Source organism: Anaerolineae bacterium, assembly GCA_013178165.1.
GTDB lineage: Bacteria > Chloroflexota > Anaerolineae > Aggregatilineales > Ch27 > Ch27.
This window is the reverse complement of record JABLXG010000023.1, coordinates 57,378-172,720: the sequence shown is the minus strand read 5'-3', so window position 1 is coordinate 172,720 and position 115,343 is coordinate 57,378. Positions and strand designations below refer to the sequence as shown.

The window sequence follows — 115,343 nt, the reverse complement described above, 5'->3', positions numbered from 1 at the left end:
GCCATTCGGTCGGGGGCCGCGCCGTGATGACTTCCACGATGTTGAGCGCCGCTTCATGTAGAAAATCACTGAAGATGGTGAAGCCTTCCACCGCCTGGCTGAAGGTCAGGCCCTGCCCGATCAAAAAGTGGGCGTATTCCTCGCCCAGGCGGCGGATGTTGGCCTCGCGCTCCTCCTCATCGGAACCATCGACCAGATACTGTTGTAGCGCCTCCAGCATGGCCCGCCCGCGCTGGGCCATCGACTGGCGGGCGGGATCGTCCATCCCGGCGTACCATGCCATGGCCTGCATTGATCCCTCGCTGATGTGCAGGCGCGCCCGGCCCAGCGCGCTCTGGATGAGCATTTGAATCTCGGCAGGCGGTGGGGCTTGGCGCGTTTCCAGCCACTGCAACAGGTCAGCCCGACGGAAGCGGCGGTGACCGCCCGGTGTGCGGCGTGTGGGTAGATCGCCACGGTCAGCCCAGTTGCGGACGGTAGCCGGATGCACCCCCAGAAGTTCGGCGGCCTCCCGCAGGCTAACCCAGTCCGAAGAAACAGTCTGTCTGGACATAAGTGGATACGCGTTCCTCTCTGCTGCGCCCGTCATGTTGGCCGCTGCCGGACGCCAGGAATCTTGCAGATTTTTGAAGGTTTTCCGAGGTAATTGTAAGCTTGAAGTCGGTTACGGGCAAGCAGGCAGAGCGTGTTGCCGCTGGCCGCCTGGCGGGCAGATTCCCGGAAGAAGCGACGCCTGATTTCTTAAGAACATGTGATATATTTAACAGTGTTTTAAAATTCAGTATCTTTTGCTATACTGCTGCGCCAGGCCCGCACCGCTGATGAAAGGACGGAAAAGCGCCCTATGCCCCCTGAAGTGCTGGTGTTGATCGCCATTGCCCTGCTGTTCGACTTCTGGAACGGCCTGATGGATTCGGCCAATGTGGTCGCTACAGTGATCTCCTCACGGGCGCTGGGGCCGCGCCTCTCCCTGTTGCTGGCGGCAACCGCCAACGCCGCCGGGCCGTTCATCTTTGGGACGGCTGTCGCCCGGACGGTCGGGAGCGAAGTCATCACCGGGAATGCCATGACCATCCCGGTGGTGATTGCAGCGCTGGTCGGTGCGGTCCTGTGGAACATCATCACTTTCACGCTGGGCATCCCTTCCAGTTCCTCCCACGCCCTGATCGGCGGGATGGTCGGCGCGGTGTGGGCCGGTTACGGGTTCGAAGCCGTGCGTATGGACGGCCTGACCAAGGTGCTGGTGGCTCTATTCGTCTCCCCGCCGCTGGGGATGATGGCCGGATACTTCATGGTGCGGTTGTTGCGCTTCCTGGCATCGTGGTCGTCGCCGCGGGTGAATGTCACTTTTCAGCGCGGGCAAATCCTGACTTCAATCGCCCTGGCGCTGGCGCACGGCACCAACGACGCCCAGAAGACGATGGGCATCATCACGCTGGGTTTGCTGGCCGGAGGGGTGATCGACCGTTTCGAAGTCCCCACCTGGGTGATCGCCATCAGCGCAGGGACGATCTCGCTGGGCACGATGCTGGGCGGCTGGCGGGTGATCCGCACCCTGGGGCACCGCTTCTACAAGATCCGCCCGATTCACGGCCTGGGCGCGCAGGCGGCCTCGGCCGGGGTGATCATCGGCGCATCGCTGCTGGGTGGCCCGGTCAGCACCACCCAGGTGGTCAGCTCGTCGATCGTCGGTGCGGGGGCGGCGCAGCGCGCCCGGATGGTGCGCTGGAATGTCTTCGGCAATATCCTGGTCGCCTGGGTGCTGACCATCCCGCTGGCGGGGCTGGTCGGGGCGCTGGTCTACACCCTGCTGCAATGGCTGGGATGAGGCGCCGCGGTGGTTTGGGGCGGCCAGGAGCAGGTGCGGCGCATTCTGGCAGTTGAATTTCACAGCCTGATGTGTTAAAAAAGAAGTAGAGATTTAACGCAATCTTAAAACTTGCGGGTGATTTCGGCGGCAGTCCAGCGCCGTGCCCCGCCGTTTTTATCTGCGGGGCTATCCCTTAGCCAGCAACGCCAGCAGGGCGCTTGCCGGAAGGAGCAACCAGGGTATGAACTCCCCTATCGACAGGGTCAAAGAACGCATCCGGGCAGTGCTGCCACGACGCCAGAACCACTTCCTGCTGCGCCTGACGGAGCAATCGGCCCTCCTGGTGCAGGGTGGCGAGGCGCTGGTGACCTATATGCGCAAGCCCAGCAATCGCAACGCGCAGGCCCTGCGGGCCATCGAAAAACAGGCGGATGAAGTACGGCGCATCCTGATCGACGAACTGAACCGCTCTTTTGTCACCCCGATCGACCGCGAGGATATCTTCTCGCTTTCCCGCGCTCTGGATGATGTGCTGGACTATATGTACTCGGTCGTCAATGAGATGGACATCCTGGAGGTGCGGCCCAACGATTACCTGCTGGAGATGGCCCAGTTGCTCAACGACGCCGCCGCTGAACTGAACCTGGCCATGCAACGGCTGGAGCATCACCCCGGCGTGGCGGAAGATCATGCCGTGCGGGCCAAACAGATCGACAACAGGATGGAGACGCTGTACGCCACCGCCCTGGCCGAACTCTTCCAGGGGCCACAGGACCTGGGGCATGTGGTGCGGATGCTCAAGCTGCGGGAAATTTACCGCCACATGTTGCACGCCGTCGGCAGCAGCGACACCGCCGCCAACATCATCAGCGACATCGTGGTCAAGTTCTTCTAGGCGCTCTCCGGCCCTCACCGCGCTGTTGGGTCTTCATCTGGTGGTAAAACAGCTTATGATGAAAGTGCAGGCGCCCGGCGACCTGAGCAGCCGGGCTGATCGGTTGCCTGCCCCACATCGTGCGCAACGGTAGCCGGGGAGGAGGGCCACCGCCGATGATCGCTAACTCCGACCGTTTTCTCAGCGCGTTTGGCAACATCGAGCACTACCTGCGAACCCTGACCGGGGAGCCAAAACGCACCCGTTTCTATACGCTGGTGGACAAGGCCGCCGAGACCAACGCAGCGGTGCGCCGCTATGCTGACGACCTCAAGGAATTCGCCGACCTGCGCAACGCCATCATCCACGAGCGCACCGATGAGCATGTCATCGCTGAGCCGAATGACATGGCCGTCCGGCAGATTGAACACATCCAGCGCCTGCTGGAACATCCGCCGCGGGTTATCCCGGTCTTTCAGAAACCTGTGTTGAGCATGCAGGTCGTCGATCCCATCGCCGCCGCTGCCTACGCCATGCTGACCCACAACTACTCCCAGCTGCCCATCTATGACGGGTCAGATTTCAGCGGCCTGCTGACCACCGAGAGCATCGCCCGCTGGCTGGGGCGTTGCGCCCCACAGGGCATGATCAACCTGGAAGCGGTCACCATCGCCGAGGTGCTGGCCTGCCATTGCGCTCAGGCTGGCCGTAACTACCGCTTCTTTAGCCGGGAGGAAACTGTCTTTGCGGCCCTGGAAGCCTTCCAGTCCTGCGAGCAATGCGGGCAACGGCTAGACGCCATCCTGATCACGGAGCACGGCGGCGAAGCGGAAAGTTTGCTGGGCATCATCACCATCTGGGATGTGCCGCGCATCTACGAAACGATGGAGGAACGGATCGGGGCGGAGGTCTAACAGCAACGGCGGAGGGGGCGAATCAAAAGTGCCCCCGGACGGATTTGAACCGCCGACGCCAGGTTTAGGAAACCTGCGCTCTATCCTCTGAGCTACGGGGGCAGGGCTGACCCGACGGGGGCGTCGGGCGCCCTGAGATTCTGACAGACGTTCCCCCCGCCGTCAAGGTAGAACCGCGCCGCGCTTAAATGGGCGGTTGGCCGTTCGTCTCAAAGCCATTGAAGCGGAAAAAGCTCCGCACGTCTGGCGTGAGGTGAGTACGGAGGAACTCTGCCCGGCGCAGGACCTCCAGGAGCCAGGCTTCGCTGGGCTGGTCGCCCAGCAGCGCCCGCGCCCCGGCGTAGGTAGTCCAGCGGTAGGCATCGTGCTCCGGGCCAATGCGAATCTGGCTGCGCCCGGCGATGGAGCAACAGTACACCACGCCCAGCAGCTCCTGCTCTGGGGCGGCTTCCCCGCGGAAAAAGTGTGTCGTGCCGATGATGAACTCGATCCAGACTTCGACGCCCAGCTCTTCGCGCACCTCGCGCCGGAGGGCCTGTTCAAAGCTTTCGCCCTGTTCCACCCGCCCGGTCACACACTCCCACAGACCGGCGGCATAGTCCTTATCCTTTGCCCGCCGCAGGAGCAGGTACGAATCGCTGGCCGCGTTCCACAGCAAAGCCCCCACTCCAGCCAGAAAACGCCCGGACATCCCCCCATCTCCTCTGCTGATCGCACGGGCGGCCGTTCCCAGCAGGCCACCCTTCTATGATTGTGCCGCAGATCGCCGGCGCATGACAAGCAGGATTCGGAGGGCCAACGGAGCACAGGCGGCCTCCCAAACGGGCTTGCTACCTGTGCTCCGGGTTCCCACCAGCGGATCAGTTTTCCGCGGCGATTTCCAGGGCGACAAAGTCAATGCCCAGTAGAACTTCCTCGGTGACATTAGCCACGTTCGGCACTTCTGGAATCTGCAGTCCAAAATCGCTCCGCATGACGGTTGTCTCCGCCGTACCTTCCAGCCGGCCGTCTTCCGTCAGTGTCACCCGCGCCTGAAAGGTCACCGGGCGGACAATGTCGCGGATCTTCAGGTCGCCGGTGATGGTGAATTCATACGACTGCCCGACCTCACCACTGGTGGGCAGCCCCTCCAGCGTGGTAGGCGTGAACTCGATGAATTCGTAAGCATCCTGTGAGGACTGCAGGATGGTCAGGCGCAGGGCACGGTTGCGGAAGTCGTTGTCCGTAGCCAGGGTGCGGGCGTTGACCCGGATCATGCCGATCTCGGAATTGGCGGGGTTGCTGAAGTCGATGATGATATCGCCAGCGACCTGATTCGTCGTGCCAACCACATGCTTGGGCGCGCCCATCAGCTGCTCATCCAGCTCAAAGCGCACCTGCGAATCAGCCTGGCTGATGCGGAAAAGACGCCGGTCGCCGCTGGCCGCTGTGTTGCCTTCGCCCTCCAGCGAAAGCGCCTGGGCCTGGATCGGCGCGCTGGCCTCGCCGGAACTCTGGTAGTACAGGCTGGCCAGCAGGGCCGCGCCGCCGATCACACCGACAATCGCCACCGCGATTAGAAAGTAGAATACGCCTCGGTTCACGGTAATACTCCTTTGTCCATCGCCAAAATCCGCTTGCCAAGCCAGAAAGCAACGGGAACTCGCCCGCGCCGCCACCGGCTTCTACTATATGTGATCGCCGCCATTATGCCGGAGCGCAACCTGCCCCGCTATTAGAGGACGGTGAGAGTTGGCGGCGCAGGGGCGGCGCAGCAGCGCACCTACAGGGTTTTACGCTGCCCGCGGCAGCTTTGGATGTTTGACCGGGCAGTGGGATAGGGCGATTCCCGATGCCACTTGCCCACTTTCTCACGCTGCCAACCTTTCTTGCGCTTTCCATAAAGCCATAGGATAATGACTTTAAGAACTCAGCACCCAGACGCTGATGGTTAACAGATCATGGCTACGATCAGTCTCCGCCAATACCATAAGGAACTGCGCGCGCTACTGGACGAAGACGCGCCGGACTCGGTCATCGCCCACGCCCGGCACATCCTCAAGAGCTTCCCCAGGAATGTTGAAACCTACCGCTTTCTGGGGCGTGCGCTGAGCGCCAGGTCTCGCTTTAAGGAATCGGGCGATATCTTTCTGCGGGTGCTGAGTGCCGTGCCTGACGACCGCGAAGCCCACATTGGCATGGCTGAGGCCTACCGCGACCGCCGCGAATGGGACCGCGCCGTCTGGCACATGGAGCGCGCCTTTGAACAGGCGCCCAGCAACGCTGCCATCCAGGAAGCGCTGCGTGAGCTGTACAACAATCAGGCCAGGGGCCAGTACGACCGGCTTCAGCTTACCCGCGGCGCGCTGGCCCGGCTGTACATGAACAGTGGCCTCTACGACAAAGCGATCACCGAGCTGCAAACCGCGCTCAAAAACAACCCTGATCGCATCGACCTGCGGGTGCTGCTGGCGGAGGCGCTGTGGGCTGGCGGCCACCAGGTCGAAGCGGCGGAGATCGCCACCGGGATCGTGCAGGTGTTGCCGTACTGCCTGGGGGCCAACCGCATCCTGGCCGAATTGTGGCTGCAAAACAACCGTCCCTCCGACGCCCAGCGTTTCCTCAAGCGCGTCGAAGACCTGGACCCCTACCTGGCCCTGCAGATCATCGGGCGCGAGATCAGCGACGAAGACGATCCCTACACCCTCAAACGGCTGGATTGGGAAGCCGCCTCGGCCATAATGGCTACGGCTACGCCGGACTGGATGGCTGAGATCGGCGAGGCACTGGAACGCCCAGAGGCCGTCCAGCTGGCCGGCAGCGAGAGCATCCCCGATTGGATGCGCGAGCCAGAAGCTCAGGAAGCGCCCCCCACCCTGCCAGTGGAGAGCACCCCCGCCCCGGCGATGGAGACCCCTGAATGGATGGCTGAAGTCGAACGAGCCGCCAGCGGCGAGGTTGACCTGACGGATTGGCTGGTGGAGGAAAGCGCCCCTGCCGCCGAACAGCCGGTGGTGGAAGCAGCGGCCCCGGCGGACTGGGAAGAGATCAGCGCGGCGCTGGCCGAAGCGCCGGCGATCCCGGCGGAAGAGCCATCCTTCCCTGCGGAAGAGGACTGGCTGGCCGAACTGGAGGGTGCTCCTGCGCCGGACACGCCGCCCTCCGCCCCGGCTGAAGAGGCCATCCCTGAGTGGCTGGCAGATGTCGAAGAAGTGGCCGGGCCAACAGCTGTGCCCGCCGCCGCGCCGGAAGACCTGGGCTGGCTCGCTGAGCCGCCGGATGAAGCCGACCTGGACTGGCTGGCAGTGGTGAGCACCACGACGCCTGCCCAGCCGGAGGCCGGTGCACCGGGAGTCTTTGTGCCAGAGCCTCCCCCGGACCTGGCCCGCACCGGTTTCACCGGTCTGCTACAGGGGCTCCCTCCCGCCCCGGCCAGCGCGGAAGAAGAAGCACCCGCCGAGTCTTTCGCCGAATTGGAAGAAGTCCGCCTGCCGCAGACGCGCGATCTGCCGCCCCTGAAAGAACAGCCCGACGAAACCACTGATCGCCTGCGTGCCAGCGTGGTCGCGAGCGATATCAAGACTGATGAGATGTTTGCCGCCAGCGAACAGCCGGCGGAAGTCGAACCACCGACCTGGCCGGAGTTCCCCGCCGAAGTGCCCGCCACAGAGCCGGAACGGCCCGCCGCGCCAGAGCGCGAGACGCTGGCCTGGCTCTACGCTGACGAGGCGGCACTGGAGGAAGCGCTCGAACTGGCTCCCTCAGCGTCCGTCGGTGTTGCGGACGAAGACCCGCTGGCCTGGTTGTATGCCGCCGATGCCGGCGTGCCTTCCCCACCTCTAAAGGATGAGGCCATGCTCCCATCTGAGGAACTGCCACAGGCTGAAGCGCCGCAGCAGCCAGTCCCCGAAAGTGGCGAACCCCTGCCCAGCCCCGAACCGGCTGCAGAGGAAGAAGACTGGCTGACGGCCATGGGCATCACGCCGGAAGAAGCGGGCGAATTGCCGCCGGTCGCAGAACAGGCTGCAGTGCCAGCGGGCGATGACTGGCTACAGGACTTCGGGATCACTGGCGAACCAACGCCGCCATCCGCGCCGGAAGCTGCCCCCGAAGCGGGCGAACTGCCCGCCTGGCTGAGCGAGATGGGCGAGGAATTCGAGCCAGAGCCGGAAGCCGAAGCCGCCCCTGCGCCGGAACCCGAACCCGCCCCTGAAGCGGGCGAACTCCCCGCCTGGCTGAGCGAGATGGGTGAGGAATTCGAGCCGCAGCCGGAAGCCGAAGCCGCCCCTGCGCCGGAACCCGAACCCGCCGCTGAAGCGGGCGAACTCCCCGCCTGGCTGAGCGAGATGGGTGAGCAATTTGAATTTGAGGCGGAGCCGGAAGCCGAAGCTGCCCCCGAAGCGGGCGAACTGCCCGCCTGGCTGAGCGAGATGGGCGAGGAATTCGAGCCAGAGCCGGAAGCCGAAGCCGCCCCTGCGCCGGAACCCGAACCCGTCGCCGAAGCGGGCGAACTGCCCGCCTGGCTGAGCAAGATGGGTGAGGAATTCGAGCCGCAGCCGGAAGCCGAAGCCGCCCCTGCGCCGGAACCCGAACCCGCCGCTGAAGCGGGCGAACTGCCCGCCTGGCTGAGCGAGATGGGCGAGGAATTCGAGCCAGAGCCGGAAGCCGAAGCCGCCCCTGCGCCGGAAGCTGCCCCCGAAGCGGGCGAACTGCCCGCCTGGCTGAGCGAGATGGGCGAGGAATTCGAGCCAGAGCCGGAAGCCGAAGCCGCCCCTGCGCCGGAACCCGAACCCGCCGCCGAAGCGGGCGAACTGCCCGCCTGGCTGAGCGAGGTGGGCGAGGAATTCGAGCCAGAGCCGGAAGCCGAAGCCGCCCCTGCGCCGGAACCCGAACCCGCCGCTGAAGCGGGCGAACTGCCCGCCTGGCTGAGTGAGATGGGCGAGGAATTCGAGCCAGAGCCGGAAGCCGAAGCCGCCCCTGCGCCGGAACCCGAACCCGCCGCTGAAGCGGGCGAACTCCCCGCCTGGCTGAGCGAGATGGGTGAGCAATTTGAATTTGAGGCGGAGCCGGAAGCCAAAGTCGCCCCTGCGCCGGAAGCTGCCCCCGAAGCGGGCGAACTGCCCGCCTGGCTGAGCGAGATGGGCGAGGAATTCGATCCGGAAGCCGAAGCCGCCCCCGCGCCGGAAGCTGCCCCCGAAGCGGGCGAACTGCCCGCCTGGCTGAGCGAGGTCGAAGAACTGGCCTTTGCGCCTGCTGAGGAAGCAGTTGTGGAAATGCCGGTGGAAGAAGCTCCGCCGGTAGAGGAAGCGCCGGTCATTGAGGAATTGCCGCCGGTAGAGGAAATCCCCGCCGTTGAAGAGTTGCCAGCGGCAGAAGAACTCCCGGCAGCGGAAGTATTGCCTGAAGCACTACCAGAAGAAGCCTGGCCCGCCGTTGAGGAAGAAGTCCAACCGGAAGAGGAACCGGCCTACGACAGCCTGGACTGGCTTGGTGAGATGGGCGTCCTGGCCCCGGAACCGCTGGAGGGGCTAAGCCCCGGCGAAAAGCTGCCCCTCGCTTCCGATGTTGCCATTGGCCCGGACTGGCTCAAGGAAGTCGGCGCGCTGGAAGCAGAAACCCTGCCAGAGCCAACCGAACTGGTGCCGGAAGTCGAGGAATTCGCTGAGGAACCATCCGAAGAGACGCAGCCAACCTATGTGATTGAGGCGGCGGAAGAACTGCCGGCGGCGGAAGAGCTGCCGGCGGCGGAACCGGTGGCCCCGGCGGAACGGCCCTGGCGCTTTGACTTTGGCGCGGATTGGACACCGGGCTGGATGCGCGGTAGCGGCGCCGCCACAGATGACGCCAACCCGCCCGGCTGGCTGTGGGATACCGATGAACCGCCTGACTGGCTGGAAAAGGCCATCTATGACGATGATGAGGGTGAGCCGCCTGAGGGAGCCTGAGGCCCGGCTGGCAGCCCGACCCGGTCTGAGCACCTGTGAAGGATAAACGCGTATGACTCTGCCGCCTGATGATGGCCCGGATGACCTCAAGAAAGCGATCGGCGACGTCGATCCCCTGAAGTGGCTGGAGAGTCTGGCCGCGCGTCAGGGCGCTAACCCGGAGGAATTCCTCACTTCCGCCGATCTGGACGTGCCGGAGGTCGATCCCAGCGCGGTCGTTGACGAACCGGGCTACAGCGATTATGACCCCTTTGGTGGGAGCAGGCCGGAAGAAAAGCCCTCCCGCCCGCCCGCGACCCCACCACCCGGACCGGAAATCGGCCCTCCGGCGGACGTTAACCCGCTGGCCTGGCTGGAAAGCCTGGCCCGCCGTCAGGGCGCCAACCCGGAAGAATTCATCACGGACGCTGATCTGGAAGTAGAGGAGGTCAGCCCTGATGCCGTGGTTGATGAACCGGGCTATACCCCCTATGACGCCGCCGCGCCGGAGCCAGTGGCTCCGCCGGAACGGGCCGTTCCGCCGGAACGGGCCGTTCCGCCGGAACGGGTCGCTCCGCCGCGCCTGGCTAAGGCGCCTGTCCGCCGGGATGGCGAACTGACCGCGGAAGAAGCTGCGGCGATTCTGGGCCTGGAGAGCGCCGATCTGAGGCCGGTTGAGGCCGAAGTTGAAGCCGCAGAAGCAGAGCCGGCGCCTGTGACTGATCCCCTGGCCGCCGGGGTGGATCCGCTGGCCTGGCTGGAGAGTCTGGCCCGCCGCCAGGGCGCACCGAGTGAGGAACTGATCACCGCCGCCGATCTGGAAGTCCCTGCTGTGCCCGCGGGCACAGTGACTGATGAGCCGGGTTACGTGGATTATTCTCCGTTCAGCGCCCTGACCGATCACGCTGAGGAAGAAGAAGCCTTCCCTGCCGAAATCGCGGCGGCAGAGCCGCTGCCTTCCGGCGATGATACGCTGGCCTGGCTGGAAGGGCTGGCGGCAGCTCAGGAGGTTGCCGCGCCAGCGCCGTCTGATCCGCTAGCCGGGCTGACCGATGACCAGATCGAGCGGATGGCCGCCGCCGGTGAGCTTTCCGTCGAGCAAATGGAAGCCTGGCTGCGCCGCCAGGTGGATAGCCTGGCCCGCGCCCGCGAGATAGGCGCCATAGCGGAGGAAGAATTGCCCCCGGCGGAACCGGCCAGCATCCCCGACTGGCTGCAGGAAGCCCGTCCCCTGCCCGGTGCACAGCCTGCCAGACCGCCTGAACCAGCCCTGGGGCCGGTGGAAATCCCCGACTGGCTGCAAACACCCGAACCGGTTGAGGATGACTCGGCGCTACTCCGCATCCTGGCGGAAGCCGCCGATACTGCCCTAGAGCAGGAAGAGCCGCCGGTTGAGCTGGAAGATTCCTGGGCGATGGCCCTGGAGGCCGAATACCGGGAACGCCAGCAACCTTCCGCCGAAGAACCGGAATGGTACCGCGCTGCCCTGGAGGACGCTGAACGTCAGGCTGAACTGGAGGAACGTCTGGCTGGCGCTACAGCGCCGCTTGAGGAGCCGGTAGCCCAGGAAGTGCCGCCAGCGGAGGAACAGCCAGAAGAAGCTCCCATGCCAGCCTGGATGCAGGAAGCCGCTGCGGACCTGGACGAAATGCCCGCCTGGCTGACCGAGGAGATTCCCGCCGCTGAGCCGGTAGCCACACCGGTGGACAACTGGATGACTGATGTCGGCCTGGACTCCGATACTGCAGCGATCCCCAGCTGGCTGCTAGAGCCAGTCCCTGAGGCGCCCGTTGCTGAAACGCCCGTTGCTGAAACGCCCGTTGCTGAAACGCCCGCGCCAGAGCCGGTAGTTGCCGCGACTCCCATCGCTGAAGCACCGCCGTCGCCCGTTGTGCCGGAACCGACGCCCGTGCCAGCCCGCGCGGAGCCTGCCCCCGTGTCTGCGGCTATCCTGCAGGTGCTGCTCAACGCCAGCATTCCGGAAGGCGCGGCTTACGACGTCTTCCGCAAGCGTCTGGCTACCGATCCTGGTGACCATGCTACCCGTCTGGCGCTGGCCCGCCGCCTGCTGCTGGACAACAACATCGCTGCCAGCCTGAACCATTACGAGGCGCTGGCTTTTGCTGAGGCATTGCTCCCCGATCTGGAGCATGATCTGCGGGCGCTGGTGCAGCGCCAGCCCACCCTGCCACAGGCCTACCGTGTCCTGGGGGATGTGTTCATGCGGGAGGGGCGACTGCAGGAGGCGCTGGATACCTACCGGGCCGCCCTTGAACAACTGTAGGCTTTGCGGTACAGTTGCCGCCTGGCAGAAAAGCGCATCAACGGGCCTTCACTGGCCCGTTTTTTCTGCCCGCAGCGCTCACCAACCGCAGAACCAGGAGCAGTTATGGAACGCACATTGATCATCGTCAAGCCGGATGGCGTCCAGCGTGGCCTTGTCGGGGAGATCATCCGCCGTTTTGAACAGCGTGGCCTGCGCATCATCGGCCTCAAGCTGGTGCAGCCCAGCCGGGCGCTGGCCGAACAGCACTACGCCGTCCACCAGGGCAAGCCTTTTTACGAAAAGCTGGTGGCTTACATCACCAGCGGGCCAGTTGTCGTCATGGCCCTGGAAGGCCCGCAGGCTGTCGCCGCCGGGCGGATGACCATCGGCGCAACCGATCCCGCCAAGTCGCCCGCTGGCAGCATCCGCGGCGATCTGGCGCTGGAGATGGGCCGCAACCTGGTGCACGGTTCCGACAGCCCGGAGAACGGTGCCCAGGAAGTCGCCCTGTGGTTCCGGGAGGATGAGTTGGTCGCCTGGGGCCGGGATGTCGACCGCTGGATCTTCGAGTAGATCACCAGAGGCGGAAGAATCACACGGGCGACCCGACGAGGATGCCATAGCGGGTCGCCCGCGTGATGTTCCAGCGGATCATGCCGGCGTGCCAGCGGCGCTACTGGATGCGCAGCAGAACCCTGGCGCCCTTCCAGACGCTTTCCAGATCGTAGTAAGTCCGCAGTTCCTCAGAGAACACGTGCACCACCACACTGTTGTAATCGAGCAGCGTCCAGCCTGAGCGCCCATCACCCTCCACATGCCAGGCGGTGATGTCATGTTTCTGCTTGATGTTGGTGCGGATGCGTTCCACGATCGCGTCAAGCTGGCGGTCGCTGGTGCCAGTGCAAATCACAAAGTAGTCGGTGATCAGGGTGACATCACGCAGGTCCAGCAGGACGATGTCTTCCCCTTTGACATCCTCGATCTCGCTGATGATCGCGCGGGCCAGGTCTATCGGTTCCAGAAGCAGCCTCCTTCACACAAACGCACGATTGAATGACTTCGTTCAGAAGTTAACGGGCAAATCTCACTACAGCGGGGCAATCCATCACGGCGCATTGTAGCATAACGACCGGATGCCTTCCAGTTACCTCCATCGGCATAACGGCAAAACCGGCGTGATTCGGGCAGCAACGCAGCTGGCAGAACAGAAAAGGAGGCCAGGAAACAAGGACGCCGGAAGATCGGGGCAGAGATAAGAAAGCAGGAGTCCGCCCCGCCAGCGGGCAGCCTGATCGCTGGCAGTCTCCGCATGGGCCATGCTATCTGGCAGGGCGAGGCTACGCCGTCCCGGACTGGCCCAGCGCTGCACTGAACAGGCAGGTGTAGCGAGCGCCGTCGCGGCTCAGTTCGCTGCGCATCAGGCTGATTGCCGTGGCCTGCCATGCGCCCAGTGACCCGATAGCTGTCCCGGTCACCAGCGCACCCAGCGCCCGCACCTCCGCCGCGGAAGCATCCTGCCGCACCCGGCCCAGCGTCAGATGTGGACTGAACGGGCGATTTTCCGTCGGGAAGCCCAGCGGCGCGATGGCGGCTTCCACCGCGCTCTGCAGCGCCGCCAGCGCGTCCAGATCGCCGGTCAGGCCGACCCATACTACACGTGGCGCACGTGGATTGGGGAAACACCCCAGCCCTGCCGCCCCGAGTTGCAGCGGCCTGTGCGCGCTCGCCGCTGCCTGCAGCCCGGCGCGGATGGCGTCCAGGCGAGCAGGCGGTGTTTCCCCCAGGAATTTGAGCGTCAGGTGAATGCCTTCCGGGCGGGTCCAGCGTACAACGCGCGCCGATCGGTCAGCACGCAACTGATCCTGGAGTTGTTCCAGCACCGCCAGAATCGGCGCGGGCAGTTCAAGCGCCACAAAGAGACGCAGATCATCAACCACGGCTCTTCTCCTCGTCGTCTACAGGCGTTCCCATCTTAGCAGCAAACCGCCCGCGCGCCCAGGTCAGCGCCACGGTGCACACAAGCAGAAGGCCAGAAAGCCGGTAGACAAAGAGGCAGGGGACAAGGCTTGATTGAGAGGCCGGGACACCGCCCCCTTCCATCCAGCAGTCGGATCGCTGACCTTCTTTGCATGCTCCCATAACAAGGAAGGTCATGTATCGAATCGGTTGAAATACGCATGGGCTGTGCGCCGGGCCTCACCCCACTGCGCTACGCGCAGATTCCCCCCCCTCTCCATTTCAATGGAGAGGGGCCGGGAGGTGAGGCCAGCCGGACGACCTTGTGTCCAGTTTCAACCGAAAAAGGATATACTGCCCCAATGAATTTGCGCTTGACTCCGCACCGCCCAGGAGTATAATAACCGCTTGAATGTGCCTGTAGCTCAGCGGATAGAGCGCTTGCCTACGGAGCAAGATGTCGGGGGTTCGAATCCCTCCAGGCACGCAGACAGTCCTGACCCGGTGGTCAGGACTTTTTGTTTCCCGGCGGCGGGCCAACAAGAAGGGCGGAGGAGATGCTCCCCCGCCCTTCGATCTTCAAGCTACCTGTCCTGGCGCGGTCTAGTGGCCCCAGCGACCCGGCGGTTCCATCATGCCCCAGGGCGCGCGCCCACCGGGCATTCTCCCCTGCATCATGCCACGCCCCTGGTGCATCATCCCCCACCCCTGGCCCATCATCATCCCGCGCGGGCCAGGCATCCCCTGGGTGAAATGCGCCTCCAGGTTGGCCCGCAGCAGGGCCTGCATCGCGTCCGCCTGGGCCTGGGTCAGCGTCCCGGCTTCAACCGCGGCGGCCAGTTCCTCAGCGCGGACCGCCACCACTGCCTCGATCACATCCGCCAGGGCGACACCCTGCGCCTCAGCGATCTCAGCGACGGTCTTGCCATCCTGTAGTTGTTCCACCAGATCGCTCACTTCCAGCCCCAGCGCCTCAGCCACGATGCTGACCGGCGCGTCTTCCGGCGGAGCGCCCCATTGCATCATGCCACGCCCGCCCCAGGCCATCATCCCACGTCCGCCCCAGCCCCAGCACGGCGGAACACCCGTGGCGTCATCATCGCCATCCGTGCCGCCCTGGGCATAAACGGTCACCACACCTGCCACCAGCAGCAGGCTCAAAACCAGGACAATCGCCAGTGATTTACGCATCGTTCTATAACCTCCCTGATTGACTCGTTGTGAGCGCCGGTTGCCTCGCTACAGCGCACAGACCGGCGCGATCGGCCATGTTCGTACCTGATTATGCTGAAAACCCTTGAAGGGTCTGTGAAGCTTATATGACGATTTGATGAAGCTTGCATAAAGGGCCGGGCAGGGCGCCTCTTGCACCCTGCCCGGCATCGGGGAAAAAGGGGGGGGGGAAGAACTTACCGGCCCATCCAGCCGCCGGGCATCCTGCCCATCTGGCCACCCATCAGGCCGCGCCCGCGCATCTCAAAGCCGCGGAACTGGCCAAAATCGGAGAAGGGGCGGTCAAAGGCTGGCAGGCTGGTCGTGAAGTGCACTTCCAGGTTGGCCCGCAGCAGGGCGAGATGGGCGTCAGCCTGGGCCTGGGTCAGCGTCCCGGCCTCCACAGCGGCAGCCAGTTCCTCATTCGCCGCGGCTACCACAGCGTCAATGACATCCGCCAGGGCGACACCCTGCGCTTCGGCGATCTCAGCCACGGTCTTGCCTGCCTGCAGTTCATCAAGCAGGGCGTCATTTTCCAGGCCCAGCGCTTCCGCGACAGTGTCCAGCGCGGCGATTCCACCGAAGCCACCACGCCCACCCATCATCAGGCCATGCATGGCCGCCATTCCGGCGACGCGGACCGGATGAGCTGTGTTCAGCCAGGCTTCCAGTTCAGCCTTCTGCAGGGTCAGGCGCGCGTCCGCCACTTCGCGGGTGATCGTGCCCGCTTCGACAGCAGCATCCAGCTCAGCAGCAAAGTCCGCCGTCAGAGCGTTGATCACGTCATCGAGGGCCACACCCTGCGCCTCAGCGATCTCGGCCACGCTCTTGCCCGCCTGCAGTTCGCCCTGCAGCGCATCAGTTTCCAGACCAAGCGTCTCCGCGATGACATCAAGCACCGCAACGCCATAGCCGCCGCGCTCGCCCGGCCAGAAATTACCGCCGCCACGCGGCCCCTGGGCGTAGACGGCTGCTGCGCCCAGCACCACCACCGCTGCCAGAGTCAGCCCAATCAGTAGAACCTTACGCATCGTCTTCACTCCTTCCGTATCACCCGGTAAACCTGCATGCGTTCCGTGCATGCGACCCGTATGATGGCAGCAGGCTGTAAAGCTGCTGTATCGGAAGTGTGATGTTTCAATGAAGGATTGCTGAGTGTTTGCTAAGTTGACGCCCCGGACGCTGGCCGACGGCCAGGCGGCGGATGGCAACGCCATCCCGCCTATCGGCTGGCCAGCGCCTGGCTTTCAATCGGCCAGCGGGAGCGTGAAGTGAAAGGTGCTGCCCTTGCCCGGTCCGGCGCTTTCCGCCCACAGCCGCCCACCGTGCGCCTCGGCAATATGCCGGGCGATGGTCAGACCAATGCCGCTGCCGCCGCTGGCGCGCGCCCGCGACTTATCTACCCGGTAGAAACGCTGGAAGATGCGCTCCAGGTCCTCCGCCGCCAGGCCGATCCCGGTATCGCTGACGGCAAAGTGAGCCATACCCCGCTCCCGGCTGACCCGTAACGTCACCTGGCCACCGGAGGGTGTGTATTGCAGCGCGTTGCCCAGCAGGTTGAGCAGTACCTGCCGGGCGCGGTCAAAGTCGGCCTTCACCTTCAGGGGCGTCTCAGGGGGGATCACGGTCAGCGTCAGACCGCGATCTTCAAACTGCGGGCGCAGCCATTCCGCCGCCGAAGTCGCCAGCTCAGCTGCGTCATGGGCGCGCAAATCCAGGATCAGCTGGGAGGCTTCCGCACGGGAAAGCTCCTGCAGGTCGTGCACCAGCCGCTGCAGCCGGTCGGCTTCGCGGTGCACCCGCTGGAACATCTCCGGCGTGGGCGGGATCACGCCGTCCTGCATCGCTTCCATGAAGCCCTGAATGCTGGCCAGCGGCGTCTTGAGTTCGTGGCTGACATCGGCGATGAGTTGCTGGCGTATGGCCTCCGTACGGGCCAGCGCCTCGGCCATGGCGTTGAAGCTGCGCGTGAGCGCCCCCAGTTCATCATCACCGGGAACCGGCAGGCGCTCCTCGTAATGGCCGGCGGCAATGTGACGGCTGGCCACGCCCAGCGCCTGGATGGGCTGCACGATACGCTGGCTGATCAACAGGCTGGCGCCCGCCGCGGCCACCACTGCCACCAGCCCGGCCAGCACCAGGGCGCGAGCTACCGCCTGCCGGAAGTTGGCGTTCAGCACATCTTCCAGCGCATTGAGGTTGATCATCATGCCGGCCATGCCCTGCTGGCGCAGCCGGCCTTCCGGCATCATGCTCATCGCCCGCACCCGCCCGGAGAAATCCGCGGGGGCGAGCAGCGCCACCGCCACGGCCAGCGTCAGCAGGGCCAGGGTGACTACAGTCAGATACGATAGAAAGAACTTCCAGCGCAGACTCACAGCGGCTCATCCTCAAACTTGTAACCGACTCCGCGAACAGTCACAATGTGGCGCGGGTTGGCCGGGTCGGCCTCCAGCTTCTGGCGGATACGCCCGACATGCACATCCACCACCCGCGGATCGCCATAGAAATCATAGCCCCATACCTGCTCCAGGAGTTGCTCGCGGCTGAGGACCATCCCGGCGTAAGCAGCCAGAGTCCGCAGCAGCTTGAACTCCAGCGCCGTAAGCGGGATTTCCACGTCGTCGCGCCAGACCTGGTACCGCTGGCTGTCAATCCGTACGTGGCGGAAGGCCAGCACCGGCTCTTCAGATGCCGCGCCGCCCCGCCCCCGCCGCAGGATAGCCTTGACTCGCGCCGCCAGTTCGCGCGGGCTGAAGGGTTTAGTCAGGTAATCGTCCGCGCCGACAGTCAGACCGATCACCCGGTCGGTTTCCTCCGAACGGGCGGTGAGCAGCATCACATACACGTCCGATTCGCGGCGGATGGCCTGCAGGACTTCCAGGCCGCCCATGCCGGGCAGCATCACATCCAGCACCACCAGGTCGGGCTGGTAGCGGCGGAAAACGGCCAGGGCCTGCACGCCATCTGCCGCCTCGTGAACGGTGTAGCCTTCCGCTTCCAGATAAGCGCGGACGACCTGGCGGATGCTTGGTTCGTCATCGACAATCAGGATCGTTGCCATAACACTCCTTCCCCCTGCCTGTCGACTTTTCAGTGGGCGTCCAGCAGCGTCCGGTCAACCTCCGCCGGGTCGGCGCCCAGCAGAATCGCGCTCACCTCGGCAGCGTAAGCGGCGCTGGCCGGGTCGTCGGTCAGCAGCACGATCTGCTCCGGGCTGCTGACGCCCAGTCCCAGCGCCGCCGCGCGGGCGATCTGGGCCTGCTCAAAGATCGTGCCTGCGCTGACCTCCGGCGTCGTGCCAAAGTAGCGCAACAGGGCCACGCCCACCGCATCCAGCGCCACGCGATCCGTCCCGGCCAGGATCACCTGTGCCTCAACAGTCGTGCCGCGATCCGGCCCGCCGTCGACAAAGGCCTCTACGCCATCCAGCACGATGAGGTCAGGCGTGTAGGCCAGGTTGATCTCGGCGATCATCTCCCGCATGTGCCGGGAACCATGCAGTTCGTTCATGTAGTTGTGGTTTCCATCGGGCAGACGCGCCGCCACCAGCCCGACGCTGTTCTTCAGCGACAGGGTGAAGTGCCCGCCGTAACGGTGTGTCTTCAGGCAGCAGGTCTGGATAACGCCGTCTGCCTCCAGGGCGGCCCGGACGAAGGGAAAGCCGTCCGCCCAGTGGCTATCCTCCGGGCGGATCATGGCCCAGTCCCCGGCATCCAGATCGTCAAAAACAAGCGCATCGAAGTCCAGCTCAGCGGCCAGATCAAAGACTCCCCGCGCCCTGAGCACACGCCGCGTGGCGCCCATACCGCTGCGATCGCCGAGGGTGATGCCCTCCGCGCCGTTCGCCCTGAGCCAGCCTACCAGCGCGGCCAGAGCCTCCGGATGGGTCGAACCGGGCGTTGGATCAGCGCTGTTGTAGTTGGCCTTCAGGAACAGGCGCTTGCCGCGGATGGGATTAACGCCCAGCAGGTCCAGGGCGCGGCGGATGCCTTCAGCACGGTCACGGGTGCGGACGAAAGCCACCGGTGCGCTGAAATCGGCATTGTACGCCCGGCGGCGCGGCGCACCCGCCGGAGTCGCGCCAGACGCTGCCCCGCTGCCAGCGATCACACCCGCCGCCAGCGCGGTAACCGCCCGGCAAAATGCCCTGCGATTCATGGGTAAGGCCTCCTGATCTCGATTCGGGCACCTGCTGACCTGAGAATACCACAGGAAGACAGATGGGGGGCCTGTGGTGTGGTCCCCCATCTGATACCTATACCGTCCTCCTGGCGGATCAGCGCTGCTCGATCGGCGTGTAGGTCAGGCCCATCTCGCCCACATACTGCGCCTTGGGACGCATCAGGCGGTTATCGGCGGCCTGCTCCATGATGTGCGCTGTCCAGCCGACCACGCGGCTCATGGCGAACATGGTCGTCAGCATATCGACCGGGATGCCCACCACATACAGGGCCAGGCCACTGTAGTAGTCCACGTTGGGGTACAGGTTACGCTCGACGAAGTACGGATCGGAACGGGCGATCTGCTCCAGTTCATAGGCAATCTCATAGATATGACTATGGCCGGTCTTCTCCGCCAGAGTACGGGCATATTCGCGCAGGATACGGGCGCGCGGGTCTTCGGTCTTGTAGATGCGGTGGCCGATGCCCATGATCCGGCGGCTGCCAGCCCGCACCTGCTGGAACCAGTCCTGGAGGGTCAGGCCGGAATCCTGAATTTCCAGGAACATCTTCATGGCTGCCTCGATCGCGCCGCCGTGCAGGGGGCCTTTGAGCGAGCCGATGGCCGCCGTGACGGCTGAGTACATATCGCTGTTGGTGCTGGTGACCGCGCGGGAGGTGAACGTGCTGGCGTTCATTTCGTGGTCGGCCAGCAGGATCATGTAACGGTCAACGGCCTCAACCGCGGTCGGGTCGGGGGTCTGGCCGGTGGCCATGTAGAGGAAGTTCTCGGCCAGCCTGACATCGCCGGTCAGCGGCGGCAACGGTTCCTGCCCGGTGCGGATGCGCATCCACGCCGCCAGGATGGTGGGGATACGGGCGGTGATCGTCAGGGCCTTCTGCCGGTTGGCCTCCGGGCTGTTGTCTTCCGCCAGCGGGTCATAGAGACCGCTGGCGCTCACTGCCGTGCGCAGCACGGCCATCGGATGGGCTGTGCGGGGGTACAGTTTCATCTGCGCCAGCAGGTCCGGCGGCAGGGCCATACGCGCGTTAAGATTCTTCTTCAACTCGGCCAGTTCAGCGGCGGTGGGCAGGCGCAGGTTCCACAGCAAATGCGCCACTTCTTCAAATGAGGCGTGCGCCGCCAGATCGGCGATGTCGTAGCCGCAATAGGTCAGGCGCCCCGCCTGGCCGTCCACCTTGCTCAACCGGCTTTCCGCAACAATAATGCCTTCCAGGCCCTTTGAGAAGATCGGTGTGGCAGTCATGCAGCATTCTCCCTGAAAACACAAGAAGCACAGTTTTTAGATGCAAGCTGGGGTGTAATGTTACCGCCTTCACAACCCAAAATCGAATTTATCCCCCGGCGCAACCAGTGCCAGTTCCAGCACACTCAAACACTGGCGAGTTGATTATATAGTTAATTCTAATATTTATTACATAGAATTATAAATATCATGTATCGAAAAATCTGTTTATATTTTATCTCTGTCGACTGGCTATTTCCAAATGCCGTTTTGAAGCGATCTTCCGCCAAAGTTGGGCCCAATCTGTGCTATCACACAGCTTCTGTGGAAGGCGAGACCATGCTCGCTCATGTAGTGCTTCGGCTAATGCCCATTCCTTTGGGTGTGACAAAGGTGTAATCGGGACTAAGTTTGATGCTGTTTTTGCACTGTGGCATGATTTACATAGTAATTGAAGGTTGTTCAGGTCATGTGATGAACCATGAATATGGTCAATTTCTGTTCCTGGAGCACCACATATACGGCACCTTCCTTCATCGCGCCTTATTACAGCATCACGGATATCCTTCGTCAGCCTCCGTTCACGTTCCGGATATCCCCCTGCTAAAATGTGCGCTAGCCGAAATCTCAACGCTTGTTGCACATCTAGCTGGTCAACGCGGCCATCTTTGATACAGCGACGGTAATATCGTATGTATTTGGCGATCTGTCGGCATTCTTCAGAGCAGAACAAATCATGACTATTGATGATGCGATCGCAATTTGCACAAACGAATGGGTAGGCAATCAACTTTTCCATTTCGGTATAGGGATCAGGATGTTCAAGCTGAATATCGTGCTTCCTGTGTTTTGGACTCATTCGGACCCCTTTAACTTGAATTTGAATAAAGATGACAGCTCCGGAAGCGAACACTGCTTTGCCTGGGTCTATGATACCAAGTTATGCTCATCTAGCACTCTGGCTCTATCCCCCGGCGGCCCGCAGCGCGATCAGGGCCAGCGCCCCCGCCGCCAGGATTGCCGCCGCCAGCCAGTCGCGCCCGGTCATGACCAGCGTGCGCCGCTCGGTACGCGGACCGTAATTGAGGGCGCGGACAGCCATCGCCATCGCCAGTTGATCGCTCAGCCGCACGGAGGCGATCACCAGCGCGGTCAGGATGGGCACAAAGCTGCGCGCTCGCGTCAGCAGCCCGCCCCGGCTCAGGTCCAGGCCACGCGCTTCCTGGGCCTGCCGGATTGTGGTATACAGCCCGGCAGCGATGGGGATGTAGCGCAAAGCCAGCGTCACCGTCAGCCCGGTGGTATAGGGCAATCCCAGCTGCACCAGCCCGCGCACCAGATCGTCATGGCGGGTGGTGAACAGCGGCAGCAGAGCCAGCAGGGCCAGCACGTTGGCCCGGATGGCAATTACCAGCCCGGTGGCTATGCCGCCTGTCGTCAGGCGGACGGGGCCGAGGGCGAACAACTCCCGCCCGGCGACCACAAACCAGGGCTGAATGACCAGGATCAACACCGTCAGGGGCAGCAGGCCGCGCAGCACCCAGCGGATGCGCCCCGCCGGGATGCGCCCCAGCCGCAGGATGGCGATCAGGGCGCCCAGGCAGGCGAGCAGCGCCAGCGGCCCTTCCAGCAGGAAGGCCGCCACCGAGCCAACCAGCACGCCCAGCAGCTTGACGCGCGGATCCAGCGCGTGCAGCCAGGACACTGTCGGGACGTACAGATCCACCGAGAGACTCATAAGTTACTCTCCGGGAATCCCGGCCCCACTTCCGGCGGCGCGGCCAGCGCCTCCAGCAGGTCACGGATACGCAGGGCAGGACGCGGCAGGCCCAGCGCGTGGCCCAGCGCAACGCTGAAATGAGCCGTCAGCCCGGCAGCGGCCAGCAGTTCCGGATGAGCAAAGACCTCTCCCGGCGGGCCATCGGCGATCAACCGGCCCCGGTGCATGACCAGCACACGCCGCGCCTTGCCCGCCAGGCGAAGCTGGTGAGTCACCAGCAAAGAGGTGCCGCCCGCCGCCAGATGAGCCTGCAGCCAGGCGATCACCCGCCGCCGCCACAGCCCGTCCAGCCCCACCAGCGGCTCGTCCAGGGCCAGGATCGGCGTGCGCAGGGCGGCGATGCTGGCCAGCGCGATCAGCCGCCGCTGGCTGAAGCTCATCACCGCTGGCGGGTAGTCAGCCAGCTGCGTCAGGCCAAACTGAGCCAGCGTCTCGGCGACACGCGCCTCCAGCGCCGCCCCGCGCAGACCCTGGTTGCGCGGCCCAAAGGCAATCTCGTCGCGCACGGTCGGGCTGAACAACTGGTGCTCCGGCTTTTGAAAGGCAAAGCCGACATGCCGGGCCAGCATGGCCACGCTGACTTCCTGCGTATCCAGGCCATTGATCCGCACGCAACCCTGCTGGGGGTGCAACAGGCCGATCAGATGGCGCAGAAGGGTGGTCTTGCCGCTGCCGTTGACGCCGATGATCGCCACTGACTCACCCGCCGGGATGGACAGGCTGATCTCCCGCAGGACTGGCGGGCCATCCGGATAGGCGAAAGACACGCCCTCAAATTCCACTGCCGGAGGAACTGACAGGGACACGGTACTTTCCTTCCCATCAAACCGCCGCCCCAGTGTAGCGCAGAATCGCGCTTCGTACAGGAGCACGCCGCGAGGACGGCCAGAGCCTGCACCGCTCACCCGCCCCCCGGTTTTCCTCTCTTGCCTCCTGCCTCTTATTCCTTGGCCTCCACTTGCCACTCCCTTCCCCGGCCTCCGGGCCTCTCCTTTCGCAGCGGCCCGGCAAAAAAACCGGCGGGCCATCGCTGACCCGCCGGCGCATACTAACGGCATGAGAGGTTACGGCGTGGCCGTCAGAGCCGCATCAGCGGTAGCCAGACCCGCGCCGGTTGCATCCGCGCCCCAGCAGACAGTCTCGGTTGTGCCGTACGGCGTGTAGATCGTGCGGCAGCCATCCGGGAGCGGAATGGCATTAGTTGTGAGGATACTTTCCGCCTGTGCGGCGGTCAGTGCCGGGTTCTTCTGGGCCATCAGGGCGACAATGCCCGCCACATGCGGGGAGGCCATCGACGTGCCGCCCAGGAAGTAGTAGGACGTCTGGCCGCTGTTGAGCTGGTACGGCCCCACCACCCACGAACCGGGCGCGGCCACATCCAGGTCCTGGCCGGCTAGCTGGCGGCTGGAAAAGTCGGTGATGTAGAAGTGATCCGGGTTGGTCGGCTCGGTGACGTTCAGGGCGTACCACCAGGCGCGGTTGCCAGGGTACCACTCGCCGATCCAGCCGGAGGCCGCGACCGAGATCACCGGTTCGTACGCGCCGGGGTAGCCCATCCCCCCTGCGCCGCTATTGCCAGCGGAGGCGACGATGATCACGCCCTGGCTGACCGCATAGTCGATGGCGGCCTTCTCCATCGCGTCCAGCTCCGGCCCACCCAGGCTCATATTGATCACGACCGGGTAGTTGGCCAGCGGGCCGGCCTTGAGATCAGCCACATAGACAATGCCACGGGCCACCACCGACGACCAGCCGGAGCCGTTCTGGTTGAGCACCTTGACCGGGATGATCGTTGCCATCGGCGCGACGCCGTTGACCGGCGTGCCGCGCAGGCTGTAGCCGAGGATCGTGCTGGTCACATGCGTGCCGTGGCTGTTCTGGTCATGCTCCCACTTGTTGGGCTGGCTGGAGACGAAGCCGACCTCGCCCCCGCCGCCGCCGAAGGAGATCGCGTACTGAGTAGCGATGCGCTCCTGCGGGAAGTACTGGCGCCAGGAGTCCAGCAGGCCGGTATCCAGCACGGCCACGTAGACGCCCGCGCCATCATAGGCGACTTTGCGGTTGTCGAAGCCAAAGTCGGTCACGTTGATCGCGTCCAGGTCCCAGGTGCTAAGGCCATTTGCGAAGTCGGTGACGGCAACCGTGTCCACCGGGGCGCCCTGGCGCTCGGCGTCGGGGTTAGCAGCGGCCACGTAAGGCAGCGCGCGGATGGCCGGCAGGTTCTCTTCCTTGGCCTGCAGGGTCACGGCCCTGATCTCATAGACCACATCGCGGACACGACCGAACCTGCCCAGGTCGGTGAGCAGGTTAGCGGTTACCTCAGTGTTGAACAGCACGTTGACGCCGATCGTCCGCCCGGCGGAGACCGTCGCCAGCGGCAGGGCGGCCAGCAGCACCGCCAACACAACAGCAAACGTCATTATACGTTTCATCATGAATACTCCCTGGGCAACATAAGCCCGAACAAAGAAACAGAGGCCCGGCTCTACCGGCGCATCGCTAGCCGCTGAGATTATCCCTGCCGCGCCGATCGTGTCGGTGAGCCGCACACCATGAGGCACTGCCACGCGCCTTGAGGGCCACCATGAGGTCAAAAAAGTAGTGATGAGCGCGTGTGTCTCTATTATACGCGGCTTTTGCGTCAGGCAAATCATAGCAGTTATCTTACTGCCAGGAGCCAGCGCAGCGAAAACGAATCTGGTCGCCGGGCGGCTTTTGTGCTATCATAACAGCGTCACACGCTGCGGTTACGCTGCGGCGTGGGGTTGGCCGGAGTGGTGAAACAGGCAAACACAATCGACTCAAAATCGATCGCCCTTACCAGGCTTGTGGGTTCGAGTCCCACCTCCGGCATACAGCAGCCAGGTGCTTGGCGGCCTGGCTGCTTCTGTTTGGCGGCTGGCCCGCCCCCCTCACAGCCATCGCCACAGGAAGGGGACGAGCATCTCCCAGTCGGAAAGGCCGCCGTGAACGCTCAGCAGGTTTCGGGGCGGGGGTTCCAGCCGCGTCCCCAGACGCGGGATCAGGATCAGGTCGCCGATGCGGTGGGCGGTCTCGGCGTAAGGCGGCTCCGGGCCAAGCAACCCGGCCTGCAGCGCCGCCGCTGAATCCAGCCAGGTGACCCGTTCGCTGAAGTGTGTCCCCAGCGCGTCGATGACTGCCCCCCGCCGACCATCACGCACGAAGGCATAGGCCAGGCGCGCCTCCCCGCTCAGCCTGCCCCGCAGCGAATCGGCCAGCGGCGCGCCCGGCGGCGACTGGTAGATGTCGATCCAGTCCGGTGCGTTGTAGTGGCCGTGGTCGGCGGTGAGGATCACCAGCGTGCGGCCGTCGTGCAGGTGGTCATCGGCCAGGACGTCGGCCAGTTCGGCCAGCTCCCGCCGGATTGTATAGGCAGTTTCCGGCGAGTCTGCGCCGTAAGTATGGCTGACCGTGTCCACACCGGGCAGGTAGACGTTGACGTAGCAGCGCTGGCCACGCGTATCGGTCAGAAGCCGACGCAGGCGCAGCCACTCATCAAAATGAGCGGTGTGAACGTAGCAGCGGTCTTCTGGGACGCCGCGCTGGAGCATGGCCGTCAGGGCGCTACCAACGTACTCCGCCCGCACCAGGGCGTAAGTCGGCACGCCGTGGGCCGCCAGATGCTCGGCGAAGCCCCGCACCGGCAGGAACGTCAGCGGGTTGACCCCGAAATCGCGCACCAGGCTATCGCGGGGGAGCGTCCCCATGCACGGCCTGAAGAACAGCGGGATGGTCAGCATGTCCAGCCAGCGCAGGTAGACGGTGAAGCCGGTCAGGCCATGTGCCGCCGCGCTCACGCCCGTCCAGAAGGTAGTCAGGGCGGTGGCCGTCGTGCTGGGGACGACGGATGTCAGGGGAATGGGGCCACGCCCGCCGCTAAGCGCATCGACGCTGGCGGCGATGACCGGGTCGGCGGCCATGTAGCGGGCCAGCCAGCGGTAACCCAGCCCGTCAGTGATGATCACCACCACGCGGGCGATGCCCTCCGGGGCGCGCTCCCCCCAGACGGCGCCGTCCAGCGGACGACTGTGCGGCAGGGGCGCCCCGAGCATCCCGGCGACAGTGTGGATCAGGTTGAGGATCGACAGGCCGCCGTAGTGAGGGAAGACCAGTTCATCCGCCCAGGCGGCAGGGATGTCGATCAGGCGGTTGGCGCGGATGCGCGCTTCGATGGTGGCAGCCAGCGGGGACGGTTGGGCAATCATCGACTCCCGGCTTTCTGTGGTCGGGGCAGGCGGCGCGGTCGCTCAGCCTGCGGTGCGTCCCACATAGGTATCCAGCAATTCGCACAGGGTGGCGGTTCTACAGCAGCGCCAGCGGCGGGGTTCCACCGGCGGCGGGCAGACCCAGCACACGCGCGATCTGCTCCAGATGGTCGACATCATGCAGCGGTACCTGCATGGCCTGCTCCAGCAGGGTGTATTCCCCGACCTCCGGATGCACGCCCACGCGCTGCCAGTCGGCTTCATTGCGAGCCTTGAGCCAGTCCAGGAAGGCCGCCCGCCGGGCCGCGTAAGCCTCAAAGGCCGCACGCAGGTCTTCCTGGCTGTAGCGGCGCTCGATCGCCATCCGTTCGTGGTCGAACGGTTCCAGCACCGGACGATCCTCCTCGACGATGCGCCGCGCCCGCATGAAGAAGATTTCCTCAAAATCGCGCAGATGGCAGACGATCTCCACCACATTCCAGCCATCATCACCATCGCGGGCGGCCAGAGCGCGCTCCTGAGTGACGCCGTTGAGCAGGGCACTGAGCAGGGCGGGGGTTTTCTTCATGCCGCGGATGAAACGTCCGGGGGTCAGCATCGACATATGGGAAGCTACTCCTCTGGGAATGAATAACGCCGGTACACGCGCTGGCGTTGCCAGTACATGCAGCACTCAGGCACGGGTCGGATGCAGGCGGTCGGTGGGCTTCAGGTGATGGTGGCGGACCAGCACCTGCCAGACGCGCAGCGCCGCTTCCAGCTGGATACGCAGGTCCATCTTGCTGCGGCCCAGCCGCCGCTCGGCAAAGTGGATCGGCACCTCGTAGATGGTGAAGCCCAGCCGCTCGATGATATAGGCCATTTCCGCCTGGAAAATGTAGCCGTTGGAGCGCACCCAGTGGAAATCGATCGCCTCCAGCACACGGCGGTTGAACACGCGGTAGCCGCCCGTGGCATCGTGGACACGGGTACGCAGGATCAGGTGGATGTAAACCCGGTTGGCCCACCAGCTCAACAGCTTGCGGTGCCAGCCCCAGGCGGTATCCAGCGTGCCGCCTGGCACATAGCGTGAGCCAACCACAACATCGTGCCCCGGCTCCAGAGCGCGGGCGATCATCTCCGGCAGTTTTTCCGGCGGGTGGGAAAAATCGCAGTCCAGCTGAGCGATCAGGTCGGCGCCAGCGGCTAGCGCCCTGGCGAAACCATCCTGGTAGGCGCGGCCCAGCCCTTCCTTGCGTGGGCGGTGAACCGGATGGACGCGGCCCGGATACTCCACCGCCAGCGCGTCGGCGATGGCACCTGTGCCATCGGGCGAGCTATCGTCCAGGATCATGATCTCCAGCCCCTCAACCGGCAGGGCCAGCACCGCCCGGACCATGCGGGCCAGATTCTCCGCCTCGTTGTAGGTGGGGATCAACACCATCACTCTGGTCATGACCGACTCCTTACGCCCGGTCCCGCATTGCACGGGCAGTATAGCCGGGGCGACGCTGTCCGGCAAGGCGTCAGCCTGTCGTCAGCCTGTCAGAACGGTTTGCGCCTATAATAAAAACAGGTAGCGGTGGCACCGGGCAAGCGTTTGCCGCTGCCCCGGCGGATATGCTGCCTCCTGACCGGTGAGGGAAAAGGATTCAGTTCATGGATACATTCGGGTTGCTGACTGTCCTGGCGTTCTTCGTTCTCGTGCTGCTGGGCCTGTTGATCGCGGCGGTGCGCATCGTGCAGGAGTACGAGCGCGGTGTGATCTTCCGGCTGGGGCGTATTGCCGGTCCGCCGCGCGGGCCGGGCCTCTTCCTGATCATCCCGTTCATTGACCAGATGGTCAAGGTGGACCTGCGTATCGTCACGATGGATATCCCACCGCAGGACTGCATCACCAAGGACAACGTGACCGTGCGCGTCAACGCGGTGGTCTACTTCCGCGTGATCGACCCCGTACGCTCCGTGGTCAACATCCGCAACTTCACCCAGGCCACCGCTCAGATCGCTCAGACCAGCCTGCGCAGCGTGGTCGGCCAGCGCGAACTGGACGAACTGTTGGCCAACCGGGAAGAAGTCAACCATGACCTGCAGCAGATCATCGACGAGCAGACCGATCCCTGGGGAGTCAAGGTCAGCATCGTCGAGGTCAAGGACGTGGAGCTACCGGAAGTGATGAAGCGGGCGATGGCCCGCCAGGCTGAGGCCGAGCGCGAGAAACGGGCCAAGATCATCCACGCCGAGGGCGAATTCCAGGCTGCCCAGCAACTGCTGGAGGCCGCCCAGTTAATCGCGAAGGAGCCATCCGCGCTGCAGCTGCGCTACCTGCAAACCCTGACTGAGATCAGCGTGGAAAAGAACTCGACGATCATCTTCCCGCTGCCGATCGACCTGCTGTCGCCATTGCTGGATATTCTCAGGTCGCAGGCGGGCAAGTCCAGGCCGCCGTCGACCGGGCCGACCTCCCAGGCATAAGCGTAGCGGGAGCGTCAGGCAAGCATCAGCTGGCCGTTAAGCAGATGATCGGTTGATCGGGGGATAATAGTAGAACACAGAAGATAACAACGCCTCCGGTGAGCGCTCTGGCTGCGGGGTGCAACGCCCGGTGTGGAGCGCTCAACCGGCGAGGTGCACCATCGGGACACGGATCAGACGGTAAGCTAAATGAGTTACAAGGAGTGTGTTGCGATGCGTCGCCTGATGTTTCTCCTGATCGCCCTGTCCCTGGCCCTGCCCTGGGCCGCCTGGGGGCCAGAGGTCGGCACCGCTGCGGCGGATACTGGGCGGGAGTGGACAGCCGAATACTTCAACAACCGCTTCCTGGCCGGTACGGCAATCTTCGTCCGGCTGGACAGCGCCATCGCCTTTGACTGGGGCGGGGGCAGCCCGGTACCGGGGATCATCCCGGAAGACAACTTCTCCGTGCGCTGGACTGGCCCGCAGCAGTTCGCCGGGGGGACATACACCTTCGTCGCCACAGCGGATGATGGTGTGCGCGTCTATGTCAACGACCAGATCGTGATCAACGCCTGGTACGACCAGATGCAGACGACCCACACCGGCCAGATCACACTTGCGCCAGGCACCTACTGGGTGCGCGTCGAGTACTACGAGGCTGGCGACCAGGCGTCGATCTTCCTGACCTGGCGTCCTGCCAACGCGCAGACCGCACCCGGCGGCTGGGCAGCCGAATACTACAACAACACCAACCTGCAGCCGCCACAGGCTGGCGGTCGCCTGGAACGCACGATCGACTACAACTGGGGCGGCGGTTCGCCCATCCCCGGCGTGATCAACCCGGACAACTTCAGCGCCCGCTGGTGGGGCTTCCCTGACCTGGAAGGCGGTCGCTACCGCTTTGTGGCCGGGGCCGACGATGGCGTACGTGTGTTTGTGGATGGGCAACTGGTCGTCGACGCCTGGGCTGCCGCACCCTACCGGGAAACCTCCGGCGTGATCGACCTGGCGGCGGGCGTGCATACTGTCAAGGTAGAGTACTTTGAGGCCGGCGACCAGGCCCGCATTGTGGTCTACTGGATCCGGGAAGGGGCCGGTACGATCACCGCGCCCAGTGCGGTGACAGCGATCATCAACACGCCGGTGCTGAACGTGCGGGCCGGGCCAGGTGTGGAGCATAACATCCTGACCCAGGTGCGCAGCGGCGAAACATACAGCGTCATCGGGCGCAATGCGGCGGGCACCTGGTACCAGATCAGCGCCAGCGGTTTCACCGGCTGGGTTAGCGGCTCTTACATCGCCCTGAGCGGTAACGCGGCGGCGCTGCCGGTCACCCAGGGCAGCAGCGCCCCTGCCAGCGTGAGCGGCGGCGTGCTCTTTGTCCAGTCCAACGCCAGCCTGCGCATCCGGCGCGGGCCAAGCACCAACACGGCCCGCATCGACGCCCTGAACATTGGCGAGCGGGCGCAGGTGATTGGCCGCACGACGGACTCCGGCTGGCTGCAAATCCGCAAGGATAACGGGACGACCGGCTGGGTTTCCGCGGCGTTTGTCACGCTGGTGGGCGATCTGCCGCTGACCAACGTCCCGATCACCGGCTGATCCCGGCAAGCTTCGCTGTCCAGCCAGCCCTGCGGCCAGGTCGGTCGCAGGGCTGGTTTTGCTACTGCCGGCGCCGGGTCAGCCCTGCCATTCCCTGGCTACCGCCATGAAGCGCCGCAGGATGTCCAGGTGCTGCTCCAGGCGGGTAAACCCCATCCCCATCGTGTTGACACAAACATGCGTCGCGCCCAGCGCCCGCCAACCGTCGATCTCGTTAGCCCAGTCCGCCTCCGGCGTCTGCCGGGCATTGATGCGGATGTCGATGCCAAAACTGGCCGGATCGCGTCCGGCAGCCTGCAGGTACTCGCGCAGCCGGGCGACCTGCTCGCGGCCCTGCGCCAGCGTTCGGGTATTGGAGATCCAGCCATCGCCCAGGCGAGCCATCCGCCGCAGGACGGCGTCGGCTTCGCCGCCGAACCAGATCGGGATCGGGCGCTGCACAGGCAGCGGGTTCAGTCCGGCGTCGCTGACGCGATGATCGCGCCCGGCAAAAGTGACCAGCGGCTCCGTCCACAGCCGACGCAGGAGCGCGACCTGCTCCTCGCTGCGGCGGCCCCGGGTGTGGAAGTCCTGGCCCAGCGCCTCGTACTCGACCGTATTCCAGCCGATGCCAATGCCCAGGCGCAACCGCCCGCCGGAAAGCACATCCAGCGCGGCGGCCTGCTTGGCCACCAGGGCCGTCTGGCGCTGCGGCAGGATCAGCACGCCGGTAGTGAATTCCAGGCGGGTGGTCAGGGCGGCCAGGTAAGCAAACAGGACAAACGGCTCATGGAAGGCGTCACGGTAGGTATACACGCCGCGCCACCCGCCGGGGCGCTCCGGATTGGCCCCCAGCACATGGTCGTAGGCCAGCAGGTAGTCATAACCGAGGCCCTCGGCGGTTTGCGCGTAGTCGCGGATGACGCCCGGATCCGTGCCGATCTCGGTCTGCGGGAAGACAACACCCAGTTTCACAGCTATTCCTCCCCTGATCAGGTAGGTACAGAATACGCCTGTCCTTCATTTTACTCGCGTTGATCGCCCCGTCACGCCTGCCGGTTGCGCCGGACAAGCCGGGCTACGCCTGTGCTGGCCTTCCGGTGAGCCGGTTTCGCCCTGATCAGGTTGCGGGACTGGCCGGGCTTGATTACACTGGCAGCATGACAGCCTACTCCAGGAATTGCAGGCAGGGGGTACGATGGCGCTTCCGTTTGAGCTGACCACTTTTCCCAGCGGTGCACTGGATATTATCCGCTACCTGGCCCGGCAGGATTCCTACGCGGCCTTTGACACTGAGATCATCGCCGCGCTGGGCCTCAGCGACCGCGCCTTTGGCAAGGCATTGCGCCGGCTGGTCACCCGCGAATACGTGGAGATGCAGTACGACGGCTCTTACGTGCTAACCCAGCTTGGCATCGAGGCAGCGGAAGCCATTGCCGCCCATGACGAAGAAGCTCTCCAGGAAGGCTTTGTAGAGGAGGGTGGGCTGGAGGAACTGGCGTCGCCTGACGAGGAGACTGCCCGTGTGGCCAGCTCGGCGGATACCTGGGAAGACACGGATGACAACCTGGCGGTCGATCTAGCGGCCATCGAGACAGTTGCCCGCCGTGCCCTGGTGATCGTGCCGTCGGCGCTGGCGGTTGGGCGGCCTGCCTTCCTGTTCGTGCGCGTCGATGAGCCAGCCGAACCGCTGCGCCACCCGCTGGATGTGGACGTGCTATTCCGGCTCAGCGGCGATCTGGACATCTTCCCCGACCAGAGCGATACCACCGCCCCGGCGGAAGGCCCCGCTGTGCCCGTACGCTTTGAGATCACGCCGCGCCGGGCCGGGAAGCTGCGCCTGACCATCGAGGCAGATCAGATCACGCGGCTGGATTTGCAGCCAGCAGGCCGGCTGCAATTGACGCTGACCGCCGTGGACGGGCCGCCGGCGGAGACCTTCCGCCTGCACACGTTTGATCTCACCCTGCAGCCGGGCCTGTGACGCCGGGCGGGTGTGGCTATCGCCAGAAGGCAGCCCGTCCCAGCCCCAGCGCGCCCAGACCCTGGTACCCCATGCAGACAATGGTGGCGTAGACGATCGCCTTCTGCCCGGCCACCTGAAGGAGCAGGCCCTGCGCCGAATCAAGCGCCGGGCCGTTGGTGAGCAGCCACAGGTACGCCCCCAGCAGGATGGCGAAGGTCAGGTAAGCGACTCCATAGCGGCGCGGATAGGCGGGGTGACGCAAGATCGCCACGCTGTAGAGGATCGCCGCTGCCGGGAAGGCACGGAAGGCCAGCAGCACACAGGCAATGTGCTGCTCCGGAAAGACATCCGCCGGAGTCCAGGCCACCCCTACGAACCCCGCCCCGGTCAGGATGCCCAGCACGGAACCGATCCCGCTCAGCGCCTGCAGGCCCGTCGATACCTGAAAGTCACGCAGAGTCGCCAGGAAGAACAGGATCAGGGATAGCCCGGCCACACTCAACGCGACGACAAACAGTGCCACCGAAAGCGTGTTGGGCACGCCGTTGTGGGCGTGTATCCGTCCCAGATCGCTGAAGAAGTTGGCGAAGAAAGCGTATCCCGGCGAGGCCGGGTCAACGTGCGTCCCGCCGGGGTAGGCCAGCATGGCCAGCGCCGTCAGGATCAGGAACTGGATCACCCCGAACAGGGTGAACCAGTAGACCCGCCGCCGCCAGCGGGACCGCCCGCTCGCTGCCGCCATAGTTTCATCTCCACTATGCCGGGCTACAGTTTCTTCTTGCCCGGTTCGTCGCTATCTTTCCGGGGCCGCCGGCCAAAGAGCATCCCGCCCATGGTGCCCAGCACGCTCGCCGTGGTTACGGACTCTTCGTCGCCCTTCTTCTCCCAGCGGTTGGCCCGCCGCTGGCCTTCCCATTCCTCGTAGCGGCTGGCTGCGTCGGCCAGCAGCGCCTCTAGGCCCAGCCCTTCGGCGTCCTCGCGCAGGCCGTCACGGATGGCGGTCAGGTTATCGATCAGGGCGGAAAGATGGCGGGCGGTGTTTTCCCGGTTGTACTGCAGCAGCGCCCATAGCGAGTCGGGGTGCTGGTAGCGCAGCAGGCTGGTCTGCAGGCCAAAGGCCGGGTTAGCCAGCCGGCGCAGATCGCTCCAGCCAGAGGAACGGATCAGGGTCTGGAAGAGGGCCAGGCTGAGCGCCGCCGGGAGGCCCTCCATCGCCGCGATCAGACCGTCATGCTCGTCGGGGTCCATGAAGTGCACGTCCGCGCCGACGATGCGGGCGACCTCAGCGGCCAGGTCGACAGCCTCCGCCGGGCAGTCAGCGGCAGGGGTCACGATGAACGTCCCGCCATCGAACAGATCGGCCCGCGCGGCTTCTACTTCGCTGTTGGCTTCGAAGAGCACGTCGGGGTTGAGGATGGGCGTCACGCCGACCAGATAGGCGGCTGCCTCGGCGTCGGCAGGCAGCGTCTCCGCAGCCCAGCGGATCGACGGGCGTTTGAGCGGGGAGAAGTCCAGGATGACTGTACCAGGGTTGAGCGCCGGGCCAACCGCCTGATACAGCTTTTCAACCCGGTAGTAATGCTCAGCCAGAATCACGATATGCGCTCCGGCCACCGCCTCGACCGGCCCGCGCGCGCTAGAGTCGATCGCGCCGGCGCTCCGGGCATGTTTGACGTTGTAATCGCGCTCGTCATGCCCGACGATGGTGAACGTGTGGCGGGCTTCCTTGCCCTGCATGTAGCGCTTCAGGGCCAGCCCAAAGGATGCGCCAGTGCGTTCCAGCCCCAGGATGGCGACTTTGACCTCAGCCATGCGTGTGTTCCTTCCCTCAGTGTCAGTCTGTTTTGCTTGCCTGTGTCAGGGCATACTCTACCGCAAAAATGCGCCCCCTGCCCGCCTGTTCAGGCCGCGACAGCCGCCTGTACCAGCCCGAACAGCCCCATGCCAGCGAACCGTCGTGCAGGGTCAGGTACCGTTTTTCCAGGTCTTGCGCCGTCAGATGCTCAATCAGCACAAGCGGTCATCGTTTTACCCTCCCCCAGCTGGCGCAACAGCTCAGCTATCCACAGCATACAGCGGCCCCGGGCAACTGGCGATTTAGAATGGCGCAGGGTACAGGATCAGTTGCGGTCGTCGGCGCGTTGCAGGGCCAGCAGCAGGCGTTCGATCTCGGTGCGCGGCGGGTCGGGGATGGCCTCCTGGTGACGGCGGGCCAGCTCGATGGCCCGGGCGCTGCTGCCCGCCTCAGCCAGCAGCCGGGCCGACCATTCCGGATGGCGGACGCTGATGGCGAATGGCCGCCGCCAGCCGTGTGGCTCGGCCTCCCCGCCCAGGCGGGTCAGCAGACCGGGAGCCAGCCGCCCGACCAGGACAACCAGCACGCGCTCCGGCAACCAGAAGGGGGCGATCGTCTTGCCAACATCATGCAGCAGCGCGGCAACCAGCAGATCGGGGTCGCTTTCCCCCGCGGCCTGCACCGCACGTAGCACGTTGAGGCTGTGCAGTTGCTCGCTGCGGCGCAGGCGGCGGAACAGGGCCAGCTGCGCCGGGGAAAGCACTGCCTCCGCCAGGGCCAGATCAACCGGCTGCGACCAGGAGAACAGGGCGCGCAGTCCCTGTTGCAGGCGCGTCCGGGCGGTCATGGCGACTCTCCCCGATCGGTCATGTTCACTCGTGTTGCTCCCGGCGCTGCGTCCTCCCGCGAAATCGCCGGGATTATACCACAGCGCCGGAGACCGGGAGGCCGCCCGCAGCACAGGCTTTTGCTCACTTGCTCACGCCCTATTCCCCCTCTTCAGGCGGCGCAGCCTGATTCCGACGTCTTTTGTCCACGCTGCTGCCGGGCGAAACATGCTATACTGGATATAGTTCGCCAGCATAGCAGTTCCTCCATTCCCCCGGTGCGAACGCGAGAGATGCAGTGTCCGGGTGGCGACCCTTTGCGCTGGCGTATCTGCCCTTATTCCGCCCTTCCATTCCCTCCCCTGTGTCGCCCCCGGCCAACCGAAAGGATTCGTCGATGCCTGAACCCGCCAAGCCTGGCTATTCGTGCGTCACGCCCGCGCGCGGCCCGCTCGCCGCGCCTGAGGCTACCGGCGCACCAACAGCCCAGGCCGTACCTGAGGAGAAGAACACCGTGCAAGCAAGAGTTGGCAAACCCGCACCTGATTTTGAAGCTACCGCCTATCAGGCGGGCGGCTTCAAGACCGTCAAGCTGTCCGACTACAAGGGACAGTGGATCATCCTCTGCTTTTACCCCGGCGATTTCACCTTTGTCTGACCGACCGAACTGTCGGCAGTTGCCGTCAAATACCCTGAACTGCAGGCTCTGGGCGTTCAGGTGCTTTCGGTCAGCACAGACAGCCACTTCACCCACAAGATCTGGCAGGAACAGGAACTGAGTAAGATGGTCGAGGGTGGCGTGCCCTGGCCGATGCTCTCCGATTCCGGTGGTCGGATCGGGACACTCTACGGCGTCTATGACGAGAACGCCGGCGTGGACATCCGCGGGCGTTTCCTGATCGACCCTGACTTCGTCATTCAGGCGATGGAAGTGATGACTCCGCCAGTGGGACGCAACGTCATGGAACTGATCCGCCAGGTGCAGGCCTACCAGCACAACCGCGCCACCGGTGAGGTCCTCCCGGCAGGCTGGCGCCCCGGCAAGACCACGCTCAAGCCCGGCCCGGCGCTGGTGGGCAAGGTATGGGAAGTCTGGGACCCGAAGAAAGAAATGGGCGAAGGCTAAGCGCCTGCTGACTTACGAACGCCATGCAGTGGGCGGGGAGCAGGACGCTTCCCGCCCGCTGCTGTAACTGTACAGGCCACTACCTGCCCAGGAAGATCGCGGCGATCCCCTGTGGACCGATCAGCGCCTGGGTGAGCTGGATCGTCGGCTCGCCGATGATCGCGCCCAGGATGTTCACCCCCGGCATGAGGAATGAGGCGAAGATCAGGCCGAACAGCAGCAACATCCCAAACTGATTCTGAAAGTTATCGTAGGCGTATTGCTGGCGGGGCGGGATGAACATCCCCAGGATGTAGCGCCCGTCCAGCGGCCCCAGCGGCACCAGGTTGAAAAAGAACAGCAGCACATTCCACCACACCAGGTCAAAAAGGACCCGGCCAAAACCGGGCAGTACACGGGCCAGGTTCGGGTCTCGTAGCGGGTCAAGCAGATCGGGCACGGTGAACGCGATCAGGCGGATGAAGAAGGCGGCGATCACGGCCACGATCAGGTTGCCAACCGGCCCGGCCAGCACGGCGATCCCGAAGCGCTGCTGGCGACTGAGGTTGACCGCCCAGCCCGCCCGGGGATAGCTCATCCGCCCCGGGCTGACCGGCGCCGTCCCCAGCACGCCGAAGCCCACCACCACGAACATCAACAGGCCCGGCCAGTAGATGTGCCTGCGCGGGTCGAGCGTCAGCTTGCCCTCATAGGCAGGGGTGTTATCGCCCATCAGGTAGCCCACGTAGTTGTGGCCGTACTCGTGCAGCGTCGTGCCGATCAATAGCGCGATCAGGCGGCTGATCAGCACGGCCAGGGTCAGTTCTGCAAACATACGGTCATCCTCCCCGCGTCTCAGGCCTGGCAAAAACCGGGCTGGCGGCGATTATACCATTTACCCTGCCCCGGCGCGGCGCTTGCCACCGGCCCGCCCAACGGGCATAATCCTCCTCAGCACTGGCGATCATCCGGACAGGCAACGATGGCCAAACCCACCCCCACCTATTACATCCTGCACGGGGAAGACCTCTTTACGCTGGAGGAGGAGGTCGCCGCCATGCGGGCACGCATGGGCGCCGACCCCGCCACCGCCGACCTCAATACGACCACCTTTGACGGCAAGACGGCCACGCTCGCCGATGTCCTCAACGCGGTATCGGCCCTGCCGTTCCTCAGCGACCGACGGCTGGCCATCGTCAATGGCTGGCTCTCCTACCTGGCGCAGACATCCGGCGGCAAGGCCACGCTGGAAGCGCTGGTGGCCCAGCTGCCCGGCCTGCCAGACTGGGCACGGCTGGTCTTTGTGGAGCGGGAGACGCTGAGCGAAAACCACCCGGTGCTCAGGCTGGCCCGTAGCGATCCGCGCGGCTATGTCAAAGCCTTCCGCCGTCCTGCCCTCAACGAAGTCGGCCCCTGGATCCAGGCCCGCGCCGCCCATTACGGCGTCAGCATCGAGGCGGAGGCGCGGGACGCGCTGGTCGCCCTGGTGCGCGGCGACCAGTTCAGCGCCGACCTGACCAAAGCCGACAACGAACTATTCAAGCTGGCGGCCTATGTGGGCGAAGGGGGCGTGATCACCCGCGATCATATCGCCGCGGTGACCGCCTATGTGCCGGAGGAAAGCGTCTTCCCGATGGTGGACGCGCTGGGCCGCCGCGACGGCCCGACGGCCACCCGGTTGTTGCTGCGCCTGCTCAAGGATACTGACGCGCTCAACCTGTTCAGCCTGATCATCCGCCAGTTCCGTCTGTTGCTACAGGCGCGGGAACACCTGGAATCCGGCGGTGGGCCCGGCCCGGCCCTGGCGCGGGCACTGCGCGTGCAGAATTTCGTCGCCGCCAAACTGGAAGAGCAAAGCCGCCGTTTTACACTGGACGGACTGGAGCAAACCTACCGCCACCTGCTCGACCTCGACCGGCGGATCAAGACCGGGCAGATCGCACCGGAACTGGCGCTGGCCATGCTGGTAGCGGGCCTGTGCGACTAACAAAAATAGCGCCGGAATGTATTCCGACGCTACACAGGTAACGTTGAAACCATCGAAGCCTGATCGCTCTACTTCTCCCCGGCCAGGCGCGGGTCAAGTGCATCGCGCAAGCCATCCCCCAGGAAGTTGAAGGCCAGTGTGGTCAGCGACAGGGCAAAGGCCGGGACGAGCAACAAATGCGTCCGGAAGCGGATGGCGCCTTCGTTGATCGCGTCGGTGATCAGCGCGCCCCAGCTTGGCGTTGGCGGGTTCACGCCCAGCCCCAGGAAGCTCAGGAAAGACTCGGTGAAGATATAGCCCGGAATCGCCATCGCTTCCGAGACGATCAGCGGCCCGATGATGTTCGGCAGCAGGTGGGTGAAGATGATCCGCCCATCCCGCGCCCCGATGGAACGCGCCGCTTCTACAAATTCCTTCTGTTTATAAGCCAGCACCTGCCCGCGGGCCAGCCGGGCCATGCCGATCCAGCTCAGGATGCCCAGGGCGATAAACAGGAAGAACAGCCCGCCCATCGCCTGGTCGATCTGCACCATAGTCTGACCCAACCCGCCGATCTCCCCCGCTCGCTCACGCACCCCGCGGAAGTAAACCTGCATGATAATGATCAGCGGCAGGGTGGGGATGCCGTACAGGAAGTCGACAAAGCGCATCATCAGGTTATCGACTCGCCCGCCGTAGTAGCCGGAGATCACGCCGTAGACGATGCCAATCATCAGCGACACCGACGAGCCGACCACGCCAACCAGCAGGGAAATGCGTGTACCGTAGATAGTACGGCTCAACAGGTCGCGCCCCAGCCGATCCGTCCCGAACAGGAAGCAGAACTGAATCGGGTCCGGCACGCCATCGCCATCCTTGTCGCCGTCCACCGCGCAGGAAAGCGGCGCGGCCAGGCTGGAGCCGCGATGCTGATGGGCGTAGTGATCCAGCCAGCCCCACTGCACCATCAGGTCAGCCGTCAGGGCGATGATCACCAGCCCACCAATGATCACCATGGCCGCGATCGCCGCCCGGTTGCGGAACAGGCGATACATGGAATCCTGAAAGAGCGAGCGCGATTTGTAGTGTAGCTCTTCGCCCAGTTGAACGGGCTTGGCCCTCTCCGCCACAGCCATAGCGTGTAGCTCCTTGTCCTGCCCGGACGACCGCAGTCCGCCCCGGGATCGATGTGGTGAGTGACGGGCGGGGTATTCCCGCCAGCAGGTCGCGGCCCGCGCCTAATCGAAGCGGATACGCGGATCTAGCCAGGTATACATCACATCCACCAGGATGTTACCGGCAACCAGAAAGACCGAATACACGATCGTCACGCCAACCAGCAGGTTGTAGTCACGGCTGGCGACGCTGCTGACGAACTCCCCGCCGATGCCGGGGATGTTGAAGATACGCTCGATGATGAACGACCCGGTCAGCACGGCAGCCAGCAGCGGCCCCAGGATGGTGGCAACCGGGATCAGGGCATTCTTAAGGGCATGGCCGTAGATTACCGTGCGCTCCTTGAGGCCCTTGGCGCGGGCCGTGCGGATGTAGTCCTCGCGCAACACCTGCAGCAGGCTGGCCCGCGTCAGCCGGGCGATACCAGCCATCATCCCCGTCCCCAGGGTGAACACCGGCAGGATAGCCAGGCTGACATACTCCCAGGAGAAGATCACCGCCGGGTTGCGAATCGTGCTGCGCCAGATGCCATTGACATCAGCAACCGGCAACCAGTTCAGCGATACGGCGAAGATGATGATCAGCAGCGGCCCCAGCACCAGGTTGGGGATGGAAGTGCCCAGCACAGCCAGGAAGGTAGCGCCGTAATCGACAATAGTGTTGTGGTATAGGGCGGCCAGCACCCCCAGCGGGATGCCCAGCGCAAAGCCCAGGATCACCGAAAAGACGCCCACCTGCATCGAGACAGGCAGGCCACGCCCGATGATCTCGCTGACCGGCTCGCCCAGCGATGAGCGCCCCAGCGATGGCCCGAAGTCCAGCCGGGCCAGGCTGGCCAGGTAACGGATAAACTGGGTCATCAGCGGCTGGTCCAGCCCATACTGGCGGTTGAGGCCATCGATCACTGCCTGCGGCACCCGTCGCCCTTCGCCAACCATGTCAAACGGCCCACCCGGCGTCGCCCGGATCACCGCAAAAGACACGAAGATGATCAGGAGCAGGACGGGCAGGGCCATGATGATGCGCCGGATCAGGAACTTGCCCATGCTCATGGCGCGTTACCCTCCTCTACTTATTCGACTGCTTTGACGTTATCCGCCGGCACCCAGCCATCCAGGATGCAGCTCACCTTGTAGTAAATCCTGCCGTCGGGACCCTGGGCAACATCCAGCACGGGGGCCTTCTGGCCGGGGAAGCACCCGCCGCCCATCACCCGGTTGTTGCGCTGGTCGGGTTCTGGCTGGTTGGTCTGAGCGATGGTGAACACGCCGGTCGCCACGATCTCCACCGTGTCACCGATGGCAAACTCTGCCTCAGTGTCCATCGGGATGGGGGTAGGGGTGGGGGTGGGGGTTGCCGTGCGCGGGATGATCCATTCCTGGTCGGAATTACAGGCCAGGGCCGCCAGGCTGAGCATACCAACGAACAGCAGGAGGGCCAGGAGCGTACGTCTATCCATCAGCCGTTGGTTCTCCCTTGGTTTTTCATCTCAAAAGCCTTCCGGAATCTCAGGCAAGGGCTACGCCCCCGCCTGATGCCTGCCTGACCTGTCCTGGCGCCAGCGTGTTGCCGTCCGCTTGACCTGCCGGATGCCGGAGAATCGCGAACCTGATCGCGGCGGCCCCGCCTCGATCAGGTTCGCTGCCGGTGATACGAGCCGGCCCGCGTCCCTGCGGGCGATCCGGCCGGCGTGCTCCACTGGCGCTACTGCCCGGCTGTTCCTTCAGCATCCGCCCCTGTCCAGCGGGTAGATGGATAGCCGGTTTGCCTACGGTACTGCTCAACCCACGCGGTAGCAGGCTACCCAGTGCTCCGGCAGGACCTCTACCAGCTGGGGGTCCTCGGTGTGGCAGACATCGACCGCCACCGGGCAGCGGGTGTTGAAGTTGCAGCCCTTGGGCGGGTTGATCGGCGTCGGCACGTCACCCTTGAGAATGATCCGCTTGCGCTGAGCCTCGACCTCTGGATCGGGCACCGGCACAGCGGAAAGCAGGGCCTGGGTATAGGGATGCAGCGGATTGGTGTACAGCTCTTCCGTCTCCGCGATTTCCACGATTCGCCCCAGGTACATCACGGCCACGCGGTCGCAGATGTGGCGCACCATGCTCAGGTCGTGGGCGATGAACAGGTAGGTCAACCCCAGGTCATGCTGCAGGTCTTCCAGCAGGTTAACCACCTGCGCCTGAATGGAAACGTCGAGGGCCGAGATCGGCTCGTCGCAGACGATAAACGACGGTTCCAGCGCCAGGGCGCGGGCGATGCCAATACGCTGCCGCTGCCCACCGGAAAATTCGTGCGGGTAGCGGTTGATGAAGTAGGGGTTCAGCCCCACCTTCTCCATCAGGTACTCGACCCGTTCCTGGCGTTCCTTGTTGCTGTTGCCCACATTGTGGACCTGCAGCGGCTCAGCGATGATCCGGCCAACGGTCATGCGCGGGTTGAGGGAGGCGTAGGGGTCCTGGAAGATCATCTGCATGCGGCGGCGCATCCTGCGCAGGTCTTCGCCCTTGAGCTGCTCCAGCTTGATACCCTCAAACTCGACCGTCCCGGCGGTCGGGCGGTAGAGCTGCAGGATGGTCCGGCCCGCGGTGCTCTTGCCGCAACCGGATTCACCTACCAGGCCAAGCGTCTCCCCTTTGTAAATGTGGAAGCTGATATCATCCACGGCCATGACATCGCCGACATGGCGCTGGATGACAATGCCGGAAGTGATGGGGAAGTATTTCTTCAGCCCCTCAACCCGGACGAGGATTTCTTTCTTCTTCGCGGCGCTGGCGCCGTCCCCTTTAGTGGCAGTTACAGCGGCAGTAGCGGTCATCGAGTTGGTTCTCCCTCACGCACATCGACCCAGCAGGCCACCGTATGGCCCGGGAAGGCGTCCTTGGCCGGTTCCAGCGACGGATTTTCCTGCAAGCACCTCTCCACCCGGTAGATGCAGCGCGGGGCGAAGGGGCAGCCTTTCGGCTCGACGCGCAGATCGGGCGGGGCGCCTTCGATGGAGAAGAGCTTGCCGCCCTTGCGGTCCAGGCGCGGCAGCGACCCCAGCAGGCCGAGGGTATAGGGGTGGCGGGTATCCTTGAAAATCTCGCGGTTGGGACCGCGCTCCACGATATAGCCGGCGTACATCACCTGCACGGTATCGGCCAGGCCGGCCACCACGCCCAGGTCATGGGTGATCCAGATCATGGCCATGCCGATCTTGTCCCGTAGACGGCGGACCAGATCCAGAATCTGGGCCTGAATGGTCACGTCGAGGGCGGTGGTCGGTTCGTCAGCGATCAGGAGCTGGGGGTTGCAGGAAAGCGCCATGGCGATCATCGCCCGCTGGCGCATACCGCCGGAGAACTGGTGCGGGTAATCGTCCAGCCGTTTGGCGGCGCTGGGGATGCCCACCATAGCCAGCAGTTCGGCTGCGCGTTCGCGGGCCTGCTGATTGTCCATCCCCAGGTGTAGCTTCAGCGCCTCAGTGATCTGATAGCCGATGGTCAGCACCGGGTTGAGGGATGTCATCGGGTCCTGGAAGACCATGGCGATCTCCGACCCGCGCAGCAGGCGCATTTCTTCCGAAGACAGCTTCATCAGGTCCCGCCCGCGGAAGATCACGGCGTCAGCCTTGACCTCTCCCGGCGGCTGGGGAATCAGCCCCATGATTGAGAGCGCATGAACGCTCTTGCCGCAGCCGCTTTCTCCCACAACGCCCAGGGTTTCGCCCTCATTCAGCGTGTAGGAGATGCCGTTTACAGCGTGGACCGTCCCCTCCTGAGTATGGAATTTGGTTTTGAGGTTCTTGACCTCCATTAGAATGGTCAAGTGCGGCTCTCCTTATATCCATAAGTGCGATACTCCGGCGTTGACCGGGTATTTTAATTGAAAGACAAAAAATCTGCCAAGTCTTTGCTTAGCAGTTTTTGACCCTCTGGGCTGGCCACCGGGCACAGGCCCCCTGCCCGGTGCATCGGGAGATGTGGCAACAGGGTTGTGCTGATCCCCGTGGCAGCAACATGTATAGTATCCACCCCGGCGCAAATTGCCAAGCTTTACCTGACAAATTTCTGTGAAAAATAGCCGATTTGCTCTGATCCATATCACAAGCGCGGCCTGCATTGCCAGAGCAAACCATCAGAATCGTTTTGTAGCCTTTGACCGGCAGAGCAACAGGATTCCCTGCACTGGACAATCGCCCTCCGACCGGCTAACATCAGGGACTGCTGAAGTCCTGAGACGGAGCGACTCATGAACCTGGCATCCAGACGCGTCCTGGTCACCGGCGCGGGCGGGTTTGTCGGCAGCCATCTGGTGGAACGGCTGCTGGACGCCGGGGCCGAAGTGCGCTGTTTTATCCGTTACAACTCCGAGAACCGCTACGGCATGTTGCAGGACCTGCCCGCCGAGCGGCTGGCAGCGCTGGAGATCATCGCTGGCGACCTGCGCGACGCGGAAGCCGTCCGCCAGGCCGCCGAGGGCGTGGACGCCATCTTTCACCTTGGCGCCCTGATCGCCATCCCCTACTCCTACCTCCACCCGCGCGAGGTGATCGAGACCAATGTGCTGGGCACGCTCAACGTGCTGGTCGCCGCCCGCGACCTGGGCGTAGGCCGTGTCGTCCATACCTCTACCAGCGAGGTCTACGGCACGGCGCAGTACGTCCCGATCGACGAGAAGCACCCGCTGCAGGGGCAGTCGCCCTATTCCGCCAGCAAGATCGCCGCTGACAAAATCGTGGAGAGCTTCCATGCTTCCTTTGATCTGCCCGTTGTGACCATCCGCCCGTTCAACATCTTCGGGCCGCGCCAGTCAGCGCGGGCGGTTATCCCCACCATCATCACCCAGGCGCTCACGGCGGACGCGGTGCGGCTTGGTGCGGTCAGCCCCACCCGCGACTTCACTTTCGTGCGCGATACCGCCGGCGCTTACCTCTGCGCCGTGGAGAACGACGCGGCGATCGGCGGCGTGTTCAACATCGGCAGCGGCTTTGAGATCAGTATCGGCGACCTGGCCCGCACGATCATCCGCCTGGTGGGCCGCGATGTCCCCCTGATCACCGATGAGGAGGAACGCCTGCGCCCCGACCGGAGCGAGGTGCGCCGCCTGTGGGCCGACAGCACGCTGGCCCGCGAGGTGCTTGGCTGGACGCCGGGCACACCCTTTGAGGATGGGCTGCGGGCAACCATCGCCTGGATCGCCGGCCATCTGGATCGCTACAAACCGGGGTATACCATCTGATGAAGGCTGTGATTCTGGCCGGGGGCAAAGGCACCCGGCTCGCCCCCTATACCACTGTTTTCCCCAAACCGCTGGTCCCGCTGGGCCACCGCCCGATTCTGGATATCATTGTGCGCCAGCTCGCTTACTATGGCTTCACCGATATCGTGTTGACCGTTGGCTACCTGGCCGAGTTGATCCAGGCCTATTTCCAGACGGCTAACGAGGGTCTACCTGGTGTCCACCTGACCTATGTCAAAGAGCGCGAGCCGCTTGGTACCGCGGGGTCGCTTGGCCTGGTCGAGGGATTGGAGGAGACCTTCCTGGTGATGAACGGCGACGTACTGACCTCGCTCAACTACGCAGACATGGTCGCCTTCCACCGGGCCAATGGCAACGCTCTGACCATCGGCATCTACGACAAGGCCATCCCGATCGACCTGGGCGTGATCGAGCTGGACTCCGCCGGGAATGTGATCGGCTACCTGGAAAAGCCGGTCAAGCACTACCCGATCAGCATGGGCATTTATGTCTATGAGCCAGCGGTCCTGCGCTACATCATCCGCGGGGAGCACCTGGACTTCCCGGAGCTGGTGGCCCGTCTGCTGGCCGCCGGGGAACGGGTGATGGGCTACACCTGCACAGAATACTGGCTGGACATCGGCAACCCCGGTGATTACCAGCGCGCTCAGGAGCAGTTCGAGCGCATGCCGGAGAAGTTCCTGCCCGGCGGCTAGGGGCGCTGGCAGCAACATGCGCGGGGAAGAGAACGCTGGGGTCGCTGTGGCCCGGGAATGATACCTTGATGACCGATCGTCACATCCTGCGCTTCGGGCTGATCGGCTGCGGGCGTGTTGCGCCGCGTCATGCGGCGTCGATCGTTGCCCTGCCGGAGGCTGCACTGGTGGCTGTGGCCGACGTGATCGAATCGCGCGCCCGGCACTTTGTCACCCAGTACGGCGCGGAGGCGCACTACACGGATTATCGCGCCCTGCTGGACCGCCCGGATATCGATATTGTCAGCATCTGCACGCCCTCCGGGCTGCACGCCCCGATGGCGTTGGAGGCGCTGGCCGCTGGCAAGCATGTCATCGTGGAAAAGCCGATCGCGCTCAACACCGCCGACGCCGACCGCATGATCGCCGCTGCCCGCGCCGCCAACCGCAAACTGTGCGTCATCCTGCAGAATCGCTACAACCCGCCCATGCAGGAAGCTTACCACGCCATCCGCGCTGGCAAGCTGGGCCGCCTGTACCTGGGCAGTGCCACGGTGCGCTGGTACCGCCCGCAGGAATACTACGATGACGACTGGCATGGCACCTGGGCAATGGACGGCGGCGCGTTGATGAACCAGTCCATCCATCATGTTGATGCCCTGACCTGGCTGATGGGCCTGCCGGTGGAGAGCGTGTTTGCCTACACGGCCACCCTGGCTCACCGCATGGAGGCGGAGGACGTGGGCGTGGCGGTGCTGCGCTTTGCCAGTGGCGCCCTGGCGACGATCGAAGGCTCCACGCTGACCTACCCCCAGAATCTGGAAGGCTCGGTGGCGATCTTCGGCGAACATGGCTCGATCAAGGTTGGCGGCACAGCGCTCAACCGCCGCACCATCTGGAAGCTGGCGGGCGAACTGGAGCACGAACGCGAGATTCTCACCCGCGAGCAACTCGACCCGCCGTCCGTCTACGGCACCAGTCACCAGATCGTGATCGCCAAAATGATCGAAGCCGTGCTGGAAGACCGCGAACCAGAAACCAACGGCACGGAAGCGCGCAAGTCGCTGGCCCTGATTGAGGCCATCTACGAATCAGCGCGGACAGGGCTGCCAGTAAAGTGCGAGGCGAGCTGATGAAGATCCTGATCGTCGCCCCGCTGCACTACCCCGGTGAGCTGGCCAGGGTCCGCGCCGCAACCCCGCCCGGCGAGCCGCCGCCGCTCTTCCCGCCCAACATGGCCCAGTTCTTCTGGGTAAAAGCGCTGCGCCGGCTGGGGCACGAGGTCCACGCCTTCTACCGCACGGAAAGCGCCATGCCCGCCCTGGGGCGGCTGAGCCAGACCCGGCTGGTGCGCGGCGTCTCCCAGCGTACGCCGCAACTCAACCCCGATTACCGTCTGCGCAACCGGCGGCTGCTTGCTGCCGCCCGTGCCCTCCAGCCGGAGATGATCCTGATCACCGGCGATAACGAGGAGATCTACCCGGCGACGCTGGCGCAGATCAAAGCGGAAACCGGCGCGACCCTGGTGCTGGCCTGCGGCACCTCGCCGATCGTTTTCAGCCATGCTAATGAGCGCGCTGCCGCCCCGCTGATCGACCTGGTGACAGCAGTCGATTACTACCACGGCATCCAGTGGCTGGAGCTGGGGGCGCGGCAGATGATCTGCCTGCCCAATACCGCCTGTGACCCCGATTTTCACCGCCCGTTTGAGCTAACCGCCGATGAGCGCGCGGCATGGGGTTGCGACGTGGGCTTTGTGGGGACTCTCATGCCGCCCAACCTGTACAGCCGCCGGGTGCGCGGGCTGGAGGCGCTGCGCAGCTTCGACCTGGCGCTGTGGAGTGTGCACCCCGTGCCGGAAAACCTGCGGCCTTACCTGCGCGGGCGGGCGCTGGGGGAGCAGATGCTACGCATCCTCAGCGCGGCCAGGATTGCCTTCAACACGCACGGCGACTTTGTGTACTACGGCGGCAACATGCGCCTGTTCGAACTGGCAGCCATCGGCGTATTGCAGATCGTGGACGACCTGCCAGGCGTGCGGGAGTGGTTCACGCCGGGGGAAAACATCATCACCTACAGCGACGAGGCCGATCTGCGCGACAAGGTGGCCTACTACCTGGCCCACCCGGAGGAGCGGGCGCGGATCGCGGCCAACGCGCGGGCGCATGTCACCGCGCACCACACCTACGATCAACGCATGGCTCGCCTGATGACTGAGGTAGCCCGCCTGCGCGGGTGAAACGGCTGGCCAGGGACTGTTGTCTTGGGCTTTTTGCTTTGGCTGATGCTTGACTGCTGTTCATTTGACGATAAGGAGCCTTTACCATGTCTGATATTCGCCTGCAACGCCTTGCCGATCTGCTGGTCAACTATTCAACGGAGATCAGGCCCGGCGAGTGGGTCGGCATCCTGGGCGATGTGGTTGCCTTGCCCGCCCTGCGCGAGGTCTACCGCGCCGTGCTCCGCGCCGGCGGCAACCCTACCGTCTTTCTGACCGACGAGACCATGGCCCGCACCTTCCTGCGCGAGGCCAGCGACGACCAGCTCACCTGGCTGGACCCCTCCCAGACGCTCTACTACGAGCAGGCCGATGCCTACATCCGCGTGGGCAGCAGCCAGAACACCCGCGCCATGACCGGCATTCCTGCTACCCGTATGCAGAAGTGGGGGGCCGCCCGCCGTCCCTGGCTGGATACACGCCTGCGCCGCGCTGCTGAAGGCAAGATGAAGTGGGTCGGAGCCTGGTATCCCAACGAAGCCAGCGCTCAGGAAGCCAACATGAGCCTGGAGGAATATGAGGACTTTGTCTACGGGGCAACCTTCTGCGACCGTCCCGACCCCATCGGCGAGTGGCGCCGGATCAGCGCCATGCAGGAAGCCAAAGTAGCCTGGTTGACCGGCAAGCAGCAGGTCGTCTGCAAAGGCCCCAACGTTGACCTGACTCTCTCCATCGCTGGGCGCACCTTCATCAACAGCGACGGCCACCACAACATGCCCTGCGGCGAGATCTTCACCGGCCCGGTGGAAGAGTCGGTCAATGGCTGGGTGCGCTTCTCCTACCCGTCAATCGTCAGTGGGCGGGCTGTCTCCGGCATCGAACTGCGCTTCGAGGATGGCCGGGTGGTGGAAGCCAGCGCCAAAGAGAACGAAGACCTGCTCTTTGCTCAGCTCGATGCTGACGCCGGTTCGCGCTACCTGGGCGAGTTCGCCATCGGCACCAACTTCGGCATCCAGCGCTTCACCGGCAACATCCTCTTTGACGAGAAGATCGGCGGCACGATCCACATGGCGATCGGCACCGGCTACCCGGAAACCGGCAGCAAGAACCGCAGCAGCGTCCACTGGGACATGATCTGCGATATGCGCACCGATAGCGAAATCTGGGTCGACGGGGAACTGTTCTACCGCAACGGGCAGTTCATGGTCGACTAGGCGGCAGGGTCAGGCAGGCAGAGGCCGCTGGAGCGGGCCGCCGCAGCGCGTACAATTCGCTACAATCTGCGCCAACGCCGCCTGACCCGGTTCCGTCGTATGCCTGAGGATTCCGATTCCACCCGCCGCAAACGGCCCAGCCCCGCCCCGATCCCCTCTCCATCGGCGCCTGATGGACGGATCGCGGTGAGGCCGTTGCGTCGCCTGCTGGCCTTCGCCGCCCCGGCCTGGCGGCAGATCGCGCTCTCCACCCTGCTCGGTTTCCTGACGGTCAGCAGCAGCATCGGCCTGCTGGCAACCTCCGCCTGGATCATCAGCCAGGCGGCGCTGCGGCCCTCGATCGCTGCGATCCAGGTAGCAGTGGTGGGCGTGCGCTTCTTCGGGATCACCCGCGCCGTCTTCCGTTACCTGGAGCGGCTGGCCAGCCATAGTGCCACATTCCGTCTGCTGGCCCGCCTGCGCGTCTGGTTTTACGCTGCGCTGGAGCCGCTGGCTCCCGCCCGGTTGCAGGCCTACCGTTCCGGCGACCTGCTCAGTCGCATCATCGCCGACGTGGACGCGCTGGAGGATTTCTATGTGCGCGTTCTGGCTCCGCCGCTGGTGGCCGGGTGTGTGGTCGTGTTCCTGCTCGCCTTCCTGAGCGCCTACGCTACTGCGCTGGCCCCGATCGCCCTGGCCGGGATGCTGGCGCTGGGCGTCGGCGTCCCGCTGTTGACCCGTCACCTGGGGCATGGGCCGGGCCGGGCAGCGGTAGAGGGGAGGGCGGCGCTCAGCGCGGCGCTGGTCGATGGCGTGCAGGGCCTGCCTGATCTTTTGGCCTGTGGCGCAGAAACGGAAGAGCAACGGCGCATCGAAGCGCTCAGCGCCGATCTGATCGCCCGCCAGCGGCAACTGGCCCACATCGACGGCCTGGGGAACGTACTGGGTGTGCTGATCGTCAGCCTGACCATGATCGGCGTGCTGGCCGCCGCCATCCCCCGCGTGGCGGGCGTCCACCTGGCGACGCTGGCTCTGGCGACCGTCGCGGCCTTCGAAGCCATCATCCCCCTGCCGCTGGCCTTCCAGCATCTGGAGGGTAGCCTGGCCGCGGCGGAACGGCTGATCGCGATCGTCGAGGGGGTAGCGCCCGCCGTCAGCGATCCGCCTGACCCGTCCCCTCCCCCGGCACGCTACGACCTGGTGGTGGAAGAACTGTCGTTCACCTACCCGGCGGAGACAGATGCCGGGCCGGGCGTCCCGGCGTTACAGGAGGTCTCGTTCACCATCCGGGAAGGCGAGGCGGTCGCCATTGTCGGGCCGTCCGGTGCAGGCAAATCGACGCTGGTCAACCTGTTGTTGCGCTTCTGGGACTACCAACGCGGGCGTATCCTGCTGGGCGGGCAGGAGCTACGCACCTGCCGCGCCGATGACATCCGCGCCCGGATCGGGGTGGTGACCCAGCATACCCACCTGTTCAACACCACCCTGCGCGAGAACCTGCTGATCGCCCGTCCGGAGGCAACTGACGCGCAGATCGCCGCGGCGATCCACAAGGCCCAACTGGCTGACTTCATCGCCGGCCTGCCACAGGGCTACGACACGCCGGTTGGGGAGCAAGGACTGGCCCTCAGCGGCGGGGAACGCCAGCGGGTGGCCATCGCCCGCGTCCTGCTCAAGGACGCACCGCTGCTGATCCTGGACGAAGCCACCGCCAGTCTGGACGCGATCACCGAGGCGGCGATCATGGATGCAATATGGGCGCTGGCGGCAGGCCGTACAACGCTGATCATCACCCACCGGCTGGCCGGCCTGGAACGCGCCGATCGCATCCTGGTGCTGGCGGAAGGACGCATCGTGGAACGCGGGACGCAGGCCGAACTGCTGGCCCGTGACGGCCTCTACCGCCGCCTGCACGCCTTGCAGGGACGTCTGCTGGCCGCGGAGGAGTAAGACGCGCCGGTGAACGCAAAACCGGGAAAGAAGGGGGTATTGAGTCTGCGGCGGGAATATCGAGGGTGTTGCGGGGACTGCTGGCTCAGGAAGGGTTGCGGGTGAGCTGGAGTACGGTGTATCGCATCCTCAAGCGACATCTGGCGTTGCGCAAACACTACCGCCAACCGAAGGGAGGAGCCAGTGCAGCAGGCCAGTGGGCCGCGCCAGGTGGTGCAGGTTGATACGCTTGACCTGGGGGAGGTCTATGCTTACACGGCGATTGACACCTTCACCCGTGAGGCAGCGGTGGTGATCCGGCCCACCCGGCAGGCGACTGAAGGCCGTGCCGCCCTGGTTATGCTGATGCAACATTTTGGATGGGTACAGGTGCTACAGACCGATGGTGGCTCAGAGTTCAAAGCGAAATGTGCTGAGAGTATTACGCACTTCGCCACTCGCCACCGGATCGGACTCCCTTACAAAAAGAATGAACAACCTTCATTGAAGCCTTCAACGGCACGCTGCGCCGTGAGGAGTTTGGTCGTGAACATTTCCGGGCCGGCCAGCTGGCGGAAGCCCAGCAGGCCGCTGATTCCTTCCTGGACTACTATCACCATCGCCGCCCCCACCTTGCCCTGGCTATGAAGACGCCTGCTCAGTTCACGGAGTCGCATTTGCGCTGAAACGATTGCGAAGACCGCAGTATTCTCAATAGAAATGCGACTCCGTGATAAAGTTGTTGTGGTTGCGAGACAACCAACCCAATCACAGGAGCCGCACGATGGACACTATAACACAGATTCAGGTGGCATGGGAATTGAAGAAGCCGGGCATAGGGCGGATGAGATTGCTGAGCAGCTGGGGAAGCATCGGGCGACGATCTATCGCTGGCTCAAAGGCATTCGGATGCGGGGCATTCGGGGCTATGTGGCCTATTTCAAGCAGGCGAAGAAAGGACGCCGAGTGCGCAAGACGCCGGGCTATGTGGTGCAGCGGGTATTGAGTATCCGGCGGGAGTATCGCGACTGCTGCGGGGAGAAGGTCGTGTACGTGCTGGCGCAGGAAGGCATTGACCTCAGCCGCAGCACGGTCTATCGCATTCTCAAGCGCCATCTGGTCTTACGCAAGCATCACCGCCAGCCCGAGGGTGCGCCGGTGCAGCGTGCCACCGGACCGCGCCAGGTGGTGCAGGTCGATACCGTCAACCTGGGGGAGGTGTACGCCTACACGGCGATTGACACCTTCACCCGCGAAGCGGCGATTGTCATGCGCCCCTCCTTACAGGCCGCCGATGGCCGGGTTGCCCTGGAGCAGTTGATGGCGGTATTCGGGCGCGTGTCCCTCCTGCAAACCGATGGCGGGTCAGAATTCAAAGCCGAGTGCGCTGAGGGCATGCATCGCTGGGCGGATCAGCATCGTATCGCGCGGGCTTACAAGAAGAACGAACAGGCTTTCATTGAAGCCTTCAACGGCACGCTGCGCCGTGAGGAGTTTGGCGCCCTCAAGTTCCGGGGCGATGAATTGGAGCTGGCCCAGCAGTACGCCGATGCTTTTCTCGACTACTATCACCACCGGCGCCCGCATCTCTCACTCGACATGCTCACGCCCGCTCGTTTCGCTGAGTCGCATTTGCCTTGAGAGAATGCGAAGACTGGTCAGAACACGATGGGAACGGTACACTAAACGACTGCTTTGTACCCCGCCGGAGCCTGCCCGTAGCAGTCCCGGCGCCGAAATACCGCCGTCGGCTGGCGCCAGCCATCCGGCGGCCTGTGGAGGGAACGGTTTTATGTCACTACGCAAACGAACCCGCGATGGCAGCTGGCAGTGGCTGCTCGTCGGGGCGGTGCTGGGCCTGGCGTTTTCCGCCGTGATCTGCCTGGGAGCCTATGCTACCGGCCTGATCAGCTTCACTGTTGGCGGTCCTGGCACAGGCGGGGCGGAGGAACTCCCCCTGCCGACGGTGCTGGTCAGCGAGGTAGCTGAACTGCCCAGCGCCACCCCAACCCGTGAGCCGCAGGTCATCATCGTCACAGCCACCCCCGCCGGGATGACCGTGATCCAGCCCACGCCGACCCCGCTGGACACGGCCCCGGAGGCCACCGCAACGCCCACCGAAGAACCAGCAGCGGCGGCGATTGCCGCGGTAGGCACGCCGCTGATGACGCCTACCGCCACCCCACCGGAGGGTATCAATCCCATCCTGGCCAACAACCGCACGGAAACCGTCCTGATCAGCGGCGGCGACTTCCAGATGGGCACTAACCTCACTGAGGTTGCCGCAGCGGTCTCTGAATGCGTCAACGTCTACAAAGGCGCCTGCGATCCATCCTTTGCCGAGGATTCCTTCCCGCCCCACCGGGTGATTGTGGACAGCTTCCAGATGGAAAAGACCGAGGTCACGCTGGGGCAGTACGTGGCCTTCCTCAACACCCTGGGGCCGGGCAGCCATCGCAATGGTTGCGCGGGCCAGCCATGCGCCGCCACCCGCACCGAATCGGAAAGCAGCAACATCATCTTTGACGGCGAGCTGTATTCTACCCCCGATATGCTGGTCAGCCTGCCGGCGACACACGTGACCTGGTACGGGGCCAAAGCCTACTGCGAGGCAATCGGGCGGCGGCTGCCAACCGAGGCGGAATGGGAGCGCGCCGCGCGCGGCTCCGATTCGCGCGTCTATCCCTGGGGCAACCAGTGGTCACCGGAACTGGCCAACACCAACCGCCGCGACAACACCGGCCAGCGCACTTCCAGCGGGCCGGTGCCGGTGGGGAGCTTCCCCAGCGGGGCCAGCCCTTACGGCGTGCTGGATATGGCCGGCAACGTGGCGGAGTGGGTCAGCGACTGGTACCAGGCTAACTATTACAGCCAGCCGGAAGCCAGCGGCCTGAACCCGCAGGGGCCGGTCAGCGGCACGACCAAGGTCGTGCGCGGCGGTTCGTGGGATACCGTGCCGTTCTTCGCCCGCACGCCGCACCGTCAGGAATACGACCCGCTGACCCAGGCGCTCTTCATCGGTTTCCGCTGCGTCAGCGATGAGACGCCCATCCCGGCGGGTGGGATGGGCGGCGCAGGGCTGATCCCCTCGCCGACAGGCGTGATCCCGCCCACCCGCGACCCGAATATCACGCCTTCGCCGCTGCCCAGCTTGCCACCCGGCGGCTAAAGCGCCCGGTGCAGTGATCGATGGCACGGCCCTGTCTTCTTCAGGAGGAGCAGGGCCGTGCCGCTGCCTTCTCCCCTCCCTGGCCGAACCGGTAAGATGAACAGCCCGGCGCATTTTGCCCTATAATGGAGAAAACGCACCACCGGTAAGCCAGGAGACAACGCGATGGTGATTTTTGATGAGCAACTCGCGATTGGCTGGACTACCTGGGGACCCGTCGGGCGCGTGTATGTGGCGGCAGGGCCCAAGGGCGTCGCCGCGGTGACCATGGGACCATTCGACGAATCAGAAGCCGCCACCCTGGTCTGGGGCATGTTCCACATCCCGACCCTGATCGACGAGCGGGCCACGTCCGATGCCATCCGCCAGCTGGATGAATACTTCGCCGGCCTGCGCTGGACGTTCGACCTGCCGCTGGACCTGCGCACCGACACCCCCTTTCAGCGCATGGTGCTGCAGTACGTGCAGCGCATCCCTGCCGGGCAGACCATGACCTACAGTCAGGTCGCCGGGGCGCTGGGTGACCCGGAGCGGGCTATCGCTGTCGGGCAGGCCCTGGCCGTCAATCCCCTGCCGATCCTGATCCCGTGCCACCGGGTGATCGGCGCGGACGGCACGCTGGTCGGCTACAGCGGGTTCGGTGGCGTGGAGACCAAAGCGGCGTTGCTGCGTCACGAGGGCGCACTGCTGCTCTAGCCGGGCCGGGCATCTCCTCAATGCTACCTGTCTGCCGCGTTATCCGGCTGCCCCCTCCGGCCCCCGCCATTCAGGGCGTTCCGTACCGCCGCCGCAGGGCAGCGACCACATCCTCGATGCTCTCCGCTACGATCAGGCGATCAGTCGTCCCTGCCAGCCGCCGGGCGTGATCGATAACCAGCGCCCGTGCCCGGACGCCGTAATCCTCCACCTGGGCCACCAGCCTCCGCGCGCCGGGCAACAGGCGCAGCCAGCCCGGCACATCCCAGGCGAAGCCCGGCGCCACATGCAGGATGAAGGTCTGCCCGCGCTGGAGGGCGCTGGCTGCTGCCCAGCCGGTCTCTGCCAGCCCGCCAAAGGCCGGTGTCCCCGCCAGAAAGACCATGACGATCGTTTCGGCGTGGGCCATGACCTCGGCCTCGCGCCGCCCATCGGCTTCTGTCCAGGCGCGGCCCCGGATGGTGGGGTCGTAATAGGTAACACCCAGCGCTTCCAGTGCCGGGATGACGCGCCCCTCCCGCCAGCCGCCGCCGATCGCGCCGAACAGCGCTACCTGAGGATAGGTTAGACTTGCCATCGCTCCTCCTCGTGTTGCAGCAATCATCCCGACCCGCCCACCAGCGGGATATCGCCCAGCGGGGTGTGCAGCGCAGTGAAAGTCAGCCGGGCGCTGATATGCTGGCCGCAGCGAGCCACAAAAGCCAGCAGTCCCGCCAGAGTCCCTTCCGGCGGCAGGACGAGCAGGTGGCCCAGCTTGAGGTGCACGGTCTCCGGAATGTGAGTGCGCAGACCCGGTACTGCCGCCGCGATCCCCGCCCGCAACCGGTACAGGCTATCATCAGCGGGGAAGCCGGTCACCAGCAGTCGGCCAGAATGGGTCAGGATCAACCCCTGGCATTCGAGCGTGATCGGCCCCGGTCGCAAGCCAGCGACGGCGCGTGCCGTCTGCTGCCATTCGTCCGGGGTGAGGGGGTGGATGGCGTCGGCGGCGCTCTCGTCAAAATGGGTGTAGTTGAGCAGCGTCGTATGGTACAGGGCGGGCGGCACATAGGCGAAGGCGGGACTATCCCCTGGCCGCAGCGCCGCCAGGTAGCCATCCACCAGCCGGGCGATCCGCCACCAGCGCCGCGCGGCGCGAGGATCGGGCAGCGGGCAGCCCAGGGCCACGCCGGTTGGCCTGCAGGCGGCATCCCGCACCCGCATTATCCCCCCGGCAGGCTCGGATAACTCCTGCGCAGAACGCCGAACCTGAGCCGGACTGAGACCCTTCAGCCGGGTTTCGCGCAACATGAACAGGTAGGCAGCCCGGCAAATCGCATCGGGACTTTTCCGCCCCGGCAGGCTGGTCATTGTAGCTCGATCTCCTCGTCGATGACCCATGGCTGGTGCGGATCAGGCCGGGTCATAAAGGCCAGCTTTTCCACCATGATCGCTGTATCGTCCACCTGATCGCGGAAGGCGATCTCCACCTCCCGGCGGACGCGCTCCCGCTCCTGGGGCGGAATCCCGCTCAGCAGGGTGAAGTGCGGGTTGAAGCTCTTCATGATGTAGGGGGCATGATAGCGCTTAATCAGGAGATTGGCGCGTTCGGAGCGGCGGTCGCGATCCGGTGCGGCCAGCCCCAGCGAGTAGTTGGAGGCAATCGCCCGCCGGTAGACGCGCTGGATCATCTCGTAGTGCAGGATTTCCAGCGCTCCACTGGGATCGTTCAGGCAAATCGCCAGGCTCTGCTCGTTCGGGAAGGGCCTGATCTCGAAGTCGGTCAGGCGGAAGGGGTGCAGGCCCTGCACGATAAAGCGGATACTGGCTTTGACATGGGCAATGGTCTGCGCGTTGAGGAAGTACAGGGCATCGCTGATCGTCAGGTGGAAGCCAAAGTCCGCCGCGCCACCCACACTGGCCGCCCAGGGGGAGTTGACCGGTTGCCCGGCGCGTACATCATAGCCCAGCACGCGCGAGCCAAACGCATACAGTGATGAGTCAGCCGGCGGGATGAAATAGACAGCGAACGGTTGCAGCGCACTCAGTTCAAAGCGGTGATTCTGGCGGATCCGGGCGACATCCCGGGCCGGTAACGCGCCATCCCGCACACGCCGATAGTGAGCTTCCAGGTAAGCCACCACGCTGCGGTCGGCTTCCAGATCCGCCGAGAACTGAAAGACCGGGCTGAAGTTGCCCAGGCAGGCATAACCGTAGGGGTAGACAAAGTATTCGCTGTCCACGATCATCAGGGCAAAAGTAGGATAGTGGGTAAACAGGTTGATGCTGATCGTCTCCGGCTCGCCCAGGGCACGCCACATATTCAACAGGGTATCCAGGCGCTTGAGCATGCCCGACTGCCCGACGGGGGGTTTGATATCACCAATCTCCTCTTCGATCAGGCGGGCCTCCACATCCGGGCTATAGGGATCGGCCAGGTAAATTTCCAGGTGCATCTCTCCCGCAGCGGCCCGTTCCATACAACTCCGGGCGAACGGATCGCGGCTAAGGATGTTCAGGCCGGTGCCGATCAGGATAAACGACTTCGCCCGGCTAACCAGCGTCTCCATATAGCCGCAAAATTCGGTGCTATCGCTCTGGGCAAAGAGCGGACGGTAGGCGTTCTGCTGAGGGCGCGTCTTCAAGGCGCGGGAGAGATCGTCCACAGCGCGGTTGTAGTCCGGCTCCAGATCGATGATCTGCAGGTCCTTCAGCCAGGCCAGGTCCCGCTGCTCGGCCAATTCCTCGCTGCAGGCGCGCACGCTGACGGGGATGATGAACTTGCCCAGCCCGCGCGCCACATACAACTCGCGCCGGATCCATTCGCTATCCAGTGCGTCCGGCGACAGGCAGACGATCACCGCACCGGCCTTATCAATGCCCCGGAAGATCGCTTCCCACCACTTCTCGCCTGGCTCGATGTTTTGCTTGTCCACCCAGATGTCATGACCGGCTTTGCGCAGATCGTCCACCAGGCGGTCCACCAGCAGCTTATCTGAACGGGAATATGAGACGAAGATACCGGTCATGCTTCCTCCTGCTCATCAGGGTTCGGGGCGGATGGCCCCAGCGGTTATTCGCGGGTGAAAGGTACAAAGCGCACATCCATCAGGCGCTGCATGGTGACCTCGTCGCCCTGCCGTTCGACCAGCCACAGCGTCTGCACATCCCCCACCGGCCCGATCGGGATCACCATCCGCCCGCCGTCCGGCTTGAGCTGGTCAACCAGCGGCGAAGGCAGGTGATCCGGCGCAGCGGTGACGATGATTGCGTCATAAGGGGCGTGCTCCAGCCAGCCGTAATACCCGTCGCGGCGGTCAATGTGCACATCGGTATAACCCAGCCGATCCAGCACAGCACGGGCGATGGCGGCCAGTTCCGGGATGATCTCGACTGTGTAAACCTGGTCGGTCATTTCGCGCAGGATCGCCGCCTGATAGCCGGATCCAGTGCCGATCTCCAGGACGCGGTCGCCCGGTTCCAGCGCCAACAGCTCGGTCATGATCGCCACCAGCGACGGTTGGGAGATCGTCTGCCCGTAACCGATCGGCAGCGGGTGATCGTTGTAGGCAAATTCCAGCAGGTAAGTAGGGATGAAACTGTGGCGCGGCACTTTGCGCAGCGCCGCCACCACCCGTTCGTCGCTCACACGCGGGGCGACAAACCGGCTGACCAGCGCTTCCCGCGCGGCCTGTGTGGCTGCCGTGTCGCTGAAGTTCCGATCCAGTTGCGCCGGGGTAGCCAGGACGGCAGTCGGGGCGTAGATCGTCTCCTCGCCAGGCCGGGAGATCGCGCCGGGGGGCACGGTCGGCTGCCCGCCGCACGCAGCCAGGCTCAGCGCCAGTCCGGCCAGCATCAGCCATCTCATCTTCACCTCCCGCTGCTGATCATCCTCCAGCCTGGCGCTCTAGACGCCAGAACGCACCCGCCGGATGAAGTCGACCGATTGCAGCCGTCGCTCCAGCAGGGTCACCAGATAGCCGAGCATCACCCGCTCGATCTCAGCGTGGAGCAGCGCGTCCAGGCGCAAAGCCTTGACGCGCGTCCACGGCTCGCGCTGGAGCGCGCGCAGGGCGTGTAGTGCGCGCTGACTGATAGAGGTCAGGCCATCGCGGAACTCGCCGCAGGCCGGGCAGACCACGCCGCCTTCCACCGCGCTGAAGTACTGATCCTCGGCGGCGATCGTCTCCCCATTGATCACACAGCGGGCCAGTTCCGGGCGGAAGCCAACCTCATCCAGCAGGCGCATCTCGTAGAAGCGGGCCACGATCCTCAAGTCGGAATCGGTGCAGATACGATGCAGGGTCGCATCCAGCAGGGCAAAGAGCGCCTCGCTTTCGGCCTCATCCTCGTCGGTGGTGAAGCGGTCGAGCAACTCGACGACATAGTTGGCGTAGGCGGCGCGGAGCAGGTCTTCCCGCAGGGGCAGGTACGGCTCAGTCATCTCCGCCTGGGAGATGATCAGCAGGTCGCGCCCGCGATGGAGGAGCATATCGGTGCGGGCGAATAGTTCCACATGGCCGCTTTTGCGCGTGGTGGGCTTGCGCGCACCCTTGGCGATGGCCCGTAGCTTGCCATGGTGCGGGGTGAGGATGGTCAGCAGGCGGTCGGCCTCGCCGAAATCCATGCGGCTGAGGATGATCGCCTCGGTGCGGAAGGTGCGCTCTTTGCTCATCAGGCGGTCCTGACTGCCGGGCGGACGTTTGGATACCCCTCTGGATTCTAGCCCCGCCGCCGGGGGGAAGCAAAGCAGGGCTGCGCCCGGATGGGCCAGCCGCGCGCAGCGAGCCGGCTCATCTGCTTCATTGGCAGAAAGAAACCTCACGGCGCTTCGGCCAGCGCATCCAGTTCCATAATCGTCACTTTTGCGAAGACACCGCCAGCATTCCCCGTTACCCGGATTCCGGTCGCTTGGACAGGCTCAGGCAGGACGAAATCGATCATCTGAAGTGGGATGTCCGGGTTGGGGGTCGCCAACTGAAAGGTGCCCTCCGGGATAGGTTGCCACACGCCGTCAAGCTGAATCTCAGCAGCAATGGTGGTGAAACCGCTGTCGCCGCCTTCAATGAAGCGAATAGTGCCTACCTCCACCGGCCGATCATAAGTCACCGTAAAAGTGACAACGCCGTTCTCAGGACTTGCTGAATAGATGCGCGACGGCCGCATGACCTCCCGCCCGGAAAAGTCATGCTCGACACCGTCAGCAAAGGCGCGTGTCAGGGCCGCCGAACGCTCGCCAGTGGCGCTGGTCTCAACGTTCCCCCCTGCCAGACGCACCTGGTTATTGGCGCTGCGCCGATAGAGTTGCACCAGCGGATTCAGGCTGAGCGGATCTGCTTCCGGCAGCGGCGGCAGTGTCCAGCGGTCACCGTCGGCGCTACCCCCTGCTTCAACAATGGTCCGTTCGACGTAAGGCAACATACGCCCGGCCATCATACTGAAGGTGTCCTCAGCAGCGGGATCATCGGGGAGATAGTCAGGCAGGGTAGGACGGGTGCGGTGGATGCTGTAGCGATCGGAAAGGGTTACATCGGGGAACTCAGCGGCCAGGGCATCGTATCCGAGCAGCAGGCCCAGCAAGCCGCCCATCGTTGCCGTACCGTTATCGGAATCCCAGCCGGAAAGCGTGCCGATCTGCACCGTTCGGGTGTAATCCCCCTCACCATACAGCAGGGCCATCAGGCCGGTGGCGAAGTTCACGGATGACTCCAGCCACCCGCGATAGACGAACCCATTATCCCGTGCCCGGTCATGATACCGTTCGTAAATGAGATCACGGGTTCGCTCCCAGTCGTCCACGTTGGGATTAGCCAGGTAGTCAGCCAGCACCACATCCACGACATCGGCGGCTTTGGATATGTCCGGCAGGTACTGGCGGGCCTGCTCAACCAGCCAGAGAATCTGTTCGCGGCGGCTCTGCTGCGGATCGACCTGCGCTGCCAGCGAGTAGAGCACGATGTGGAACTGGGCCGCGTGGGCGCTATAGCCGCCAGCAATGGTGCGAATGGGCAGATCAGCCAGCCGCAGGGCCTGATCCGGCATGCCCGGAGCCAGAGCGCCGAAGGCCTCGGTTATCAGCTGGGCGGTGTTCATCAGGTATGTGTCGTTGACCGGCCCCATGCCGGTCACGGGCGGCAGCGCGCCCCATTGCATCCACTGGCGCTCCGGCGTACCACCCCAGATCGCATCGTTGACGTGTTGTACCCAGCCCGCCGCGATCTGCTCCGGCGATAGCAGCGGGGTGTTGTGCTTCTGGATCAGGTGCATGTACAGGTACTCGATGTCGGTATCATCGTCCGCCAGCCAGGGGTCCTGGAAGACGAAGTCAATGGCAGAACCCTGTCCCGGATCACGCCCCCAGTCGTCGTCGGTGTAGAATGGCGGACTTTGCTTATCGCCTTCAGTTGTCAGGCCAGTCCAGTTAGCAATGGCCTGGCCCAGCCACATCGCCCGCAGATGATCGGCATAGTCGGCCCGGCTGAGCTGTCGTGAAGTCGCCACTGGGTGGGCTGAGGCGCGGTTTACTGGCCCAGGGCCGACAGTGACGCCCACCATACAGATCAGGAGTGTGCTGAAAACAGCCAGGCGTATTCCCCGTAATGCTGGCAGACAGTTAGCGGTCATCGTTTCTTTCCCTGCGTAGTCTGTGAAGTTACAGCAGCAACTGGCGGTTAACCCCACATGGTTCCGCCTGCTGACAAGACTCTGGCACAACCCGTGCGCTGGGCGCAAGTAGCTGGGAGAGAGGAGGAATTTCCAGCGCCAGGTGGGCGGATCGGTCAGTCCGGTAACATTATCAAATGAATGAACCCTCCCTCAGCAGGGTTTGCACCAGGGTACCAGCATACTGGCTGCCCCGGTTGGTGTGGGGGAGAAACTCGCCCCGGGGAACAGGCAGTGTCGTCTCCTGATCTCCGGCCTCCTGTTGTTCGGTTTCCCGCCCGGCGCTACAATCTGGCAACCCTGTTCCGGTGATCCATCCAGGAAAGTGATGAGCCATGCTCGATGACGCGACCCGGCAGCGGCTGATCGCCGCTGCGTTGCAGGCCCGGCAACGGGCTTACGCGCCCTATTCCCGCTACAGCGTCGGCGCCGCCCTGCTGACGGCGGATGGGGCGCTTTTCACTGGCTGCAATGTGGAAAACGCCAGCTACGGCGCGACAATCTGCGCGGAACGGACGGCCGTCGTCAAGGCGGTCAGCGAGGGCGCGCGGGAGTTCACAGCCATCGCCATTGCCACGCGCAACGCCGGATCGCCGTGCGGCATTTGCCGTCAGGTACTGTATGAGTTCGCGCCGGAGATGATCGTAATCCTGGTGGACGAGGCCGGCCAGGTGGCTCATGAAGGGCCGCTAACCGACCTGCTGCCGCGGGGTTTCCGTCCGGAGCATCTGGCATGAGCGCCGCGTCTACCCCTGCCCGTCCGCGCCTGTTGGCCGCCCTGTACTACCTGACTTACTTCGCCGCCGGTGGGGCTATTTACCCGTATTTCAACGTCTACTACCAGAGCGTGGGCATGACCAACCAGGAGATCGGCGTGCTGGCCGCCCTGCCCACGGTGATGAGCCTGTTCGCTTCGCCCTTCTGGAGCGGGCTGGCCGACCGGCTGGGGCTGCATCACATCCTGCTGCCCGGCCTGCTGCTGGCGACAACCGTCCCGGCGCTGCTGCTGACCGGGGCGCAGAGCTTCGCTGCCCTGGCCGCGCTGGTGTTGCTGTACATGTTCCTGCTCTCGCCGGTCATCCCGCTGGCGGAAAACGCGATCGTGACCATGCTCAACCGCGACCGGAACGTGTACGGCTCGGTACGGTTGTGGGGGGCGGTTGGCTTTGGGATTGCTTCGCTGGCGACCGGCTACGCGGCGACGACCTGGGGCTTCCGCGTCAACTTCTTCATCTACAGCGCCCTGGCGCTGGTAGCGGTTCTGGTGGCCTCGCGCCTGCCCGCGGTGACCACCCTGCCAACCGAGGCGTACTTTACCCGCCTGCGCCAGCTGGCGGCCAACGTTCACTGGCGCAGCTTCATGATCGCCGTACTGCTGGTTGGCGTTGGCTACGCGATCTATGACAACTTCTCGGCTATCTACCTGCGCGATCTGGGGGCCGCGCCGGACCTGCTAGGCCTGGCGTTCCTGCTTTCTACCGTCAGCGAGGTGCCGATCTTCTTCTATTCGCCTGTCCTCATGCGCCGTCTAACCCTGCGCGGGATGATCCTGATGGCACTGCTGGCCTTCGCCGTGCGCGGGCTGGCGTGGTCGCTGGTAACCACGCCGGAATGGGGCCTGGCGGTGCAACTCCTGCACGGGGTATCGTTCTCGGCGCTGTGGACGGCAGGCGTGCTGTACGTCAGCCAGATCGCCCCACCGGGACTGGGCGCCAGCGCGCAATCGCTGTTCACGGTGGCGCTCATGGGATTGGGACGGGCGGTCGGAGCGCTGCTGGGCGCATCCCTGTACGATGGGCTGGGGGCGCCCCAGGCTTTCCGCTGGGCGGGGCTGATCGCCCTGGCCGGGGCCGGGGTGTTCATCCTGACGCAGCGCCGCGCGGATCGGCAGGTGGGCGCCGAACAGGCATAGTGACAGGGGAAACGTTGCTGCCGCGGGCAGGCCGGATTTTGTGCATTTGCCGGATTCGCCCATAATAAAACGCAGCACGGCCAGCCGCGATCCCGGCGGCGATTCCTCCGGCGCAGCCCGGCGCAATAATGCCCATGACCGAACGGCTCTACTATACCGACGCCTACGCAACCCGCTTTGAGGCCCGCATCCGCGAACGCACCACCCACGAAGGACGGCCAGCCTTGATCCTGGACCGCACCTGTTTTTACCCGGCCAGCGGCGGCCAGCCGCCCGACAGCGGCCAGATCAACGGCGTGGCGGTGGTCGATGTGCTGGTGCGGGAGGCGGACGGCGCCGTCCTGCACGTGCTGGCCGCTGACATCCCCGGCGAGATCGTCAGCGGCGTTGTGGACTGGGCACGCCGCTTTGACCATATGCAGAACCACACCGGCCAGCACATCCTGACCCGCGCCTTCAGCGAGGTCGCCGGGGCACAGACGGTCAGCTTTCACCTTGGCGCGGAAAGCGCCACCATCGATCTGGATCGTGTTGGCCTGGGGGCGAGCGCGATCGACGCCGCCGAAGACCTGGCCAACCGGATTGTGATCCAGAACCTGCCGGTGCGGGCCTGGTTCCCCGCGCCGCAGGAATTGGACGGGCTGGCCCTGCGGAAGACGCCGGAGATCGCCAACGGGCGGCTGCGGGTGGTTAGCGTGGGCGACTTCGATAGCACCGCCTGCGGCGGCACACATGTCGCCCATACCGGCGAGATCGGCCTGATCAAGGTCATCCGGACCGAAAAGTACAAATCTATGACCCGCGTCGAGTTCCGCTGCGGCTGGCGGGCGCTGCATGATTACCGCGCCAAGAACGCCATCCTGCTCGACCTGGCGGCGGCGCTTTCCACCGGCTACGCTGATGTCACTGCTTCCGTCGAACACCTGCAGACGGAAAACAAGGTCCTCCGCGCTGATCTGCGGGCGGCACGCCAGGCCCTGCTGGCGGCGGAGGCAGACGCGCTATGGGCACAGGCGGAGCCAGTGGGCGGACTGCGGGTGATCACAATGGCCTGGGAAGGCCGTGATCCGGCGGAGGTGCGGGCGCTGGCCAGCCGCCTGGCCGGGCAAGCGGCGACGATTTGCCTGCTGGGCGTGGCGGGGGAAGCGGCGCAGGTGATCATGGCCCGTTCCGCCGATCTTGACTGCGATATGCTGGCCTTACTGCGCGGGACGCTGACCGCGCTGGCCGGCGAGGAGGCCGCGCGGCGTGGCGGCGGGCGACCGGATTTCGCCCAGGGGGGCGGGTTGCGCGCCGATCTAGCCGCGCTGCGGGCGGCGCTGGCACAGGCGGCGCGGTCTTTATTGACCTGAAGCGGAGGGGGAAAGCGCGCCATGCAGGAGATCGCCGAGAGGATTGTTGTCTCCAGCGAGTTTCGCCGGATCACGGTCGGCGCGATCGCCACGGGGAGCGGCGTGATCTGCGTGGATGTGCCGCCCTTCCCGGCGGATGCCCGCCGCTGGCGTTCCGAGCTACTGGAACATTTCAAGCAGCCGATCTACGCCGTCGTCCTGACCGATGCCCAGCGCGACCGGTTGCTGGGCCTGCACTGGTTCGAGGAAGCGATCATCGTCGCCCATGACGCGGTGATGGCCGCCATGCGCCTGTTGCCGCAGGGCTTTGTCGACCAGTCAGCTGACCTGCTGGCAGCAAACAGCGATGAACGCTTTTCTTTCCTTGGCGTGCGGCTGTACTACCCCCGCGTGACCTTCAGCACCCGCCTGACCCTGCACTGCGGCGCGGCGGCCATCCCGATCATGGCTATGCCCGGCCCGACGCCCGGCAATGTCTGGATCCACCTGCCAGATCAGCGGGTGGTCTTTACCGGGGACAGTGTGGTAGTTGGAACGCCGCCGTACATGAGCCGCCCGCAGAGCAAAGCCTGGCTGGATAGCCTGACTCTGTTGCGGCGACCCCGCTTCGCGGCGGATGTGATTGTGCCGGGGCGCGGCCCGCTGACCACCAAAGAAGCCACCCAGCCGCTTTCGGAGTTCCTGCGCTATGTGCGACGCCGGGTGCAGAACCTCTACCGCGCCGGGCGGGGACGCGCCGAAGTGCTGAATCTGCTGCCGGAAGTGCTGGCCCTGCTGGAAATTCCACCCGGTGAGGCGGATGATGTCGAGCGGCGCATCCGCGCCGGACTGGACGCGATCTACGACGAGTTCGTGGCCGAGGAGCACCATGACCACGCTCACACCCCGCCGTCACCTCCGGAGTGAAACGCGCCCGCGTCTAACCGCCGCCTGATTCCGGCGGCGCGGCCAGCGTCACCGTCCCCAGGATGATCGAGTAATCGGTCACCACTGCGCCCGCGCTGTCGGTGACCACCAGCCGATCCCGGTTGACCGGCTCGTACAGGCCAGTGCGGACGGTGTACTCGCCGGGGGGCAGGTCCGCCGGGAGGGGGACGCTGACGCTATCCCGTAGCGTCACGCCGCCGGGCCAGTCGCCGGTCGGGAAGCGATCGTCGAACGGGGGCCGGTCGTAAACCCAGTAATCCTGGCCGTTGCTGTGGAAAAGGTGGATGAACTGCACCATGTCGGCGTTAAGGGCCAGCCGGCTCCCGGTGCGCCACCAGAAAGCCAGCGGCAATGTCTCGCCCAGTGTGGCTGCCTCCGGCAGATCGTAACCGGCCAGCGTCAGGTCCCCGGCGAAGCGATAGTCGGCAGCGGTGGGCGGCTCCGGCAGCGTGGTAGGCGTCAGGACGGCCAGCCCGAACAACTCCACTGTGTCCGGGGTGATCAGCGGTTGGGCGGAGTCGACGATCAGCAGACCGTTCAGTTCGTCCATGGTCAGCGTCTTACGCGGCGCGTCAGGATACCAGACACGCAGGACGATGCGGTAGCTGGCCGGATCGCTCGGCAGGTCAGCAGGGAATTCCAGCCGCACGCGGTTGCGCACCGCCAGCCCTGGTATCCAGGCCGAGCTGGGGTATTCCCACTCACCCAGCTGAATATCCGCCTGAGCAACGGACTCGGCGTTGGGCCGGGCCAGGGCGTGAACGGAGAGGTGGTAGTCCTGCGTCAGGGGCCGGTCGGCGCGGAAGTAGATCGCGATGTCCACTGCTCCACCGGGGGCGATAGCATCCGTCGATTGCCGGTAGCCGAGCAAGCGCAGGCCATCGTCAGCGTAGGTGAGCGCGACGCGCTGCGTCCCCGGCAGGAGCGCCTCAACGGATGGAATCAGCCAGGGGTTGGCGACCGTCCAGGCCAGCCAGAGCGCGGCTCCGATGACCAGCACCCGCCGGATGCGCCGGCCAGCTTCTGGCGGCGCTTTGACCAGCAGGTAGGAAAGCAACGTCGCCAGGATGAGTGTCACGCCGGCCATTTCCAGGAATTCCTCGGCAAAACCATAACTCTGGCAGGGCAGGCCCAGGAAATCATCGCTGCAGGCGAACCAGGTGACCTCGTAAGAGCCGAAGCGCAGCAATTGCTCGTTGGAGAAGGCGTCCAAAGCCACGCCGGAAAAGCCCATGATCCCGAAGCCAACCACCATCAGGACGACTACCCACCAGTCACGGCGGAAGGTCAGCGCCCAGGCCAGAACGGTCAGGCCGACGGCGGTAGCCCCGGCCAGCGGGTACAGGTAGCGCCACAGCAGCACCGACTCGTGCAGGGCGAAGTACTCGTCAATACACAGGAAGGCGAACAGCCCGGCCAGGATCAGCCAGTAGAAGCGATGCCACAGACGCGGCCAGCGCCCCAGCAACCCGATCAGCAGGGCGGTCAGCAGGGCCAGCACATACTGTAGCGAGGAGAAGATCGCCCCGGCGGCCAGTTCCGAACTGGGGTGAAAGAACCACCGCCAGAAGCCCGGCTGGCCGCGGGTGGGCAGGTGCATGCTGATGATAAAGATGGCGATCAGCAGGAAGACTGCCAGCAGGCGGCGTGCCGCCGGGCGCAGCAAGCGCCTGGCCAGCAACAGGGCAGCCAGCAGGTAGCCCCCCATCACCAGGGCCAGCATCAGGATGAGGCGCGTTTGCTCGGTCATGCTCTTCTCCTTGGGGGCGGATCATTCCGCCGGGGCAAACAGCGCCCGGCCCCCACACGCGCCGGGCCGGGCGCCGATCAAGCTCGGCTATCGGGCGAGGCTATGATACGGAGTCGGGGCGCTTCCCGCAAGCCATCCCCGGCTCCTGGCTCCGCCCGCCTAACGTAGCGGCGTCAATTGCACGAAGTTCATGATCCCCAGGTTGCGCTGGCAATCGTTAGGGAAGGCCACCAGCTTCGGATCGGAAACGCGCCGTGCCCCCTGGAAGATCGTCACGCGGAAGACATGGCTATTGGGGCCATCAGCTACCTTGATCTCCCAGCCGGAAGGCCCGTAAGCCGTCGCCGTGCCGGTCACCGTCTCCAGCCGCACAGAAGGATCGGTCACCCCTTCCAGGCGCACCGTGAAGCCGATCAACGGTTCACCGCTCATACCGACGACCTGCCCGCCCAGCCCCTGCCAGCCGCAACCCAGCTCCGGATGGGTAAACTGCGGGACAAAGACTACCCGGTTGCCTTCCAGGCCAAAGGCCATCAGGTCCGGCAGCAGGGGGAATTCCGGCGTGACCGTCGCGCCGGGCGCGGCAGGCGTGATCTCCGGCGGGAGCGGGGTTGGCGTGGGCAGCAGGCCCAGGGCCAGGATTTGCGCCCGCGCCTCTTCAAAGCCGCGCCGGGCGTTCTGTAGCGTTGGCAGCGCCGTCTGGAGCAGCGATTGCGCGCCGGGGTAATCCAGCTGGCGCAGGCGGCACCACTCATGCCACAGATCGATGGCCCGCCCGGTCTCTTCCAGCCCTTCGTTGAGCGTGGCCACCAGGGGGACCAGCTCCGGGTATTCCATCAGGTCGCCCTCGCGGGGGATGTAAGGCTGCGGGCGGGCGATATTGAGGATACAGGACTGCTGGCCGGTCAGCGCGATGGTGTTCCAGACGCCGGTGATCAGGTCGAGGTTCCGGGTGCTGATGTCGATGTGCAGCAGCATGGCCGTCATCAGCGCGTCGCGGGTAGCGGAGGGGCCGGTCTCCGGCTGGTTGACAGGCGGGCCATCGGCCACCACGCCCCACACCGGCACGCTCTCCAGGCTGCCATTCCACCATTCGATGAATTTCGGCCCCAGGTTGGCGATCCAGCCCAGCGTGCCCCGGAAGTTGACCTGCAGCCAGCCGCCGGTGGGCGAGCGACCGGTCACAGCCAGCATCTCATAGCGCGGCACATTGGTGATCATGAAGTAGGCTTCGCTGGGGCCGGCCCGCAGACGGATGCCGCTTTCCGGCAGGCGGATGGTGGCGTTGCCGGCGGCATTGCTCGGACCGGCGCGCGGGCCGTCGCCCAGGTCAAAGGGGGCGATCGGCGGGTCGCCCAGCGGCAGGACGCTGACATCGCCCGTGACGATCACCACGGTGCGCTCCACCCAGCCTTCCTGCCCGAAGAAGTCGATGCGGTACCAGCGGCCGTTGCCGCTGCGCCCGGTGGCGTTGACCACCTGCCCGCGCTCCAGCACGCCGATCACCTCATGGCCGAGGGCCGGGGCGATGCGGACGTTGATCCGGTCGCGGTCGGGGGTGACAGTCACGCCGAAATCCTGGGCACGCCCGCTCAGCGCCGGGATGAGGATCGCCCCCGCCAGCAGGAGGGCCAGCAGGGCCGGGAGGATCAGTCGAGGGGGGAACATCTCTTTACGCATGGCAGTTTTCCTGGCCTCACCGATACTGCGCAAATGTCAGCAGGGCCACGTTCATCTCGCAGCCGCCACTGAACGTGATCGGCACTTCTGGCGAGAGCGGGTTGCCGTAGCCGTCCACAATCCGCGCGTACCACGTGTTGAGCTGTGCCGCATCCGGGCGCACCGGCACCTCAAACCCGGCGGCGCCGTAGCGCGGATCGCTGCCACTGAGGACGTAGCGATCCAGCCCCGGCCCATAGACGCGCACCAGCGTGGCCGGGCGCGGGCTGCCGTCGCTGTTGAAGACCTGCCCGGCAATCCCGAACCAGGTGCAGCCGGGGTGGATGGTGCTGCGCGTCAGGCTGCCGCCAGCGCTGAAGCTGTAGCCCGGCGTGGCTGTCGGCTCCGGCGTGGGCGTGTAGGGCGCGTGCAGGATGGCCTGGATGGTTGGATCAGGGGTGTTGGTTGGCGCAGGGATGATGAAATCCGGCGCGCTGTAGAGCGCGGTCAGGTAAGTGGTGCGCACGTCAGTGAGGATCGTGCGCGCTTCCTGCATCAGGTTGTAGCCCTGTGCCCCGACTTCCGGCGGCATGGTGTAGCCGCGGACGCTGTTATACTGGTCGCAGACGTCCTTCCACAGGCCGATCGCCTGCCGCAGCACGGCCAGGCCCTGGTTCAGGCGGTCAACGGCGGGAATCAGGTCCGGGTAAGTTGTCCGTTCCCATTCAGTCAGGCCGTAATCCGGCGGCTGTTGCGGCAGGTTGGCGCAGGGCGGCGCGCCGACCACGCCCAGCCGCACGTCCAGCCAGATCGCCTCAATGCGCTCGAACTGATCCTGAGCGTAGTTGATATGGGCGTTGAGCGCCAGCACCTGCACAGCCTTGCTGCTGGTGATACGGAACTCGGCATCGGCGATGGCCTCGCGGGCGCGGACGATCGCCGCCCGCCCGACGTCGATGATCGCGGCGGTCAGGCTGGCCTGGCCGTTGATGCAGGCGTCCAGGTAGCTCTGCACGCTGAAGTTGATGTCGGCGATGCCCTGGTTGAGGCGCAGCACGGCCTGCACCAGGTCGGGGTTATCGTTGCGCCCGACCGCATGGAGGAAGTATTCCTCCACCAGCGGGGGCGCGGAACAGGCCGCCGGCCAGCGGCCTTCCGTCAGCGCCGCCCAGGCGCCATCAATCACATCGGCAGTGGCCCCGGCGCGATCCATCGTACGCCGGATTTCGTCCACCAGCAGGTAGCGGTCGCGGGCGCTGGCGTCGGAGAGCCGCACGCCGGTTACCGCCGCCGGGGGCACAATCGGCACAGCGTCGATCGTCGCGCCGCTGTCGCTGTAGAGCGTGACCGCTTCGATGCTGATCCAGCCGATCAGACCCTGCCAGGAGATTTGCAGCCAGTCATTGCTGGCCACCCGGCCAGTGATCGGGAATTCGGCATAGCGCGGCAGGTTCTGCATAACCGGGTAAGCCAGGCTGGGGCCGGCCCGCATCCGCGCCCCGGAAACCTCCAGCCGCCCATAAAGCGGCCCTTCGGCGCTGCCGCCGCCAGCGTAGGGGACAATGCTGCTGTTATAGGGGATGCTGCGCGGGTCGGCCAGGGGCAGCGTATTCACATCGCCGGTCACGTCCACGACCAGCAGGGCCACCCAGCCTTCCTGCCCGCGGAAGTCGATGCGTACCCAGTCACCATCGACCGTGCGTCCGGTGGCGGTCATCACATCGCCGGGGGCCATGCTGCCGATCACGGTGGCCCCGATGGCCGGCCACAGGCGGACATTGATGTACGGCCGGTTGGGCGTGACCGTCACCGCCCCCTGCGCCTGGATGGCGGGCGGCGGCAGGGCAGGGATGACCAGCGCGGCGGCGATCATAGCCAGCATGGCAAGTATCAGCGCCCGTTTGAACATGCTTCGCTCCCTCAAAAGGCTGCTCCGGCGGTCATGCTGTCCACAGTGTAGCACAGGCCGCTTTTTCGGGCACGAACGCCCCCTCCGGTCTCACCCGCCTTGACTCGGCGTTGTCCGGCGCCTACAATTCACCCTGTCACGACCAGAACAGGCATTCTAAAAGAGGGGAAACATGATCAGCAATACGCAGATGGACAGGCAGCGGTTACTGGAGCTGAACCGTGTCGAGCATGAGTTTTTACGCCGCACGGTTGACGCCCTGACCGACTCCCGCCGGGTGGAACCGGGCGTGATCGGTCAGTGGTCGCCCAAAGACATTCTGGCACATGTGGTCTTCTGGGAGCAGCGCTTCCTTTCCTGGGTGCGCCAGGCCGAGGCCGGGGAGCCGGTTGATCGCCCGGCGGAAGGCTACACCTGGGATGATCTGGATCGGCTCAACGCCAGCAACTACGAGGCCAACCGCGACCGTTCCTACACCGACGTGTTGGCGGAATTTGAGCGTTCCTTCCACGAGTTCAACAGCATGCTGAGGATGCTGCCGGAAGCGGCGCTGTTCACGCCCGGCTACTACGCCTTCACGCGGGAGTATCCGCTGTGGCAACAGGCCGCCGCCAACGGCTTCGAGCATTACCGGGAGCACGCGTTGGAAATCCGCAAGTGGGCGGGCGGGGCATGATGGCCGCCGAAGCGCTTCAGCAGGCACGTGGCGCGCTGGCGCGCGCGCCGCGACCCGGCTAACTACCGGCAGGCACCCGACGGATCGCGCTGGCTGGCCGTGCCAATCACTCGCGCCATCGCCAGGGAATACTACGGCGCAGTGGCCCGGTTGCCCCGCCCTGAGCTGTTCGCCCTGTGCGAAGCCCTGCTTGATTCTGGCGACGACGCTGAACGCACGATCGCCTTTGACTGGGCTTACCGTCGTCGCCGCGACCTCCTGCCGGATGACTTCGAGCGCTTTGACGGCTGGCTGGAGCGTTACGTGGCCGACTGGGGCGGCTGTGATGATTTTTGCACCCACGCCTTCGGTTGCCTGCTCTATAGCTGTCCCGATCTTCAGCCGCGCACCCTGTCCTGGACGGCGTCGCCCAACCGGTGGCGGCGACGGGCGGCAGCGGTGATCCTGCTCTACGGCCTGCGACGCGGGACCTTCCTTGAGGAAGCCTTCCGCATCGCTGACGCTTTGCTGACCGATCCGGACGATATGGTGCAAAAAGGGTATGGCTGGCTGCTCAAAGAAGCGAGCAACTGCAACGCCGGGCAGGTCTTGGCCTTTGTGCTGGCTCGCAAAGACCGGATGCCGCGCACTGCGCTCCGTTACGCCATCGAAAAGCTGCCTCCTGAGTGGCATAACGAGGCGATGGCCCAATGACCCAGAGCAGTACCCTGCCGGATTTCCTCAGCCACTACTACGAGGCCGCGCAGGGGCCGTTCCGCAGCCTGTCCACACTGCCGCCGGCCGAAGCCGAATGCGTGCTGGAGGCCATCCGCCAGCGCGGGGAGACGTTCGCCAGCCGCCGCGCCGCCGATTACCTGACTATCCGGCGGGAACTGGAGGAGCGTGTGCGGGCGCTGTTCATCGCCAAAGGCGGGATGCCCGTGCTGGCGCGCCCGCACTACCTGATACTGGGCGCGTGCCCCTGGCTGCTATCCTGGTACGGCAATGGGCAGGAATTGCGCGTGCCGCTGGCGCGCTTCGATCCGGTCATCGTCAGCTTCACCTACGGCGACACCTTCCCGGCCATGCGCTACAATGACGGCCGGCCCTACCGCGGCCAGGTCTACACACTGGCGGAACTGCCGGAGCTGGTGCGTATGTTTGGCCTGCCGCAGGCCTGGAACGCCGACGGCGCGCACGGCCCGGATCGCTATATTGAGGCGCAGGTCTGGAGCGATGCGCCGCTGCAGGCCTGGCTGCCCGCGCCTTCCCCATAGCGCCCGGTGGGGCAATGGAGACATCGGTTACATTTCAGAGGGCAGGAAGATAACGCCGGCGGTGCCCTTACTTCCAGGGGTACCGCCGTCTCGACAACGCGAATCTGTTGCCCATCCCGCTGTTACAGGGGCGCTCCGCCGTGGAGCGCCCCTGTTTCGGTCTGTATCCTTGCTACCCGCCCGGCTGGCGGACTACCGGCGGTTCGCCCGGCAGAGTTGGCGTTACCTCCAGCGCGGACGCGCCGGGCGCGATCTCGGGCGGGCGGGGCGGTGGAGTCAGGCTAAGCGTCTCCGCCGGGGCAACGGCATGAGCGCCGTGGCAATCCACGCAACCAACGGCGATGTTCTTGGCCCGCACTTCCTCATAGTGGCCCAGCGAATCCTGGTGGCAGCCGGCGCAGAGCGGCACCCCGGCCAGGCGGTACTCGCGCAGGCTGGTCGGGGCCGGGCCGTGGGGGAAGGCCGCCGCGCTGTGGCAGTCCAGGCAGCCCAGCTGCCCCCGGCTGCTTTCCACCCCGTGCACAGAAGCGTCCATCGCCGCTGGATCAACCTTCAAGCTGATTGTGTTGCCGTCAACGAGCGTCAAGCTGCGCTCCCCGGCATGACACATCAGGCAGTAACCGTCGTCGCCGCTGGCACGGGCCACCCCGCGTGGACGTTCCAGCGCCCACCAGGGGGCCGTCGCCAGGGCGATCGCCGCTACAATCAGCAGAATGCCCACCAGCCGCCGCCAGTCCTTACCGAACAGCAGAATCACGCCGCCGATCAGCAGGATCAACGTCCCGGCCCCGCCAGCCAGCAGGCCGGGCAGGGTCAGCCCTTCAACCATACCCAGCAGCGGCAGTTCCACCCAGGCGGGCGGAGCCTCGTACACCGCGGCGGCGGGAGCCTGCGGCCCGATTCCCAGCGCGGCTTCAGCAGCGCTGAGCAGGGCCTGGCTGTAGGAGTAGTTGTGCAGGCCGCCGCTGCCGTCGCTCTCGACGGCATCCAGCGCACCCTCCACCCAGCCTGGCGCGTCTGCCCTCAGGGCGGCGCGGGCTACCTCAAGGCGGGCGGCAAAGTCCGCCTGCACATCGCTGATGAAGTCCGCCAGCTGTGCCGTGCCGATGGCGTCATGGCAGGTGGTGCAACCAGCCGCCGCTTCCAGCGCTTCCGGCGCGCCGGGCAGGACGGCCAGCAGGCTGTGCGTGGCCAGCGCCCCGCCCTTGACCGGCAGGCGGGCCATGTGGCAGGACAGGCAATCCGGCCCCTCCGCAGCACTAAAATGCGCAGAGGGGATACCGGGCACCTCAGCCACCAGCGGCAGGCCCTGGTAGAGGTCAAATTGCGGGTGGTGGGTGACGCTTTCGCCGGTGTTGCTGTGGCACCCGGCGCACAGCGCTTCCGGCTCCTCGGCCAGGAAGAAGTCCGGCGCGCCCTCGGCGTGGGGGTTGTGGCAGGTCCCGCAGACGACGCCCAGCGCCGCCGTCTGCAGGGTCAGCGCCTCCGGTGGCTCCCCGTCCAGGCTGCCCTCGGCGAACCAGCCGCGCACGCGCTCGACATAGCGGTAGTCGCCACTGTGACAGCCCAGGCAGGCATCATCGGCATAATTGCTGCTGCGGGCGGTTTCCAGGGCGCGGGCATGAGCGGAATGGAACCACTCGTTGAACTGCATACCCACGTCGGCGGCATGGCCGGTGGGCCACCAGTGATCGGACTCATCCCCCGGCGTGCTGATGGTATAGGACTCGTCCAGCGGCTCGCCGGGCCGGTAACCGACCGGGTAGGGATGGCCGTCGGGGGCCTTGCCGACAGCGTGGCACTGGCCGCAGATCTGCGGGTCGGGTGTGTTGACGATCGCGCCACGAATGGCCGCCAGTTCATCAGAACGAGGCCGAACGCCCGCCGCGTCAGCCAGGGACACATGGACGCTGCCCGGCCCGTGACAGGCCTCACATTGCACGCCGTCCTCCAGCCAGGTATAGCTCGCCGTGTCCAGCGCGGTGGTGTGGCAATAAGCGCAGCTGGCTCCCCAGTCATACGCCGGGGCGGGCCACTCCTCGGCCAGCGCCAGAGGCTCCCAGGCGGCTGCCGCCACGTTCCACTGAGCGGGCAGGACAATGTAGCGGCCATCGCCGGCGTCGTACAGGTAGCGCTGCAGGTAGCGTCCGCCGCCCACGGCATAGGCGATATCATCGGCGGTAAAGGGGCGCGGCGCGTCCTCGCTGGGGAGGAGCACGGTACGCACGTCTTCGCCCGCCGCGAAATCGGCCAGGATGGCGGCTTTGTCCGTGCGGGTATCCTGCAAGGCGCGGGCGTGCAGCGTGCCCGCGTAGTCGCGGCTCAGGCCGCGGTGACAGGATCGGCACTCGCTGCCGCCGATATAGGTCGCTTCATCGCCGCCCTGGGCAGCCAGGATGCCGCTGATGAGCAGCAGGCTCAGCCCGGCGAACACCAGACCAGCGATCAAAAGGCGCAAGGGTCGCATGGTTGAGACTTCCCCCCTATCCGGTATGCCTCAAACAAAGCGGTTCGGAGCGTTCAGAGGAAAACGGTCATCTTGGACAATGGTAGCCTGAAGGTGCGCCGCCTGTCGAGTGACGATAATACTGCCTTGGCATGACAGGTTGTGCTCCCCCCTTTTGGGGCAGAACAACCCTCAGGTCACCGGCCAGCTGACCGGCGGCCTGAGGGTCCGGGATCGGGCAGGTTCACGCACCGGTTTACTCCCGGGGCGCGCCCTGGGCGATCCAATCGCGCAGCAGGATGTACTCGGAACGGGCCAGCTGACCGGGATGCCCTTCCTGCAGCAGTTGCAGCAGGTAGCTCTTACCCGGTTCGCCGGGGACGATCACCGGCCCGATGGTGCTGCCGGCCAGCAGGCCGTCGTAATCGGTCAGCCGTAGCCCGAGGGCTGGATCGGTCTCACCGTGGCACTCGCCACAGCGCCGGGTCAGGATCGGCTGGATGGTGGCGTAGGTCAGGCGGGTCTCCTCGCCTTCCGCCGGGGGCAGGACTGCGCCCTCCTCCGTCTCCGGTGCGCCGCTGGCGATCCACTCGCGCAGCAGGGCCATCTGCTCATCGGTGAGGCGGGCGAAATGCCCCTCCTCCAGCACCTCGATGATCAGGCTATTCTGCACGTCGCCGGGCGTGACCGCCGGGCCGCTGCGCCCGCCAGCCATCAGCGTGGCGTATTCGGTCACGTTCAGGCCACGAGTGGGATCGTCCGGGCCATGACACTCGCCACAGGTCTCGGCCAGGATGGGCTGGATGGCCTGGTAGGTGGCAGCGACGGCGGCGAGCGGCTGGCCTTCCGGCGCACCATTGGCTACCCACGCCCGCAGCAGTTCAAGCTGGGCGGTGGTCAGCGCGCCAAAGTGCCCCGCGCCGAGCACGGCAAAGATACGACTGCCTTCCACATCCCCCGGCACCAGCACCGGCCCGTTCCGGCTACCGGCCAGCAAGGCCGCGTAATCGGTCACCTGCAGCCCGGCGGTGGGATTGCTGCCGTGGCACTCACCGCACTCAGCCTGCAGCACCGGGCGCAGGTCCTGGTAGGTCAGCGCCTCCGGCAGCACACCGCCAGGGATTTCGACCCCCGGTGCTTCCTGTAACAGGCCCATCTCCAGGGCCAGCGCCGGCGCATCAAACCCGGCGAACTTCCAGCGCACACCGTGGCAGGCGCTGTTGGAGCAAAAGCTCGTATCGCTCGTCCCGCCGGGGTTTTCCACCGTGTGGCAATTGGCGCAGCTACGGTCAAATTCGTTGTGGTGGCGGCTGATCCAGGTGCTATCCAGGTGCGATTCTGGCTCCAGGCCGGTAGCCAGCGGCATGACCGGCTCAATATCGGTCGGCCTGACCACCAGCGGGATGGAATGGCACAGGTTGCACTCCAGCCGCACAGCTTCGCCTGCGGCGTTGAAATGCTGGCCATCATGGCAACGGAAGCACCCCGGCCAGTCGCGGTGACCGATGTTATCCGGGTGGGTTTGCCAGTTCAGTTCCTGCTCCACATAGTTGTTGGCCGTCCACAGTTCGTCAAGAACCTGGACGGTCTGCGCCACCTGATCGGCGTTCTGTTCGTAAAAGGCCGGGTACAGGTCGCGGTAGTAGTCGTGGAGCGTCTCAAAGGCGGTGCGGGCTTCTTCCGCCGATTCGTACGGCTGGCCAAGCAGAGTCTCGGCCATATAGCGGATGTTCGGCACGCTGCGGGGGATATCCCCCCGGTTGAGGGCGCTATCGACCAGCTGGCGCGGCGGCTCGATCAGGTGAGAGATGCGATTATGGCAGGTCATGCAGTCCATCTGCTTGATCTCGTATTGATCGAGATTCGCCAGGTCGATGTCGGCGTCCTGCGCGACATACTCCGTGGTCGTGCCGTCGGCGGCGGTGACGCGCACCCAGGGGATCTCCTGATCCAGTTCATCGGTGGCGATGTACTCGATCGGGTTTTCCACATGCCAGTGGATGCCAAAGCCCAGCCCTTCACGGGCGCTGCCGCCGCCAGTGTGCATCAGCAGGTAGATCGAATAGGGCGTGTTCTCCTCATTCTGGCGGAAGTGCTTCTGCTCGCGCAGGCTGTCATCGGAGAACTTCGCCGGGAAGTGGCATAGTTCGCAGGTTTCACGGGCGGGGCGCATGCTGCTAACCCGGATCGGGTACTCGTAGCTGCTGGTCAGCGTCGCCCAGAGCAGGCGCATATGCCCGACCTTGCGGTAGGCCTGCTGGATGATCAGGCCGCGCCCGATGTGGCAATCCACACAGAGCACGCGGGCGTGGGGTGAAACCAGATACGTCTGGTATTCGGGCGGCATGGTATGGCAGGTTTCACCGCAAAAAGGGACCGAATTGGAATATTCCCAGACGGGTGGGATGGCCAGCAGCACCACCACGAGGAATGCGCCCACGCCCAGGTACGGCAGGGCGCGGCGGCGGGCAAGCTGGCCTTCTGGAGATGGTGCAAACAAACGGCGGAGTCGGTTCATAAGCGGTTGCCCTTCCGGCAGGGAAGCCAGGTGTCGGCGCAGGCGTCTGTGCAGGCAGTGGCGGGTCCTGGGGGGCGCTTCACGGCGCAAGGTGCCGGGAAGGTCTGCCCCCGGGCCGGGCAGCCCGAGGGCAGACGATACTCAGGATGGGTTAGGACGATCCGGCGCCTACTTGGGCGGCAGGATCGTGGCCCCCGGCACCGGCGAGCCGGTCAGCTTTTCGTAGCTGAGCTGCAGCAGCGCCACCGTGTAACGCAGGTTGTGCACCGCCGCACCGCCGCCACGGGAGAACTTCAGGTTGTAGACCGCGGCATACAGGTCGGCGCCAGCCCCTTCGGGGAACTGGAAGTACGGGTACGAGGGCAATACCACCACCCCACGGGCTTCCAGTTCTGCCTGCAGGACGGCCTGCAACCCGGCGACCTCGTCCTGGTTGGTCTCGATCGTCCCGTCGCCGTCATAGTCGCGGCGGGCCTCAAAGGCAAAGCTGGTCGCGCCGTCATGGCACTGCTGGCAGATGGCGACGTTCTCCGTGCCGTCCACCGGGCTGACCATGGCGAAGGTATGCTGGCCAACCGTCTGATGGCCGGGCAGCGGGTTACCATCGGCATCCATGCCGGGCGTCGGCCCCATGTGGCAGCCGATGCAGGAGTCTTCGACCACGCGGCCATGGGTGCTGGTCGGCAGGGTCTCGCCCCAGGTGTAACCACCGGTGGCGTTCATCAGCTCAGCCGCGGTCGAGTAGTGCGGCGTGCTGAAGCGCCCACCACTGGCCAGACCATCGATCACGGCCACCGGATTGGTGCGCGCGTTATGGCAGCTCATGCAGGTCGCCGCTGGCCCCGCTGAACCGACCTCAGTGCCATCCGGCAGGGTGACCGAGTCGAAGACGCGCAGCTGGTTGGGGTTGCTGGCGTCATGCGGGTCGTGGCAGACCGCGCAGGTGATCACCTGGTAGTCCACACGCTGCTCTTCCGCCGGCAGGCCAGCCGCCCAGTCGATGTAACCGGCGCCGCTATGGCAGCGGACGCAGGCGGCATGATCTTCACCAATCGGATACCAGAAGGCTTCGGCATTCTTCTGAGCGTGGCCGCTCAGTTCCCACTGCTGCGGGAAGACATGGTACGGCTCTTCCGCATGGCACTGGGCGCAAACGCCGTAGTCCAGACCGCGCGAGATCATGGGATCGCGGCGGGTAGCCTCAAAGACGTGCAGGTAACCGGGGCCGTGGCAGCTTTCGCACTGGATGTTGGCCAGGCCAGCCACCTGCGGGAACTCCGCCACCATGGCGTCCCAGTTGCCTTCCTTCAGTTCCGCCGGGAAGGACCAACCGGCTTCGCGGGCAACATCATCAAAGCCGCCATTAACGGCTTCCGGCCGGTTGTTGAAGCCGGTGGTGTGGCAGCTGATGCAGTTGGGACCATAGTGATCGCTGGCCTTGCCATCGATCGCGCGGGTGAACATATCCGCGTGGCCAGTGGCGCTCCAGGCGGCGACAACATCCTCATGGCAGTCCACACACTGATCTTCGGCTTCCTGCGGGCCTTCCAGGTAGCCATTGCCCACATAGGTGGTCGCCAGAACCGACCAGGTCGTCTCGGCGGTGTTGCCATTGGCGTCCGTGGCAGTCAGGGTGAGCAGGTATTCGCCCTCAACATCGGCCAGGAAGATTGCCACCGTGCCCTCGACCAACTCAGCAGCGGAGCCATCCGGCGCTTCCAGGCTCCAGTCAAACGTGAAGCCCTCGACCGCCGGGGCCGGTTGGACGAAATCTTCGATGGTATGCACCATCATGTTAGGGTAGATGCCATAGGGGAGGATGAGGGCCTGCATTGGCTCCGCAGCGGGGTCCTCGCCAGCAGCTACAGCGTAGGCTTCACCGGCCACATACGAGCCAACGCCCACGACCCGGCTGGCCGTGGTGATGATCGGGACTTCCTCCGGTTCCTCGCCGCCCTGGCCGACCACAGCCAGCGCGCCGAATGCCAGCAGCAGAAGGAGTACGCCTGCCGTGACAAATATCTTGCGTGGTAACATAGACAAAGTTCCCCCCTTGTCTAATGTCACACCTGTCCATTGGTGCGAACGGTTAACGATGCCTCAACGAAAACGTTACGATGGTCAGGATAGGTGTACACTATTTGGGTTCGGTCACCTCCTTTTCTGTGCGGATAACGTAGCAAATTCTTACTGGTGCAGCATACCAGCCATTTTAGCACAGTTTTCTCATTTTGCACTCATCCAGTTCTCAGCCAGGACTAAACTCCCAGGATAGGAATCCGGCCCGGTGTGGCGCGCCCTTCACACCGGGCCGGCCCGTGTTCAGTTGATCTCGACCCGGCTCAGGTAAGCCCGGCGGGCGCTGACATCGGTCACCGTGCCGGTGATCGTCAGCATCCCCCGCAGCCGGATGTCCTCCGACGAGCTGCCGACCATGATCTCGATCGTGCCTGGTTCCACCACAAAGTGCATATCTGCGTCGTAAAAGGCCAGCAGGGCCGTATCCAGCGTGAAGGTGACCGTCTTGCGCTCCCCCGGCTGGAGCGTCACGCGGGCGAAGCCCTTCAGTTCTTTGACCGGACGGGTGACACTGGCCACTGTATCCCGCACGTAAAGCTGCACCACCTCATCGCCGGTGCGCGGCCCGGTGTTGTGCACCTCCACACGGACGGTGAATGTCCCCCCTGCCGGGACCTGTTCCGGCTCGATGCGCAGGGAGTCATAGGCGAAGGTGGTATAGCTCAGGCCGTACCCGAAGGGGAAGAGTGGCGCAGGGCTGCCGTCGCGGTAATCGCCGTACCAGTGGGAGCGCCCGCCGGAAGGCTTGTGATTGTAGTAAACCGGCACCTGGCCCACATGATGCGGCAGCGAGACGGGCAGCCGACCCGCTGGATTGACCGCCCCGAACAGCACATCAGCCACTGCCGCTCCGCCTTCCTCGCCCGGCAGCCAGGCCTCCACAATGGCCGGGATATGCGCGGCGATCCAGGGCAGGGCCAGTGGACGGCCATTGATCAGCACGACGATGGTCGGCGTGCCGGTTGCCGCCACCGCCTCCACCAGTTGTTGCTGGACACCAGGCAGGCCGAGATCAAGGCGATCCACGGCTTCGCCGCTGGTGCAATCGGGCGTCAGGCCAGCTTTGTCGCCGACGACAACCACGACCACATCAGCGGCCCGTGCCGCGGCAACCGCCTCTGCAAAGCCATCAGTAGCCGGATCGGTCACGCCGCAACCCGGCGCGTAGAGCACGCGGGTGCCTTCCGCCACTGCCGCCCTGATCCCATCCAGCACGGTAACCATCGGGACAAAATAGTCCTCGTAGGCCAGGCCAGGCTCGTTGGCCCAGGGCAGCGCGGGAACCGCGCCGGGCGTGCCCTCCTCCTGGCGCGACATCACCTCCAGATGGCCGGGGTAGTGATAATCGCCCTGCAGCAGGCGGATGCTATCCGCGGCGGGGCCGATCACAGCGATCGCGCCGAGCGTCCGCGGCAGCGGCAACAGACCGCCTTCGTTCTTGAGCAAGACAATCGACTCGGCGGCGGCGCGGCGAGCCAGGGCGCGCTGGGCAGGAGTATCAAAGACGGTCGCGGCGGCCCCGGCGTCTGCGTACGGATGCTCAAACAGCCCCAGGCGGAACTTCAGGCGCAGCATGTTGGTCACGGCGGCATCCACCAGCGCCATGTCGATCCGGCCCGCCGCCAGCGCCTCCTGCAGCGGCTGACCGTAGCAGTCGCTGGCCGGAAGTTCGCAATCCATCCCGGCCTGCAGGGCCAGACGGGCAGCTTCCGCCCGGTCGGCGGCCACATGGTGGTAGGTCGCCAGGTTCACGATGGCGTTGTAATCGGAGACGATAGCGCCATCAAAGCCCAATTCGCCGCGCAGCAGGTCAATCAGCAGCGGGCGGGAACAACCGCAGGGTAACCCATCCAGTTCGTGGTAGCCGTTCATGATCGTCGCCAGCCCGGCCTCTTTGATGGCGACTTCAAACGGGCGGACATAAACCTCGCGCAGTTCGCGGGGCGGGATGTGCGCCGGCGCCCAGTTCATGCCGCCTTCAGAAGCTCCGTAGCCAACGAAGTGCTTGCCCGTCGCGGCGATGCCCCGCCGCAGGTCGTCGCTCTGCAGGCCGCGCACATAAGCTGCGCCCATGGCGCTCACCAGGTAAGGGTCTTCACCCAGCGTTTCTTCCGTGCGGCCCCAGCGCGGGTCGCGGGCGATGTCCAGCACGGGCGCCAGGGCGTGACGCGCCCCGACCGCCAGCAACTGCTGGCGAATCACATCCGCGATCTGGGTGGCCAACACCGGATTCCAGGTAGCGGCCAGGCCGATGGCCTGCGGGAAACACGTTGCGCCGCGGGCCAGGTACCCGGCCAGGCTTTCCTCGTGGACAATGGCCGGGATGCCCAGGCGAGTCTGTTCAACCAGGTAGCGCTGGAGAGCGTTGATGAAGGCGGCAACCTCACCGGGCAGGAGGGAAGTCGCGCCACCAACCCGGGTGACCTGGCCGATGCCGTGCGCCAGCGGGCCGCGGGCGCGCTCCGCCGAAAACTGGCGACCTTCCATCAGTTCGCGCGACCAGACACAGCCAATCTGGGCCAGCTTTTCTTCCAGCGTCATACGGCCCAGCAGGTCGGCGGCGCGCTCGTCCGGCGACCGCGCCGGGTCCAGGTAGAGAGGAGTCTCAGGGGACACGCGTTTTTCTCCTTCGCTTCAGGTCAGGCGTCATCACAATGCGGGGTTCCCCGCCCTGGCAGGAATCATACACCAGCGGCGGCAAGGTGGGAGCAGAAACGCCGCCCAGCCAGGATGATCACGGCCGGGGGTGGGACCGCCCGCGCAAAAACAGACGGGACGCCCCCTGCCGGGACGTCCCGTTGTGTTCACGCTGTAGCAGCGCCCCGCGTCATAGTTCCAGCGAGGCAAAGAGCAGGTTGTTTTCGTCCGGTTCCGCAGAAACCTTGAAACCGAGCTTATTCAGCAAGCGCAACATACCTGTGTTATCCGGGGAGACCAGCGCCACCAGGCGGCTGAGCTTTTCATCGCGGGCGATGCCGATCAGACGTCTGAGCAGTTCGGAGCCGAGGCCCTTGCCCTGGTAGATGTCGGTGATGATCATGGCGAAGCGGGCTTCATCCGTGCCGTGCAATTTGCTCAGGCGGGCTACCCCCAGGATGGTCGGCTCCCGACCAGTGGTCGTTTCCGCCACCAGCGCGATCTCGCGGTCGTAGTCATTGAAGCAGATACGCGACAGGCGGCTGTGAGCGATGCGCTGGTTGAGATTCATCAACTGCAGGTAGCGCAGGTAAACCGTACGCTCGGAGAGCGACTCATGGAACTTGGCGATCAATGGCTCGTCTTCCGGGCGGATGGGCCGGATCATGATCTGTTCGCCGCCGTTCGATTGCCAGGGCTGGACATACTGGTACGGATAGGGGCGGATGGCCAGCTTGGGCAACTGATCTTCCGTGATCTCCGGGTCGTGCAGGACAATCCGCGCATCCAGCGCAATCAGGTGCTCCGGGGAAGCCAGCAGCGGGTTGATGTCGGTCTCCTTGATCCATTTTTGCTCGGTGATGAGCTGGCTGTAACGGACAAGCAATTCTGCCAGAGCATCAATATCGACCGGCGGCTGGCCGCGAACACCCTTGAGAGCGGTGAAGATCTTGGTCTTTTCCATCATGCGCCGGGCCAGGGTATTGGTTAGCGGAGGCAGGCCCAGAGCGCTGTCTTTGTAGACTTCCACCAGCGAGCCGCCGGTGCCGAAGAGCATCACCGGTCCAAACTGCGGGTCGATGGTGCTGCCGATGATGACCTCATAGCCGCTCAGTTTGACCATCGGCTGGACGGTTACACCCAGGAAGTCCTCCTTGCGGGCGCGGGTATAGACGGCGTCGCGGATGCTCTCGTAAGCCTCGCGCACGGCGTCGGCGTTCTGGATGTTCAGCTTGACACCGCCGACATCGGTCTTATGGGTGATCGTCTCCGAGTGAATCTTGACGACTACGGGGTAGCCCAGTTCCTCGGCAGCCTTGACGGCGTCGTCAGCCGTGGGGCAGACGCGGATTGGGATGGTCGAAATGCCGTAGTAGGCCAGAATCTGCTTGGATTCCGCCTCGGTCAGGATAGTGCGTCCCTGTGCGCGGGCGGCTTCGATGATCTTCGCGGCACTGGCCCGGTCGGGTGCATCTTTGCCAGTGGTGGCAAAGGAGAACGTCGGCGTCTCATAGAGGACGTTCAGGTTGTCGCTGTACTTCCACAGGTAGGAGAAAGCGCGCGCAGCGGCGTCGGGATACTCAAAGGTGGAGATGCCAGCCCGGTTGAGGATATCCTCACCGGCGGCAATACTGGCCCCGCCCATCCAGCTCGCCAGCACGGGCTTGCCCTCGATACTGGCATAAGGTCTGAGCGCCTCGGCAGTGCGGGTGGGATCGGTCATATCCTGCGGGGTGAGGATGACCAGCAGGCCGTCCGCGTTCTCGTCATGGCCGGCGATTTCCAGCGTGCGGGCGTAACGTTCCGGTTCAGCATCACCCAGCACGTCGATCGGGTTATTGTGGCTCCAGGCGGCGGGCAGGAAGGCGTTCAGTTCCGCCATCGTCGCCTCGGAGATTTCGGTCAGCTTGCCGCCGCTGGTGATCAGGGCATCGGTCGCCAGCACGCCAGGGCCACCCGCATTGGTGACGATGGTCAGGTGCGGACCGCGCGGGCGCGGTTGCTTGGCGAGCGTCTCGGCCATGGCGAATAGCTCGGCGATGTCGTTGACACGCACCACGCCACAGCGTTCAAAGGCCGCATCAAGCACGTCGTCAGAGCCGGTCAACGAACCGGTATGGGAAGCCGCAGCCTTGGCGGCGGCGGCGGTACGACCCGGTTTGATGACCACGATCGGCTTGGTGATGGCGACTTCACGGGCAGCGGAGAGGAACGAACGGGCGTCGCCGATCGTCTCCATGTAGATCACGATCGCGCCGGTGCGCGGGTCGTCGCCCAGGTAGTAGATCAGGTCACCCCAGTTGACATCCAGCATCGAGCCGATCGATACAAAATGGCTGAAGCCGACGTTCTCCTGCAGGCTCCAGTCCAGCACAGCGGTACACAGCGCGCCGCTCTGGCTGATGAAGCCGATGTTGCCAGGGCGGGCCATCCCGGCAGCAAAGGTAGCGTTCAGACCACTGACGGGACTCATCACACCCAGGCAGTTCGGGCCGATGATGCGCATCCCACTACTGCGTGCGATCTTGAGGATCTCCTGCTCCAGGGCTGCGCCCGCCGCACCGGTTTCCTTAAAACCAGCGGAGATGATGATCGCACCGGGGATGCCCAGGTCAGCGCATTCCTGAATCAGGGCGGGGATGGTCGGCGCCGGGGTGACGATCACCGCCAGATCAATCTTCTCCGGCACGGATTTGACGTCCGGATAGGCGCGGATGCCCAGCACACTGTTACGCTTGGGGTTGACCGGGAAGACAGTCCCACCAAAGGGGCTGCTGATCAGGTTCCACAGGATGGTACGGCCCACGCTGCCCACGCGCTCGCTGGCGCCGATCACGGCCACATTGCGCGGGGCAAAGATGGAATCCAGGGCCTTGCGGCCACGACCGCGGTAAATCAGGTCGCCGGTGGGGTCAATCACCGGTTCGGCAATATGGTTGCTGGTCAACTCCGCCATGATACAGCCTTTCCTTCGGGTGTTCCCGGAGCATGCAAATCAGGCAGGCGCGGCGTTCCGCGCCGCCTGGGATATTGATATGCGCGCTGAGCAGCGGTGTACTGCTCTTCAAAAGATTGTAGCCACAGTTCTGGCCTCTGTTGTATGCCGAAGATCATACCCCAGGGCGGCCCAATGTCCCGATGCTCCCGGTGCGGCGGCACACAGGAAGCGCGGCTGCAACGCCGGCTTCGCCGCTTGTGGTACGCGCCGGCGGCAGTTGCCCTTAGCGAGCGCCCAAGATACAATGCGGGTGGTCTGAAGATGCGCGATGTAACCGGGAGGGGCGACAGTGGGGCACTGGCCTGACAAATACGTGATCGGCCTCACGGGCAATCTGGCGATGGGCAAGAGCCTGGTGCGCCGTATGCTGGAGCACCTGGGCGCGTATTCCCTGGACGTCGGCGGGCTGGCCTACCAGGCGATGGCACCCGGCGCGCCCGCCTACAAACCGGCCATCCAGATGTTCGGCCTGTGGATCCTGGATGCTGAAAAACGCGTTGACCGGGCCAAGCTGGATGCCGTGGCGTTCTCCCACCCGGAGGCGCTGCGCCGCCGCGAGGCGCTCACCCAGCCGCTGATCAGCCGCGCGCTGGATACATTGATTGGACGCGCCCGCCACCGGGTGGTCGTCGTCGAAGCTATCGACCTGCTGGAAGGTTATCTGGCCGACAAGGTAGACGCGATCTGGGTCGTCAATGCCTCCCCGGAAAACCAGATCGCCCGCCTGGTCAGCAGCGGCCTTTCCGAATGGGAAGCCCGCAAGCGCATCGAACTGCAGAACCCCCAGGCCGACAAGCTCAGCCGGGCTACTGTGGTGATCCAGAACGACGGCACACCGGAACAGACCTGGGCGATCGTCCAGGCGGAATGGAACCGGCTGGGCGCTCAACTGGGCTTCGCTCAGGCTCCGGAGGAAGCGAAAACCATCCCGGTGATGGTCCCACCTGTCGCCGGCAAACTGGACATCAAGGAAGTCGCGATCAGGCGCGGGATGCCCCGCAATGCTGAGGAAATCGCCGCCCTGCTGACCCAGCTGACCGGTAGGCCGCATACCCGCATGGACGTGATGACGGCTTTCGGCCAGAAGAGCTATATGCTGGCCCAGGCCGACGGCCAGAATGTTGGCATCATCAGCTTCCAGGTGGAAAACCTGGTCACCCGCGTCGACCAGATTCTCGTCCGCCCGGACGCCCTGATTCCGGCAGTGGTCACCGGTCTGATCGAAGCGGTGGAATCCTCCTCACGGGAACTGCAGAGCGAGATCGGCTTCCTGTTCCTGCCGCAGAATACGCCCAAAGCCATGCTGGAGATCCTGACCAGCCTGGGCTACACGCTCCGCACGCTGGAGCAGATCAAAGTCCCGGCCTGGCGGGAAGCGGCGCGGGAAAGCCAGCCGCCCAATACGGTGATTTACGCCAAGCAACTGCGCGCTGAGCGGGTGCTCAAGCCGCTATGATGAGGAACACACGTATGATGCAAGACCTGTGGAAGCGTTTGCCAGGGTCGGCCTGGGCGCAGGCCCATCCCCGCCTGACCGCCTGGATTGTGCTTGCGCTGGGCATGGTCATCCTGCTGGCCATTGAGGCGCGGGATGTCGGCCTGTTGCCCGGCCAGTGGATTGCCCTGATCGTAGCGACCGTGCTGGTAGCCGGCGCCTGTATCTGGATCATCACCTGGGACGACGAAGAAGACGAAGATGCCGCTTAGCCCTCCGGCAGGCGTTCCGGCGGATCTGGGGCGGGTACTAGTCGCACTGTAACTCCAGCGTAAAATCGCCTTCCAGGATGATGTATTGCTGCTGCTGCTGGGTGATCCGGCTCTGCAGGGCCGCGCTCAGGATGTACAAACCGGTATCTTCCGGCTGAGCGTTAAGCACCTGCGTGAAATCATCCACAGGCTCGCCGATGGCAATCACCCGGTCTGCCGGAGAGAGCAACTCCAGCGTGACGTCCGGCGGGGCTGCATCTTTCGATTCAGCCAGCCGCAGGATGGCGTTGATCCGTGTCCCGCCTGTAGCGAAGAAAGCAAAGCGAGCCTCCGGGCTATCCCGGTTGAAGGTTCCCTCAATTGCCCGGTCACAGGAGATCGGCTTAACCCCACAATCGACTGTCAGTGCATACAGGCCGCTGGTGTTCCCCTCCGCCAGGCCGGCTCGCGTTGTGGTGACCAGGTACATCCCATCCCTGGGCAGGACATAAACCAGACGGGCATTGGTCCCGTCGCCGCTGTCATCGTCCTGGATCAGCACTTCTTCGGACTCATTACGCAGGATCAGCGCCGGGTCCAGGCCTCCCGCCCCACTCTGCTGATCCATAGCGATCAGCACGGTCTGGCCCGCTTCCCCCTGGAAGAGCCAGTGTTCCTGCCAGTGGTTGCTATCCAGTGAGCCGCTGGCCTGCGTGCCACAGCTCAGGATGTGCGCGGCATCGACCGTTTCCGCCAGCGGTCGGCCTGGTACAGCCTCCCCGCCTGCCAGCAGCGTCTGAATGGCTTTGTTGAGATCAGGTAAGATGATCGCCAGCAGCACCCCGCCCACCCCAACGATCACCAGCGCCGCCAGCGCCAGCGGCCAGCGGCTGCGCCCCCGCCGGGGCGCGGGTTCGGGGCGAGGGGTGGAGACGCGCGGCGCTGTTTGCGCTGTGGCGGCGGGCGCTGATCGCTGCGGGGCGCGCGCCGGCGTCGCCGATGCGGTCCTGATCTGCTCGATCAGGCGCCGCATATCCCGCGAGAAGTCCGGGTCATCGCGGACGATAGCCGCGTTGCGATAGGCCAGGTTGACCAGATCGGGCGGCAGGTCAGCCGGAGCAGGCATGGCCGCCCCGCTGACCAGCACCGGCACCACCAGCACATTCTGGCGCGCCAGACCGGCGGCCACCTCAATGCGGACGAAGTCATGCGGGTCATCGATCCGGCGCCGGCCCTGTTCGTCGGTCAGGCGCAGCCATTGCGGGCCGATAATGACCAGCAGCACGTCGCACCCGCCTACTTCATTCTGCAACACCCGGCGGAAATCCACACCGACCGGAATGTCATCGACATCCTTGAAGACGTGGTCGTCGCCAAAGGCGCGGACCAGGTGATCGTAAATGCGGCCGGTAATGGTGATACTGTCCGCCCGGCGGTAGGAGATGAAAACGCGCGGCATGGCTGCACCTCGGAAGTTAGGCCGTCTTTAAGAGTATCGTAGCACGTCTGCGCGGTGATGTAAAAGATCAGGGGGCCGGGAGGCCGGGCGGTCAGGAAAACGCCCGCAGCACGGTTGCGTCCGCGCGGACTGGCTGCGAACCCATTGCGATCCCCGGCATGTTGGGGAGAGCAGTAGCGGCGCACGCCGGAGGCACCGCTTCAGGATGCCGCCAGCAGCCGACTGACGCTGGCGATCAGCACGTTATCCTGCCCTGGCAGGACGGTGCGCGGGTCCAGCAGGACGCAGTCATCCTGGATGCGGGCGATGATCGGCAACGGCTCGGCGCGCAGGGCAGCGGCCAGCGCATCCGGCCTGGCCACATCCAGCGCCAGCACGAACGTTGGCAGCGTCTCGCCGGGCAGACTGCCGCCGCCGACAGCGCTTTCCGCTGCGATCACGCGCCCGGCTCCGATCCGCCGCCGCCAGCGCATCGCCCGCCGCTGAATGGCCACCGCGGGTGTGCTGATCATGCGCCAGACCGGGATATCCACCAGCGCTGTGCCGCGCCGGTAACTTTCCAGCGTGGCCACCAGCCCGGCCAGCCCCAGCTTGTCCATACGCACAGCCCGGGCCAGGGGGTGTTTCTTGAGCGCGGCGACGAGATCGGCCCGCCCGACGATGATCCCCGCCTGTGGCCCGCCCAGCAGCTTATCCCCGCTGAAGCATACCAGGTCGCAGCCCGCCGCCAGCGCCTCCTGGACGGTTGGCTCATGGGCCAGGCCAAAGGCCGCCGTGTCCAGCAGCGCCCCGCTGCCCAGATCGTTGACCAGCAGCAGCCCGTGCTGGTGGGCCAGCGCGGCCAGATCGGCCAGCGGCGGCTGTTCCGTGAAGCCGATCTGCTTGAAGTTGGAAGCGTGAACGGCCATGATCAGGGCGCTATCGACGGAGATAGCGGCCTGGTAATCGGCCAGCGTGGTGCGGTTGGTGGTGCCCACCTCGACCAGCGTCGCCCCGGATTGAGCCATCACCTCCGGGACACGGAAGCCGCCGCCGATCTGGACGAGTTGCCCCCGGCTGATCAAGGCTCCCCGCCCGCGGGCAAAGGCCAGCAGCACCAGCAACACCCCCGCCGCATTGTTGTTGACGACCAGCGCCGCTTCCGCCCCGGTGACTTCGCAGACGATGCGCTCCGCATGGCGGTCGCGATGCCCGCGCTGGCCTACTTCCAGGTCATATTCGAGCGTGGCATAGCCCGTCGCCACGTCGTGAATAGCAGCCAGGGCGGCATCGCTGAGCGGCGCGCGACCCAGGTTGGTGTGCAGGATGACTCCGGTGGCGTTGATCACCGGGCGCAGTGTCGGAGCGGCCTGGCGGGAGAGCAGATCGGCGGCGCTATTCAGCAGGCTGGCCGCGTCAGGAGCATCCCCCCCGGCCCGGATTGCTTCCCGCGCCAGGTTTAACGTTTCCCGCAACGCCCTGACCAGTGGCTCCCGCCCGTACAGGGCTTCCAGCGTCGCGGCGGTAGCGGTATTGAGCAGGGCGTCTACGGCGGGCAGGGCGCGCAGCCGGCGATTCAGCGTGTCAGTCATGGTTCGGTCTCGTCAGTAGGCAGCCAGAGCGCCCGCCGGCACAGGCCGGAGCGCGGGCGCTCAGCGGCCGGTTGCCCGTTTGAGCAGATCAAACCAGAACGGCGCGCCCTGCATCACCGCCACCGTCGTCAGGATCAGGCCGCCGATTTTTTCCAGCCAGAGCTGCAGCCAGTACGGGCTGTTGCCGGGCACAAAGTTCCACAGGTTGCGCGAATCGTGCAGCGGGTCAAGCGCCGCCAGCGGCTGGTCGGTGGCGTCAACCGCGTCCACCGTCCAGCCGATCGGCAGCCGCAACTCCAGGAACTGGCTCATCGTCTGCCGGGCGATGGCAAAGGAGTCCTGCACCGTTCCCGGATCGGCGGCAGTCAGATCGGTTTCGCTCAGGGTAGCGCCGGCGGCGGCGACGGTCGCCTGGCGCAGCACCGGGTCATTCCACAGCGCGCGGCCCACGGCCAGCGTATCCACATTGAGCAGGATGGCCAGCAGCGCCCCAACCACCAGCGAGAAGAATTGCATCCGCCGCCGGTACAGCTCGCTCAACCGGTTAAGCGTGGTATTGAACCAGTCGGTCAGCTTGAGCTTGGCGTCAGGCAGCGAACGCGCCGTCGCCAGCACCTGTTCCAGCCGGCGACGCAGGTTAGGATCGCTGATCGGCTCCAGCAGGCGGTCAACCAGGGCGCTGTTATGCAGTTGTTCCAGGTATTCCAGCGCCTCTCCGCTGCCCGCCAGGATATCCACAAGCACCTCGGCCAGCTTGTCGGCGGTGATGTTCTTGACCATATCACCGTGCATCAATGCCTGGATGGTCGGGTGCGCCAGAAGACGGGTGCGAACCTCCGGGTCGCTGACCAGCCGACCCAGTTCGGCCACGAAATACTCGCCGCGCACATCCAGCAGGTTCTTGATGATGTTGTTAATCTGGGAGACGAGCAGGCTCATCAACATGTAGACTAGGATCAGCCCCACGCCTACCTCAATAATCGACGATCCCATATCCCCTCCGCCTTGTCTGGCCGGGATACCGACAACCATCCGCCAGTGTAGGATCGGCGCCTGCAAATGTCAATCGGAGCAGGAGGCCAGGAGGCTGCGCTACTGCCCATTGCCCGCGGCCACGGGTGCAGCGCAGCCGGATCGCTGGCAGTCTTGGCCACCGGAGGGCAATCCTGCTGCTCACATCGACCCGGAGCGCGTTATAATCAATACTGTACAAAAAACCAGCAGGGCAAATCACCGCGCCCTGAGGCGCGCCGTGGCGGCAGGTTCCGCTGCTTGTAGACAAGGGGGTTGTACGATGTCACGCCCATTCAAAAAGCTGTTTGGTTTTGGCCCGTGGCGCAAAGGCGCGGACCTGGTGGACGTGATCCGGAGGCAGGGCGTTGAGCGGTTCAATGCGGCACGGGCCAAGAATCCTACCTGGCGGCCGGATTTCAGCGGCGCTTCGCTGGCCGGGATGGACCTCACGTATGCCAATCTCAAAGCGGCCAATCTGGTTGGCGCGGACCTTGAGGGCGTCACAGTGGATAATCTGAAGCTGAGTGACGAACGGGCACGCCGTACGCTGGCCCGGCGCGGCGCGATCGTCGAGTGACCGCCCTATCTCCCCATCCGGGGAATCAAAACCGCCGGAACAGTGCCGGCGGTTTTGATTCGGCGGCGGGTAGCGAGATTACTTGATCTCGACCACCGCGCCTTCGGCCTCCAGCTTGGCCTTGGCGTCTTCGGCGGCTTCCTTGCTGACCGCTTCCAGCACGGTCGCCGGGGCGCTGTCCACCAGGTCCTTGGCTTCCTTGAGGCCCAGGTTGGTGAAGGAGCGGACGGCCTTGATGACGTTGATCTTCTTGGGGCCAACATCCTTGAGGATGACGGTGAATTCGGTCTGCTCTTCCTCAGGCTCGGCTTCCGCGGCGGGGGCAGCGGCGACCATACCGGGCATCATCATGGGCATGCCGGCAGCGGCGGTGACGCCCCACTTTTCCTCAAGCATCTTCTTGAGTTCGGCGGCTTCCAGAAGGGTCAGGCCGCTGAGTTCCTCGACGATCTTTTCCAGGTTAGCCATTGCAGAATTCCTTTCCTCGTCCAGCATTCAGGTGGATAAGCGATGGGTCATGATTCCCCGGCCAGCAGGCTAGGCTGCCTCGGCCTGGGAGTCTTCCTTGGCCGCATAGGCGGCGATCACGTTGAGTACCTGGGTCGCGCCACTGTTGATCACACCGACCAGGCCGGAGGCCGGGGCGATGATCAGCCCGATCAGTTGCGCACGCATTTCCGGAAGGGTCGGCAGCTTGGAGAGCAGATCGACACCGTTAGCGTCGTAAATCTGGCCTTCCACCAGCGCGCCCTTGATCTGGAATAGTTCCAGGCCCTTCTGGAACTCCAGCACCGCTTTGGCCGTCGCCGCAATGTTCTGGCGGGCAAAAGCCACCGCAACCGGCCCCTTGAGCAGCTCTTCCGGCACAGGCAGCCCGACCTGTTCGAGCGCCAGACGGAAGAGGGTGTTCTTGGTGACCACGAAGGTGCTGTCCAGCTCGCGCAACTTCTCCCGCAGGGCATTGAAGTTAGCCATGATCATGCCGTTGTTGGCGGCGATCACAACCCCCTGCGATTCCCTGAGCAACTCAACATACCGCGCGACCAATTCCTCCTTCTTATTCCTGGAGATAGGCATTGATCGGTCCTGCCTCCTTTCAAAAGTGGAACTGATCGATCCCGGCTGCCGCCAAACAAAACGGCCTTTGCAGACGGTAACCTGGCAAAGGCCGGACGTTTCCACCGATTGGGGGGAAAGGCTATGCTGTCCAGTGCCTTCACCTCGGCAGGAGATTAAGCGCCCCGGAGGAACGCGCCTGCTGTCTGCGGCAAAGAGCCTTTTGGTTGGCTGAAGCAGGGCTGATTATAGATGGCCACCGGGGCGGAGTCAAGGCAAAAATCAATCGGGGGTGCTGGCGGCGGCTGGCAGCGTTACGCGCAGGTGGCTGTGACCTTCCCCCCGATTTTTCGGTTCTTCCGCCTTGCGTTCGCTCCTGACCGGCCTCCCATCCGCTGTCATTCAGGCTATTCTCCAGCTCCAGTGTCCCCGTACAGGTAAACGGCACCGCCTGGTGGTGAGGCCGCTTTAGCGCCTTTGTTTGGCCTTGAGCCGATATGGTTGGTCCATCGCCTCGCCTGGCCAAATAGCCAGGCGACCGGCGGCATTCTCTCCGCAATCCGGGCGGGCGTGGTATCATCGTCGGCTGTTGCGCCTGCCCACCGCCGGGGAGTTCCGCCCGCGATGACCGTCCTCAGTGTTGCTTACAATGTGATCAGCCCGATCTTCATCATTGTCTTACTTTCGGCGCTGACCACGCGCTATTTTCCGCTGGAACCGCGCACCGTCTCCACCATGATCGTCTATCTGTTTTCGCCGCTGCTGGTGCTGGGATCGATGGCCAATACCACCCTGCTGCCGGAGGAACTGGTGCAAATTTTCGGAGTGATGCTGGGGCTGACGGTGATGATGTCGGCGCTGGGCTTTGGGCTGGCGCGGCTGCTGGGCTATGACCGGCGGCTGGAAAGCGCCTTTGTGATGACCATCGTCCTGATCAACGCCGGCAACTACGGCATCCCGCTCAACGAGTTCGCCTTTGGCCGTCCGGGGATGGAGCGGGCGACCGTCTACTATGTGGCCTCGGCGGTGATCGCCAATACCTACGGCGTCTTTCTGGCCTCGCGGGGGACGGCTTCCGCCCGCCAAGCCCTGCTCAATGTGTTCAAGCTGCCGATGGTCTACTGCCTGGTCATCGGCCTGGCGCTGAACTTCACCGGGACGAAGCTACCGCTGCCGTTGCAGCGGGTGACCGACCTGCTGGGCAGCGCGGCAGTGCCGGGGATGCTGGTACTGCTGGGGATGCAACTGGCGCGGGCCTCGCTGCGGGGCCAGATCAGGCCCATCCTGTTCTCCGCCGGGATGCGGCTGGTTATCTCCCCGCTGGTGGCCGCCGGGCTGGCGCTCGCCCTCGGAATCAGCGGCCTGACGCGGGACGTCGTGATCGTGGAATCGGCCATGCCTACCGCCGTGATGACCAGTGCACTGGCGATTCAGTTCGACGCCGATGGCGATTTTGTGGCGGCGTCCATCCTGCTCAGCACGGTCGCCAGCATCGCCACGCTCAGCCTGTTGCTGGCTCTGCTGGGCGTCTCCTAGGCCGGGAGTAGATCACGACTGCGATCGGCGCGCCCTGACCCGCCGCCGGGCCGCCCGGACCACGCGCAAGAAATGGCGCAGGTGGTGCAGCGGGCGGATGTGGCTCTTTTCCCCGGCGTAAATGGTGCGAATGGGCACCCAGGCCAGCTGGTAGCCTTCCGTCACGCAGACGGTGATCATCTCCACCTCAAACTCAAAGCCCTGTTCGGCGCTGTTCAGCACGGCCTCCATCAGGCGGCGGGAGATCAGGCGGTAGCCGGACTGGTTATCCGGGATGTGCTGGCCGAGCGCCCAGGAAAACAGCAGCGTCCCCAGCGTATTGGAGACACGGCGCACCAGCGGCATCCCGGCGAAGTCCCGCCTGCCGATGATCAGGTCGGCCCCGCCCTGCGCGTAGGCTTCCAGAAAGCGCGGGATTTCATCCGGGGCGTGCTGCCCATCGGCGTCCAGCGTGATCACGGCCTCGTAGCCTTCCTTCAGGGCGTGGCGGAACCCGGCCCGCAGGGCGGCGCCCTTGCCCTGGTTGGGGACCTGCCGCAGCACGGTCGCCCCGGCAGCCTCCGCCAGCGCCGCCGTGCTATCGCTGGAGCCATCATCGACAACCAGCACAGGGATGTGCTGCCGCGCCCCGGCGACAACCGGCGCGATGCGTTCCTGTTCGTTATAGGCGGGGATCACCGCCAGAATGTGTTGCATAGGCTAGACCCAGTCCTCGTAGGTTTCCTCAATTTCCTGGCGCAGGCGCAAAAAGCTGCGGTAACGCTGCAGGGCGATCTCGCCGCGGCGAACCGCCGCGCGGACGGCGCAGCCCGGCTCGTGGGTGTGGGTGCAATCCGGGAATTTGCAGTCGGCCACATAAGGCGCGATATCCACGAAGTAGGCTTCCAGCTCGTGCGGCTCGACATCCCAGATGCCGATGGCGCGGATGCCGGGCGTGTCGGCCACATAACCACCGCCGTCCAGCTTGAACAGTTCCCGGTGGACGGTGGTATGGCGACCCTTGGCGGTGGCCTGGCTGACCTCGCTGACGCGCAGCCCCAGCCCTGGCTGGATGGCGTTGAGCAGGCTGGTCTTGCCCACGCCGGACGGTCCGGCCAGGATGGAGATCTGGCCGGTCAGCAGATCGCGCAGGGCGTCCACACCCTGGCCGGTGACGGTGCTGGTGTACAGGACGGGATAGCCCAGCCGTTCATACAGGTCAAAGATCGCCCGCGCATCCTCCGGGGACGGCAACAGGTCGATCTTGTTGCAGACGATGTGAATATGGGGGATGCGGCCCTTTTCTGCCGCCACGATCAGGCGGTCAAGAGCGCGGGGATTAGGCGCTGGCTCAGCGGCAGCCAGGATGAAGACCGCCTGATCGGCGTTGGCGATCAGCACCTGCTGGCGGCCCTGTAGCTCGGCTGACCGGCCCCCGGCGTGATCAGCGCGGGAAAGCACGCGATCGCGCGGATGAACCCGTTCGATCACCCCGGTGCCATCCGGGCCGGGCGTGATCGTCACCCGGTCACCAATGGTGCACAGGTCGCCCGGTTCGTCTTCTTCCTTGCGGATACGGCGGTTGGCCTCTTCCTTGAGCCGGCCCCGCAACTGGCAGACAAACAGGCCCTGCGCCGTTTCTACCGTAAAGAAACCACTCTGTTGTTTGATGACCAGCCCTTCCAGAGTCGTCACATGTTTGTTCCTCCTGGCTTCTCAGTATCCTGAATCGGGCGCGCCTGCCTAGAGCAGCGTGTCAGCGTCAGCGTTTTCGGCAAAGGCGACGCCTTCAATGAAGCCGCGTGCTCGTTCGACATACGGGTAACGGGCCAGCGCCGCCCAGAAATCCGGACTGTGATCGGGGTGAAGGCGGTGGGTGAGTTCGTGGGCGATGACGTAATCGATCACATACTGCGGCCAGGCGCGGATGCGGGCGCTGATGCGAATGTCGCCATCGGTGCTGCCGCCGGTAGTACAACTCCCCAGCCGCCGTTCCATATTGTCGACCCAGCGGATGGTATGCCAGGTCAGTTCGCCGCCGAAGTAGCGGCGGTTGATCGCCTCGGCGCGCTTCTGCAGGTCGGTATCCTGGCGGCGGCGGGCGCGGGCGCGCTGCTTGAGCACACGGGCGATGATGCCATCTGTGATACGCGCCAGTTCGGCGGGGCGGGCATGGCGCGGAGCGCGAATCTCAATCGCCCCATTGTGGGCGCTCCAGCGTACGTTGCGGCGCAACCGATCGTCGTAACGCACCGTGACGCGCAGTCGATCCCCGCCATCGACGATCTCGCGCTCAAACAGAATCATGCCCTGGCCTCCATCCGCCGGTCAGTGGCCGGGAGGCGCGATAGCACTCCCCGGCGTGGCGCAAGGGTGATTATAACAGAATCGACCGGCAGGCGGCGGCGCAGCCCCGGCAGTGATCAGCAGGAAAAGAAGCCGGGAGGCCGATCCACTGCCCATTTTCTATTCTCTGTTCCCCACTCCTGCTAGCGTGTCGGGGCAAAGTGCGGGGCAGGCCAGCGTTTGGGGTTGCCGACCAGCGCCTGCCCCCGGCCATCGCGCACGGTCAGCCGCCAGTCCACCGTCGGGCAGGAATCGCTGTCCTCGAAGGTATCCGGGTTGAGCACCAGCAGGTACGTGTAGGGGTAGGGCATGGTGTTCAGCGTGGCACGCTGGCCCAGCGTGTACACATGCGCCTCCGCCATCTTGGGGATGATTCCCACGCCGACCAGCCGGAGGCTGGGCGGGTAGATTTCGAAGGTATAGATGCCCGGTTGGGTGACCAGTACATAGTCCACGCCAAGTGGCTGGACACCCGACTGACGCGGCCTGACCTCGCCGGGGCCTTCCACCAGGCTTTCCACCCGCACGCGGGCATTGAAGTTTTCTGCCAGGGCGTAGTCGCGCAACAGGTTGCGGATGGCGAAACGCTGGATGATCTGCTGGGGCGTGGTGCCCAGCTCTTCCGCCAGCGCGTAGAAGCTGGCCATGCCTTCGTGGTCGACGATCAGCTCCCACAGGCGCTGCACCGCCCGCCGCCCGTAATCCCTGGCCAGCGAATCGATCAACAGCCATTCGGCGTAGATGCGCATATCATACTGGCCTCCCGCGGGCGTGCTACCCACGCACAGGTCGGGCGTGGCGAAGAGATCGCCCACATAGGGAGAAGCATCTTCTTCTTCCGGAAAGACCTGGGTCTCCATCCAGGTTGCCGTGGCCTCATAGTACCATTGGCCGCCGATATCGTTCAGATCGTAGCCGAACTGGATGGCGTGGTGAAATTCATGGGCCAACGTCGCCCGCATCAAGGCCAGGGCGTCCGGATCATTGTCGAAGTCGTTTTCGATGGCCAGGTAGCTGTAGGAGGCCCAGCCTTCCGGGGCGCTGGTGGCGGGGTTATCGCCCAGGAGCGCCTGCGGTTCGGTATAGCCCAGCATGGTGCCGTCAGCCAGAGTGTCGATCAGGTACACGTCGTAGCGCGTATCGCCGCCTTCGCCGCAATCGGCGGGCGGGGCAGGCCAGCCGAACTCGTTGATCTCCCGCTTCCAGACCGAATCGATGATGGCCGCGACCGCCGCCGCATACTCGGTGGTGACCGCGTCAGCCCCGCTACGGGTGTAGTGCAGGATAAAGAAGCGCGTCTCCAGAGTCTCCTCCGGGCCGCTGAGTTGCGGGCGCTCCTCCAGCACCGAGCAATCGGTGAAGTTGATGCCCATGCCGTTCAGGGGGATGGCCGAACGGGCAGCGGTCCCGCCCTCAACGGCGAAAGGAGCGCCGGTCGGTGTGCCCCGTCCGTCGAGGATAGCCGGTTCGTCCAGGCCGATCAGCAGGCGAAAGCTGCCGGTGGTGGTTTCATCGTAGCGGGTGACGGCGAGCTGGTAGTCGCCAGCCTCGGTAATGGTGTAGCTGAGCGCAGCGTTGTAGTTGCCGCCACTGTCATCGTCCTCGCGCAGCACTTGGGCGAAGCTGGAGGTGCCCAGCCCCAGGTAAGTGTCCAGACCGCCGGAAGTTGCCTGGGCATAGGCATACAGGGTGTGGCCGGCGGGCAAACCGCGCAGGTTGTACAGCACCACTTCGGCGTTGTCATTCACGCTGCCGATGAAGACCTGTACGCGCGGTGTCCCCACCTGGGCCTGGATCGGCCCGGCAGCCGCCAGCAGCGCCGCCAGCAGCGCCGCCAAACTCGCCAGATTCCGCTTCATGGTGTCACTCCCCTGTTTCCGGCGGCCGCCAATCCCCCCCCTGGCCTCATTATAGGCTGATTCCCGGCAGATGCGGGAATACGGCGTGGATGTCTGGCGGGTGCGATTGACCTCCAAAACCCCGGCGCTCCTTATTGCTGAGGAGCGCCGGGCATTCGGGGAATTTGGGGGTGTGGTCTTACCGGGATTGTGGGGGGCCACCAATCCCGCGCCACAATCTAACCATACTGCCAGTGGCAATGGCGTGCTTGACGCCTGCCATGCGTCATCCTTGCGCTTGGCTGACGCCTGGCTTGCATGGCTGGCAGGATGACTGTTGCAGTCAAAAACAAGTATATTTCAAGAAGACTTTTCTTTTTTTATCGTGGCAGCGGCACCACTGCCGCGCAGTGCGGCTGCTGCCGCCGGTAGGATCGGGCTAAATCTTGTTGCGGAAGATCAGGCCAAAGCCGCGCCGGGTGACAATGTACTCGTGCGTTGGGTCGGCCTCAGCCAGGCGCTTGCGCAGGCGGCTGACCAGCGCGTCAAGCGTCTGATCGCTGATCGGCTCCTGGCCGCCCCAGACTTCCTGGCGGATTTCCTCACGGGTGACCACCGCGCCTGCCCGCTCGACCAGCAGGCGCAACAATGCAAACTGCCCCGGACTGAGCGGCGGGTCCAGCCGCCGCCCGTCGATGCTGACCGCCGCCAGGGCATCATCGAGCACCAGCCCCGGGATCGGCGCATCAACCAGCGGGATCGTCGCCGTCGAGGCCGGATCGTCAAACTCGATCTGGCACTCCCCCCCCAGATTGATCACATCGCCGGAGCGCAGGCGGCGTGGTTTGTGCGGTTCGATGCGCTGGCGGTTGACATAGGTGCCATTGGTGCTGCCCAGATCGGTGATAGTCACCTGCTCATGCGTGAAATCCAGCCGGGCGTGCAGCCGGGAGACGCCGCTTTCATCCAGCACCAGGTCACAGTCGCGGGCGCGGCCAATGGTGAAGGGAAAGTCGCTCAGGGTCACCCGCCGGGTGCGCCGGACGTCCTGGCGGATGGTGAAATACGGTTCGTGGCGGGGTGATGGTTCGCTCACAGGCACTTTGCCCTGTTGATGCCCCGCGCCGGAAAGGCGCACAGATCGCGGCATGGAGCGCTTGCTCCATGATAATCCATTAGCGGCAGGCTGGCGATTCTGCCTGCCGTTATCAGTATCTGCCTATCAGCCGGTGGAGGGGCAATAGTTCCCCGGTACCGGCCTCAGGTGGGCGACAGCGTGTTGTCTAGTCCTGAACTCCCAACCGTTCTTCCAGCTCGCGCATGGCGCTGAGCAGCAGTTCCTGGCGCAGGCTGGCGGTTACATCCCCCCGTGTGCGTTCCAGCACAGCCCGGAGCTGATCGACGCGGTGGCGCAGGCCGCCGGTGATCGCGTCCGGATAGCCGAAGCTGAACAGCACGTCATAGATGGTGTCCATCACGTCCAGTAGCCGCCGGGCCTCGTCCATCTCGCCGTCGCGCAGCAGGTTGAGGACATGCCGCCGCAGCTCGGAGGCGGCCTCAGCCAGCCCGTTGAGGTAGGTGCTGCTTAGCACGCCCAGCGCTTCCGGCGTGGGCAGGTCGGCGTCACCGCGCACCAGAGCGCGGGTGATCATGGCCTCGACGTATTCCTTAAAGGCGTCCTGGGTGTAGCCAGTATGCTCCAGCACGGGGTATTCGGCCACAAAAGCCCGCAATTCATCCGCTGCCGCCTGGAGCGCCTGCGCCTGCTCATCGACGGCATTCCACTGGCGGCGCAGCACCGTGCGGATCATCTCCGCGCACAGGCGGACCAGTTCACGGGTGTGGTTGAGCACGGCGTCACGGCGGGCGTTCATGGCCTCGAATTCGGCATGAATGGCGGCGGCGATGGCATCCAGGTTATTCATGGCCGCTATCCCCGCTCGTTTCTTCGGGCGTCGCCCCACCGATCGGGCGGGTGACGCTGAACAGCTGATCGGCTAGCGACGGCGGGGTTTTGATCTCGCCGTAAGCGGCCTCGTACTTGGCCAGACTCTCGCCGAGCGCCTTGTGCAACAGCTTGGCATTGGTCGGGCTGAGAATCAGGCGCGTCTGGACACGGGTCTTGAACACACCGGGCAGCACCTGAGCGAAATCCAGGATGACCTCAGAGAGCGAATGGGTGATCATCGCCAGATTCATGTACTGGCCTGGCAGGTCAGCGGGCACTTCGACTTTGATCTGGGCGCGGCGCAGCGGCTGATGAGCGGACTCGTTAGCCGGGCCATCACGCGGGATTCGGTCGGTCATCGGGCCATCCTAGAACGGAATATCCTGCAGGTCTTCCGGGGCAGAGGTATTGTATTCGCCTTCGCCGGGGGTGTAAGCGGCTCCGCCTTCTTCGCGGCGACCCAAGAACTTGACATCGCGGGCGGTCAGTTCCAGCGTGGCCCTGGCGTTGCCTTCGCCGTCGATCCAGGCGGAAGCGTCGACCTCGCCGGTGACCAGCACCTGGCGGCCTTTGCTCACATACTGGTTGACCGTCTCGGCCAGTTTGTTCCAGCAGGTCACGCGGAACCAGGTAGTCTTTTCGCGTTGCTCGTTGCTGGTGCGGTCAGTCCAGCGGCGGCTGACAGCCACCGAAAAGTCGCAAACCGCCTGCCCGCTGGGCGTATAGCGCAGCTCAGGGTCGCGGCCCACATTGCCCACAATCACCGTATACTGGTACATACGCTTCTCCTTCTCGCACGCGCCGGGCTACAGCCCCTAGTATACACCCCGGCGGGGTAATTCCTTCCACACAGCGTTACAGCGGTATTATAGCACATCCGTTCCATTCTGGCACGATCGGATTACCTGCTGATCGGCCTGCCTGAGCCGCCGTCAGGGCAGGCATCCGGCGAAGAAAGCCAGCACGCGGGCATCGTAGGCCGCCGGATCGCGGCGGCAGGCGTCGCGGTGACCCGCCCCGGCTACCAGCCATAACTCCCCGTGCGAGGCCAGCGCAGCCAGGCGGCGCGCCCCGGCGACGGTGTTGAACGGGTCTTCCACGCCGTGAATGAACAGCACAGGCATGGGACACGCCCGGCCCAGCGCAGGGGATCGGCCCGCGGAATCCACACCCCGGCCCGCAGGGAGGCCGCCAGCAAGATCGCCCGCGCCGGCAGGATCATCAGCGCCGGGGGGATACCCTTTATCCGCCCCAGCCCGGCGATGGCGTCGGCGATGCGCCCGATCGCGCCATCGGCCACCACCGCCCGGATACGTCCATCCAGGGCTGCCGCGATCAGCGCCACCCCTGCCCCCATGCTGAAGCCGAGTAGCCCGACGCGGGTGATCCCATGGGTGGTTTGCAGCCAGTCAAGCGCAGCCAGCACGTCCAGGTATTCCCGCGCGCCAAAGGTGACGGCATGCCCGCCGCTGTGGCCATGCGCCCGCAGATCGAACATCAGGACGTGCCAGCCAGCCTTTGCCAGCCGGGCAGCCGTGGCCGTGTCCCCATCCATGCTGCCATTGTGGCCGTGGACGATCACGATTGTCCGGCTGGATGGCTGCGGCGGCTGAATCCACCAGCCGCGCAGGAGCGTGCCATCCTGCGCGGTGAACTCGACCGCTTCATAGGCCAGTCCGTAGGCGGAGGGGAGATCGGGGCGATCCGGAACACGCCGGCGCAGCAGGATGGTGCTGGCCCGCCAGAGGCCCACGCCCGCGATCAGGATCGCTGCCTTCCCCAGGGATCGCAGCATGGCGCTATTCCGCCGGCTCGTCCTCGATGAAGCGCACCTCAAACATACTGGGCCAGTGTTTGCCGGTCAGCAGGAAGGTTTCGCTTTCCGGCAGGTAGACAATGCCGTTGAGCACCTCGCCAGATTGCAGCGCTGCCCGCTGTTCGGAATCCAGCAGGTCGGCGGCATTGATCAGGGCGACCACATTGCCGTTGGTTTTATCGATCTGGACGATGTAATCGAGCGTGTAAATATTGGCGTACAGGTAGTCGCCGACGCATTCCAACTCATTAAGGCTCTCGACCGGCTGGCCCTGGTAAGTCACCAGGCCGCGATCGATCACCTCGAAGGTCTGCGGGTCGCGCAAGGTGATGAAGGCGCTGCCATTGCTCATGTAGAGGTACTGGCCGTCGTAGCAGAGGCCCCAGCCTTCGCCCTCGTAGGTGTAACTGCCCACCTGCTCAAAGGTATTCAGGTCGTAGACGAAGGCGGTGCCTTCCTTCCAGGTCAGCTGGATCAGGCGGTCATCGACGAGCGCCAGCCCTTCGGCGAAATACGCTTCATCGATTGGAACGCTGCGGATGACCTCGCCAGTCTGTGGATTCACCTCACGCAGGGTGGATTCGCCGTACTGCCCTGCGCTCTCATAGAGGGAGCCGTCATGGAGCAGCAGGCCCTGCGTGTAGGCGGTCGGGTCATGCGGGCGCACGCCCAGCACTTCCGGGCGCAGACGGGCCGGCTGGAAGCCTTCCTCAACCGGCGCGGGGCCATCTTCGCGGCCCCAGTTCAGGCTAAAGGGGTCAAAAGCCTCCAGGACAGGGCTGAAGACCTCCTCAAACAGGGCGTCGCGCTCGGCCTCCGGGGCCAGCATCCCCACCACGTAAGTGCCCAGCGGGTTGTCGATGCTGGCCAGCGCCAGGTCCATAACCAGCGGCCCCAGCTGCGATGCCTCTACATTCAGGCGGTACAGTTCCCAGGTCAGCGCGGCGGTTTCCAGCGTGGTGGAGTCTTCCGGCAGGGCGGAAGCGCCAACCTGCTGGGCGAGCACGGTGGCCACCATATCGCGGGGGAAGCCCAGCGCGGACTGTTGCATCAGCAGCACGGCGTCTTCGGCGCTGCTCATGCGGCGGTAGGTCCCCGCGCCGACGCGTGTCCAGCCGTCCGGGGCAAGGCCACTGAAGCCCATGTTGTGATCGGTAAAAGGGGTGAAGGTGACAACCTCTCCACCCTGGGCCAGCGCCGGGCTGGCGGGCAGGGCGAGCAGGAGAGCCAGGCACAGGGCGATCCACAGCACAAAACGGTTCATGTTGGTCTGATCCCATCTCCAGGCAACAACGCGTTGCCGTGCGCCCGCCCTAAGGCCGGCGGGCAATGCCGATCTGGTTGACGCCCAGGCTCAACGGGGTGAGCGTCGTCCGGGTAATCACCTGCAGGAAAGCCGGAAAGCCAAACAGTCCGAACTGCACAGCCCTGGGGATGACTGGCAGGTAGGGCACATCCCACAGGCCATCGCCAAAGTGACGCAGCATCCGGAAGCCCGCCGCCTGGCACCAGGCCCGCCACTGCGCCGGCGGCTGGCAGTTGATATGGGTCGGGTCCTTGCCGATGGCATCCGTCGCCGGGTCCTTGAAGCGGCGCAGGCTGTAGCCGGGGTTGGGCGTGGCAAAGAACCACAGGCCGCCCGGCTGCAGCAGGCGGTACACCTCGCGGATGGTGCGGGCCGGGTCGGGCAGGTGCTCGACGACATGCAGCGCCACCACGACATGGAACGCGCCGTCAGAGAAGCCGCTCAGGTCATCGGCGCTTTGCACCAGGGCGCGGGCGCGCGGCGCGTTGCGCTGCGTCTGGGCGACCGTCCAGGCGTCCAGGTCGATGCCAGTGCAGGTGAAGTCATCCTGCAGCAATCCCAGCAGATGGCCCAACCCGCTGCCCAGCTCCAGCAGAGTGCGTTCCGGCCCGCCGGGCGGCGCAAAGCGGCGCACCAGCGCGGCGTAGTAGCGCCGGGCGAACCAGTACATGCTGAAGCGGCCCAGCGGGCGGTCAGCGTAGTTGTAACGCTCGAAGTACTTCTGGCCGTACTCATCCAGCGGTACGGGCGGCGATGCGGGCGTGGGTGAAAGTGGTGGCCGGTCGTTCATGGCGGGGATTATACCGCTTTTGGCAGCCAGAAAGCAGGCAGCAAGTAGAGGGTTCGATTCGTGGCAGCGACAGGAGGTTGTGCTGCCCGGAGCAAGCCATGGCTGCCCACCGGTCAGTCACCGGCTCGCTGATAACGTTTGCCTGCCTCCTTCAAAAGCATCCCGTTACGACAGGCAGACCGGGGTTGGGTTGCAGCCTTGCCCGCCTTGCGGCCTCCGGGTCTCCCGGCCTCGTTTTCATGGCTCTGCTCTCTGGCCTCCTGCCTCTTTTTTCGCTGCCCGCGCCATGTATAATCGGCCCCTGGATTTTCGCCGTCCTATCCTGTCCGGGAAGACTCATGACTCAACCACCCTACGACCGCCAGATCGCCGCCCGGCTGGGCGTCCAGCCGGAGCAGGTCGCCGCAACCATCGCCCTGCTCGACGAAGGCAACACCGTGCCCTTCATCGCCCGCTACCGCAAGGAAGTCACCGGCGGGTTGCAGGACGAGACGATCCAGAAGCTCACCGGCCTGCTGGAACGGTTGCGTGCCCTGGATGAGCGCCGCGCCGCCATCATCAAGTCCATTGAAGAGCAGGGCAAGATGACCCCGGCGCTGCTCAAGGACCTCGAAGCGGCGGAGACGCTGGCCGCGCTGGAAGACCTCTACGCGCCCTACCGCCCCAAGCGCCGCACACGGGCCACCATCGCCCGCGAGAAGGGGCTGCAGGGGCTGGCCGACCTGATCCTGGCGCAGCCGCACAGCCCGCAATCCGCCGGGGAACTGGCCGCCTCTTTTCTCAATGATGAGGTGCCGACCGTTGAGGAGGCGCTGGCCGGGGCGCGGGACATCGTGGCGGAGGCGATCAGCGAGAGCGCACAGGTGCGCGGCGAGCTACGCGCCCGCACTCAGACCTATGGCCGGGCGCAGGCTGCCCGGATCGAGGGCGCGGAAGACCCCAAACGTACCTATGAAACCTACTACGAATTTGAGTACCGTATCGGGCGTCTGCGCCCTTACCAGGTGCTGGCCATCAACCGTGGCGAGGCGGAAAAAGTGCTGCGCGTGCACATCGCCATCGATGAGCGTGACTGGCAGGAGGCAGTCGCCCTGCTCGTCAGGCCCGACCGGCGTTCCCCCCTGGCGGAGCAGTTGCTGGCCGCCGCCGATGACGCCGCCCGCCGCCTGCTGATCCCGGCCATCGAGCGTGATGTACGCCGTCTGCTGACCGAACAGGCGGAAGAACATGCCATTCAGGTCTTTGCCACTAACCTGGGCAACCTGCTCAGCCAGCCGCCGCTGGCCGGGCATGTGGTGCTGGGCATCGATCCGGCCTACCGCACCGGGTGCAAGATCGCCGTCGTTGATCCCACCGGCAAGGTGATCGACACGGCCACGATCTACCCGCACGAGCCGCAACGCCGCTGGCGGGAGGCCGCCGCCGAACTGCTCCGCCTGATCCAGCGTCACGGCGTCACCCTGGTTGCCATTGGCAACGGCACCGCCTCCCGCGAGACCGAGCAACTGGTCGCGGAGATCACCCGCCAGCTGGAGGGGGTGCATTACCTGCTGGTCAGCGAGGCGGGGGCGAGCGTCTACAGTGCCAGCGCCCTGGCCCGCGAGGAATTGCCCGACCTGGATGTGACCCTGCGCGGCGCGGTTTCCATTGCCCGGCGCGCCCAGGATCCGCTGGCCGAGCTGGTTAAGATCGACCCGAAGGCCATCGGCGTGGGCATGTACCAGCACGATGTGGATCAAAAGCGGCTGGCCGCCGCGCTGGACGCTGAAGTGGAGAAGATCGTCAACCGGGTCGGCGTGGACGTCAACACGGCGTCGGCGGCGTTGCTGCGCTATGTGGCCGGCATCGGGCCGAAACTGGCGGCGAATATCGTCGCCTACCGCGAGGAGCATGGCCCCTTCACCAGCCGGGCTGAGCTGCGCAAAGTGCCGGGTCTGGGGCCAAAGGCCTACCAGCAGGCGGCGGGCTTCCTGCGCATCCGCGGCGGGCGCAACCCGCTGGACGCCAGCGCCATCCACCCGGAGAGTTACGCGGTGGCGGAAGCTGTGCTGAAGGCAGCGGGCGTGACCATCGCTACGCCGCCCGCCACCAGGGAAGCCGCGCTCAGGACATTGCTGCAACAGCGCCCCCTGGGCGCCCTGGCGGAAGCGCTGGGAGTCGGCGTGCCGACCCTGACCGACATCTTTGAGCAACTCATCCGCCCTGGCCGCGACCCGCGCGAAGACCTGCCCACGCCGATCCTGCGCAGCGATGTGCTGCGCATGGAGGATCTGCAAGCCGGGATGATCATGCAGGGGACAGTGCGCAACGTGGTCGACTTTGGCGCCTTTGTGGATATCGGCGTCAAGCAGGACGGCCTGCTGCACACCAGCCGGATACCGAAGGATGTGCTGCTCGCCGTGGGCGATGTGATTGCCGTTGAAATCCTGAGCGTCGACCTGGAACGCGGGCGGATCAGCCTGGGCTGGGCAGGATAACCACCCCTGAGCGCAGTCGCGCCATAGCACGGACGGCCTCCCGGCCACCTCTCTTGCCATCTGCCGCAAGCGGGATGCTCCCGGCTATGCTATGATCCGGGCAAAGGTTACGGCGACAACAGGACTGAACAGGGGATGCCCGATGATCCTCCGCAAGTATCCTTATCTACTGCCGGGAATGCTGGTGCTGACCGCGGCGCTGGTTTCCGGCAGTCTGCTGTTCGGGCCGACAGGCGCGCTACCGATTGCCGCCCAGGGCCGCCAGCCCATCCCGACACTCTCGCCGACGCCAGTGCCTTCACCGACGCTGACTCCCACGCCCAACCCAACCGCCACTGCCGCCGCCGCGCATTTCACCATTCAGCAGGCGGAGATGATCTCACACTATCCGGCGGGCGTGGAATATGTGTTCCGGGCCAAGAGCAATGCCGGGGCCATTGAGCGCGTTCAGGTGATCACCTGGGAAGGGGATGGGGCGACCAGCAGCAGCCCGCTGAGCTGGGATGCAGAGCGCGGGGCGTTTGTATACTTTGATCGCCTGTTCAGCCCACCCTGGCTGCCATTGAACTTCCGCTTCCGCGCCGTGGATAGCGCCGGCAACATGATCCAGACTGCCGCCATGACGGCTGAGTATGCTGACCTGACCCGCAAGTGGATCCGCCGGGAAAACGATGAGATCGTGGTGCTGATGTTTGGAGCGCGTCAATCGCTGGCCGATGATCTATTCGCCAGCGCTACGGAGGCCATGCGACGGCTGGAGGATGCCTTCGGGTTCGGGCTGGACTTCCGCCCCTACGTGGTGGTAATGCCCGACCGGGCCAGCTTTGAGGAATGGCAGGAGTATCCTGAGCCGTTTCTGGCCGGCCTGACACTCAGCGAACGGGGTTATACCATCCAGACCCTGCAGTGGGGGGAAGATGACCTGATCTATACCACCGTGCCCCACGAATTGACCCACATCTTCCAGGGCTTCATCAGCAAGGCGCGGGACATCCCGGCCTGGTTTACCGAGGGCCACGCTTCGTACTTTGAGACGGTGAAGGACTACGACTACGAGCAGCGGGTGCGCGATGTGGCCGCCTACCCGTCGTTCCCCACGCTGCAGGCTGATATTTCCACGGAGTTCCCCGGCCCGGACGGACGCGGTCGCTGGGTCTATGACCTGGGCTATTCGTTCATCAACTACTGGATCAGCACTTACGGGATGGAATCGCACCGCATTTTCTGGCAGGCGCAGCGCACCATGCGCTTCAAAGATGCGCTGGCCGCCGCGACCGGGGTCAGCTTTCAGCAACTGGAGGATGAGTGGCGGGCTTACATCGGCGCGCCCGGCCCGGCCCCAACCCTGATCCCGACGCCCACGCTGCCGCCATTCCCCACCGCGCCAAGCATGCCCAACGCGGGGAGCAGCTGAGCATCACAGCGCGGCTCAGGTCCGGCGCTGGACAACTAACTGGCGGGCCTCCTCCAGTGTTTCGGCCACGAGCAGTCGCCTGGACAGCCGGGTGAACATCCGGCGGGCCACGCGGACGACGGCGCTGATGCGCGGGTCGCGGGTGACGAGCACAATCGGGCCTTGATTGCCTTCGGGACACAAGGCCAGCAAGCGATGAATGTGCCCCATGTCGTCCAGCCGGAAGCGTGGCGCGCCCTGGCGCAGGTCAATGATCACATCCACCAGGCGATTGGCGCTCGCCTCCATGGCGATCACGTCCAGCGCGGCCTGGCGCAGGGCCATCCAGTCCCACTCGCGGTCACAACTCATCACCACACATCCCGCAACCTGATCATCCCAGCAAACGGTGATTCCCATGTCTTGTCCGGCGTATCGCCGCGTAGAATTCCCAGCCAGCTGATCACAACAGCAAAATGATGGCCGGCAATTGTACCGCGAAGCGTAAAGAAAAGAACAGTTATTCGTATTCTTTCACGCAAAATGTTACCGAGGGGGTATGGTTCACTCAAAAGATAATGTTACCGAGGGAACCATGTCCAGCGACGAACAGATGACCATTGATGAACGACGCAAGTACCTGCGAACGATCAGAAACGCTACCGGCAGGCAGACCGGGGTACCAAGGGCCGGTTATTGGATGAGATGGAAGCGGTCACGGGGCTGCACCGCAAGGCGCTGATCCGGCTGATGGGGAGCGACTTGAAGCGGCAACCGCGGCGGCGCGAGCGCGGGGCGACCTACGGGGCGGCCGTCAAGCAAGCGTTGGGGGTGATTGCGGAAAGTCTGGACTGGGTGTGTGCGGAGCGACTGCAACCGAACCTGGGGTGGGTGGCTGAGCAGCTAGAGCGACACGGTGAGCTGAGGTTGACGGCGCCCGTGCGGGAGCAGTTGGGACGGATCAGTGTGTCGAGTGTGCGGCGCTTGCTGGCCGACCAACGCCGTGACCGCCCGCGCCTGCCGCGGGGTGGACCAGAACGAGCAAACACACTGAGGCGCACTATTCCTGCCGGGCGGATTGCCTGGCAGGAAACACAGCCCGGTCACTTTGAAGTGGACCTGGTGCATCACTGTGGGGTGTCTGCTTCCGGGCACTATGTGCATACCCTGCAGATGGTGGATGTGGCCACGGGCTGGAGCGAGCGGGTGGCGGTGTTGGGCCGCAGCTTTCTGGTGATGCAAGACGCCTTCCGCCGCATCCTGGCCCGCCTGCCTTTCCCGGTTCGCCAAATACATCCCGATAACGGCAGCGAATTCTTCAACCAGCACCTGCTGCGCTTCTGGCAAACGACGGTGGTCGGCGTGCACCTATCGCGCAGCCGGGCCTGGCAGAAAAACGACAATCGCTTCGTCGAACAGAAAAACGATACGCTTGTGCGTGCTTATCTGGGCTACGACCGTCTCGACACCGTCGCCCAGACCAACCTGCTCAACCACATCTATGACGCCATGTGGCTCTATTACAACTTCTTCCAGCCCGTGCTCCGCCTAACCGAGAAAACCTATCTGTCCGCCAGCACCGACCAGCCCGCTCAGCTCACCCGTCGCTTTGACCGTGCCCAGACCCCCTTCGACCGCGTGTGCGCCGCGGGTGCCCTTACGCCTACCCAGCAGAACCAACTCCAAGCGCTTCGCCAGGCGACTAATCCCCGTCGTCTACGCCAGCGCATCTATGACCTACTCGACCAACTCTTTGCCTTGCCGCTGGCGGCTCCCGGCGATACCCAGAACGTCTACTTGACCCTTTTCGCTCCCCAACACTCCCAGAAAGGAGAGGACAGCCCGGTAACATTATCAAATGAACGAACCGTCTCCGCTCGGTAACATTATCTTTTGATTTGACAGGGTTATTTGATCTTGAATCTCTTTTCCGTTTATTGATACCGTCATGGCTGACGGTTAGCAGGTAAAGCCGGTCAATGGTCAGACCGGGCCAGGCGCAAGGATGCAAGCAGGGAGTGGGCAGTAGAACAGGCCTCCCGGTCTCCATGCTCTTGCCTTCTGCCCCTTGCCACCGGCCTTCTATCCCGGCATAATGGCCCTGCCGCGCCTGCCCTGTGACCGCGTCCGCCGCTAGAAATGATGCCATCATGACTTCCCCCGTTGACTACCTGGTGCTGGGCCATGTCGCTCACGACCGCACGCCAGCCGGTCCACAGCTGGGCGGCACAGTCGCCTATTCATCGGTAGTGGCGCGGGCGATGGGCCTGCGCGTTGGCATTGTGACCAGCGCCCACCCCGCCGATCCCGTCCTGGCTGGCCTGCACGGCCTGGATGGACTGGATGTGCACCTGATCCCGGCGGAAAGCTCCACCATTTTTGTCAACACGTATACTGAAGCCGGGCGTGTACAGGTGGTGGAAGGCCATGCGCGGACGCTGGGCCTGGCCGATGTACCGGAGAGCTGGCGACGCGCCCCGATCGTCCACCTCGGCCCGATCACACCCAGCCTGGACGCCACGATTCGCCCGGAGAACTTCCCCGCTTCACTGGTGGGCATCACGCCGCAGGGTTATATGCGCACCTGGGATGAGGCCGGACATGTATCGCCGGTGCCATGGGCGCAGGCGGCGGCCATGCTGCCCCATGCCGTGACCGTCCTCAGCGACGAAGACCTGGGCCATTCCGAGGCGCTGGAACAGGAATATGCGGCCCTGGCGCGGGCGTTGGTGGTGACGCGCAATTACAATGGCGCGTCGCTCTACCTGGGCGGTGTGCGCCGTGACTATGCCGCGCCGCAGATCGCCCGGCTATGCCATCCGACCGGTGCGGGCGATGTCTTTGCTGCGGCGTTGTTCGTCACCCTGCTGCGCCACCCCGGCAACTGGGATCGGGCGATGATCGTAGCGGTTAACGTGGCCAGTTCGTTTGTGGAACATTGCGGCGACCCCGGCGCACCATCGCTGGAAAGCATGCGCCGCGTGCTGGAGGCCCCGCGCCTGCGGGCTTTGCTCTAGCGCGTACGATCGTTGTTCCGCCCCGGCAACAGGGCTACCGCTGGCACGCCCAGCAGGGCCAGGGCCGCGCTGATTATAAACGCGGTCGGCATCCCCAACCCGTCCGCCAGCAATCCCAGCACAATCACCGCCCCGGAACGGATGGTGAAACTGAGGGCCATATAGATGCCGTTGGCCAGGGCGCGATTCTCCGGGTAGCTCTCCTGCACCAGAGCCATGATCACCGGCGTTATCGCCAGTGTGAAGAAGCCCATCAGGATCAGCAGCGGCAGGCGGGCCATCCCCTCCACCGTCAGGAAGATCAGCAACAGCAGCGGCGCAACCAGCATCGCCCCGGCCAGCGATGGCCGACGTCCGATCCGGTCGCTGATCGAGCCACCCAGTAAGGCCCCGGCTACGCCCGCCGCCTGCAGGATGGCCAGCGCTACCCCGGCTAGCTGCAGACTATCGCCTTCTTCCGTCAGGAAGGTGGGCAGGTAGGTAGTCAGCGCTACATTTAGCAACATCGGCAGGGCCAGAATCAGCGAGAGGGGAAGCAGGAACGGCCCCATGCTCCGCAGGGCCGTCCGCACCGGCAGGGGCTGTTCCAGGCGGACGGCAACCGTCGGCTCCGGCCCGCGCCGCAGGACCAGGTATAGCAACCCTGAGGCCAGCAGGCCGAAGATCATCAACCAGGAAGCGTTCAGGATGCTACCTTCCCCGATGGCGCTGACGATCAGCAGCGGCCCGACCGTCCGCCCCAGTTCCCCGCCAACCATCCACAGACTCATGCCGCGCCCCAGCGCCGCCCCGGAGTGCCGCCCGACCATGACCGGCCCCACGCTGTGCAGCCCGGCAGAGACCAGGCCGGTCAGAGTCAGCAGGACGGCCAGCATCACGTAGCTGGAGATCACCCCCAGCAGGCTCATCAGGATGCCCGCCGCCGCCGGGGCCAGTATGACGATGGCGCGCAGGGCATAGCGATCAGCCAGATGGCCAATCGCTGGCTGCAGCAGCGAGGGGAACTGCATGAAGACGGTCAGCGTCCCGGCCTGGGTCTTGGAGAGCGCCAGCACCGCGATGAAGTGCGGCAGCAGCGGCGCCAGGAAGGCCGTATACATGTCGTGCACCGCATGGGCGGCGGCGGTGACCAGCACGCGCCCAGCCTGAAAGCGCCCATCCCCCACAGCAGGGACCGGGGCAGCGGCGGAATGCAGGGCGGTCCGGCTGGCAGGAGGCATGAGGGTGATCATCCTTGCTGGCGACAGGCGGCGCATGGCCACCTACTATACCCTGACCCCGCCATGCCGGGTGCAGGCAAAACCGGAAGGCATGCGACCACTGGCAGGAGCAAAGAGGCCAGGAGGCCGCTCCGCTGGCGCCGACTGCCTGCTCCCCATCCCTGTACCGGGATCGTGGCCAGTTGAGGGGTGTGGCGGTCTGCCGGTATAATAGCCTGCCAATGAGCATGTTCACAGCGCAGGCGACTCTTCTTCACGATCGATACCGACCCGGTCAGCTGCTTGAGCACGGGCCGATGGGTGATGTCTTCCTGGCGGAAGATCTGAAAACTGGTTACCTGGTGGTCATCCGCACCCTGGCCCCTAACCTGGCGCTGAACGCTGACGTTCTGGCCGCGTTTGAGGGCGACGCGGCCAAGTTGCGTTCCCTGAACCTGCCGACCATTGCCGCATACGAAGACATTTTCTTTCACCACAACAGCCTGCACATGGTGCGGCCTTACCTGCCCGGCCCACCGCTGGACAGGTACCTGGCAGAACATGGGCCGTTACCCCCGGCGCAGTGGCGCCGGTGGGCGCTTTCCCTGGCCCGTACGCTGGCCGCCGCCCATGTCGAAGGGGTCATTCATGGCGATCTACGGCCCGCCAATATCTATGTTGTGCCCAAGCGCGCCCTGCCCGCGCTGGCTGCCGCCCATCCCCATCATGGCGGCCAGCCGCCCGGCGCAGAAGAGGACACCCGACCCATTGCTGACCGTCATGTCCCGACCCGCCCTGCTCCGAGCAGCGAGGAGCATCCTGCCGATACGCCTGGCGACTTCCGGCTGGTCATCACCAATTTCTCGTCCTACCGGCTGCTGGAAAACCGGCGGCTGGTGACGACCAGCGCCCGGTTGCGGGTCTCCAGCTACACCAGCCCGCAGCGCTGGCAGGGCCAGCCCACCACCATGTCCGATGACATCTGGAATCTGGGTGTGCTGCTGTTCCAGATGGCCAGCGGGCGGCTACCCTTTGAAGGCAACAATGACGCCGACATCATGAACCGCGTGCTCCACCAGGCGACGCCTAACCTGCGCGGGCGCGTGCCGCGCGGCCTGGTGGCGATCATCGAGCGCCTGCTGGAAAAAGACCCCTGGCGTCGTTACCGCAGCCTGGGCGCGGTGATCTCCGACCTGGAACGCGGGACGGTGCGCTGGCCGGGGCGGCGCTCCGGGCTGATGCCGCGCCGGCGCAGCCCGCTGCTTTCCTGGGGGCTATTCCTGCTCTTTGTGGTGTTACTGCTGGCCATTCCGGCGGGCGGTGGGGTAGCCCTGGTGACCGGTTACCAGCCCACCCCTACGCCGATCCGGATCGCGGGGGTACTTGTCTTCTCCACACCAACGCCCACCCCGACCCCGATCATCCTGCCTTTCCAGCCGGGCGGGCCGCCAACGGCCACCCTGACGCCCAGCGCCACCTGGACGCCGCTGGTGATCACCAATACACCCCTGCCCACCTTCACACCTTCCGACACGCCAACGGCGACTTTCACGCCTTCGATCACGCCATCGCCGACGGTCACGCCCAGCGCCACGGCCACCGCTACCGCCACGGCCACGGAGACGCCCACGCTCTCGCCGACGCCTACACCGCCGCCGACGGCAACCGCCACGCCCACCGCGACTGACACGCCCACCGCCACCGCCACCGCCACGTGGACACCTTCGCCGACTCTTTCCCCCACGCCCACAGCGACGGCCACCAGCACGCCCAATGCGACAGCCACCGCCAACCTGGAGGCGTTCCTGACCCGCGCCGCTATCATCGCGGCGACCCAGACGGCACTGGAGACCCGCCTGGCCCCCACACCAACGCCCGATCTGGCCGCCACCAGCGCCGCCCTGACGCCAGTCGCTGCTGTCCTCCGCCAGCTTCACCCGGCCCGCACCGCTTCCAGCGCCCTGCCGCAGTGCTTTGCCGGGGAGCAACTGGTCTTCTTCAGCGATTTCACCACTCTCAGCGGTCTGCCGGGGACACTGCCCGGCGGCTTCCTCAACGAGCAGATTGGCCGGGACGCCGCCCTGCACCTGACGCAGACCGGCACCTGGGCCATCCCCATCCCGGCAGGATACGCCCGCGTTCGTTTCGACATGCTGGTCCCGCGCGCCGTCACCCCGCCCCTGACGCTCAGCTTCGTGCCGGCGGGAACGGCGGCCAACCGTATCGGCTGGCGGCTAACCTGGGCACTGGGTAATGCAGAGACAAATACCGGCCTGCTGCTGGAAAAAGTGCGCGGCGGCCAGCCGGAGACGGTATCTTCACTGGTGTCGGTGCCCTTTGACGAATGGGTAACGGTAGACATGGGCTTCCAGCCGCTGGTGGAAGGACGCAGCGTCTTCCAGCTTAACGTCTACACCGCAGCGGGATCGCGGGCCGCGCTGCTGGTAATTGACAATGACGAACTGGCGCCATTCAGCGCCCTGGCCATCAACGCCACCATTGACAGCGCGCCCTGGCTGGATAACCTGCAGATCTGCGCCCGGCCTGGCCTCTGGCCGCCAGCGTCGTCCGGCTCATGAGTGCACCCTTTGTTTACGACGATGATGCGGATTCGCGGGAGGAAGCGGCGCTGTTCCTGAAGCGCCCGCTGGAAGCGGCAGGACACCGATGATCGGGAGAACGCTCAACGAACGCTATACGCTGATCCAGTCGCTAGGCCGTGGTGGCATGGGCGAGGTCTTCCTGGCCGTCGATAGCTGGCAGTACAACCGGCGCGTGGCGATCAAGGCGCTCGATCCCCGCCTGGCCCGCGATAAAGCTTACCTCAACCGCTTCCGGCTGGAAGCCGGCATCCTGCGCCGGCTCAATCATCCCAACATCATCGAATACATCGAAGACTTCAGCTTTGAGGGCCAGCACTTTATCGTCATGGAGCATGTCGAGGGTGGCAACCTGCTGGACTTCCTGGCCGCCTCCGGCCCGCTGAATGAGGAAACCTTCCGCCGGATTGTCCTGGCCGTCACCGACGCGCTGACCCGCGCCCATGACAACGGGATCATCCACCGCGACCTCAAGCCGGAGAATATCCTGCTCACCCCGGAAGGCGTGCCCAAACTTTCCGACTTCGGCGTGGCCTGGCTGCTGGAGCAGCCGGAAAACCCGGACACGCCCTATCACGGCGGCAGCCCTTACTACATGAGTCCCCAGCGGTGGGCCGGCGCACCCGCCCGCCAGACCGACGACATCTG

At 64.8% G+C, this 115,343-nt stretch carries 96 protein-coding genes, 3 tRNA genes and 2 pseudogenes (2 of these 101 cut by a window edge); 39 read left to right on the top strand and 62 right to left on the bottom strand.

Translation table 11 applies throughout. From position 1 onward, the window contains the following. On the bottom strand, positions 1-553 hold the 5' portion of the coding sequence (locus HPY64_13575; protein ID NPV68164.1) for a helix-turn-helix domain-containing protein. Its footprint begins 98 nt before the window's first position; the window shows 553 of its 651 coding nt (coding positions 1-553); the start codon lies at positions 551-553; its stop codon lies off the left edge, out of view. 291 nt (positions 554-844) lie between these two features. Between HPY64_13575 and HPY64_13570 the strand changes: the two genes are divergently transcribed. The 3 genes from HPY64_13570 to HPY64_13560 all read left to right on the top strand — a co-directional run bounded on the left by HPY64_13570 (position 845) and on the right by HPY64_13560 (position 3,598). Continuing rightward, entirely contained in the window at positions 845-1,828 is a 984-nt protein-coding gene (locus tag HPY64_13570; GenBank protein NPV68163.1) for an inorganic phosphate transporter, read from the top strand. A 223-nt stretch (positions 1,829-2,051) separates the two neighbouring features. Beyond that, positions 2,052-2,705 (top strand): DUF47 family protein, encoded by a 654-nt coding sequence (locus HPY64_13565; GenBank protein ID NPV68162.1) that lies wholly within the window; start codon positions 2,052-2,054, stop codon positions 2,703-2,705. A 155-nt stretch (positions 2,706-2,860) separates the two neighbouring features. Continuing rightward, a complete protein-coding gene (locus tag HPY64_13560; protein NPV68161.1) occupies positions 2,861-3,598 on the top strand; it encodes a hypothetical protein in 738 nt (245 codons plus the stop codon). Positions 3,599-3,627: 29 nt separating this feature from the next. On the opposite strand, the gene HPY64_13555 is transcribed toward HPY64_13560, so the two are convergent. The 3 genes from HPY64_13555 to HPY64_13545 form a co-directional block, all read right to left on the bottom strand. After that, positions 3,628-3,700 (bottom strand) — tRNA-Arg (locus tag HPY64_13555). A gap of 82 nt (positions 3,701-3,782) precedes the next feature. Further along, complete coding sequence (locus HPY64_13550) at positions 3,783-4,289, bottom strand: NUDIX domain-containing protein (GenBank protein NPV68160.1); 507 nt, start codon at positions 4,287-4,289, stop codon at positions 3,783-3,785. A 169-nt stretch (positions 4,290-4,458) separates the two neighbouring features. Next, a complete protein-coding gene (locus HPY64_13545; protein ID NPV68159.1) occupies positions 4,459-5,181 on the bottom strand; it encodes a YceI family protein in 723 nt (240 codons plus the stop codon). A 357-nt stretch (positions 5,182-5,538) separates the two neighbouring features. On the opposite strand from HPY64_13545, the gene HPY64_13540 reads away from it, so the two are divergent. The 3 genes from HPY64_13540 (at position 5,539) to ndk (ending at position 12,340) form a co-directional block, all read left to right on the top strand. After that, a complete protein-coding gene (locus tag HPY64_13540) occupies positions 5,539-9,522 on the top strand; it encodes a tetratricopeptide repeat protein (GenBank protein ID NPV68158.1) in 3,984 nt (1,327 codons plus the stop codon). 52 nt (positions 9,523-9,574) lie between these two features. After that, a complete protein-coding gene (locus HPY64_13535; GenBank protein ID NPV68157.1) occupies positions 9,575-11,785 on the top strand; it encodes a hypothetical protein in 2,211 nt (736 codons plus the stop codon). Positions 11,786-11,890: 105 nt separating this feature from the next. Then, the gene (gene ndk, locus HPY64_13530; protein NPV68156.1) at positions 11,891-12,340 is read left to right on the top strand and encodes a nucleoside-diphosphate kinase; all 450 of its coding nucleotides are present in this window, start codon (positions 11,891-11,893) and stop codon (positions 12,338-12,340) included. 100 nt (positions 12,341-12,440) lie between these two features. Here the strand turns inward: ndk and rsfS are convergent, their stop codons facing one another. Together rsfS and thpR are read right to left on the bottom strand one after the other, a co-directional pair. Further along, positions 12,441-12,794 (bottom strand): ribosome silencing factor, encoded by a 354-nt coding sequence (gene rsfS / locus HPY64_13525; protein ID NPV68155.1) that lies wholly within the window; start codon positions 12,792-12,794, stop codon positions 12,441-12,443. A gap of 310 nt (positions 12,795-13,104) precedes the next feature. Next, complete coding sequence (gene thpR / locus HPY64_13520; protein NPV68154.1) at positions 13,105-13,704, bottom strand: RNA 2',3'-cyclic phosphodiesterase; 600 nt, start codon at positions 13,702-13,704, stop codon at positions 13,105-13,107. 433 nt (positions 13,705-14,137) lie between these two features. Here thpR and HPY64_13515 point away from each other — a divergent pair. Next, positions 14,138-14,210: transfer RNA gene (locus HPY64_13515), tRNA-Arg, on the top strand. 116 nt (positions 14,211-14,326) lie between these two features. Here the strand turns inward: HPY64_13515 and HPY64_13510 are convergent. The 10 genes from HPY64_13510 to HPY64_13465 all read right to left on the bottom strand — a co-directional run bounded on the left by HPY64_13510 (position 14,327) and on the right by HPY64_13465 (position 24,560). After that, entirely contained in the window at positions 14,327-14,914 is a 588-nt protein-coding gene (locus tag HPY64_13510; protein ID NPV68153.1) for a hypothetical protein, read from the bottom strand. A 218-nt stretch (positions 14,915-15,132) separates the two neighbouring features. After that, positions 15,133-15,966 (bottom strand): hypothetical protein, encoded by an 834-nt coding sequence (locus HPY64_13505; protein ID NPV68152.1) that lies wholly within the window; start codon positions 15,964-15,966, stop codon positions 15,133-15,135. 216 nt (positions 15,967-16,182) lie between these two features. Beyond that, a complete protein-coding gene (locus HPY64_13500; GenBank protein NPV68151.1) occupies positions 16,183-17,313 on the bottom strand; it encodes a HAMP domain-containing protein in 1,131 nt (376 codons plus the stop codon). Further along, a complete protein-coding gene (locus HPY64_13495) occupies positions 17,310-17,999 on the bottom strand; it encodes a response regulator transcription factor (GenBank protein ID NPV68150.1) in 690 nt (229 codons plus the stop codon). Before HPY64_13495 ends, HPY64_13500 begins: the two co-directional genes overlap by 4 nt. 29 nt (positions 18,000-18,028) lie before the next feature. After that, positions 18,029-19,096, bottom strand: a complete 1,068-nt coding sequence (locus tag HPY64_13490) for a DUF362 domain-containing protein (GenBank protein NPV68149.1) — start codon at positions 19,094-19,096, stop codon at positions 18,029-18,031. Positions 19,097-19,214: 118 nt separating this feature from the next. After that, entirely contained in the window at positions 19,215-20,366 is a 1,152-nt protein-coding gene (locus HPY64_13485) for a citrate synthase (GenBank protein ID NPV68148.1), read from the bottom strand. Positions 20,367-20,580: 214 nt separating this feature from the next. Next, on the bottom strand, positions 20,581-21,204 hold the full coding sequence (locus tag HPY64_13480) for an HNH endonuclease (protein ID NPV68147.1): 624 nt from the start codon (positions 21,202-21,204) through the stop codon (positions 20,581-20,583). Between the two features lie 105 nt (positions 21,205-21,309). After that, positions 21,310-22,083, bottom strand: a complete 774-nt coding sequence (locus tag HPY64_13475; protein ID NPV68146.1) for an energy-coupling factor transporter transmembrane protein EcfT — start codon at positions 22,081-22,083, stop codon at positions 21,310-21,312. Continuing rightward, on the bottom strand, positions 22,080-22,931 hold the full coding sequence (locus HPY64_13470) for an ABC transporter ATP-binding protein (GenBank protein NPV68145.1): 852 nt from the start codon (positions 22,929-22,931) through the stop codon (positions 22,080-22,082). The genes HPY64_13475 and HPY64_13470 overlap by 4 nt, the downstream gene beginning before the upstream one ends. Positions 22,932-23,189: 258 nt before the next feature. Then, positions 23,190-24,560, bottom strand: coding sequence for a S8 family serine peptidase (locus HPY64_13465; protein ID NPV68144.1), 1,371 nt, complete (start codon positions 24,558-24,560; stop codon positions 23,190-23,192). A 333-nt stretch (positions 24,561-24,893) separates the two neighbouring features. On the opposite strand from HPY64_13465, the gene HPY64_13460 reads away from it, so the two are divergent. After that, a tRNA-Leu gene (locus HPY64_13460) sits at positions 24,894-24,978 on the top strand. Between the two features lie 59 nt (positions 24,979-25,037). Here the strand turns inward: HPY64_13460 and HPY64_13455 are convergent. From HPY64_13455 to HPY64_13445, 3 genes are all read right to left on the bottom strand, one after another. Next, positions 25,038-26,351, bottom strand: a complete 1,314-nt coding sequence (locus tag HPY64_13455) for a hypothetical protein (GenBank protein NPV68143.1) — start codon at positions 26,349-26,351, stop codon at positions 25,038-25,040. 97 nt (positions 26,352-26,448) lie between these two features. Further along, positions 26,449-26,955 carry a DinB family protein gene (locus HPY64_13450; GenBank protein ID NPV68142.1) on the bottom strand — a complete coding sequence of 169 codons (507 nt, stop codon included), beginning with the start codon at positions 26,953-26,955 and terminating at the stop codon, positions 26,449-26,451. Positions 26,956-27,024: 69 nt separating this feature from the next. Continuing rightward, entirely contained in the window at positions 27,025-27,786 is a 762-nt protein-coding gene (locus tag HPY64_13445) for a polyprenol monophosphomannose synthase (GenBank protein ID NPV68141.1), read from the bottom strand. A 203-nt stretch (positions 27,787-27,989) separates the two neighbouring features. Here HPY64_13445 and HPY64_13440 point away from each other — a divergent pair, with 203 nt between their 5' ends. Together HPY64_13440 and HPY64_13435 are read left to right on the top strand one after the other, a co-directional pair. Then, on the top strand, positions 27,990-28,805 hold the full coding sequence (locus HPY64_13440; GenBank protein NPV68140.1) for a slipin family protein: 816 nt from the start codon (positions 27,990-27,992) through the stop codon (positions 28,803-28,805). A 213-nt stretch (positions 28,806-29,018) separates the two neighbouring features. Beyond that, a complete protein-coding gene (locus tag HPY64_13435) occupies positions 29,019-30,389 on the top strand; it encodes an SH3 domain-containing protein (protein ID NPV68139.1) in 1,371 nt (456 codons plus the stop codon). 78 nt (positions 30,390-30,467) lie between these two features. On the opposite strand, the gene HPY64_13430 is transcribed toward HPY64_13435, so the two are convergent. Beyond that, positions 30,468-31,343 (bottom strand): LLM class F420-dependent oxidoreductase, encoded by an 876-nt coding sequence (locus tag HPY64_13430; GenBank protein ID NPV68138.1) that lies wholly within the window; start codon positions 31,341-31,343, stop codon positions 30,468-30,470. Positions 31,344-31,566: 223 nt separating this feature from the next. On the opposite strand from HPY64_13430, the gene HPY64_13425 reads away from it, so the two are divergent. Then, positions 31,567-32,352 carry a hypothetical protein gene (locus HPY64_13425; GenBank protein NPV68137.1) on the top strand — a complete coding sequence of 262 codons (786 nt, stop codon included), beginning with the start codon at positions 31,567-31,569 and terminating at the stop codon, positions 32,350-32,352. Positions 32,353-32,368: 16 nt separating this feature from the next. Here HPY64_13425 and HPY64_13420 read toward each other — a convergent pair whose 3' ends face one another. The 3 genes from HPY64_13420 to HPY64_13410 form a co-directional block, all read right to left on the bottom strand. Next, the gene (locus HPY64_13420) at positions 32,369-33,076 is read right to left on the bottom strand and encodes a hypothetical protein (GenBank protein ID NPV68136.1); all 708 of its coding nucleotides are present in this window, start codon (positions 33,074-33,076) and stop codon (positions 32,369-32,371) included. 23 nt (positions 33,077-33,099) lie between these two features. Next, complete coding sequence (locus tag HPY64_13415; protein NPV68135.1) at positions 33,100-34,146, bottom strand: prephenate dehydrogenase; 1,047 nt, start codon at positions 34,144-34,146, stop codon at positions 33,100-33,102. A gap of 308 nt (positions 34,147-34,454) precedes the next feature. Beyond that, the gene (locus tag HPY64_13410; GenBank protein NPV68134.1) at positions 34,455-34,976 is read right to left on the bottom strand and encodes an HD domain-containing protein; all 522 of its coding nucleotides are present in this window, start codon (positions 34,974-34,976) and stop codon (positions 34,455-34,457) included. Between the two features lie 377 nt (positions 34,977-35,353). On the opposite strand from HPY64_13410, the gene HPY64_13405 reads away from it, so the two are divergent. Continuing rightward, a complete protein-coding gene (locus tag HPY64_13405) occupies positions 35,354-36,082 on the top strand; it encodes a peroxiredoxin (GenBank protein NPV68133.1) in 729 nt (242 codons plus the stop codon). A 79-nt stretch (positions 36,083-36,161) separates the two neighbouring features. On the opposite strand, the gene HPY64_13400 is transcribed toward HPY64_13405, so the two are convergent. Next, complete coding sequence (locus HPY64_13400; GenBank protein NPV68132.1) at positions 36,162-36,896, bottom strand: site-2 protease family protein; 735 nt, start codon at positions 36,894-36,896, stop codon at positions 36,162-36,164. 147 nt (positions 36,897-37,043) lie between these two features. On the opposite strand from HPY64_13400, the gene holA reads away from it, so the two are divergent. Beyond that, the gene (holA, locus tag HPY64_13395; GenBank protein NPV68131.1) at positions 37,044-38,048 is read left to right on the top strand and encodes a DNA polymerase III subunit delta; all 1,005 of its coding nucleotides are present in this window, start codon (positions 37,044-37,046) and stop codon (positions 38,046-38,048) included. 68 nt (positions 38,049-38,116) lie between these two features. Here holA and HPY64_13390 read toward each other — a convergent pair whose 3' ends face one another. The 5 genes from HPY64_13390 to HPY64_13370 all read right to left on the bottom strand — a co-directional run bounded on the left by HPY64_13390 (position 38,117) and on the right by HPY64_13370 (position 43,013). Beyond that, positions 38,117-39,163, bottom strand: a complete 1,047-nt coding sequence (locus tag HPY64_13390) for an ABC transporter permease (GenBank protein ID NPV68130.1) — start codon at positions 39,161-39,163, stop codon at positions 38,117-38,119. A gap of 102 nt (positions 39,164-39,265) precedes the next feature. Beyond that, positions 39,266-40,249: an ABC transporter permease gene (locus HPY64_13385; protein NPV68129.1), complete on the bottom strand. Its 984-nt coding sequence runs from the start codon at positions 40,247-40,249 to the stop codon at positions 39,266-39,268. A 26-nt stretch (positions 40,250-40,275) separates the two neighbouring features. After that, entirely contained in the window at positions 40,276-40,662 is a 387-nt protein-coding gene (locus HPY64_13380) for a hypothetical protein (protein ID NPV68128.1), read from the bottom strand. Between the two features lie 321 nt (positions 40,663-40,983). Then, the gene (locus HPY64_13375; protein NPV68127.1) at positions 40,984-42,021 is read right to left on the bottom strand and encodes a dipeptide ABC transporter ATP-binding protein; all 1,038 of its coding nucleotides are present in this window, start codon (positions 42,019-42,021) and stop codon (positions 40,984-40,986) included. After that, positions 42,018-43,013 carry an ABC transporter ATP-binding protein gene (locus tag HPY64_13370; protein ID NPV68126.1) on the bottom strand — a complete coding sequence of 332 codons (996 nt, stop codon included), beginning with the start codon at positions 43,011-43,013 and terminating at the stop codon, positions 42,018-42,020. The genes HPY64_13375 and HPY64_13370 overlap by 4 nt, the downstream gene beginning before the upstream one ends. 423 nt (positions 43,014-43,436) lie before the next feature. On the opposite strand from HPY64_13370, the gene HPY64_13365 reads away from it, so the two are divergent. From HPY64_13365 to HPY64_13320, 10 genes are all read left to right on the top strand, one after another. Further along, positions 43,437-44,426 (top strand): SDR family NAD(P)-dependent oxidoreductase, encoded by a 990-nt coding sequence (locus HPY64_13365; GenBank protein NPV68125.1) that lies wholly within the window; start codon positions 43,437-43,439, stop codon positions 44,424-44,426. Further along, entirely contained in the window at positions 44,426-45,142 is a 717-nt protein-coding gene (locus tag HPY64_13360; protein ID NPV68124.1) for an NTP transferase domain-containing protein, read from the top strand. Before HPY64_13365 ends, HPY64_13360 begins: the two co-directional genes overlap by 1 nt. A 68-nt stretch (positions 45,143-45,210) precedes the next feature. Continuing rightward, on the top strand, positions 45,211-46,254 hold the full coding sequence (locus HPY64_13355) for a Gfo/Idh/MocA family oxidoreductase (protein NPV68123.1): 1,044 nt from the start codon (positions 45,211-45,213) through the stop codon (positions 46,252-46,254). Beyond that, the gene (locus tag HPY64_13350) at positions 46,254-47,360 is read left to right on the top strand and encodes a glycosyltransferase (protein ID NPV68122.1); all 1,107 of its coding nucleotides are present in this window, start codon (positions 46,254-46,256) and stop codon (positions 47,358-47,360) included. The genes HPY64_13355 and HPY64_13350 overlap by 1 nt, the downstream gene beginning before the upstream one ends. A gap of 86 nt (positions 47,361-47,446) precedes the next feature. After that, positions 47,447-48,553 (top strand): aminopeptidase, encoded by a 1,107-nt coding sequence (locus HPY64_13345; GenBank protein ID NPV68121.1) that lies wholly within the window; start codon positions 47,447-47,449, stop codon positions 48,551-48,553. A gap of 99 nt (positions 48,554-48,652) precedes the next feature. Next, positions 48,653-50,482 carry a thiol reductant ABC exporter subunit CydC gene (cydC, locus tag HPY64_13340; GenBank protein ID NPV68120.1) on the top strand — a complete coding sequence of 610 codons (1,830 nt, stop codon included), beginning with the start codon at positions 48,653-48,655 and terminating at the stop codon, positions 50,480-50,482. A 183-nt stretch (positions 50,483-50,665) separates the two neighbouring features. Next, positions 50,666-51,109, top strand: a complete 444-nt coding sequence (locus HPY64_13335) for a DDE-type integrase/transposase/recombinase (protein ID NPV68119.1) — start codon at positions 50,666-50,668, stop codon at positions 51,107-51,109. A gap of 165 nt (positions 51,110-51,274) precedes the next feature. Continuing rightward, complete coding sequence (locus HPY64_13330; protein NPV68118.1) at positions 51,275-52,102, top strand: DDE-type integrase/transposase/recombinase; 828 nt, start codon at positions 51,275-51,277, stop codon at positions 52,100-52,102. 151 nt (positions 52,103-52,253) lie between these two features. Beyond that, positions 52,254-53,630: a formylglycine-generating enzyme family protein gene (locus HPY64_13325; GenBank protein NPV68117.1), complete on the top strand. Its 1,377-nt coding sequence runs from the start codon at positions 52,254-52,256 to the stop codon at positions 53,628-53,630. Positions 53,631-53,795: 165 nt separating this feature from the next. After that, positions 53,796-54,326, top strand: a complete 531-nt coding sequence (locus HPY64_13320) for a methylated-DNA--[protein]-cysteine S-methyltransferase (GenBank protein NPV68116.1) — start codon at positions 53,796-53,798, stop codon at positions 54,324-54,326. A 70-nt stretch (positions 54,327-54,396) separates the two neighbouring features. Here the strand turns inward: HPY64_13320 and HPY64_13315 are convergent, their stop codons facing one another. The 6 genes from HPY64_13315 to HPY64_13290 form a co-directional block, all read right to left on the bottom strand. Beyond that, the gene (locus tag HPY64_13315) at positions 54,397-54,903 is read right to left on the bottom strand and encodes a hypothetical protein (GenBank protein ID NPV68115.1); all 507 of its coding nucleotides are present in this window, start codon (positions 54,901-54,903) and stop codon (positions 54,397-54,399) included. A gap of 23 nt (positions 54,904-54,926) precedes the next feature. Continuing rightward, positions 54,927-55,676 carry a hypothetical protein gene (locus HPY64_13310; protein ID NPV68114.1) on the bottom strand — a complete coding sequence of 250 codons (750 nt, stop codon included), beginning with the start codon at positions 55,674-55,676 and terminating at the stop codon, positions 54,927-54,929. Further along, positions 55,673-57,334, bottom strand: coding sequence for a TIR domain-containing protein (locus HPY64_13305; GenBank protein NPV68113.1), 1,662 nt, complete (start codon positions 57,332-57,334; stop codon positions 55,673-55,675). The genes HPY64_13310 and HPY64_13305 overlap by 4 nt, the downstream gene beginning before the upstream one ends. Positions 57,335-57,378: 44 nt before the next feature. Next, positions 57,379-58,161 carry a protein-L-isoaspartate(D-aspartate) O-methyltransferase gene (locus HPY64_13300; protein NPV68112.1) on the bottom strand — a complete coding sequence of 261 codons (783 nt, stop codon included), beginning with the start codon at positions 58,159-58,161 and terminating at the stop codon, positions 57,379-57,381. A 51-nt stretch (positions 58,162-58,212) separates the two neighbouring features. Next, positions 58,213-58,980, bottom strand: coding sequence for a DNA repair protein RecO (gene recO / locus HPY64_13295; GenBank protein ID NPV68111.1), 768 nt, complete (start codon positions 58,978-58,980; stop codon positions 58,213-58,215). A 146-nt stretch (positions 58,981-59,126) separates the two neighbouring features. Beyond that, positions 59,127-60,806, bottom strand: a complete 1,680-nt coding sequence (locus tag HPY64_13290) for an ADP-ribosylglycohydrolase family protein (protein ID NPV68110.1) — start codon at positions 60,804-60,806, stop codon at positions 59,127-59,129. Between the two features lie 497 nt (positions 60,807-61,303). On the opposite strand from HPY64_13290, the gene cdd reads away from it, so the two are divergent. The 4 genes from cdd (at position 61,304) to HPY64_13270 (ending at position 65,138) form a co-directional block, all read left to right on the top strand. Beyond that, positions 61,304-61,705: a cytidine deaminase gene (cdd, locus tag HPY64_13285; GenBank protein ID NPV68109.1), complete on the top strand. Its 402-nt coding sequence runs from the start codon at positions 61,304-61,306 to the stop codon at positions 61,703-61,705. Then, the gene (locus HPY64_13280; GenBank protein ID NPV68108.1) at positions 61,702-62,880 is read left to right on the top strand and encodes an MFS transporter; all 1,179 of its coding nucleotides are present in this window, start codon (positions 61,702-61,704) and stop codon (positions 62,878-62,880) included. The genes cdd and HPY64_13280 overlap by 4 nt, the downstream gene beginning before the upstream one ends. Before the next feature lie 134 nt (positions 62,881-63,014). Then, a complete protein-coding gene (locus HPY64_13275; protein ID NPV68107.1) occupies positions 63,015-64,232 on the top strand; it encodes a hypothetical protein in 1,218 nt (405 codons plus the stop codon). 21 nt (positions 64,233-64,253) lie between these two features. Next, the gene (locus HPY64_13270) at positions 64,254-65,138 is read left to right on the top strand and encodes an MBL fold metallo-hydrolase (GenBank protein NPV68106.1); all 885 of its coding nucleotides are present in this window, start codon (positions 64,254-64,256) and stop codon (positions 65,136-65,138) included. 13 nt (positions 65,139-65,151) lie between these two features. On the opposite strand, the gene HPY64_13265 is transcribed toward HPY64_13270, so the two are convergent. From HPY64_13265 to HPY64_13255, 3 genes are all read right to left on the bottom strand, one after another. Beyond that, positions 65,152-66,909, bottom strand: coding sequence for a hypothetical protein (locus tag HPY64_13265; protein NPV68105.1), 1,758 nt, complete (start codon positions 66,907-66,909; stop codon positions 65,152-65,154). A 159-nt stretch (positions 66,910-67,068) separates the two neighbouring features. Further along, positions 67,069-68,589: an SH3 domain-containing protein gene (locus tag HPY64_13260; GenBank protein NPV68104.1), complete on the bottom strand. Its 1,521-nt coding sequence runs from the start codon at positions 68,587-68,589 to the stop codon at positions 67,069-67,071. A gap of 16 nt (positions 68,590-68,605) precedes the next feature. After that, entirely contained in the window at positions 68,606-70,477 is a 1,872-nt protein-coding gene (locus HPY64_13255; protein ID NPV68103.1) for an SH3 domain-containing protein, read from the bottom strand. Positions 70,478-70,649: 172 nt separating this feature from the next. On the opposite strand from HPY64_13255, the gene HPY64_13250 reads away from it, so the two are divergent. From HPY64_13250 to HPY64_13240, 3 genes are read left to right on the top strand one after another with little or no spacing between them, the layout of a single operon-like run. Continuing rightward, a complete protein-coding gene (locus tag HPY64_13250) occupies positions 70,650-71,153 on the top strand; it encodes a ClbS/DfsB family four-helix bundle protein (protein ID NPV68102.1) in 504 nt (167 codons plus the stop codon). Between the two features lie 27 nt (positions 71,154-71,180). Continuing rightward, positions 71,181-71,846, top strand: coding sequence for a DNA alkylation repair protein (locus HPY64_13245; GenBank protein NPV68101.1), 666 nt, complete (start codon positions 71,181-71,183; stop codon positions 71,844-71,846). A gap of 14 nt (positions 71,847-71,860) precedes the next feature. Then, positions 71,861-72,409 carry a hypothetical protein gene (locus HPY64_13240; GenBank protein ID NPV68100.1) on the top strand — a complete coding sequence of 183 codons (549 nt, stop codon included), beginning with the start codon at positions 71,861-71,863 and terminating at the stop codon, positions 72,407-72,409. A 172-nt stretch (positions 72,410-72,581) separates the two neighbouring features. Here HPY64_13240 and HPY64_13235 read toward each other — a convergent pair whose 3' ends face one another. The 5 genes from HPY64_13235 to HPY64_13215 form a co-directional block, all read right to left on the bottom strand. Continuing rightward, entirely contained in the window at positions 72,582-74,876 is a 2,295-nt protein-coding gene (locus tag HPY64_13235; protein NPV68099.1) for a hypothetical protein, read from the bottom strand. 235 nt (positions 74,877-75,111) lie between these two features. Then, a complete protein-coding gene (locus HPY64_13230) occupies positions 75,112-77,373 on the bottom strand; it encodes a hypothetical protein (GenBank protein NPV68098.1) in 2,262 nt (753 codons plus the stop codon). A gap of 168 nt (positions 77,374-77,541) precedes the next feature. Beyond that, entirely contained in the window at positions 77,542-79,410 is a 1,869-nt protein-coding gene (locus HPY64_13225) for a hypothetical protein (GenBank protein NPV68097.1), read from the bottom strand. 285 nt (positions 79,411-79,695) lie between these two features. Then, the gene (locus HPY64_13220; GenBank protein NPV68096.1) at positions 79,696-81,993 is read right to left on the bottom strand and encodes a beta-glucosidase; all 2,298 of its coding nucleotides are present in this window, start codon (positions 81,991-81,993) and stop codon (positions 79,696-79,698) included. Between the two features lie 286 nt (positions 81,994-82,279). Further along, positions 82,280-85,045 carry a bifunctional acetate--CoA ligase family protein/GNAT family N-acetyltransferase gene (locus HPY64_13215; GenBank protein ID NPV68095.1) on the bottom strand — a complete coding sequence of 922 codons (2,766 nt, stop codon included), beginning with the start codon at positions 85,043-85,045 and terminating at the stop codon, positions 82,280-82,282. A gap of 331 nt (positions 85,046-85,376) precedes the next feature. On the opposite strand from HPY64_13215, the gene coaE reads away from it, so the two are divergent. Both coaE and HPY64_13205 read left to right on the top strand, forming a co-directional pair. Next, positions 85,377-86,543 carry a dephospho-CoA kinase gene (gene coaE / locus HPY64_13210; protein ID NPV68094.1) on the top strand — a complete coding sequence of 389 codons (1,167 nt, stop codon included), beginning with the start codon at positions 85,377-85,379 and terminating at the stop codon, positions 86,541-86,543. Between the two features lie 14 nt (positions 86,544-86,557). Further along, positions 86,558-86,794 carry a hypothetical protein gene (locus HPY64_13205; protein ID NPV68093.1) on the top strand — a complete coding sequence of 79 codons (237 nt, stop codon included), beginning with the start codon at positions 86,558-86,560 and terminating at the stop codon, positions 86,792-86,794. Positions 86,795-86,831: 37 nt separating this feature from the next. On the opposite strand, the gene HPY64_13200 is transcribed toward HPY64_13205, so the two are convergent. The 3 genes from HPY64_13200 to HPY64_13190 all read right to left on the bottom strand — a co-directional run bounded on the left by HPY64_13200 (position 86,832) and on the right by HPY64_13190 (position 90,796). Next, complete coding sequence (locus HPY64_13200) at positions 86,832-88,232, bottom strand: toll/interleukin-1 receptor domain-containing protein (protein ID NPV68092.1); 1,401 nt, start codon at positions 88,230-88,232, stop codon at positions 86,832-86,834. A gap of 200 nt (positions 88,233-88,432) precedes the next feature. Continuing rightward, entirely contained in the window at positions 88,433-89,803 is a 1,371-nt protein-coding gene (locus tag HPY64_13195) for an L-seryl-tRNA(Sec) selenium transferase (GenBank protein NPV68091.1), read from the bottom strand. A 60-nt stretch (positions 89,804-89,863) separates the two neighbouring features. After that, complete coding sequence (locus HPY64_13190; protein ID NPV68090.1) at positions 89,864-90,796, bottom strand: hypothetical protein; 933 nt, start codon at positions 90,794-90,796, stop codon at positions 89,864-89,866. A 301-nt stretch (positions 90,797-91,097) separates the two neighbouring features. Here HPY64_13190 and HPY64_13185 point away from each other — a divergent pair, with 301 nt between their 5' ends. Continuing rightward, entirely contained in the window at positions 91,098-91,394 is a 297-nt protein-coding gene (locus HPY64_13185; GenBank protein NPV68089.1) for a pentapeptide repeat-containing protein, read from the top strand. 78 nt (positions 91,395-91,472) lie between these two features. On the opposite strand, the gene rplL is transcribed toward HPY64_13185, so the two are convergent. The 14 genes and pseudogenes from rplL to HPY64_13115 all read right to left on the bottom strand — a co-directional run bounded on the left by rplL (position 91,473) and on the right by HPY64_13115 (position 104,009). Then, positions 91,473-91,862: a 50S ribosomal protein L7/L12 gene (gene rplL, locus HPY64_13180; protein ID NPV68088.1), complete on the bottom strand. Its 390-nt coding sequence runs from the start codon at positions 91,860-91,862 to the stop codon at positions 91,473-91,475. Between the two features lie 69 nt (positions 91,863-91,931). Beyond that, a complete protein-coding gene (locus tag HPY64_13175; protein ID NPV68087.1) occupies positions 91,932-92,471 on the bottom strand; it encodes a 50S ribosomal protein L10 in 540 nt (179 codons plus the stop codon). Positions 92,472-93,276: 805 nt separating this feature from the next. Next, positions 93,277-93,369 (bottom strand): annotated as a pseudogene (locus HPY64_13170) (acetyl-CoA carboxylase biotin carboxyl carrier protein). A gap of 629 nt (positions 93,370-93,998) precedes the next feature. Next, positions 93,999-94,682 (bottom strand): glycosyltransferase family 2 protein, encoded by a 684-nt coding sequence (locus HPY64_13165; GenBank protein ID NPV68086.1) that lies wholly within the window; start codon positions 94,680-94,682, stop codon positions 93,999-94,001. 3 nt (positions 94,683-94,685) lie between these two features. Then, on the bottom strand, positions 94,686-95,651 hold the full coding sequence (rsgA, locus tag HPY64_13160) for a ribosome small subunit-dependent GTPase A (GenBank protein ID NPV68085.1): 966 nt from the start codon (positions 95,649-95,651) through the stop codon (positions 94,686-94,688). A gap of 57 nt (positions 95,652-95,708) precedes the next feature. Beyond that, the gene (locus HPY64_13155) at positions 95,709-96,272 is read right to left on the bottom strand and encodes a M48 family metallopeptidase (protein ID NPV68084.1); all 564 of its coding nucleotides are present in this window, start codon (positions 96,270-96,272) and stop codon (positions 95,709-95,711) included. 182 nt (positions 96,273-96,454) lie between these two features. Next, positions 96,455-98,170 (bottom strand): hypothetical protein, encoded by a 1,716-nt coding sequence (locus HPY64_13150; protein ID NPV68083.1) that lies wholly within the window; start codon positions 98,168-98,170, stop codon positions 96,455-96,457. A 418-nt stretch (positions 98,171-98,588) separates the two neighbouring features. After that, positions 98,589-99,299 (bottom strand): FHA domain-containing protein, encoded by a 711-nt coding sequence (locus HPY64_13145; GenBank protein ID NPV68082.1) that lies wholly within the window; start codon positions 99,297-99,299, stop codon positions 98,589-98,591. A gap of 133 nt (positions 99,300-99,432) precedes the next feature. Continuing rightward, positions 99,433-100,074, bottom strand: coding sequence for a haloacid dehalogenase (locus HPY64_13140; protein NPV68081.1), 642 nt, complete (start codon positions 100,072-100,074; stop codon positions 99,433-99,435). Then, the gene (locus HPY64_13135; GenBank protein ID NPV68080.1) at positions 100,067-100,456 is read right to left on the bottom strand and encodes a DUF3467 domain-containing protein; all 390 of its coding nucleotides are present in this window, start codon (positions 100,454-100,456) and stop codon (positions 100,067-100,069) included. The genes HPY64_13140 and HPY64_13135 overlap by 8 nt, the downstream gene beginning before the upstream one ends. A 9-nt stretch (positions 100,457-100,465) precedes the next feature. Beyond that, a complete protein-coding gene (gene ssb, locus HPY64_13130; GenBank protein ID NPV68079.1) occupies positions 100,466-100,876 on the bottom strand; it encodes a single-stranded DNA-binding protein in 411 nt (136 codons plus the stop codon). 242 nt (positions 100,877-101,118) lie between these two features. Further along, positions 101,119-101,892: an alpha/beta fold hydrolase gene (locus HPY64_13125; protein NPV68078.1), complete on the bottom strand. Its 774-nt coding sequence runs from the start codon at positions 101,890-101,892 to the stop codon at positions 101,119-101,121. A 4-nt stretch (positions 101,893-101,896) separates the two neighbouring features. Further along, positions 101,897-102,742, bottom strand: coding sequence for a glutaminyl-peptide cyclotransferase (locus tag HPY64_13120; GenBank protein NPV68077.1), 846 nt, complete (start codon positions 102,740-102,742; stop codon positions 101,897-101,899). 484 nt (positions 102,743-103,226) lie between these two features. Continuing rightward, the gene (locus HPY64_13115; GenBank protein ID NPV68076.1) at positions 103,227-104,009 is read right to left on the bottom strand and encodes a class I SAM-dependent methyltransferase; all 783 of its coding nucleotides are present in this window, start codon (positions 104,007-104,009) and stop codon (positions 103,227-103,229) included. Between the two features lie 338 nt (positions 104,010-104,347). Between HPY64_13115 and HPY64_13110 the strand changes: the two genes are divergently transcribed. Then, positions 104,348-106,486, top strand: a complete 2,139-nt coding sequence (locus HPY64_13110) for an RNA-binding transcriptional accessory protein (protein NPV68075.1) — start codon at positions 104,348-104,350, stop codon at positions 106,484-106,486. A gap of 142 nt (positions 106,487-106,628) precedes the next feature. Then, entirely contained in the window at positions 106,629-107,900 is a 1,272-nt protein-coding gene (locus tag HPY64_13105; GenBank protein NPV68074.1) for a hypothetical protein, read from the top strand. Between the two features lie 15 nt (positions 107,901-107,915). Here HPY64_13105 and HPY64_13100 read toward each other — a convergent pair whose 3' ends face one another. Further along, positions 107,916-108,299 (bottom strand): hypothetical protein, encoded by a 384-nt coding sequence (locus HPY64_13100; GenBank protein ID NPV68073.1) that lies wholly within the window; start codon positions 108,297-108,299, stop codon positions 107,916-107,918. A gap of 175 nt (positions 108,300-108,474) precedes the next feature. Here HPY64_13100 and HPY64_13095 point away from each other — a divergent pair. Both HPY64_13095 and HPY64_13090 read left to right on the top strand, forming a co-directional pair. After that, a pseudogene (locus HPY64_13095) lies at positions 108,475-109,763 on the top strand (DDE-type integrase/transposase/recombinase). 266 nt (positions 109,764-110,029) lie between these two features. Beyond that, positions 110,030-110,896 carry a hypothetical protein gene (locus HPY64_13090; protein ID NPV68072.1) on the top strand — a complete coding sequence of 289 codons (867 nt, stop codon included), beginning with the start codon at positions 110,030-110,032 and terminating at the stop codon, positions 110,894-110,896. On the opposite strand, the gene HPY64_13085 is transcribed toward HPY64_13090, so the two are convergent. Further along, entirely contained in the window at positions 110,893-112,116 is a 1,224-nt protein-coding gene (locus HPY64_13085) for an MFS transporter (protein NPV68071.1), read from the bottom strand. The genes HPY64_13090 and HPY64_13085 overlap by 4 nt on opposite strands. A 221-nt stretch (positions 112,117-112,337) precedes the next feature. Here HPY64_13085 and HPY64_13080 point away from each other — a divergent pair, with 221 nt between their 5' ends. Together HPY64_13080 and HPY64_13075 are read left to right on the top strand one after the other, a co-directional pair. Beyond that, a complete protein-coding gene (locus HPY64_13080) occupies positions 112,338-114,674 on the top strand; it encodes a serine/threonine protein kinase (GenBank protein NPV68070.1) in 2,337 nt (778 codons plus the stop codon). 88 nt (positions 114,675-114,762) lie between these two features. Further along, positions 114,763-115,343: the 5' end (the start) of a serine/threonine protein kinase gene (locus HPY64_13075; protein NPV68069.1), read on the top strand. It continues 2,260 nt past the right edge of the window; the window shows 581 of its 2,841 coding nt (coding positions 1-581); its start codon is at positions 114,763-114,765; its stop codon lies off the right edge, out of view.

Bases quoted from the DNA above. Each gene is read 5' to 3' on its own strand.
- HPY64_13570 (NPV68163.1), top strand. From the start codon at position 845: ATGCCCCCTGAAGTGCTGGTGTTGATCGCCATTGCCCTGCTGTTCGAC.
- HPY64_13565 (NPV68162.1), top strand. From the start codon at position 2,052: ATGAACTCCCCTATCGACAGGGTCAAAGAACGCATCCGGGCAGTGCTG.
- HPY64_13560 (NPV68161.1), top strand. From the start codon at position 2,861: ATGATCGCTAACTCCGACCGTTTTCTCAGCGCGTTTGGCAACATCGAG.
- HPY64_13550 (NPV68160.1), bottom strand. From the start codon at position 4,289: ATGTCCGGGCGTTTTCTGGCTGGAGTGGGGGCTTTGCTGTGGAACGCG.
- HPY64_13540 (NPV68158.1), top strand. From the start codon at position 5,539: ATGGCTACGATCAGTCTCCGCCAATACCATAAGGAACTGCGCGCGCTA.
- HPY64_13535 (NPV68157.1), top strand. From the start codon at position 9,575: ATGACTCTGCCGCCTGATGATGGCCCGGATGACCTCAAGAAAGCGATC.
- ndk (NPV68156.1), top strand. From the start codon at position 11,891: ATGGAACGCACATTGATCATCGTCAAGCCGGATGGCGTCCAGCGTGGC.
- HPY64_13510 (NPV68153.1), bottom strand. From the start codon at position 14,914: ATGCGTAAATCACTGGCGATTGTCCTGGTTTTGAGCCTGCTGCTGGTG.
- HPY64_13505 (NPV68152.1), bottom strand. From the start codon at position 15,966: ATGCGTAAGGTTCTACTGATTGGGCTGACTCTGGCAGCGGTGGTGGTG.
- HPY64_13495 (NPV68150.1), bottom strand. From the start codon at position 17,999: ATGGCAACGATCCTGATTGTCGATGACGAACCAAGCATCCGCCAGGTC.
- HPY64_13490 (NPV68149.1), bottom strand. From the start codon at position 19,096: ATGAATCGCAGGGCATTTTGCCGGGCGGTTACCGCGCTGGCGGCGGGT.
- HPY64_13485 (NPV68148.1), bottom strand. From the start codon at position 20,366: ATGACTGCCACACCGATCTTCTCAAAGGGCCTGGAAGGCATTATTGTT.
- HPY64_13480 (NPV68147.1), bottom strand. From the start codon at position 21,204: ATGAGTCCAAAACACAGGAAGCACGATATTCAGCTTGAACATCCTGAT.
- HPY64_13475 (NPV68146.1), bottom strand. From the start codon at position 22,083: ATGAGTCTCTCGGTGGATCTGTACGTCCCGACAGTGTCCTGGCTGCAC.
- HPY64_13465 (NPV68144.1), bottom strand. From the start codon at position 24,560: ATGATGAAACGTATAATGACGTTTGCTGTTGTGTTGGCGGTGCTGCTG.
- HPY64_13455 (NPV68143.1), bottom strand. From the start codon at position 26,351: ATGATTGCCCAACCGTCCCCGCTGGCTGCCACCATCGAAGCGCGCATC.
- HPY64_13450 (NPV68142.1), bottom strand. From the start codon at position 26,955: ATGTCGATGCTGACCCCCGGACGTTTCATCCGCGGCATGAAGAAAACC.
- HPY64_13445 (NPV68141.1), bottom strand. From the start codon at position 27,786: ATGACCAGAGTGATGGTGTTGATCCCCACCTACAACGAGGCGGAGAAT.
- HPY64_13440 (NPV68140.1), top strand. From the start codon at position 27,990: ATGGATACATTCGGGTTGCTGACTGTCCTGGCGTTCTTCGTTCTCGTG.
- HPY64_13435 (NPV68139.1), top strand. From the start codon at position 29,019: ATGCGTCGCCTGATGTTTCTCCTGATCGCCCTGTCCCTGGCCCTGCCC.
- HPY64_13425 (NPV68137.1), top strand. From the start codon at position 31,567: ATGGCGCTTCCGTTTGAGCTGACCACTTTTCCCAGCGGTGCACTGGAT.
- HPY64_13420 (NPV68136.1), bottom strand. From the start codon at position 33,076: ATGGCGGCAGCGAGCGGGCGGTCCCGCTGGCGGCGGCGGGTCTACTGG.
- HPY64_13415 (NPV68135.1), bottom strand. From the start codon at position 34,146: ATGGCTGAGGTCAAAGTCGCCATCCTGGGGCTGGAACGCACTGGCGCA.
- HPY64_13410 (NPV68134.1), bottom strand. From the start codon at position 34,976: ATGACCGCCCGGACGCGCCTGCAACAGGGACTGCGCGCCCTGTTCTCC.
- HPY64_13400 (NPV68132.1), bottom strand. From the start codon at position 36,896: ATGTTTGCAGAACTGACCCTGGCCGTGCTGATCAGCCGCCTGATCGCG.
- holA (NPV68131.1), top strand. From the start codon at position 37,044: ATGGCCAAACCCACCCCCACCTATTACATCCTGCACGGGGAAGACCTC.
- HPY64_13390 (NPV68130.1), bottom strand. From the start codon at position 39,163: ATGGCTGTGGCGGAGAGGGCCAAGCCCGTTCAACTGGGCGAAGAGCTA.
- HPY64_13385 (NPV68129.1), bottom strand. From the start codon at position 40,249: ATGGGCAAGTTCCTGATCCGGCGCATCATCATGGCCCTGCCCGTCCTG.
- HPY64_13380 (NPV68128.1), bottom strand. From the start codon at position 40,662: ATGGATAGACGTACGCTCCTGGCCCTCCTGCTGTTCGTTGGTATGCTC.
- HPY64_13375 (NPV68127.1), bottom strand. From the start codon at position 42,021: ATGACCGCTACTGCCGCTGTAACTGCCACTAAAGGGGACGGCGCCAGC.
- HPY64_13365 (NPV68125.1), top strand. From the start codon at position 43,437: ATGAACCTGGCATCCAGACGCGTCCTGGTCACCGGCGCGGGCGGGTTT.
- HPY64_13360 (NPV68124.1), top strand. From the start codon at position 44,426: ATGAAGGCTGTGATTCTGGCCGGGGGCAAAGGCACCCGGCTCGCCCCC.
- HPY64_13355 (NPV68123.1), top strand. From the start codon at position 45,211: ATGACCGATCGTCACATCCTGCGCTTCGGGCTGATCGGCTGCGGGCGT.
- HPY64_13350 (NPV68122.1), top strand. From the start codon at position 46,254: ATGAAGATCCTGATCGTCGCCCCGCTGCACTACCCCGGTGAGCTGGCC.
- HPY64_13345 (NPV68121.1), top strand. From the start codon at position 47,447: ATGTCTGATATTCGCCTGCAACGCCTTGCCGATCTGCTGGTCAACTAT.
- cydC (NPV68120.1), top strand. From the start codon at position 48,653: ATGCCTGAGGATTCCGATTCCACCCGCCGCAAACGGCCCAGCCCCGCC.
- HPY64_13330 (NPV68118.1), top strand. From the start codon at position 51,275: ATGGGAATTGAAGAAGCCGGGCATAGGGCGGATGAGATTGCTGAGCAG.
- HPY64_13325 (NPV68117.1), top strand. From the start codon at position 52,254: ATGTCACTACGCAAACGAACCCGCGATGGCAGCTGGCAGTGGCTGCTC.
- HPY64_13320 (NPV68116.1), top strand. From the start codon at position 53,796: ATGGTGATTTTTGATGAGCAACTCGCGATTGGCTGGACTACCTGGGGA.
- HPY64_13315 (NPV68115.1), bottom strand. From the start codon at position 54,903: ATGGCAAGTCTAACCTATCCTCAGGTAGCGCTGTTCGGCGCGATCGGC.
- HPY64_13310 (NPV68114.1), bottom strand. From the start codon at position 55,676: ATGACCAGCCTGCCGGGGCGGAAAAGTCCCGATGCGATTTGCCGGGCT.
- HPY64_13305 (NPV68113.1), bottom strand. From the start codon at position 57,334: ATGACCGGTATCTTCGTCTCATATTCCCGTTCAGATAAGCTGCTGGTG.
- HPY64_13300 (NPV68112.1), bottom strand. From the start codon at position 58,161: ATGCTGGCCGGACTGGCGCTGAGCCTGGCTGCGTGCGGCGGGCAGCCG.
- recO (NPV68111.1), bottom strand. From the start codon at position 58,980: ATGAGCAAAGAGCGCACCTTCCGCACCGAGGCGATCATCCTCAGCCGC.
- cdd (NPV68109.1), top strand. From the start codon at position 61,304: ATGCTCGATGACGCGACCCGGCAGCGGCTGATCGCCGCTGCGTTGCAG.
- HPY64_13280 (NPV68108.1), top strand. From the start codon at position 61,702: ATGAGCGCCGCGTCTACCCCTGCCCGTCCGCGCCTGTTGGCCGCCCTG.
- HPY64_13275 (NPV68107.1), top strand. From the start codon at position 63,015: ATGACCGAACGGCTCTACTATACCGACGCCTACGCAACCCGCTTTGAG.
- HPY64_13270 (NPV68106.1), top strand. From the start codon at position 64,254: ATGCAGGAGATCGCCGAGAGGATTGTTGTCTCCAGCGAGTTTCGCCGG.
- HPY64_13265 (NPV68105.1), bottom strand. From the start codon at position 66,909: ATGACCGAGCAAACGCGCCTCATCCTGATGCTGGCCCTGGTGATGGGG.
- HPY64_13260 (NPV68104.1), bottom strand. From the start codon at position 68,589: ATGCGTAAAGAGATGTTCCCCCCTCGACTGATCCTCCCGGCCCTGCTG.
- HPY64_13255 (NPV68103.1), bottom strand. From the start codon at position 70,477: ATGTTCAAACGGGCGCTGATACTTGCCATGCTGGCTATGATCGCCGCC.
- HPY64_13250 (NPV68102.1), top strand. From the start codon at position 70,650: ATGATCAGCAATACGCAGATGGACAGGCAGCGGTTACTGGAGCTGAAC.
- HPY64_13235 (NPV68099.1), bottom strand. From the start codon at position 74,876: ATGCGACCCTTGCGCCTTTTGATCGCTGGTCTGGTGTTCGCCGGGCTG.
- HPY64_13230 (NPV68098.1), bottom strand. From the start codon at position 77,373: ATGAACCGACTCCGCCGTTTGTTTGCACCATCTCCAGAAGGCCAGCTT.
- HPY64_13225 (NPV68097.1), bottom strand. From the start codon at position 79,410: ATGTTACCACGCAAGATATTTGTCACGGCAGGCGTACTCCTTCTGCTG.
- HPY64_13220 (NPV68096.1), bottom strand. From the start codon at position 81,993: ATGACGCTGGAAGAAAAGCTGGCCCAGATTGGCTGTGTCTGGTCGCGC.
- HPY64_13215 (NPV68095.1), bottom strand. From the start codon at position 85,045: ATGGCGGAGTTGACCAGCAACCATATTGCCGAACCGGTGATTGACCCC.
- HPY64_13205 (NPV68093.1), top strand. From the start codon at position 86,558: ATGATGCAAGACCTGTGGAAGCGTTTGCCAGGGTCGGCCTGGGCGCAG.
- HPY64_13200 (NPV68092.1), bottom strand. From the start codon at position 88,232: ATGCCGCGCGTTTTCATCTCCTACCGCCGGGCGGACAGTATCACCATT.
- HPY64_13195 (NPV68091.1), bottom strand. From the start codon at position 89,803: ATGACTGACACGCTGAATCGCCGGCTGCGCGCCCTGCCCGCCGTAGAC.
- HPY64_13190 (NPV68090.1), bottom strand. From the start codon at position 90,796: ATGGGATCGTCGATTATTGAGGTAGGCGTGGGGCTGATCCTAGTCTAC.
- HPY64_13185 (NPV68089.1), top strand. From the start codon at position 91,098: ATGTCACGCCCATTCAAAAAGCTGTTTGGTTTTGGCCCGTGGCGCAAA.
- rplL (NPV68088.1), bottom strand. From the start codon at position 91,862: ATGGCTAACCTGGAAAAGATCGTCGAGGAACTCAGCGGCCTGACCCTT.
- HPY64_13175 (NPV68087.1), bottom strand. From the start codon at position 92,471: ATGCCTATCTCCAGGAATAAGAAGGAGGAATTGGTCGCGCGGTATGTT.
- HPY64_13165 (NPV68086.1), bottom strand. From the start codon at position 94,682: ATGCAACACATTCTGGCGGTGATCCCCGCCTATAACGAACAGGAACGC.
- HPY64_13155 (NPV68084.1), bottom strand. From the start codon at position 96,272: ATGATTCTGTTTGAGCGCGAGATCGTCGATGGCGGGGATCGACTGCGC.
- HPY64_13150 (NPV68083.1), bottom strand. From the start codon at position 98,170: ATGAAGCGGAATCTGGCGAGTTTGGCGGCGCTGCTGGCGGCGCTGCTG.
- HPY64_13145 (NPV68082.1), bottom strand. From the start codon at position 99,299: ATGCCGCGATCTGTGCGCCTTTCCGGCGCGGGGCATCAACAGGGCAAA.
- HPY64_13140 (NPV68081.1), bottom strand. From the start codon at position 100,074: ATGAATAACCTGGATGCCATCGCCGCCGCCATTCATGCCGAATTCGAG.
- HPY64_13135 (NPV68080.1), bottom strand. From the start codon at position 100,456: ATGACCGACCGAATCCCGCGTGATGGCCCGGCTAACGAGTCCGCTCAT.
- ssb (NPV68079.1), bottom strand. From the start codon at position 100,876: ATGTACCAGTATACGGTGATTGTGGGCAATGTGGGCCGCGACCCTGAG.
- HPY64_13125 (NPV68078.1), bottom strand. From the start codon at position 101,892: ATGCTGCGATCCCTGGGGAAGGCAGCGATCCTGATCGCGGGCGTGGGC.
- HPY64_13120 (NPV68077.1), bottom strand. From the start codon at position 102,742: ATGCTGGCCCCGGAGGCCGAGCGCGACGCCCTGTTTGAGGAGGTCTTC.
- HPY64_13115 (NPV68076.1), bottom strand. From the start codon at position 104,009: ATGAACGACCGGCCACCACTTTCACCCACGCCCGCATCGCCGCCCGTA.
- HPY64_13110 (NPV68075.1), top strand. From the start codon at position 104,348: ATGACTCAACCACCCTACGACCGCCAGATCGCCGCCCGGCTGGGCGTC.
- HPY64_13105 (NPV68074.1), top strand. From the start codon at position 106,629: ATGATCCTCCGCAAGTATCCTTATCTACTGCCGGGAATGCTGGTGCTG.
- HPY64_13100 (NPV68073.1), bottom strand. From the start codon at position 108,299: ATGGGAATCACCGTTTGCTGGGATGATCAGGTTGCGGGATGTGTGGTG.
- HPY64_13090 (NPV68072.1), top strand. From the start codon at position 110,030: ATGACTTCCCCCGTTGACTACCTGGTGCTGGGCCATGTCGCTCACGAC.
- HPY64_13085 (NPV68071.1), bottom strand. From the start codon at position 112,116: ATGCCTCCTGCCAGCCGGACCGCCCTGCATTCCGCCGCTGCCCCGGTC.
- HPY64_13080 (NPV68070.1), top strand. From the start codon at position 112,338: ATGAGCATGTTCACAGCGCAGGCGACTCTTCTTCACGATCGATACCGA.